Here is a 115343-nt window from a genome sequence, read left to right as displayed (position 1 = left end):
GTTAAAATTACCGTTAGTGTACAAGTGACCATCCCATAAAATCTTCGTGAACTTGTCTAGCTCGTTTATCATTTCGGTCGTATAATTCTGCATAACTATCAGTTTCTTCATCATACGTCATCGTATAAATGATTTGTCCATCTATTTCGACTGATAGAACAACTCCGCCCTGCATTTCTTCTACATGGATCACTGCATCAGCTGAAATTCTCACATCAGTCATTTTTTGATCTAACATGGTATGCCTCCTAAAAAAATATTCCTTTCTAATACCGTCCTTACACATACACGCTAAACAGTATACTACTGTAATACGGTATCTTTCGTCAATACAATTAGTAGACTTTATGTGGGTGAATGTCTTTTCTACTATATAAAGTGAAATATCTATGCATGACCAGTTGCTCTCGCCCTTCTAAGAGAAAATGGGTTTTTATGTCTTTTTTCAAAATGGATATATACAAGAGCTTCTATCTCTATCAAGTATAGTCTTATGTAAACAATTCCTCTATAATGAATAATAAAGCAAAATATAAAGAGGTGCTTATAGTGATTTTACATAAAGGAGAAGTATTATTTCGCCAGGGAGAGGAAGGCCCTCTATATTTTATACAAAGTGGTCTATTAAAGGTCGTTCGTGTCCAAGATGATGGCACATCTTTTTTATTTAACATTATTGTTCCAGGTGAAACAATTCCTCATCACTCATTAATCTCACCGAAAGAATATCATGGTACTGCAATCGCTTTAATGAAAACAGAAGTAACACCGATTTCATGTAACACATGGTATGAACAATTATATACAACCCCTGAATCTTATGCCAAGATCGCCCTCCAGCTGCAAACAAAATTACGCATGATGCAGCAACGTATCGACCAACTTACAACTGTCTCACCAAAAGAACGTCTTTATCGTTTACAAGAATGGTTTGCAACCTATTTGGGTGATATCCCTATTTATGAAATCTTAACGCAAACGGAAATTGGGCAATTAATTGGCATTCGCCGTGAAACAGTAAATCGTCTTCTTCGGGAACAAACAAAAAACGAGGTGAACTAACACCTCGTTCTTTTTCATTACTGTAAGCTTGCTGCTGGTCCGAAAAATTCAAAGTGAATTTTCTCTGATGAAACGCCCCATTCTGTCAATGCTGCGTGAATATTCTTCATAAATGGTACTGGTCCGCAAAAATAGAAGTCTGCTTCAGTAGAAGGAATAATAGTTTGTAACCATGCTAAATCAACATATCCTTCTTTATCATAATTTTTTCCCTTCGTATCTTGCTCAGTTGGTGCAGAATAGCATGTATATGCTTCTACTTGTTCATGTTCTTTTGCTATACTTGCAACATAATCTTTCATTGCGTGCACATCGCTGTTTAACGCACCGTGAATAAAGTATACATTGCGGTTTGGCGATTCTTGAATTAATGTATTTAACATACTCATCATCGGTGTAATTCCTACACCACCACTAATTAACACAACTGGTAATTGTGAATCCATGTTAAGTACAAAATCTCCTGCCGGTGCACTTAATGGTAACATATCTCCTTCATTTACATGATCATGTAAATAATTAGATACCATTCCCTCTGTACTCTCCATACCTTTCTCACGTTTCACACTAATTCGGTAATAATCTTTTCCAGGGGCATCGGATAAACTGTACTGACGGTTATGTGTATATGTTTCTCCTTCAATATTAAGCTGTATGCTTACATACTGCCCTGGCAAAAATGAAGATAGTGGTCCTTTATCTTCTGGCTTTAAATAAAAGGATGTAATCACATCACTCTCTTTTTCTTTTTTCACGACGATAAAGTTACGAAAATCTTTCCAACCACCTGCTTTTATTGCCGCTTCTTCATACATCTCTGCCTCTATACTAATAAACGCATCAGCAATTACACCATAAGCTTCTCCCCAAGCATCTAATACTTCTTGCGGCGCATGAGCTACTTCTTTAATGGCTTGTAATAAGCATGTTCCAACAATCGGATAGTGCTCTGCTTTAATACCTAAGCTACGATGTTTATGTCCAATTTGTTTTACAACTGGAATAATTACTGCTAAATTATCAATATAATTTGCAGCTGCGTATACTGCATTTGCTAAAGCTTGTTGCTGTCTTCCTTTTTTTTGGTTTGTATGGTTAAAAATATTTAATAATTCCGGATGCTCAGAAAACATAATTTGATAAAAACGGGTTGTAATCTCTACACCTTTTTCTTGTAATAACGGTACAGTTGATTTTACAATTTCAATTGTTTTTTCACTTAACATGCTATTCACTCCTCTATTTCTTTATCTACTTCTATTGTATAAGATATCCAAATTAAAGACTGTGATTTTAATCACTATAAACATGATGGTTTTGTGAAAAACTTGTAAAGTGGAAATTCCCTATCGATAACATAACATTTCCAACAATGCGTTTCCTTATTACTTCTTTTGTGAGATTGTAATAATTATTTCGTAACTACTCAGCCATACATTTCATTTAGAAGTTTGGTAAGAGGTATGATTTAAGTAGAAATACGCTTACCTATAGAAAGTTATTTTTATTTTTAAGCATTTAGATTGCTGCCTTTCTTTGTTTTAATGGCAGGAAAAGGCCCTGACCGCTCCTATACCATTTAAAAAATGCTTTTCTGTCATTATTTCTAAATCCATTATAAAAAGACATACTACGTATGTCTTTTTACGATGCTTGCAATGCTTGTTCAATTACTTTCACATCTCTTCCATTTCCAAACTCTGTATAGCCCCAAATATTCGTTTCACCTGTATATTTGTTTACGATAATATCAAGATCATGGTATACACGATGTGCATAAACAATATATTCGATATTTCGGGTAGTGACTCCCTTTTTCAAAATTTCATAACTTCGTTTCACATCTCGTTTTATTTGTTTGTTTTTTACTATTTTCTCAAAATCTTTTAAAGCATTCTCCTGTTCTTGATACCATTTCATAAAATGATCCCAATCTCCATCTGAATACTTTTCCGCTTTTCCGTAATTTAAAAAAGTATTGTAGCTTTCATGTGTTTTACTAATAAATTGTTGCACTTCTTTCGTCTCATCTACATCTTCTACTTTTGGCATTGACGCTACACCAACTGGCTTACTTGCATAGTGTATAAAAAATTTGCTTAAACCGTAACTAGCGCCTCCCATAACAAGAAGAATTCCAAGTATACTCCACATTTTTTTCATACACACTACCCCTTTTCTTTATGTAAACATTACATTTATTTCCGAAAAGCGTAATATTTGTAATATTCCATAAAAAAATAAGGATTCCTGTATAAATCGTTCTTACCATTTCGACAACGTTTTTTTACAAATTACGTGTCGGAAGTTGATCTTGCAAAATAATATTAGCTTGATAGGAAGCATAGCCAAGAACTGCAAATAATAACATGTATAAAATAAATATACCTATACGTGTTTTCATATTTGCAGAATAGTAATTTTCATGCTGTTTTTTTTCCTTTTCCCACTTATCTAATGTTCGTTCTGACACGGCTATTGCATCTTGCATCAATGCAAAGTGCTGTTCTCTTTCCTCTTCATACGGTACATAATCAAGTGGTTCAAATTTAGGATGCAAGTAATCTAACGCTATTTTTCTTTGACGCTCTTCTTTTGTTACCGTTTTATCTCGTTCTTTTTGGCTAAGCATCATCACTTCATAATGCATCATATAGATGGTACGATGAAGTGCACCTGTTTCTTGCAATTCTTCCTTCAAACGGACCATATATTCTTTTACAGTATTTATTTTCCAACCAAGCTCTTGGATCGGTTGATTTCGCTTTAATACTCTGTTCCATTCAAGACAACCTAATATAAAAATAAATCCAAGAAAAATACTTTTTTGAAAAATTGCATAACCAAGCAATATAACAAGGCCAATTGCCCAAATTTTCGTACTTACAACAGAAACAATTCGCCCACCATCAAGTGGTGATACGGGAATTAAGTTAAAGAAATTAATCATACTACCAAGTACAATAACTAGTGCCCAAAACGGATCTTTTGTTATCATATATAACGGAATCGCTGGTAAAAAAGAAAGTAACCCAAACAATGGTCCCATATATGCAATATATGCCTCATCTTTTGCATTTTTAGGCATTTCTTTCATTCCTATAACAGCTCCCATAAACGGGATAAAAATAGCAGGTGATGTTGCAATCCCTTTTCGTCTCGCTGCCCATAAATGACCCATTTCATGAATAAGCATTAAGTATACAAGCGCAACGCCAAATTTCCATCCGTATATTGCTGCATAAGCGCCAAGAGATAGCAACATACTAAATATAGTAGAAAACTTTGCTAATTTCACAATCGCAAATACCCATTTGAATTTAGACAATAGAAAAACACCAACCGCTGCAATAATTCCCCATAGTCCTTTTGTATTTTGTTTCATATTCTTCTCCTTACCATTCATTCTTTTCATCTTATTATGTCATATTTTTTTAGTTTATTGGAAACTATCGTTTAATTCCTCCATTTTTAGCCAATACTATCAATGCAAGGAGGTGAAAACGATGACATTGCAATCTGTTATGATCGGTGCCTTATCTTTTCTAGCTTCTATGCTAATTTTTTATACTGTTGGACATGTATTACTATTAGATTGGCTACCCGATAATATTTTTATTAGCTCCATTATCCTTTCTGCACTTATTATCGCTTATTTTATTACGCGAAAATCCATGAGTGAGCCTTCAACTAAAACAAAATAAAAGAGTGATGATGTCTTATCACTCTTTTTCTCATTTCCTATATATAACTATTATCTTTCTAACTGCATCTTCTCTCCATATTCTTTCACTATTTCAATAATATTTTGAAACGCACCTATCTCTTCTTTTTTATTATTAAATACTTTTAAATTGTATTGATCATAATACGCTTCTAACATTTTTAATTGAGATGATGAAATACTGCTAACAGGAACTACAAAGTTCACTTCATATTGTTTATACCCTTCTTTCACTAACTCACCTTGTACTTGTTCACTGTTTTCTTTATTGATTACCTTTTGTACTTTTACAGGAATTTGCAATTGAAAATAATAGTTTTTTTCTTTTTCCAACTTTTTATATAATGCATCTGAAATTGTATAATACACCGTATAATTTACTGTGTTTTCCTTTGTTTTAATGTGAAAACGAGTAATTTGTAAATCTTTTTTAGTGATTTGTGTTATAGCTGATTGTTGTTCGCCACCATTTTGTGTTAAAGGAACTGCTGGGAATAAAGAGAGAAGTTTTTCGGTATTCACTTTTGATAAAAGATAAAAGCTTTTTGGATCTGTCTCTTTTTGTAGCCACCCTGTTCTCGCTTCTGTACGAAGCCAAGCTTTATATTTTTCTTCTTGTCCATTTTTCTTAACTGTAATGACATATTCCGGTTCACCTAATTCACCGATTACGTTTTGTTTCTCTGCTTTACTTATAATATTAGCCGCTATTTTTGCTTCTTCACCCTTCAATGTTGCTTCTTTTTTCCCTACTAAAGATACAATCACTTCTACATTCTCTTCCATCATGCGCCCCGCTTCTTTTGTTAATTTTTCACTTCGGTCTTTTTTCTCATCCGTTTGATTACATGCCACTAATAAAAAAAGAAGGAACATGAATAACCATTTTTTTCGCATAGCTCTCATCCTCATTCCTTAAAATAAGAAAAACTTATTGTACCTGAAAGAAAACAAAATCATTCTAACTAATGAAATTCGATATAATATAAATGAAAAGGAGGTTATAACATGCCAATAGATTTTCATAGTTCAAACAACAAATATACGTATACCAATCGTCAAGTATCAGATTCATGGACACATATGATACAAAATATTGTAGATATTAAAGAAAAAAGAGTGGTTGATATTGGATGTGGCGGTGGTATTTATACGAAACAACTCGCTATGATGGGGGCAGTTGAAGTAACTGGTGTTGATTTTTCAAATCAGATGATCCAAGCTGCAAAGGAAAATTGTGCTCATATATCAAATGCTTCCTTTTTACAAGGTAACGCTTATCGTATCCCCTTTGCAGATGAAACATTTGATATTGTGCTATCACGAGCTGTCATTCATCATCTAGATCATATTCCAAAATTTCTTCAAGAAGCATATCGCATTTTAAAACGAAATGGCATCCTTATTCTCCAAGATCGGACAATTGAAGACTGCACAATTCCAGGAAGTCCAGAACATATTCGTGGCTATTTCTTTTCTTGCTATCCAAAATTAATCGAAATAGAAGCAAAACGAAGACCGGAAACTAATCAAATCCTTCAATTGTTATATGATAATGGCTTCTTGCCAAATCCGATTCAAACTTTTTGGGAAATTCGTAAAGTCCACCCTTCAATTGAAGATTTACTTCAAGACTTATCACCACGAACTGGTCGCTCTATTCTCCATGAATTATCAAACAATGAACTTTCTGGGTTATTACAACATATTCACTCTAAGCTTTACGAGAAATCCCCTATCATCGAACAAGATCGTTGGACAATTTGGACAGCTGTGAAAGAGTAACAAGCCTCACATCACGTGAGGCTTGTTACTCTTTCATAACCTTGTTCTGCAACACTCTTGATATCCACCATTTCTTTGCTGTGCAGTCCCACACTTCGGACATACTAAAAATCTAGATTGATTTGCAAACAAACTACCTTTATCAAAAAGTAACACTCCTGCTTGTTTAAACGAACGAGAATAATATAACCATATAAAACCACAGATTGCAGTAATACATAACAATACACCCATTACAAGCATTTTCGTCACCTCTGCTTCGTCTGTTCTTTCCAGCAAGTGGATAAATATATTATTCTCTATAATGAACATTAAATCCTTCTTTTCGCTGTAAAATAAAAAATTCCATAAAAGATTTACGATTTTTTAATAAAATAAAAAGTTGTCCCTCTAATACAATAAAAATACCAGTATATATAAAGGAGTGACAACATGTTTATCTTTCTTATGTACATCCCTTTTCTTATTTCTATAATGCTTTCTTCATTTTTTTCTCCTTCAGAATCCCCTGAAATACCTGTACAAATCATTGGATTAAACGATTTACATGGACAAATCAACACCACTACACCGCTGCACGGAAAGCCTGCCGGTCGCGCTGAGTACATAGCCTCCTATATTAACGCTTATAAACAGCAATTTCCACATACCTTACTTGTCCATACTGGTGATATGATTGGCGGCAGTCCTCCCATTTCAGCTCTCTTTCAAGATGAGCCAACAATAGATTTTTTAAATATGCTACAATTTGATGTTGGAACAATTGGTAACCATGAATTTGATGAAGGTGTAGGGGAGCTGAAGCGACTAATTGATGGCGGGTTTCATCCGAAAACCGGTATGTTTCCAGGTAGTTCTTTTCCTTATGTTTGCGCAAATGCACTAGATGCTAACACAAATCAACCTCTATTCCCACCCTATGCAATTAAATGGATTGACGGTGTTCCGATTGCTTTTATTGGCATCGTTACAAAGGAAACACCTTTTCTTACAATGCAAAGCGATATGTCAGCAGTCACTTTTATAGATGAAGCTACTGCTGTTCAAACGTACGTACGAGAATTACAGCAAAAAGGTATCCATGCTATTATCGTTCTTGCTCATCTCGATGGGAAGACAACAAATGGAGCTACTTACGGACCACTTGCTGATTTAGCAAATAAACTTGATGATGATGTCGATATACTATTTGGCGGACACAATCATTCTTATATGAATGGATATGTGAATGGAAAATTACTTGTTGAAGCATATTCTTACGGGAGAGCTTTTGCAAATGTGCAGCTCACAATTGATCGTAGAACGAAAGATATTACAAGAAAAACGGCAAAGATTATCCCTACTTATCATGATCAACTGCAACCTAATTCACTCACCCAATTATGGCTCCAAAGCTATCAAACAAAAATAGCCCCACTAACCGAGCAAGTACTCGGAAACAGCGTACACGAGCTGACGCGTGATCAAAATAAAGATGGGGAAGCAGATCTTGGTGCTCTTCTTGCTACATCCCAGCGTCAAGCTATGCAAGCTGACATTGCATTTGTTAACCTCGGCACTATACGCCATAATTTGCCAAAAGGTTTCATTACATGGGAAAATACATTTCTCATCCAACCCTTTGAAAATACACTCATTAAAATGGATTTAACTGGTAGAGAAATTCAAAGCGCACTACACGAACAATGGGATGATGAAATGCGTATATTACAAGTATCTGGAATTCGTTACACATGGGGAAAAAATGGAGTAGAATCCATTACACTAGAAAATGGGGAGCCGCTTCAAGACCATACGACATACTCTGTCGTCGTAAATTCTTTCCTGGCAAATGGGGGCGATAAGTTTACAATTTTTAAAAAAGGACGAAATCGTGTTGAAGGTCCGACAGATCAAGAGGCACTCGCAAATTTTATCCGTTCTAATCCATCTTTAGAAAATGTTCAAGTGAATCATATTCAAAAAATACAGTGAATGCTTGCAAACTAAAAAAGGCTTCTCTACAGCCTTTTTTAGTTTGCAAGCTGATGACGAAACGCATAAATAACCGCTTGTGTTCGATCACTTACATGTAATTTATTTAAAATATTACTTACATGCGTCTTCACTGTTTTTAAAGCAATAAATAGTTCATCTGCAATTTCTTGATTACTCTTTCCTTCAGCAATCAATAATAAAATTTCAAACTCTCGTTCTGTTAACTCTTCATGAAGCGGCTGTTCCTTTTTTTGACGCATACGTGACATCATTTTTCCAGTAACTTTCGGTTCAAGTACTGTTTCCCCATCGTATGTCGCTCGAACTGCATCGGCTATATCACTTGCTCTAGATGTTTTTAACAAGTAACTCGTTGCACCAGCTTCAATAACCGGATATAATTTTTCGTCGTCTAAGAAACTTGTCACAACAACAATTTTTGCTTCTGGCCATTCTTGAATAATTGTTCTTGTGGCCTCAACACCGTCCATTTCATCCATAACAAGATCCATTAAAATTATATCTGGTTTTAGTAATAATGCTAATTCTGAACCTTTTCTTCCATTTTCCGCTTCTCCTACAACTTCAATGTCCGGCTGAGTCGATAAATACGCTGATACGCCCATACGAACCATTTCATGATCGTCAACAAGCAATACTTTAATCATCTTGTTCCTCCCCTCTTTCTAAAAGAATCGGCACTTTCACCTCAATTTGCGTTCCTTTATTCGGAAAGCTTAATACCTTTAAAGTTCCACCAATTTCATGAACACGCTCTTGCATAGAGCGAAGACCATATGACCCTGCCTTGTTCACTCCTACTTCAAATCCTACGCCATCATCAATAATTTTTAAAATTGCGTATTCATCAATTTGGCGCAGCCTCACTTCTGTCTTCTTCGCTTTTGCATGACGTAATGTATTGGACAGTGCTTCTTGTACAATACGGAATAAGTGATCTTCTACACCTTTTTTTAATTGAATTGGCTCAATCAACCATTCAATCTTCATATGTTGTTTTCGTGAAAGCTCTGTTAATAATTCTTCAATGCCTTCTGTTAACTTTTTACCTTCTAATTGGACAGGACGTAAATGAAGAAGTAACGCTCTCATTTCTGATTGAGCATTTACAACCATATTTTCAACAAGTTTTAATTGCTTTTGAGTCGACTCTGGTATATGAGCGGTTTGCTCATTAATTGCTGACATCATCATCGACATCGCAAAGAGCTGTTGACTGACAGAATCATGAAGCTCTCTCGCTAAACGATGCCGTTCCTCTGAAATAGCTTGTTGTCTCATCTCTTCATTCCAATGCGCACGTTCATTCGTTACTTTTTGAAATAATCCTGCTTGCTCTTCTAAACGTCTAGCAAGCCCAATTACCTTCCGTTCTACTTCATGAAATTCATCTTCTGCTGTAAACGAAGCATCTCTTGGAAAATTTCCTCTTTCTACTTCAAATAGAAAAGTCGTTAACCCTTGAATTCGCAGCTGCATATAATACCCAATTGCATATCCAACAATTCCACCTATGAGAAGACTCGTACAGATAATAAACAAGCTAACAGGAACAGAAGCAATCGATTCTTTCCATAATAAATCATACACATTTTGCTGGCTTTTCCATACATAAACGATGGTACAAATAAGTGCAATACTCATAGAAGATAATATTGAATAACGGATATACATCCATGAAATGTTCTTCTGTTTTTTCATTATACTTTCCTCACTTCCGTATCGCCTACGATAAGCGAAGAAATAATTTTAATACGGCGAGGAGCTTCTTTATACTGTTCCGTTCTAAACTTCACATTACGATTAAAGCCTGTTTCTTCATGCGCTGGAAGCAATATTCTCCCAACAATAACAGAATGATTCAAAGATAATTCAATATCGTATGGAACATACAAACGAATATTACCAATCACACCGCGAATGACAATGACAGTTTCGCCTTCTGGAATCATAGCTGTTGTTAAATCAATTTCAATATCTCCGATTCCATATTGAATATTAACATCCTCTAACTCATATATATGATCCATTATTCGTACGTTACCAACCATTATATTCTTTATATACGGCTCTGTTCGATAGATTGGTTTTTCTTCATTTATATATTCTTTTTCCTTAATTTCAACCTGTACCGCTTTTGACTTTTGCTGGCCTTGTATCAGCTGGTAGCCTATGAAAGCTAGGCAAGCAAATAAAACGAGCACGAAGGCTGCTGATGAAAATAGGAAAAATAAGAAAACAAGTCCCCCAACAAATAAACACACATTCCCTCTCACATATCGATTCTTTTTTCGATAATGCCTCCCAAACATAATCATAATAAAGGCAAAAATAAGAGCACCAGGCTCAAAATGACCGAGAATCATATCGAGAAAAAGACCGACCCCAAATATGACGAGGAGCATCCCTAATAATTGTGTTTTCGAAAATTGTTTCTTCATTGCAGCTCCCCCTTCTTTATTATATATACATAGAAGAAAAAGGTATTGTATTCCAACACCTTTTCTTCTATCACTATATCATAAGCTCATTTTATAATATACTACAATTATCTTATTACCTATTTGTCTAAAGATACTTCTTTTTTCGCTTTCATTTCGCGTTCAAGCTTTGCAATCTTCATATCAAATGTGTCACGTTCATGATCTTCATTGATACGAAGCTCTAAATCACGAATGTGATCTTCTATTTCTTCAAAGCGTAAAAATGGGTTATTTTCATCCATTTTATGAAGAGTCGTATTCATACGGCGGTTTGCATGTGCCATATTTTCACGTGCCATTAATTCCATACGTTTTGCATTCATTTCTTTTAATTTATTTTTCATTTCTGATAGACGACGTTCTAGCTCATCTATTTGTTCTACAACCCCTTCATACATTTTTTCTAAGCGAGCTACTTGCCCTTCGTAGTATGCTACTTCTTCTAATGCACGTTCATGTAGTTGCATTTCTCCTGCTTCCCTTGCAATTACAGCTTGCTTGGATCTTTTATTTACGAAATAACGCGCCCCTTCAAGCTCATGAGCAAAATTAGATTTTAATGTTCTGTGACGCTCAATTAATTTTTCAATTTTTGTTACTTCACGCTCACTATTACGTAAATATTGATTTAACATCGCAATTGGATTTTTTCTTTCTTTCTCGTCTAACACATTATGAAAATCTGCAAGTACTGCATCTCGTACACGTCCGAATAATGATTGTTTCATTTTTAATCTTCCTCTCTTCTACTCTATTATTTTTTGTTATTTCATATTAGTTATTTTTCATTAATCTGTTCCACTCATCTTCAAAATTGCTATACGGCTTCGAGCTGTCTGAAGCAGCCTCTACTACATGTTTCTCTTTTTTCCACTCACGGTATCCATAATATAGAACGACTAATGCCGCAATACCGATTAATGCTGGGGAATGGGACAGGGCAATTGACAAGCCGATTAAACCGACGATCCCCCAAGCTAGTTTTCCAAAAAATGATTTTGCTCGCACAAATGATTTATAGCTCCAATACACAATCCCTGCTCCAATTGCTAATCCTACAATACCAGCAAGACTTCCAAGAGCAATTAAAGCCAAAATACCGGCTGCCATAAACGCTAAAAATTGTTTCATCTTGTGCTTGCCTCCCTTCGTTTTGATACTCTTATCTTACCTAGATTTTCATTTTTCTATAACGAGCTTAAGAACCGTTTTTCTCTCAGACTTAAGTCCTATTTATTATCAGACCGTAATTACTCAGTTATCCTTTGAAAAAAGACTGAAAAGCATCTTTTTTAAATGGGAGAGTGGGACTGGCTATGTATAGGAGCGGTCAGGGCCCTTTCCTGCCACGTGCAACGTTTTAAAACAAAGAAAGGTAGCAAGGTGCTTTACCGTTTTTATCTTTATGACCTCAATCTATCTGCTAATGAAGTGTATGGCTGAATAGTTACTTAAAAAGAAACGAAGAAATTAGGTAATTTATGTTAAAATAATGAGAAGCAAAATTGTCTTCGTTCTCTAAAAAGCAGGATAGTTTAAGAGGGATTGTTGAATTGGGGGTGAAGAATTGAAATATAATAAATCAAATAGGGCTTTAAGGATTGGAACTAATATCGTACTTATTTTATTAATCTTAGGTGCAATACAAATGTTTTTTGATGAAAACTATACAAATGACCACTTTGGTGGGTTATTTTTGATAGCTTTTTGGATGGTTAGAAGTATTTATGGTTTTACCATAAATTTAAAAGAAGAAAATAAGAAGTTAGCATTAATTGATTTAGTTTTAGCAATTTCCGCTTTTTATTTTATATTTTCTCAGGGTATTAAATATTTCTTCTGAAAATAATTTATTCACTAACAGAGCTTTAATTGAATAAGCCTCATACAAAAGTAAAACTCAGAGTCATATAGGGACTCTGAGTTTTTTTTGCGTGTTATTTACTGTGCAAATTAACAGTAACTACTCAACCATCCACTTCATTTTTCAGCATATAGATTGCTGCTACGAAGATAAAGTGAACCTTCCTTTCATGGATGCTTTTCCCATGAAAGGTTAGCCCTCACCAATCGGGCTTTTACAGGCAGTTATCTTCGGTGATTTCCCTCTATCTTTACTGCCCGTTAATGCGGGGTAAAAATGGCAATGCACTGCTGCCTTTCTTTGTTTTCACACTTCGCGCGTGGAAGAAATAGGAACTGACTGCTTCTACGCATGGCTAGTCCCTCCCAGACCATTTAAGAAAGTGCTTTTCTTCCTTTTTTCATAGAGCGACTGAGTAGTTATGCTGTTTTTTGATATTCCTTTTTCTCAGGCGAAAGACGCGGGAAATTAATGACAATTGAGATAATTCCGCAAACAGCGACTAACATTGGATAAAATGAGTACGGTAATAATTCAATTGGTGAAAGGGAAGCAAATCCTGCCGCCGTTAACATTTGTGCACCGTACGGAATTAATCCTTGCACACTACAAGAGAATAAATCTAACAAGCTCGCCGATTTCTTCGGATCAATATGATATTGATCTGCCACATTCTTTGCTAATGGACCTGTGAAAATAATAGAAATTGTATTATTTGCTGTGCACATATTTGTCATACTTACAAGACCAGCAATTCCAAATTCTGCACCTTTTTTCGAACGAATATTGCGTGTTAGCACATTCATTAAATATTGAATACCGCCGTTATATTGAATGATTTCGACCATTCCACCGATTAAAATTGCTAATAATACAAGCTCCATCATTCCATTAATTCCTACTGTAACACTTTTAAAGAAGCTTGCGAGTGTAAAGCTTCCATCAATCATACCGATAATACCAGCTAACACCGTTCCTCCCGTTAATACAACTAATACGTTATATCCAAGCAGCGCCGTAATTAACACTCCTGCATACGGTAAAATTTTCACCCAATTAAACGCATGTGCTGTCATATTTGTATGAGTTCCTAACGTAAGAACAACTAACAGTATGCTCGTAACAATAGCAGCTGGTAATACAATTAAGAAATTTGTTTTAAATTTATCTTTCATTTCCGTTCCTTGTGTACGGACAGCTGCAATTGTCGTGTCTGAAATAAAAGATAAATTGTCGCCAAACATCGCACCGCCAACAACCGTTGCCATAGCAAGTGCCATAGAAATATCCGTTTGTCCACTAATCCCTACTGCAATTGGCGCCAATGCAGCAATCGTCCCCATTGACGTTCCCATTGCTAATGAAATAAAAGCACCGATAGCAAACAACCCAACAACTAAAAATCCTTGCGGCAGAACAGAAAGCGCTAAGTTTACAGTTGCTTCAACGCCGCCCATGCCTTTTGCCGTTTCAGAAAATGCACCTGCTAATACAAAAATTAATACCATAATCATGATATCTGGATTGCCAGCACCTTTAGCAAAACGTTCAACCTTTGTCGTAAAATTTTCTTTTCTATTCATTACTAATGCAGCGGCAACTGCAATTAAAATCGCAACCAGAATTGGTAACTTATAAAAATCCCCTGTAATTATACCAGAACCAATAAATAATGCTAAAAATATGCCAAGTGGTAATAATGCCCATGCATTTCCTTTTGTTTGTTCCAAAGTAATATCCTCTCCTATTTCTAAACCTATCCTTCACAAGAGCGAAAAAGACCTCTTCTGAAGAGAAGAGGTCTTATATATCATATAAGAAACACTCTTCTCATCTATCAAGCATATCGCTTGCTGGATTTGGCACAGCACTCGAATATGAGTCCGCTGCCGAGGCATCGTAGGGCCAGTCCCTCCGCCTCTCTTGATAAGAAGGTTTTATATTATTTTTTTGTTAATCAATCTTTTCTTACTTTACTCGCTGCATGAAAAAATGTCAAACATTATTTCTATCAAAATAGTTGGTATTTTTTTGATATTATACAGACCCCAAGCGAAACAACCACTTTCTTTTTACGGAGGACGAGAACATCTGCTTCCATATAGAAACGATTAGACCTTTTCCTGCCACGAGCAAAACGGAGACAAAGAAAGTAATTTGTTGTGTCTCATAAGCGCCTTATATGTTAAAAATCAGAATAAATTTATATATATTCATTTTATTTTTTCACCATATAAGTCGCTACTATGCATGGCCAGATGCTCCCGCTTCCTAAAAAAGAGAGTTTTTATGTCGGTTTTTTAATTTATACTTCTATATATTAAAGAGGATCTTTTAGTTTTTGAATTTCTACTTCTAAAATGGAAAACCATAAAAAATCTTCTTCTTCAATTTTTTTCATAATCCACTCTGCCGTATTCCAAGCTAAATCATACTCCTCTTTTGAAATATCGTCTTCCGTATATGCTTCTTCTAGCTCATCTTCATCTAATACATATGTATCTCCGCTTGGCAACAAGACAACATCTAAATATAAATCATCAAAATAAGGTAATCCTCTTTCATCAATTTTATACGCTTTTGCAACATCAATATAATATTGGACAAGCTCTTTTTTCTCGTCTAACATAGCTGTAATCGCAAAATTTTTCCCATTTATAAAATACTGGACCCAAGTATAGCCATTATTCGCAATACAAATGCTCCGATTACTATACTCCTTATAACTCGGCTCTTTTACTTGCTTTATATGTAATATACCTAACATCCCATCCTGTACATCTTTAACCGAATATGTCTTTTCAGTTAATCGTCTCCACGATGATCCATCTCCGTATTTCCGTTTCATCCTCACTTCTCCTTATTTTACATATTAGTTGCGGCTATACAGAACAAAAATGATCGCTTCTATGCACGGCCAGTTCCTCTCGCCTCCACCAAAAAAGAGTTTTTTCATTTGTATTTCTATAAAAAAAAGCCTTCACGTACACCGTGAAGGCCCTTCTAATATTTAAGCTACTTGCTTCTCTGAAATCTCTTTCAAATAAGCTTGTCCTTTTTCTGCGTCATATTGTCCTTCCCATTTAGACATAACAACTGCAGCTAAAGAGTTACCTACAACGTTTACTGCAGTACGTGCCATATCTAAAATACGGTCAATACCAGCGATAAACGCTAAACCTTCAGACGGAATACCTACTGTATGAAGCGTTGCTAATAATACAACGAACGATACGCCCGGTACACCGGCAATCCCTTTTGAAGTAACCATTAATACAAGAAGTAATGTAACTTGTTGCGTAATCGATAAATCAATACCATACATTTGCGCTAAGAAAATCGCAGCAATTGCTTGATATAATGTGGAACCATCTAAGTTAAATGAATAACCTGTTGGAATAACGAAAGATGTAATTGCTTTCGGGCATCCGAAACGCTCCATCTTTTCCATAATCTTTGGTAGAACCGTCTCTGAGCTTGCTGTAGAGTATGCTAAAATAAGCTCGTCTTTTAAAATCTTAAAGAATTGGAAAATATTAATTCCAAATACCTTTGCCGTAAGACCTAATACAACAACAACGAAGAAAATCATTGATCCATAAACAACAATTACTAATTTACCTAATGGAACTAATGACGCTACACCAAACTTAGAAACCGTTACGCCAATTAACGCAAACACACCAAACGGCGCAAACTTCATAACTTGGTTTGTTACATAAAACATTGCATCGGCTACACCATGGAAGAAATTCAGAACTGGTCTTCCTCTTTCTCCAATTGCCGCTATCCCTAAACCAAATAATACAGAGAAGAAAATAATTGCAAGCATATCACCATCTGCTAACGACTTCATAATATTTGTCGGAACAATATTTACGAACGTATCTGCAAATGAATGACTTTGCACTTGTTCTGTTGTAGCAGTATACTTAGAAATATCTGATTTTTGTAACTCTGCCATATTCACGCCTTTTCCTGGCTGGAATACGTTTGCTACTAATAAACCAACAACAATTGCAATCGTTGTAATAATTTCAAAATAAATAATTGTTTTTCCGCCTAAACGTCCAAGCTTTTTCACATCGCCAACGCCGGCAACACCAACAATAATACTCGCTACTACAATCGGTACAACAATCATTTTAATTAAACGAATAAAAATATCACCAATCGGTTGTAGAATCTTTGCAACCTCTGTATTGCCATAAAAGATTGCTCCTACGAGAATACCGAGAGCAAGACCAATTAAAATTTGCCACGCAAGTCCAATTCTTTTCATACTTGCTGCAACCCCCTTCTAAGATGTTCTTAATTTTCATATTCTATTTTTCTATAAAATACAAAAAAATAGAAGTATTAAATATTGTTCAACTATTCAATACTTTCCTCCCTTTTAAAATAATAAGGCAAAAATATTAATCTGACAACTAAATAAGTTTACCAGTATGCAAATATTTTTGTTGACAAGAATAAAAAGCATGTTAGGAAACCTAACATGAGAACGATTCCTTTTTTCTTATTCCTTATTATATATCCGTTAACATATAAATGAATCGTTATAATAAAAACGAACAATTTAGGAGTAAAATTCTTCTAACTTTCGCCATTTAATAACAATTCCTTAAATATTTTTTTACATTATCATTACAACAATAGACATTTTTCTCTTTTTTATGATTATAATAGAATGTAGGGAAAGGAGATAGGCAGATGAACAAAAAAATCACAGCGTTTAGTTTATTGACAGCCGGCACTATTTTCGTTTCTCCCGTGCTTTCAACAGCGTATGCGGAGACGAGTCAAGATAAATTAACTAATATTCAATCACAACTAGACGGTAATCAACAAGAATTACATATGAAATTAGAGGAAAAACAAAAAATAGAAAAAGAGATTCAAGATTTGCAGAAAAAAATCGATGAATTAACTTCTTCTATTAATAAAAACGAGGCAGATTTAAAAGCAACAAAAACAGAAATTGACAAAACACAAGCGAGTATTACAGAGAAAAAAAAGCATATTGAAGAGTTGCAAAAACAAATCGATTCGCGCCAAGAATTAATTAAGCACAGATTACAATCTATGCAAGAAAAGCCACGCACAAATTTAATTACAGAAGTATTAATTAATACAAACAATTTCGCAGAACTACTAGAAAATGTGTATTCTGTTAGCTTAATTTTAAATAGTGATACAGAAATCGTAAAACAACAAACACAAGACCAGGATACCGTTAAAAAAGAAAAAGAAGCGGTCGAGAAAAAAGAACAGCAACTAAAAGAAGCTGAGAAAACTTTACAGAAACAGCAACAAGAACTTCAAGCAAATCAGCAGCAACAACAAACTTTAATTACTGATTTACACGCAAAAGCTTCAAAACTAGATTCTGAAATGGAGAGTTTAGAAGAAGCAAAAAGTATTTTAGAAAATCAACGTAAAGCTGTTCAAAATGCAATTGAAGAAGAAAAGCGGGCGGAAGACGAGAAAAAAGCTGCTGAAGCGAAAAAGGCTGAAGAGCAAAAACAATCCGCTTCTTCATCTCAAACTGCATCTGCACCTGTATCTGTCCCTACACCTGCACCTCAAGGGGGAAGTACAGGCGGTTTCATTAAGCCAGCAGCTGGATCGAAAACTTCAGGATTTGGTGTACGTGAAATGGACAACCATAAAGGAATTGATATTGCCGCATCAGGAACAGTGCCAATTATTGCAGCAGCTGACGGTGTCGTAATTCGTTCTGATTTATCTTCTAGTTATGGAAATGTTGTATATTTATCACACCGTATAAACGGGAAAACTTATACAACTGTTTACGCTCATATGAGCAGTCGTTCCGTTTCTGCCGGACAAACTGTGAAACAAGGACAACAACTTGGATTCATGGGGAATACTGGACAGTCATTTGGACAACATTTACATTTCGAACTTCATATCGGTGAATGGAATCAAGCAAAATCAAATGCAGTTGATCCATCATCTTACATTGGACTGTAATAAAAAAACTCGGCAATTGCCGAGTTTTTTTATTTATGTAAAACAAGTGAGCACCATATTTCATATATACTTCTTACATATTATTTTGCAATCTTTAACTTAATTCCGAAAGAAGTCCCCATCTTCAAGCGCGTGACGGGCAAGAGAAGTGGTGGGTAGTTGACCACCTTCTAGGCATTACACATACAATAACATGAAAGTTTTTTCGAAGAGGTCTACACATGAAACAAGAATTACAAGCAGTTGCAGAATTACAAGAAGCCAAAGAGACATTTATAGACCGAATATTTTCAGTAGTTGGATCCGGTATCTTTTTTATTGGACACACTCCTTTCTTGTTTTGTATACCCAAAGTATACCAAACAAGAACATATGTTTCTATTTATATACTAAAAAAAGCGGAGAATATTCTCCGCTTTTTTTAACTAAAGCACACCAATAACGTTTAAAAGGACAAGAAGAACCGTAATCGGAATAACGTAACGAAGCAAGAAGAACCATATGTTAAATAACGTTTTCCCTCTTGTTTCTGTCACTTCTAATTCTTGCATTAACAGCTCTTTCTTCATTTTATTTGGCACAAAGAGCGAAATGGCTAACACACCAAGCGGAAGTAATACGTTACTCACCGAAAAATCCACTAAATCAAAAAATGTCTTTCCGAATAATTTCACATCACTCATAACTCCAAATGATAATGCTGCTGGAATTCCAACTACGAAAATGAGTAATCCAATTAAGAGCGATGCTGATGGGCGCTTCTTTTCATCCTCTTTCGCTACAGAAGCAACAACAATTTCCAACATAGAAATTGCCGAGGTGATCGTTGCGAAGAAAAACAAAATTAAGAATAAAATAAAGAAAAAATGCCCGAAAGGAATTTCTCCAAATACAGCGGGAAGAACGATAAATAATAATCCAGGTCCTTCTGTCGGACTAACGCCTAACGCAAAAATTGCCGGGAAAATCGCTAGTCCTGCAAGTACAGTAATAAAGACTGTTAAACTTGTAATTGACGTTGCTGATTTTGCTAAATGTTCTTCTTTTTTTAAATAGGAACTATATGTGACCATAACCGAAGCTCCAACCGTAAGCGAAAAGAACGATTGCCCCATCGCATATAAAATTGTTTTCGCTGTTAACTTTGAGAAATCAGGTTTTAAGAAAAATTCGACACCTTTCCACGCCCCATCTAATGTAAGAGAACGAACAATAATGGCAAGAAACAAAACAAATAATAGCGGCATCATATATTTACTTGCTTTTTCAATTCCTTTTTCTACACCTTTACTTACGATAAAAATGGTACAAAGCATAAAAATAAATTGTGCTCCAATGGCACTGATTGGATTGGAGATAGTTTCACCAAATAACTTTGCATAATCAGCACCATTCCCCCATAATCCACCTGTTACACTATAAAACAAATAAAGTAAAATCCATCCTCCCACAACACTATAAAATGATAAAACGCTAAAACAAGTCACGACTCCCATACGACCAATCCATGGATATAGTTTACTATTTGGCACTAATACTTTATAAGCTGTCACCGCTTCTTTTTGCGTACTGCGGCCAATCACAAATTCCGCCACTAAAAGCGGCATACCAATAAATATTGTCATGAGTAAAAAGACAAGGAAAAAGGCTCCTCCTCCACTATTCCCGGCAACATACGGGAATTTCCAAATCGCTCCAAGCCCTACTGCTGCCCCGGCTGCTGCGAGTACAAAACCAATTTTTGACGTCCATTGCTGTGTTTCTTTCATCTTTACTTCTCCTTATTTTATCGTTTTTATTGTTCTTAATCGTATAATTTCATTTCATACTCGCCCACCTCCTTTAGAAAATAAAAAAGTCCTCTACATGCTATTATGCATGTAGAGGACGATATTATAATACCGTGGTACCACCTCAATTGGATAAGTTATCCCACTTTTCAGGTACAGGAATATATCCGATACCTTATCCTTTTAACGGCGGAACCCGGGTTGCCTACTATTCGTTCAACATACCTCTCGCAAGCCCATTCTGTATATTTTATCGTACCGGGCTCACACCTTTTCCCAGCTCTCTGAACGTCTCAAATATACATACTCTTCTTGCTCATCGATTTCATGTATTGAAGTTAATTGTGATTATAGAGGAGATTATTTCATTTGTAAAGAATAAATTAATTGACGTCTCCTAAGTATACTTCAGTTTTTTCATGGTGAATAAAATGTTTTTGTAGTTGCACACATAATGTTTTTGGGTATAAGCGATACTGTGTAATGTTATGTAAAGGCAGCCACTCTATCCCAACTTGATTGGTATCTAACTGCGTCGCTCGCTTCATATCCGGTTCACTTAGAAGTGTACAGGAAAACATATATTCAATTTGATGAAGATCAAAATCAAACTCTGCTTGTTCATGATTTTTACCTATATATTCTCTAATAAACAGTAACTCATTCGGCTGAACTTCAGCACCGATTTCTTCCAAACACTCACGTTTCACCGTCTCTGTAAAAGTTTCCCCCGGCTCTTGACCTCCGCCAACTAACAAATAATATTCCCCGTCTTGATCATGCTTTTTAATTACTAAAAAATGATCATCTCGTACAATTAATGCTTTTACTGAATTTCTAATTTTCATAGCTCTTTCCCCTTTTTTAGTGACGTATTCTTTATTCTATTAAAAAGAGGAACATATCACAATCTATTACAATACGAGCTTTCTCCTTTTGTTTTAAACCTTGCATGTGGCAAAAATAGGCCCTGACCGCTTCTATGCATGGCCAGATGCTCTCGCCCACCTAAAAAGAAAGAAGGTTTTTAGGTTGATCTTTCAATTTGTATTTATCTAAAGAATACAAAAATTCTTCCTGTTCTTCTATATTGTGTATATAGCTAGACTTAAGTACTTCCTGTAATACAACATTTTGTTTCTTCTTATCTAGTTGTAACTGCTTCACTTTCATACGTACTTCATATAAAAAATCTAGATATTCCTTATAGCTATCATCATATTTCCCGGCAATTTTATCACGAATTTTTTTCGCAAGTTTTGGACTTGCTCCTCCAGTAGAAACAGCAATATTCAATTTCCCCCGATGAATGGCTGCTGGAAAATGAACATTACCACTTTCCGGATTTGTAATTACATTTACTAATTGATTTGGCGCTGCATCGTCTGCAATTCTCTCATTTAACAACGAATCGTCCGTTGCCGCAACAACTAAAAAAGCCCCGATAAGATCGCTTGTTTCATATTCTTTTTGAAACCACCGAATTTTTTGTTCTTCTACAAGTGGAATTAAACTTTTATCTAATATTCTACTAATGACAATAATATCAGCTTCCTCTTGCAATAAAGGAGTGATTTTAAATGCTGCGACTCGTCCACCGCCAATGAAAACAACACGTTTATTCTTTATTCGCACCGTTAATGGATACATATTTATTCTCCCTTATCATTTCTTCTGTACGTTTAATGAGTACATCTTGAAAAGCCTGATTTTTGCTTACATACGGACATAATACAATATGAGAATGGCTATATTTTCGAACCGTTTTTTCAATTCTCTTCATTAACAATCCTGTAAATAACAGATACGGAACAATCACAATTGGAGCATTTATTGTTTGAACAAGTTCACGCAGCTTCTCTTCAAATTGCGGCTTAGCTGCTGCTAAATAACAGACTTCAGTCTTCGCTACTTCATCTGCCTCTTCCAACAATAACGCAATGTCCTTAACATCTCTTAACGTTTCCTCATCACTACTCCCTCTTGCTACAAGTAAAAGAGTAACTCGTTTACCAATGGCTTTTATTCCGCTTCCATTTAAAAGTGCAGTAACAAGTTCACGAGAAACTCCAAATGGATTTCCATACGAAAAAGACACATTAGGGTATTGATTTTGTAACCGTCCTAACTCCTCTGGAATATCTTTTTTCACATGAACTGCAGCTAATAAAAAGACAGGAACAATCACAATTTGCGTTGCTCCTTTCTGTACACAAGCTGTAACTCCCTCTGCAATAGAAGGAGATGCTAATTCTAAAAAACATAATTCCTGAATAGAAGCTGATATATGTTCCATGCACGATGTAACAAAAGCAGCCGCTTCTTTACACGCTTCCTGTAAACGGCTGCCATGACAAATATATAGTACTGCTTTCATGTTAAAGTACTCCGCTAAGTGGATATGATTGTTCCATCGTTTGTTCAAACCATTGAATTTTCTCTCGATAGCGTACAACCTCTCCGATTACAATCATACTCGGATTTTGAATTCGCTCCTCTTTCGCTATAGATACGATACTTCCTAGTGTCCCTGTAATTGTACGCTGAGATAATGTTGTTCCCCACTCAATCATCGCTACTGGCGTGTTTTCATTCTTCCCATATTTCAAAAGCTGTTCACATATATAAGGAAGATTGCTTACCCCCATATAAACAGCAAGTGTATCGACGCCTTTTGCTAAGTTTTCCCATTTCACTTCCTCTTTTGCTCCTTCTTTCCGGTGCCCGGTTACAACTGCGAAACTTGTGCTAGCCTCGCGGTGTGTGACAGGAATTCCTGCATATGCAGAAGCTGCAATTCCTGCTGTAATCCCTGGAATAATTTCAAACGGAATACCATGCTTCACCAATACCTCTGCTTCTTCGCCGCCTCTCCCAAATATGAACGGATCTCCGCCTTTTAAACGCGTCACAATCTTTCCTTTCTTTGCATACTTCACTAAAAAAGCATGAATCGTTTCTTGCTTCATCGTATGGTAGTTCGGGAGTTTCCCGCAGTAAATTAAATCCGCTTCTGGCTTTGCATAAGAAAGCAGTTCTTTATTCACAAGACGATCATATAAAATAACATCTGCTTGCTTAATACATTTTACACCTTTCACAGAAATTAACTCCGGGTCCCCTGGCCCTGCCCCAACAATGTACACTTTCCCCATACTTTCCCCTCATTTCTTCTATAAAGTAAAACTTCCATCAGCAGAACATTTTCTACTAATGGAAGTTGACAATGTTCCGTCCTATTCTCCGCTTCCATTGATTAAACCGTTTCCTGTTCATGTAAAACAAAAGCTGCGCCTTTCCGAATTTTCTTTTTCTCATATAAAGAAATTTCTTTCACTTCCGGCAAAGGTAAAAAATATTTTTCAAGTTCCACTTCGACGAGACGAAATGCTTGCTCTTCACTTTGCGCAACAACGACTACTGGAACAACACCATTTGCTAAAACAGCTTCAAAACGATATAAATCCATATTGTTCCCCTCCTACGATGCAATCACTTCTTCTAAAATTGTATCTAATACTCCTTGTAGATTCGTTATTCCAACACGACCAACAAATTCATAAAACGTTTCACTAGGGAGCTTATTTTCCTTAAAATAGGTTAAAAATGCAGCAAGAACATTTGGCAAGTCTTCACCATCTATTTTTCCTTTTAACTTTTCATTGTAAGCACCGCCGTCAAGCAGGGTCCCGCCTACATAAATTTCAAACGCTTCAACCATTCCTTTTTCTTTCGTTTTCATTTTGATACCTTGCAAACCGATATCGGCAATTTGTCTTTGTCCGCAAGAGTTTGGACAACCGACCATATGAATACGAACGGGTACATCTAATACAAGCTGTGTATCTAAATAATCTGCGATATTACGTAATCTTTCTTTCGTCTCCACTAATGCCAAATTACAATATTCAATTCCTGTACAAGAAACTGCATAGCCGATAAATGACTTTGGCTTTGCGGAAATCGCTTCAAATAATGGTTCTTGTAATAACACATCAACACTCTCTTTTAATACGTTCGGTATAATAATATTTTGCGAGTTACATGTCCGAATCTCACCATTCCCATATTGCTTTGCGATTCTAGCAATCTCATACATTTCTTCTGCATGTAGACGACCAACTGGTACATTAAAACCAATATAGTATCGATTATCTTGTTTCTGTTTATGAACACCGTAAAAGTAACCAGCGTTCCATCCCTTTAGAGCACTTTCTCCTCTCTCATATAAGGGTCCTGTATATTGTAATAACTGCTCTTTAAACTTTTCTGCTCCCCAATCTGCAACAAGAAATTTTAGGCGTGCAAGGTGGCGCTTTTCACGATAACCAAAATCACGAAAAATCGTCGCAATCGCAATTGCTACACCTTTTACTTGCTCTGGTAAAACAAATACATCTAATTCTTCCGCCAAATATGGGCGCGCTGATAAACCTCCTCCTACTTTCACATGAAACCCAATGACCTTTTCCCCGTTAATTTCTTTCGTTGCAGGTGTAAATGCTATGCAGTTAATCTCAGCACTTGCTGAATTATACAAATTGGAGCTAATTGACATTTTGAATTTGCGAGGTAAATTTGAAAATTCTTCATTGTGCTGAAAGTATTCGTATACCTCCCGTACAATTACTTGTGTATCAAACAATTCATTTTCATCAATTCCAGCAAGTGGATTCCCTGTAATATTACGTGTAATATCACCGCATGCACCAGCTGTTGATAAACCTACTTTTTCTAATCGCTTAAAAATGTCTGGAATTTGCTCAATTTGTAGCCAATGAAACTGAATTGCTTGACGCGTTGTAATATCAAGTACATCGCGGCCGTAATCTTTTGCAATTGAAGCAAGAGCTTCAATTTGTTCATTCGTTATAATTCCAGACGGGATATTCACACGCATCATAAAATATCCAGCCTCTTTTGGGCGCTGCAAATATAATCCTGCCCACTTAAAAGAATCCCATTCTTCTTTCGGAATAGACGCAAATCCATGTTCAGCATAATGTGGTATATTTTTAAAAATCTCTAAACCGTCTTTTTTTAATTTCTTTTTCTCTGTTGCATTTAATTTTTCATTGTTTGCCCACACTTTTTCATAACTCATCTTGTTTCCTCCCTAAACAAAGTGAAACTTTAATCAGTGGGGATTTTCTTCCTCCCCCAGAATGTTAGGGGGGAAGAAGCGAAGCCACTGGAACTAGCCAACGATTCTCTCTTAATCTTGAGGCGGGGTCTTACTGCCCACAAATTGCGGGATAAAGCTTCGTTTTTGCAAGTAAGTAATAATTTGCTGTGCACATTCTTCAATAGAATAGCGATGTGTTTCTACAATGATCTCAGCTTGGATCGGCTCTTCATATGGAGAATCAATTCCCGTAAACTTCTTAATCTCTCCGCTTCTTGCCCTTTTATACAACCCTTTTGGATCACGCTTTTCACATTCTTCAATCGGACACTTTACAAACACTTCAACAAACTCATCTTGTTCTAATATGTCACGCACTTGCTTGCGATCTTCTCGAAATGGTGAAATAAATGCTGTTATTACAATGCTTCCATTATCAACAAATAGTTTCGCCACTTCGCCGATGCGCCGAATATTTTCTGTGCGGTCCTCTTCGGAAAATCCTAAATCTTTATTTAAACCGTGACGAATATTATCTCCGTCTAATACATAATTACCGATATTTCCCTCAAATAATTTGCGAGCTACTGCATTGGCTACTGTAGACTTCCCAGAAGCTGATAAGCCTGTAAACCACAGAACAAAACTATGATTCTTATTCTGTTTTCGGCGTTCTTCTTTTGAAACAGATGCTGCATGCCAAGTAATATTTGTTCCCATTTTTTCTCTCCTTACTTTGTCACAACTTCTTTTTGTAAACCACGAATTAAAACTTCTACTACTTCTTTACGACTAAACGTACTTGGCGGCAGTTCTCCATTTCGTAACAGCTCTCTTACCTTTGTGCCTGATAAAATGACATGATCTTCCTTTCCATGCGGACATGTTTTTGTCGATGCCATTCCCTCACATTTTGCACAATAAAAACTATGCTCAAAAAAGAGAGGGGTAATCCCTAACTCTTCTATTGTAAAATTGCTAAAAATCTCCTGCGCTTCATACGTGCCGTAATAATTTCCAACACCAGCGTGGTCACGACCAACAATAAAGTGCGTACATCCAAAGTTTTTTCTGACAAGTGCATGGAAAATCGCTTCACGAGGCCCCGCATATCGCATTGCTGCCGGAAATACTGATAGAAAGACACGATTTTTTGGATAGTAGTGTTCAAGAAGTACTTCATAACTTTCCATGCGAACATCAGCTGGAATATCATCTGACTTCGTTTCACCAACGAGCGGATTTAAAAACAAACCGTCAACGATTTCAAGAGCTGCTTTTTGAATATATTCATGCGCACGGTGTACTGGATTTCTCGTTTGAAAGCCAACGATTGTTTTCCAGCCGCGCCGCTGAAACTCCGCTCGCGTTTCACTAGGCTCTAAATAATATGCAGAAAATTTCTCTTTTTCAATTCGTTTCACAAGTGTAATAGGTCCTCCTACATATACATTAGGACGATCATATAATTTCTTCACACCCGGATGTTCGTCTTCTACCGTTTTATAGACAAGGAATGCTTCTTTTTCTTTATTTGGCGTGTAAATCTCTTCAACTTGAATCACACCATAAGTCACTCCTTCTTTTACAAGCCTAACTTCTTCTCCTACTTGCAATTCTTTCGCTTTTTCTTCTGTTATAGGCAATGTAATGGGAATGCTCCATACTTCTCCATCTGTTAATCTCATTTCCGCTACTACAGACTCATAATCACTTTCCCCTAAAAAACCAGTAAGCGGGCTATATCCACCGATAGCGATCAGTTCTAAATCACTTAACGCCACCCCATCTAACTCAATTTCCTTTACGATATGTGCGGTTTCATACGTTGTATCAATTCGATTCACTATTACTTTTGTATCACTCATTCTCTTCTCCTCCTTTTTTATCCCGCATTAACGGGCAGTAATACTCCCGCCTCAAAATTCAGCAAAAGCAAAGAAGTTAGGCGGGAGATAAACTGCCCGTAAAAGCCCGATTGGTTCAACTAATAATCAGTGGGGGATGAAGAAAACCCCCACTGATTAAAGTTTCACTTTATCAGCTTTTATCGATATGAAGACCGCATTCCGTTTTTGTCATGCCAGCCCACCGTCCATCTCTTAAATCACTGCCTTCTTGCACTCGTACTGTGCACGTTTCACATCCGATGCTCGGATATCCAATATCATGAAGTGGATTGTATGGCAAATTATGCTTGTATACATAACGCCAAACCTCTTTCCAAGTCCAATGAATAAGCGGACAAATTTTAACAAATTGAAATCGATGATCTTGATTAATAAACTGCGTATTTTTTCTCGTTTCAGACTGCTCTCTTCTTAAACCTGATATCCATGCTTTCCTACCTGTTAGTCCTTCTTCTAACGGCTTAATTTTTCTTAATTGACAACAAAGGTTTGGATTATGTTCCCATAATTTATCACCATGCTCTTTAGCTTGTTCTCCAAGTGTAAGGTTCGGTTGCTTTTCAATAATATTCAACTGAGGAAATCGTTCTCGTACTTTTTTAATTAAGTCATACGTTTCTTGAAAATGAACATTTGTATCTAAAAATACAACATTTGCAGATGGATTTACTTGGTTAATAATATGCAATAAGACCATTCCTTCTACCCCAAAACTGCATGCATACACAATATCCTGCCTATAATGTTCATAGGCCCAGCGCACCGTCGCTAAAGCACCTTTCGTTTCATCATCCTCTGGAAATGAAACAAAATTATCTTGCCAATTTTCATACGTTAACATCGTTCTCCTCCTACATATAAATCATATAAAAAGGCGGCTTTAATCTATTAAAAATAGATTAAAGCCGCCTCTAGTTTTTCTAGTCAGCATGCTTATTTCAAACGTACTTTTTCACTTTTTTCAAGTTGAATCACTTTACCATCTTGCACAACAATTGTAATTGAACCATATTTCATATCAGCAAGCATCGCTTGAATCTTACTTGCTACTTCCTCAAATTGTTCGCGTCCCCCCATGAACAGCCCCCCTTTTTTCATAAAAAAAATCTTTCCCATTTCGAAAAGACTGTTCCGGTAACGTGTCTACCTTATCTTCCAAAATGGATTCCATTTTGCTGGAAGTAGCACCTTACTTTTATAAAGTAGGTTGCCGGGCTTCTTCGGGCCAGTTCCCTCCGCCGCTCTTGATAAGAATTTAATTATATCTCCACTTTAACACAATTCTGAATTTTTTCAATCCTAGTTTTCCGATAAAATTTATTTTTTTTAAGAAGAAGGAGTTATTCACCTAAAAAACTCCTTCTTGGGCTAACCATCAGTAGCGGGATGAAGTCCCCATTGATAGAAGTTTCATTTTATACAAATTCCTTTATACGTATGCGATCGTTCCCGATAATATTCTCATACGATTCTCTCTCAACAACAACATGAGATTTTCCACTTTTCACAAACACAACTGCTGGTCGACGAATACGATTATAATTATTCGCCATGGAATAACCATATGCCCCTGTACAAGAAATAGCCAAGAGATCACAAGAAACAACTTTTGGGAGCGCGACATCCCAAATGAGTATATCGCCGCTTTCACAACACTTCCCTGCAATGGAAACCACTTCTTCGGCAGATTCATTTGCTCGGTTTGCTAGCAATGCTTCATAACGAGCACCGTAAAGTGCTGGTCGAAGGTTATCTGTCATACCCCCATCAACCGATACGTACTTGCGAATGCCTGGAATATCTTTAATTGCACCCACTGTGTACAAAGTTGTTCCTGCATCACCAACAATACTACGACCTGGTTCTACCCAAATTTCTGGAAGTGGGTATCCATAAGCTGTAAACTGCTCGCGTACTGCATCTGTTACAGCTTGCACATAATCACCAAGAGCAAGCGGGGTATCTCCTTCCGTATAACGAATTCCAAAGCCACCGCCTACATTTAATACGGGAGCTACGTAATCCGTTTCTTTTCTCACTAATTCTAAAAATTTGTGAAGCACTTCAATTGCACGAACAAATCCTGATGTTTCAAAAATTTGCGATCCAATATGAGAATGAATTCCTAACACATGGTAATTTGATTTTTCTAATGCACTTTTCATTGCTTGTAATGCATGCCCCGTTGAAATACCAAAACCAAACTTGGAATCATCTTGACCTGTTGTAATATATTCATGTGTATGCGCTTCTACTCCTGGAGTCACACGAAGTAGAACACTGACAACTTTTCCGTATTCTTTTGCCAAATCATGCAATATTTCTAGTTCCAAAAAATTATCTACAACGAAACACCCAATGTTAGCTTCTAGCGCCATTCTTATCTCTTCTTCTGTTTTATTATTGCCATGGAAATGGATACGTTCAGCCGGAAATCCTGCTTGCAGCGCCGTATATAACTCTCCGCTAGACACAACATCAAGCGACATATTTTCTTCTGCAGCTAGTCGGCACATTTCCATGCACAAGAACGCTTTGCTTGCATATGCTACTTGATAAGAGAACCCACTCTCTCTAAAAGCACGATGAAATGCACGACATTTCTCACGAATTGTTGCTTCATCATATACATAAAGAGGTGTTCCATATGTCGCTGTAAGTTCAGTAGCATCGCATCCCCCAATTTCTAAATGTCCTTGCTCATTAATGCGGCTTGTGCCGTGTAAATACATGTGAATTCCTCCCTTTTTTTCTCAAAACCATATATATATCCATTTTAATTTTTTGACAGATAAGTCACTGTTATGCAGCATACAACACGATCGCTACTTGCTTCCTCCTTTTGTTTTAAACACTGCATGTGGTAAGAAAAGGTTCTGATCGTTTCTATACACGGCCAGGTGCTCTTGACATCCATTAAAAAGAAAGGAGGTTTCTAACTTGTATATATGACGTCCCTTAGTTGTTCATATTATTCCAAATAAGGTAAACAAAAAACGCGCGGAACAATGTTCACACGCGTTTCTTATTGGAAGAATATATGATGAAAAAATAAACTTGTTGTTATTTTCTCAAATAAGAAACCGCATCAAACATCTCCAAATAGCTCTCCATAAGTCAAAAACTTATGACAGTACTACATTTATTCAATGCAGTCCCAATATATGAATAAAGTGGCTATTCATATATTTCGGCGATAATCCCTTTCAGACTATAATCATGAATCCCACTATATTTCCTATAGCTTACTCTTGATTATCGCGGCCTCTACCTTTGAGTGTAGATGAGGTAAGTCTATTTAATTTTCAAGCATCTTTTTATTGCTATTAACAATAGCAAATGACTGATTTATTTGTCAAATACTTTTTCATACTGGTTTACGACAATTTATTTTTGTATTATCTGGTAAGCGCTTCACATTTATATTCTTCACGGACCATTCCCCCTCATCATTTTCAAACGTGATTGTTACTTTTTCAAATGGCGGAAGTTTTTTCCCTCCTACTCCTGGCTCATATTTAATGATTTCAATAGAAGCACGGAACAAATATGTACCGCTGTACATTTTTTTCATACTAATGATTTTCGGACATTCATATGGCTTTTGCTTCCCATAATACTTTTGAATCGCTTCATTTATTCTCGGAAACAGCACCGAATAAAGGGCATCTTCTAATAATAATGGTTCATGTTCAGCCAAAAAAGGAGCTGGGTTTCCAAGTAAAATGAAGCAACTCAATATAAAACAACTTATTTTCCTCATAGTACTCCTCCACATTTCCAAAGATGACATTATTTTATCCATCTTCCCTTTTTCTACCCAATTATGAGAAAAGCATCCACAAATTCACTATGTTTTTATATAATAGTACACATAGTAAAAAAATATAGAGAGATGTAACCGGTTATATACATAAAAAAAGACGGTTACTTATAGGTAGTAGGAGGAACCAAATATGATGCAACGCTTGTTTCCGAAAGTACGATTCGCTCTCTTAGCAGTCGTTCTATTATGGATCAAAACATTTATTGTATACAAATTAGCTTTTGATATGAAGATTAATAACGCTTTCGAACAAATAATGTTGTTCTTTAATCCGTTAGCTTCATTATTATTATTTTTCGGTTTCGCTTTATTAGCAGCAAAACATCGAAACCGTATCATTATTAGCATTAGTATAGTGTTATCTTTTATTTTATTTGGCAACGCGATGTTTTACGGATTTTACAATGATTTTGTAACATTCCCAGTATTATTTCAAACGAATAACATGGCTGATTTAGGAACGAGTATAAAAGAATTATTTACATATAAAACACTCCTTTTATTTGCAGATACCATTATTTTAGTCATATTATCACGGAAATTCCCTAATTTTTGTGACAAAGCTTCTCTATCGCGAAAAGAAAAACAAACATTTTTTAGCGGTGTAACAGCAATATTAGCCTTGCAAATGGTTATCTCAGTTATTTATAAACCACAACTCTTTTCGCATTCATTTGATCGCCAAACAGTTGTGAAAAATCTTGGTTTATATACATATCATATTTATGATATTGCGCTGCAATCGAAATCATCTGCTCAGCGTGCCTTTGCAAGTGGAGATGCTTTTTCTGAAATTGATAACTATGTGAAAACAAAAGATAGACAAGCAAATAAAGATTTGTTCGGCGTGGCAAAAGGAAAGAATGTCATTTTAATTTCAATGGAATCTACACAAAATTTTGTTATCAATCAAAAAATAGATGGAAAAGAAATTACACCATTTTTAAATAACTTTATTAAAGAAAGCTATTACTTCAATAACTTTTATCATCAAACCGGACAAGGAAAAACATCAGACGCCGAATTTATTATTGAAAACTCTTTATATCCGCTTGATCGCGGCTCTGCTTTCTTTACACATGCGAATAATGAATATACAGCTACACCAGAACAACTAAAAAAACACGGATATTACTCCGCTGTATTTCATTCAAATGATAAATCATTTTGGAACCGTGATTTGATGTATCCTACACTTGGATATGATCGCTATTTCAATTTGCAAGACTATACAAATGCAGAACAAATGTCTGTTGGTTGGGGATTAAAAGATAAAGAATTTTTCGAGCAATCTATTCCGAAATTAAAATCTTTACCACAACCGTTCTATACGAAATTCATTACATTAACAAATCATTTTCCATTTTTGCTGCAACCAGAAGATCAATTCATTGGTGAATACAATTCAGAAAGCGGCGTTGTAAATCGTTATTTTCCAACTGTACGTTATACAGATGAAGCATTAAAACATTTTGTTGAACAATTAAAAGAAGAAGGGTTATACGATAATTCTATTATCATTATTTACGGAGATCATTATGGTATTTCTGAAAATCATAATGCAGCTATGGCCCAATTTTTAGGAAAAGAAGCACTTACTCCTTTTGATACGATGCAGCTACAACGAGTGCCACTCATCATTCACATACCTGGTCAAAAAGGACAAGTCATTTCAAAAGTTTCTGGGCAAATTGATGTGAAACCAACACTTCTACATTTACTCGGTATAAAAACAAACAATTCTATTGAATTTGGAACAGATTTATTTGATTCAAATAATGATCCTCTTATGATTATGCGTGACGGAAGCTTCGTCACAAATGATTATGTGTATACAAAAAATGTCTGCTATAACAAAAAAACTGGTGAACCGACTGATATTTCTATTTGTCAACCGTATATCGAAAAGGCAAAAACAGAGTTGAATTACTCTGATAAGCTCATTTACGGTGATTTGTTACGATTTGATCCACATAATCAATATAAAACTGGTACGATGACAACGAAATTTGAATAAGGAAATAACCTTCGAACGATAACGATTCGAGGGTTATTTTAATTTAGATATATATCTAAATTAAAATACAAACATAAAACCCTTTTCTTTTTAGGAGGGACGAAAGCATCTGGCCATACATTGAAGCGGTCAGGGTCTTTTTCTGCCACGTGCGGGGTTTAAAACAGAGGGAGCAGGCGAGTAGCGGGGCTTATTTTTTCTACATAGCAGCGACTTGTATATTTTAAAAATAATATATATAATAGTTTTGAATTAAACAAAGAAAAAATACGCTAAAATCTTTCTCAAAACGAAGAATTTTTTCGACGATTATAGGAAATTTATGTTATGATAAAAAAGATAAACTTTCATAAACTATTCAAGAATCTATAATAGAAAGCAAGGGATCAGATTTTGTACAGAGCAGCCATTCCAAACTTATTTACGCTCGGAAATTTATATAGTGGATTTCTATCCATCGGCTACGCCTCATTAGGATACTACAAATCAGCGGCAATTTTAGTTTTGATCGGAATGATGCTAGATAGCCTTGATGGAAGAATCGCACGCTTACTTCGCGTCGATTCACAGCTCGGAAAAGAACTTGATTCATTAGCAGATGTCGTTACATTTGGTGCTGCACCCGCTGTATTGATGTATTACACATCTTTCTCTAATTACGGTATTATCGGATTATACATAGCAGGACTTTTCCCTCTATTTGGAGCATACAGATTAGCTCGCTTCAATGTTACACCATCATCAACATCAATGAAATATTTTACTGGTGTACCAATTACAGCTGCAGGTGGTCTTGTTGCCTTCCTTACTTTATTTTCACATACGATTCCAAAAATCGTACTTATTACAGTATTCGTAACATTCGCTTTTCTTATGGTTAGTCGCATTCGTATTCCAAGTATGAAAGATGTACCGATTCCAAAATATAGTATTATCGTTACACTCTTTTTAGTTGGAATCATTTATACGATGTATAAAACGAGTGTCGGCAATATTTCAGTGTTTTTATTCATTGCTATTCCACTTTATATTTTGTATATGCTATCTCAATTTCTTAGACAGCGACCATCACAAAAAAAACGAGCAAACAAAGAATAAAATAGCGAAGCCTTCCTTGATAGGAAGGTTCTTTTTTATCCCGCATTAACGGGCAGTAATACTCCCGCCTCAAAACTCAGCAAAAGCAAAGAAGTTAGGTGGGAGATAAACTGCCCGTAAAAGCCCGATTGGTGAGGGCTGATAATCAGTGGGGGAGAAAGAACCCCCCACTGATTAAAGTTTCACTTTATTTCGTCACAAGTTCTTTTTTATACACCGGAGTTAATGGTTCATTCCCTTCTAGCACCTCTAAAATATTGCACATTGCCATTTCTGCCATTGCATCACGTGTTTCAATCGTTGCATTTCCAATATGAGGTGTTAACACAACGTTTGTTAATCCTTTTAATTTTTCTGTAATTTCCGGTTCGAACTCGAACACATCAAGTGCCGCTCCTTCAATTTCCTTTGTCTCTAAAGCATGAGCAAGTGCTTCTTCATTCATAATTGGACCACGTGCCGCATTAATAATATAAGCAGTTTTTTTCATCATTCTAAACTGTTCTTCATCAATCATATGATGCAACTTTGGATTATACGCACAGTTAATTGTAATAAAATCTGCTGTTTGTAATAGTTCTTCTAGCGTTACATATGTTGCTTCTAATTCTTGCTCCGCCTCATACTTACGACTTGGCCCTGTATACACAATATTCATACCAAATGCCTTTGCTCGTTTCGCTACCGCTTTTCCAATTTCTCCAAGACCAATAATACCGATTGTTTTACCATATACTTCACGCCCTAAGAAAAAGAGCGGTGCCCAGCCATTAAAACCAACTGTACGACATAGCGTATCGCCTTCTGAAATACGGCGTGCTGCTGCTAAAAGAATTGCAAACGTAAGCTCTGCCGTTGCCTCCGTTGAAACTTTTGGCGTGTTTGTTACCGCTATGTCTTTTTCTACTGCATATTTATAATCAATATTGTCATATCCAGCACCGTAGTTTGCAATAATTTTCAATTGCGGCGCAGCATCAATAACTTCTTCCGTAACTTTTGTTGAAAGTAAGCTTAATAATGCGTCCTTATCTTGCACACGTTTCACTAGTTCTTCTGTGCCAATTAACTCTTCCTTATCATACATTTCTACTTCATGACCTCGTAACAACTGTAGTCCGATTTCTGGAATTTGTCCTGCTATTAAAATTTTCGCCATGTTTAAGCATCCTTTCTTTTTTACATAAAAATATGCCCATTCAATATTATTGTAAAAAATTCCGTCGAAAAAAGACAAGGAATTTGATTAAACTATATAAATCCGTTTTGATTGTTCTACATTTACGTTGCAGTTATGTGGAACAAAAGATGATATGCACTCGTTTTTCTTTTTGTTTTATCACCGTTCTTTATAAAAACATGAAAAGAGGCTGAATACATTCAGCCTCTTTTCATAGAAATCTCACTTTATTCATCTTTTCCTTGTCCTAGCTTCACATCAATTGTTCCTTCTGCTACTGTATCACTAATTTGTTCTTGTATAATTGCTTGCTCTGATTGATCTTTTTGCAAAGCATTGCTCTGATTCGTTAACTTTCCAGTATCTTTATATTGTTGTTTCGCCATAAGAAGAGCCTCCTTTTTTGTTCAACGTTAGTGTAAACAAAAAAAGCAGTTTTCATCCCGTATTAACGGGCAGTAAGGGGTAAATCCCCTACTAATGAAAATCACAATGCATTCTCTTTTACATATTCAATCGATTTCATGTTTCGGATTCGTTTTTCAAATGTTGCAATGTGCGTTACACCATGATTACGAAGTGTTTCTATATTTTCTTTTACGTAACTTCCTAAATCATTCGGGAAATGTGCATCTGACGAAATTGTAATCGGAACACCATAATGTACTAAGCGCTGTAGAAACAAAGGGCTTGGACACATTTCTCTTACAGGGTATCGATAATATAAACCAGCATTCACTTCCGTAGCTGTATTTGTTTCGATTAAAGCCTGGGCAATTTTCTCATAATACGGTAATTGTTCATTTTCATCTAAGCGATAATTAAACACTTTTATATTATCTAAATGTGCAACAATATCAAATAAGCCAGAACGTATTGCTTTTTCTAACGTTTGAAAAAATGTCTGATATAACATACGTAAATCGTGTTGTCTAAAATAATTGTCTGTATCCGGATTATCAAATCCCCATCCATTAATAAAATGAACAGAACCAATCACATAATCCCAATTCCCTAACGTTAATAACTGTGACAGTTCTTCTTCCCCGCCAATGAAATAATCTGCTTCTATCCCAAGGCGTAATGTCACGCCTCGTTTTTTCCATCTTTCTTTCGCATCTTCAATTGCTTTCGTAAAGTTTCCAATCGACTCTACTCTTACTTGATCTAGCCATTCTTTTTGCAGATGTCCAAGTTCAGAATCACTAATATCGACATAGCGCTCATAGTATTCTTTCGCTTCAGAAAAACGATATAAGTGGTCAACGATTCCAACTTCCCGTATTCCTTTGCGCACTGCTTCCTCTAAGTATAAATCAATCCACTCCTGTGAAAACGCACCTTCCTTTACCCGCTTTTGCAAACGTTCCCCTATCTTTAAGATCCATTCCATTGAATGTTTCTCTTCCTCAATCGGTGCAAAATACTCGAGCGCTTCATTTGTGCGTGATAACCACCGCATTGAATACGGCCCTTCTTCTAAGTGAAGGTGATAATCTACTCTCATCTTTCTCCCCTCCTATAATGTATCAATTTCTTTTCTTTCGCCCACTCTTGACAATTGTCCTTGGCGTTTATTTAATTCTTCTACTATCTCTTGTAATGAGACATTTTTTTCTACTAGTAACACTAAGCAATGATACGTAAAATCAGCAATTTCTTTTATAAGCTCGTCTTTCTCATCATTTTTCACTGCAATTACAATTTCAGTACATTCTTCTCCTAATTTCTTTAATATTTTGTCTTCACCTTTTGTAAATAAGTAATTTGTATACGACTCAGAAATAGGATTCTCTTTTCGCTGTAGAAGTGTTTCATATAACTGTTGCAACGCATCGCTCATTTCCTTTTCCCCCTATAACACCTTATTATGAAAACATGACTTTTCTCCTGTATGGCAAGCTACCCCTACTTGCTGGACAACTACCATAATAGAATCTTGATCGCAATCTAAATATAATGATTTCACACGTTGGAAATGTCCTGATGTTTCTCCCTTATTCCACAAACCGCTTCGTGAACGAGAATAAAACCAGGTCATTTTTGTGTCTAATGTTTTTTCATACGCTTCTTCATTCATATAAGCTAGCATTAACACTTCTTTTGTCCCTTCTTCTATCACAATAGCTGGCAATAATCCTTTTGAAAAATCTGGCTTCACAATCTCACCTCAATTTGCGCTTCTTGTAACTTTTGCTTCGTTTCTTGAATGGTTGCCATGCCGTAATGAAAAATAGAAGCCGCTAACGCTGCATTTGCTGATGTTTGCTGAAAAACTTCTGCAATATGTTCAATTGCCCCGCATCCACCCGAAGCAATTACCGGAATACCAACTGCTTTTGAAACTGTTTCTGTTAAAAGTAAATCATAGCCATCTTTCGTCCCATCTGCATCCATACTCGTTAAAAGTAATTCCCCGGCGCCTAAACTTTCCACGCGTTTTGCCCATTCGATTACATCTATTCCTGTATCATTGCGGCCTCCATTTACATATACATTCCACTTGTTTTCTTCGACCTTTCTTGCATCAATTGCAACGACTATACATTGAGAACCAAATTGCTCTGCTCCTTCTTGTATTAATTCTGGTCTTCGTACTGCCGCTGAATTTAATGAAACTTTATCGGCACCTGCTCGAAGTAATGCATACATATCTTGGACAGACGAGATTCCACCTCCAACGGTTAGAGGAATAAATACTTGATTTGCTGTACGTTCTACAACATCAATCATTGTTTTTCGTTCTTCATACGTTGCTGTAATATCTAAAAACACAAGTTCATCTGCACCTGCTTGATTGTATACTGCGGCAATTGCAACAGGATCACCAACATCTTGTAACAAGGCAAAATTTATTCCTTTTACAACACGACCATTTTTCACATCCAAACATGGAATAATTCGCTTTGTTAGCATATGCCTGTCACCTGCAATGCTTCTTCTAACATAACTTTTTTATCATATAATGCTTTCCCAATAATAACGCCATATAAGTTCATATCCTGTAACTTCTCAACATCAGCAAGCAAACTCACACCGCCGGAAGCAACAATTTGAATCGATACTTCATCTTGCAATTTTTGTAATTGTTCGAAATTTGGACCTGCAAGTGTTCCATCTCTAGAAATATCAGTAAAAATAAGCGTCTGTACACCTATTTTCTCCATTTCCTTTGCGAGTTGTATATAAGACGTTTCAGACACATCTAGCCATCCTCGCGTTGCTACATAGCCATTTTTCGCATCAATTCCTATAATAATTTTATCGCCATATAATCGAACTGCCTCTTCTACAAATGAACGATCATACAATGCTGCTGTTCCAAGAATTACTTTCATTACTCCAACTGATAACAGTGTTTCAATTGCAGCAACCAAGCGAATCCCGCCCCCTACTTGCACTGGAATTCGCACTGCTTTGCAAATATCTTCAATGACAGACAAATTCTCTGAACGACCAGCAACAGCTCCGTCCAAATCGACAATGTGCAGTACACGTGCACCAAGTTGTTCAAATAGTAATGCTTGGGCAACTGGGTTTTCATTCATTACTGTTTCTTGTTGAAATTGTCCTTGATACAAACGAACGCAGCGGCCATTTTTTAAATCAATAGCTGGGAAGATTTCCATGTTTCTATAACCTCCTTAAAATTTCGTAATATTTGAATTCCTATTTCACCACTTTTTTCAGGATGGAACTGAGCCCCAAATACATTTCCTTTTGAAACAATTCCCGGTACGGGAACACCATAATCACTAGCACCTACTACAACGTCACTCGGACATTGTGCATAATAAGAATGAACATAATAGACGAAAGCACCATCCTCTATTTTATTCCATAAAGGATGTTCCTTTTTCTTCTCCAACTTATTCCATCCCATATGAGGAATTTTATATGGTACATCTAGTTTCTTTACCGTTCCTGGAAGCAGCCCTAACCCTTTCGTTCTTTCAATCTCTTCACTTCCTTCAAATAATAGCTGCATCCCTAAACAAATTCCAAATAGCGGTTTTCCTGCAATCGCGACTTGCTTCAAAACAGAAATTAGTCCTTTCTCTTCTAAACAACGCATCGCCCTTGGAAACGCACCAACCCCCGGCAAAATAACGCCGTCGCTATTTAGAAATGCTTCTGCTTCACCTGTTACAATATACTCTGCTCCAATATGTCTTAACGCTTGCTCTACGCTGCGAATGTTGCCCATTCCATAATCTACAATCGCAATCATATTACAACAGTCCTTTCGTGGAATTTACCCCTATAATTTTTTCGTTTTTTTCGGTTGCATCACGTAGTGCACGTCCAAACGCTTTAAAAAGTGCTTCAATTTTGTGATGCGTATTACTTCCATATATAACTCGTGCATGTAAAGTTATGTTTGCTGCATGAGCTACCGCGCGAAAAAATTCTTCAGCTAGCTCCGTGTCAAAATCACCCAATTTTGGATTTGTAAATTCACCGTCAAACACGAGGTAGGACCTTCCACTTATATCAACAGTAACAAATCCTAACGCTTCGTCCATCGGTACATAGGCTGTGCCGTAACGATTAATTCCTGCTTTATCACCAAGCGCTTCTTTTAAACAGTTTCCAAGAACAATGCCAACATCTTCTACCGTATGATGAGCATCAATATACACATCGCCATCAGCTTCAATCTGCAACCCGAAGCGGCCGTGCCTTGCAAATAATGTCAACATATGATCAAAAAAACCAACTCCCGTTTGAATTGAAACTTCTTGATTATCATCTAATTGCAGTGCTACAGAAATTTTTGTTTCCGTCGTACTTCTCGTTTGTTTGGCAGCGCGCATTACTTTTCCCCTCCTTCAAAGCGAATTTCAATTGCTCTTGCATGAGCTTGTAATCCTTCTTTTTCTGCTAGATTGACAATATGTTGTTGCAATCTTCCAAGAGCCTCTTTTGTATAAAATAAAAAACTCGATTTTTTCACAAAATCATCAACAGATAATGGAGAAAAAAACCTTGCTGTTCCACTCGTTGGTAACACGTGATTCGGACCTGCCATATAATCACCTAATGGTTCCGGAGCATACGGGCCTAAAAAGATAGAGCCTGCATGTTGAATATACGGAAGAGCGGTCATCGGTTCTTTTACATGTAACTCTAGATGTTCCGGAGCAATTTCATTTGAGAGCTGAAATGCTTGTTCCAATGAATCTGCAACAAGAATCGCTCCGTTTCTATTAATGGATTCACGAGCTATTTCGCTTCTCGGAAGGCTCATCAATTGTTTTTCTATTTCTCTATTCACTTTCTGTGCTAATTCTAAACTAGTTGTGATACAAATAGCAGTTGCCTGTACATCGTGTTCTGCTTGCGATAATAAATCAGCAGCAATATACGCTGCATTTCCCGTTTCATCAGAAATAACAACAATTTCAGACGGACCAGCAATCATATCGATATGAACAGAACCAAATACTTCTCGCTTCGCTAATGCAACATATATATTTCCTGGTCCTACAATCTTATCAACACACGGAATCGATTCCGTCCCGTATGCTAACGCAGCAATTGCTTGTGCTCCCCCTACTGTATATACCTCATCAACTCCAGCAACTTTTGCCGCAGCTAAAATATGTGGATCTACGCCTTCACAATTCGGCGGTGTTACCATGACAATCTTATTGACGCCCGCAATTTTTGCTGGTAAGACATTCATGAGCACTGATGATGGATACGCTGCCGTTCCTCCTGGTACATATACACCAACAGTTTGCAATGGCCGAACAAGCTGCCCGCGAATAATCCCTTCTTTCTCTGTATCAATAAAAGCTTGTCTTTTTTGCTTTTCGTGATAGGAAATGATATTCTTCTTTGCTTCTTCCAATGCTGCTAAAAATGCTGGTTCAACACTTTGATAAGCTAACTCTAGTTCTTCTTCCGAAACTTGAAATTGGGTCAACTCTACTTTGTCAAAAGCCTTCGTATACGAAAATAGCGCATCATCTTTCTTTTCTTTTACATTTACGACAATTTCCCTTACATCTTGTTGTATTTTTTCTTCTATTGTATTAGCCTGTTCTCTTAGTTGTTTTACCTTCCATAAAATATTTGAATAATCCTCATATATAATTCCCATATCTATCCTCCTATTATTTCTTTTCTACTAGAACACCTTCCATTTTATTTATAATATTGAATATTTCGTCTTTTTTCATTTTTAAAGATGCTTTGTTTACAATTAAACGTGCTGAAATGTCACAAATTTCTTCAAACACTAGTAATCCATTTTCTTTCAACGTTTGTCCCGTTTCTACAATATCAACGATTGCATCTGCTAATCCTAACAGAGGGGCAATCTCTACAGAACCTTCTATTTTAATAATCTCTACATCTTCTCCCTTCTTACGGAAATATGCAGAAGTAATATTCGGATACTTTGTTGCAATCCTCTTTTTGTTATAACCGTTTGGACTATACGACGAAACGGAAGCAACGCAAAATCTACAACGTCCTACCCCTAAATCAATCATTTCATATACATCGTTTTCATATTCAAGCAAAATATCTTTCCCAACAACACCAATATCCGCGATACCATGCTCGACATATGTTACGACATCAACTGCTTTTACAAGAATGAATGAAACTTGTGAGTTTTTACTTTGAAATACAAGCTTCCTTCCTTTATCCTTTAGCTCTGAGCAATCCATGCCGATTCGTTCGAATAACGAAATCGCATATTTTTCTAATCTCCCTTTCGTTAACGCAATTTGAATGCTACGCATGAGGATTCTCCTTTTTTCTGCATGATCCATTTACCTTGCCAAACATATTCAACTAAAGTATCTCCTGATACATCAATTACAGTTTTCACATCATGTGCTCTTGCAAATTGAAATGTATCTTGTAAATTTTCTAACATGGACAGTTCTACCTTTATACCATCTTTCCCAAGTAAAATACGTAATTTTTCTGCTTCTGAAATCATATCTAACGAATAATATATGAGGGAATCTATTTGTTTTTTGTATGAATTTTCTTTACGTTCTTGTAAAGTACGTACAATTTGATTTACTTGAATCGCTAGGCCTACAGCCGGTAAAGACTCACCAAAATTCCCAATCAATTCATCATATCTCCCGCCGCTCACAATCTCTTCTCCAACATCACATATATATCCTCGAAAGATTACACCGGTATAATAATTAAGATGTTGAATCATCCCCAAATCAATAGATATATATTGACCATAACCAAGACGATCAATGTTTTCATATATATTTTTTATTCTCGTAATGGCTCTTTTCATTTCTTTACTCACAGCAAGTTTTTCGGCCTCTTCAACTACTTCTAATCCTCCAAATAAACGAGGCAACTTTTGTAATAATCGCACTGTTTCGTCTTGCATATCTAACTGCTTTTCTTGTAAAAAGCGGGACAAAGCAGCAAGGTTTTTACTTTCAATATACTCTCGCAATGCATATTCATCTTCTTCTCGCAAAGATAATTTTTTCACAATAGATTTATAGAGCTCCACTTGGCCAATTTCAATTTTAAATGATTGAATACCAGCTGATTGTAAAGCTGCAATCGTGCTTACAATACACTCAACTTCCGCACGTATATTACCAATACCTATAATTTCAATTCCAGTTTGTGTAATTTCATTATATTTTCCCGTTAAAGATTCATTTGCTCTAAAAACATTTCCACTATATGTTAATTTAAATGGTGTTTTCATCTTTTTTGTCCCAATTACACGTGCTAACGGAATTGTCATATCTGGTCTCAGAACGACGATACGTCCTTCAGAATCAAAAAACTTATACATTTTTTCCTCATCAACAGGACGATTTTGAAATGCAAATACATCATAAAATTCAATCATAGGTGTCCGGATTTCTTCATATCCCCTATCGATAAATGTTCGTCTTAATCTTTGTTCAATTTCTTCCATTATTGTACATTCTTGAAATAAAAAATCTCTTGTTCCATTCGGATTGGCTCGTTTCCATTTTTTCATCATTACCCCCCCCTACTTTCTCGGCACATATATACAAAAAATCTACAATGATAACATGTCTATTATGCTTCTTTTATATGTCCATTTTTAACTTCTTGAACTTCTCCAACTCAACACTCAGCTATCCCTTGTAACACGATAAAATTAGGAATATTCCGACAGATTTGCTACGAGTTCATCTTCGTCAATACTCATACATTCATAACATAGCGCTTATAAACGAAAAAAAGAGCTATGTAGATAAAAATACCTACATAGCTCTTTGGAGAATGTAGGTACAACAGGAATAACCCTTGTACCTACACGTTTTTTCACGCTAGGTTCAAGGGTTTATGTATGATGATGTTGTGTAAATAAAATGACTGATTGGAAAGTAAACATTCTCATTACTCCCTTTCTCCTCTTAGTTTTAAGTCAGTATACTACCAATTAAATTGAAAGTAAATCATTTTCATTTAATTTTTTTTACAAAATTAGTTATTTATTTTGTATTTCTATCCATTCACACATATTTTTATCTCATATTCTGTAATCGCATTCTCATACTGAAGTGTAACCCCAATATCATCTAAACCACTTAGCAATTTTTCTTTCCACATGCGTTCAATAGAAAAAGAAAAGCTCATCTTAGGAGTTATTATTACTTCATTCTCTAAATCTATTTCTATCATCGTCTGCGGCTGAGTAGCCGCAAGTTGCTTACGAATCTCCTTTTCCATTACAATCGGAAGTATTCCATTTTTCGTACAATTCATATAAAAAATATCTGCAAAACTTCCTGCAATGATTACGCGAAATCCATAATCCGCAAGAGCCCACGGGGCATGTTCTCGAGAAGAACCGCAACCGAAGTTTTCTCCTGTAATTAAAATTGTAGCGCCATTTTGCTCAGAAGCGTTCAATGGAAAGTCAGGGTTTTCTTGACGATTATCTAAATAGCGCCATTCATCAAATAAAAACTTTCCAAATCCGGTTCTTTCAATCCGCTTTAAATACTGCTTCGGAATAATTTGATCGGTATCGATATTATCATGCATCAATACTGCAGTCGTACCTTTATGAATACGAAATGGCTCCATCGTAGTTCTCCTTTCTCACATCAACAAAATGACCGTAAACTGCAGCGGCTGCAGCCATAGCTGGGCTAACGAGATGCGTTCTCGCTCCCTTTCCTTGTCTTCCTTCAAAATTACGGTTTGAAGTAGAAGCGCAATGTTCACCTTCTGGCACTTGATCTGGATTCATGCCAAGACACATCGAACATCCAGGTTCCCGCCACTCAAATCCCGCTTCTTCAAAAATAAGGTGCAATCCTTTTTTCATTGCTGCATCTCTCACTTGTTTTGATCCAGGGACAACAAGAGCCCTTACTCCTTCTTTTACTTTCTTCCCTTTCACAACCGCAGCAGCAATTTCTAAATCAGATAAACGGGAATTTGTACAAGAACCAATAAACACGTGTTGAATTGGAATATCCATTACACGTTGACCCGGTTGAAGATCCATATACGCATAGGCACGTTCAGCATTTTTATCAGTTGCCGCCGGAAGCATTTCATCGACGCGAAGTCCCATTCCTGGATTAGTCCCCCATGTTACATATGGTGCCAATTTTGTCACATCGACTGTAAGGACCGTGTCATACACCGCATCTTCATCCGTATATAATTCACGCCATTTTCCCACTGCTTGTTCAAACTCTTTCGGTGCATATTGGCGCCCTCTTACATACGCAAACGTCGTTTCATCCGGAGCAATCATACCTGCTTTTGCTCCTCCTTCAATCGCCATATTACAAAGTGTCATTCGCTCTTCCATTGTCATTTCTTGTACAGTATCTCCATAGAACTCTATCACATGTCCTGTTCCAACAGAAACACCGTATATGGCGAGTAAATGTAGAATAATATCTTTTGCATATACACCTTTTGGCAATGTTCCTTTTAATTCTACTCCCATCGCTTTTGGCTTCCGTTGCCATAAAGTTTGGGTCGCTAATACATGTTCAACCTCACTCGTACCAATCCCAAACGCCAGAGCACCAAACGCTCCGTGTGTCGCTGTATGACTATCACCGCACACAATTGTTTTTCCCGGTTGTGTTAATCCAAGTTCCGGTCCAATCACATGGACAATCCCTTGCACTTCATCTCCTATATCCGCTAATCGTACATGAAATTGCTCGCAATTATGACGAAGCGTATCCATCTGTTGTTTTGCGATATGATCTGTAACGTTCCATACATCCTTTGTTGGCACATTATGATCCATTGTCGCAAACGTTAAATCCGGTCGTCGCACCGTTCTCTTTGCAAGCCGCAAGCCCTCAAAGGCTTGCGGTGACGTTACTTCATGAACGAGATGAAGGTCAATATATAATAAATCCAATCCATTGTCATCTGTTGCTACAACATGTCGTTCCCATAGTTTATCGAATAGTGTCTTCCCCATTATCGCCATCTCCCCACAAGCGCCTGCTCTTCCAGCGCTTGTAATACACACTTTGTAAACGAAGTTGTCGTTTCATTCCCGCCCAAATCGGCTGTACATTTTCCAGAACGAAGAACTGTAGAAATGGCTTCTTCAATTGCTTCTCCTTCTATTCTTAACCCAAATGATTGTCCAAGCATCATTGCAACGGAGCGAAGCATAGCGATTGGATTTACTTTATTTTTCCCAGCAATATCTGGCGCCGATCCATGAATTGGTTCGTACAGAGACGGACCGTTCTCCGCATGACTTGCAGACGGTAACATTCCTAATGAACCGGCTAGTACAGATGCTTCATCACTTAAAATATCACCAAATAAATTTTCTGTAACGATTACATCAAATCGGCTTGGATTGCGAATGAGTTCCATTGCGGCAGCATCTACTAATAAGTGCTCTAACTCGACCTCGGGGTGGTGTACTGCTACTTCTTCTGTTACTTGTCGCCATAGTTTACTAGATTCTAAAACATTTGCCTTATCAATAGAAGTTACTTTTTTCCGGCGCTTTTTCGCTAATTGAAATGCATAAGAAACAATTCGTTCTACTTCACGCCGGTGATAAGTAAGTGTATCTGTTGCCATTTCTTCTGTTCGTTCTTTCGGAAACGAAAAATAGATTCCGCCTGTTAATTCACGAACGACAACAAAATCAACTTGCTCGGCTGTTTTTAGCGGTGATAAGTGCGCCGTCGCTTCTTCTACAGAAACTGGGCGAACGTTTGCAAAAACTCCTAACCCTTTTCGCAGTGTAAGAAGTCCTTGTTCAGGACGTTCTTTTTTATGATCCCAATACGGGCCTCCAACTGCCCCTAGTAATACTGCATCACTTGCTAAACATGCCGTTAATGTGCGGGGAGGAAGAGGCTGGCCGTATACGTCAATTGCTGCGCCTCCAAACAATTCTTCTTGCAAATAAAATTTATGACCGAATAACCTTTCTACCATCTCTAACACTTGCTTCGCACTCGCCATAATTTCTGGCCCAACTCCATCACCGGCTAAACAAACGATTCGTTTTTCCATCTTCAAGCACTCCTTTACGATTTTGTAAGTGATCGTAATGCTTTTAATTTCCCTGCTGCATATACGTAAGCACGGGCCGAAGCCTCCAGGACATCTTGGGCTACTCCAAAACCTGAAACTTGATGTCCATCTTCTTTTAATTCAACATGAACATGGGCTAATGCATCTTGCCCTTGCGTAATAGATTGAATCCGATAGTCAGCAAGCTCACACCGTAAATGAAGAATTCTTTGAATGGCATTATAAATGGCTTCAATGCTGCCAGCTCCAGTTGCAGCATCCTCTAGTTCATTGCCATTGGTATCTTGTAAACAGACAGTTGCACTTTGAATGTTGTTTGATACAAAATGGACCTGCAGCTGTTTAATATCGTACTGCTGCTTAGCAAATGCAGTTTCTCCTAATACAAGTGCTCGCAGATCTTCTTCTGTAATTTCTTTCTTTCGATCCGCTAATCGTTTAAAAGCACGAAATGCTATGTCCCTCTCTTCTTCTGTAAAATCATAACCTAACTCTCTCATCTTCTCTGTAAATGCGTGGCGTCCGGAATGTTTCCCAAGTACAAATTGATTTCGCTCTTCTCCTACTAGAGAAGGTGAAATAATTTCGTAAGTAGATGCTTCTTTTAAAACCCCATCTTGATGAATACCAGATTCATGGGCAAACGCATTGGCACCAACTATTGCTTTGTTTTTTGGAACAACCATTCCTGTTAATCGACTTACAAGTGTACTCGTCGTTTTAATTTCTTTTAATTGTATGGAAGATGACGCCTCGTAGTAATCATTTCGAATATGAAGTGCAACTGCAATTTCTTCAAGAGCAGCATTACCAGCACGTTCTCCAATACCATTAATCGTCCCTTCTACTTGAAGGGCACCGCCTTCAATTGCCGCTAGTGAGTTGGCTACTGCCATGCCGAGATCATCGTGACAATGACAAGAGAAAATAGCTTTCTCATAAGATTGAACATGTTCTTGCAAATATTGAAAAAGAGAATAATATTCTTCCGGATTGGTATATCCTACTGTATCAGGAATGTTAATGACATCTGCGCCGGCGCGAATCGCAACTTCTACAGCTTCCGCTAAAAAAGAAGAGGTTGTTCGCGTTGCATCTTCTGCAGAAAACTGCACTGCTGGAAATAATGATTTCCCAAGCTTTACTGAGCGATAAATTGTATTTAATACTTCATCCTTTGACATACGGAGCTTATATTTCATATGAATATCACTCGTTGCCAGAAAGACATGTAACCGAGGGGAAACGCCTCCTTTTAACGCTTCATATGCAGTACGAATATCACTTTCCTTAGCACGGGCTAAACTCATAACAGAAGCATTTTGAATTGTTTCGGCAATCCGTTTTACTGAGCAAAAATCACCTTCGGAAGCGGACGCAAAGCCCGCCTCCATCACATGAATTCCAAGCCTCTCTAACTGCCGTGCAATTTGTAATTTTTCTTGTTCATTTAAATTTACTCCAGGTGATTGCTCCCCATCACGAAGCGTCGTATCCATGAACAAAATTTGCTTCATATTACTTAACCTCCATTTTCACTCTCGGCTTCACAAATGGCATCATCTCACGTAGTTTTCGACCTACTTCTTCAATTTGGTGCGCATTCTCCGCTGTATTAATCGCATGGAATTTTTGTCTTCCTGTTTTATGTTCCGCAATCCAACCTCTAGCAAATGTTCCATCTTGAATATCTTTTAATACTTCTTGCATCGCTTGCTTTGTATGCTCTGTTACAACACGCGGCCCCGATACAAAATCTCCCCACTGCGCTGTGTCCGAAACTGAATAGCGCATATTTTCTAATCCGCCTTCATACATAAGATCGACAATAAGCTTTAGTTCATGTAAACATTCAAAATAGGCGAGTTCTGGTTGATAGCCTGCTTCTACTAACGTTTCAAAACCTGCTTTTACAAGAGCCGTTGCTCCTCCGCAAAGTACTGCTTGCTCTCCGAATAAATCTGTTTCTGTTTCTTCTTTAAATGTTGTTTGGAGTACACCGGCGCGAGTTGCTCCGATTCCATCTGCATACGATAGTGCTTTTTCATAAGCCGTTCCTGTTGCATCTTGATAAACTGCAAATAACGCTGGCACGGCTGCACCTTCTACAAATGTGCGGCGGACAAGATGCCCCGGTCCTTTTGGCGCTACAAGGAATACATCTACATCTTCCGGCGGTGTAATTTGATTAAAATGAACGTTAAATCCATGAGCAAACACAAGTGCATTTCCTTCTTGCAAATTCGGTGCAATTTCTGCTTCATATACTTCCGGCTGTAGTTCATCTGGAAGCAATACCATTACAACATCTGCTAGTTTTGTAGCTTCAGCAACCTTATATACAGAAAACCCATCTTCCTTCGCCTTTTCCCATGACTTTCCTTGCCGAAGACCTACAACAACATCAAAACCGTTATCACGTAAATTTTGTGCATGAGCATGACCTTGTGACCCATATCCTACAATCGCTACTTTCTTTCCTTTTAATACATTTACTGTTACATCCTTTTCATAATAAACTTTCGCCATTTTCTTTCTCCTCCTATATTTTAAAAATTAGTTAATTAACATTACTTGTTGTTTATCTTGCTTTTTCATACTTCTTGTAAAAGCTGTTACTCCTGTCCTTGTAATTTCTTTTAAACCGTATGGACGTAATAATTCAATCAGCGCTTCTACTTTTTCTTGCGTTCCTGTTACTTGAACGACAATGGAATCCTTTCCAACATCTATAACAGCAGCACGAAATGGTTCAATTAAGCTATACAATTCGGATCTAGAAGCAATTGACGTAGACACTTTAATGAGTGCAAGTTCTCTTGCAATCATTGCTTCTTCTGTAATATCAGATACTTTTAATACATCAATTTGTTTATGAAGCTGCTTAATAAGCTGTTCGACTTGCTGGACATTTTCAACATGAACAACAAATGTCATTCTTGAAATATGGGATGATTCTGTATGACCTACTGAAATACTTTCAATATTAAATTGTCTTCTCGCCATCACACCTGTAATCCGATTTAAAACCCCACTTTGATTTCGAACTGTCGCTGTCACAATCCGTTTCACTATTCCACCCCCTCCATTTGATGAACACCTTTGCCCGGGGCAACCATAGGCATAACTTTTTCAGATTGTAAAACGCGGCAATCAATTAGCACCGGTTCTTGTAATTTCATCGCCTCTTTTAATTGTTCTTTTGCTGTTAATGGATGTTCAATACGAATTCCTTTTATTCCATACGCATGGGCTAACTTAACAAAGTCTGGTTGGCAAGAAATTATCGAATGCGAATAACGCTGATTATAAAACTCATCTTGCCATTGCCGCACCATCCCAAGTGCTTCATTGTTTAAAATAAGCACTTTCACAGGAAGGGAATGTTCCTTTAAAACACTTAATTCTTGTAATGTCATTTGAAAGCCAGCATCACCTACAATTGCTACAATGAGTTCATTTGGCTCGGCAATTTGCGCCCCAATCGCAGCTGGCAAACCAAACCCCATCGTTCCAAGTCCTCCTGATGTGATCCACTTATTAGGTTGTTTTAATTTATAATATTGTGCAGCCCACATTTGATGCTGCCCAACGTCCGTCGTTATAATCGCATTTCCATTTGTAACTTCATAAAGCATTTCGATTGCAGCTTGTGGTTTTAACATTTGTGAATCGTCTTTATAACAAAACGGATAACGATTCTTTCTTTTTTGCAGAAGTTGTAGCCATTCATTATGATTTTGTTTCTCTCCTTTACACGCTAATAACGCTTCTAAAGCATGCTTAGCGCTTGCTACAATTGGAATTTCTGTTGCAACGTTCTTTCCAATTTCTGCAGGGTCGATATCGATATGGGCTACCTTTGCTTCCTTTGCAAAGTACGTTAAATTTCCCGTCAAGCGATCATCAAAACGAGCCCCTATATTTATTAACAAATCGCATTCATACAAAGCCATATTTGCTGCATAAGAACCGTGCATGCCCCCCATTCCTAAAAACAATGGATCATCTGCTGGAAATCCGCCAAGACCAAGCAATGTATGAACAACCGGAAGATGATATATACGAGCAAATGCAGTTAGTTCATTTGCCGCTTTCGCATGAAGTACACCAGCACCCGCTAAAATTAGTGGTTTCTTTGCTGTTTCAATTGCTTGCATTAGCTTTGTCATTTGCAGTTGATTCGGATGATAATTCGGATGATATCCAGGTAAATCCATCTGAGCATCACTACATCGCTCTCCTGTTTCTACAACCATATTTTTCGGAAGATCAATGACGACCGGACCCGGTCTACCCGTTGCAGCAATATGAAATGCCTCTTTTATAATTCTTGGTAAATCTGATACATTTCGCACTTGATAATTATGTTTTGTGACAGGCATCGTAAGTCCGATAACATCCGCTTCTTGAAAGGCGTCACTCCCTATAAGCGTTGTTGCAACTTGACCAGTAAATACGACAAGCGGTAAAGAATCCATCATCGCATCCGCTAAACCAGTAATGACATTTGTCGCCCCTGGTCCGCTTGTAGCAATTACAACGCCTGGCTTTCCAGTAATTCTTGCATACCCTTCTGCTGCATGGATCGCACCTTGCTCATGCCGCGTCAAAATATGAGGAATTTCGAAATCATAAAGCGCATCATATAGCGGTAAAACAGCTCCTCCGGGATAGCCAAAAATAACTTCTACCTTTTCCTTTCTAAGCGTTTGTAACAAAAGCTGTGCACCGGTTGCCATTTTCTCTTCCGTTTTTGAAGACATTGTTTTGAGAAACCTCCTTTATGAAATACATATATAAATAAAAAAGTCTTTCGCCCACACTTCAGCTATGTGCTGAAGGGACGAAAGACTTCGTGGTACCACCCTTCTTTGCAAGAAAAATTCTTGCCTCAGTGACTCTAATCGAATCAAGCTAATAACGGAGCTACCGTCCAAACCTAGGCAAGTGCTTCAGCTTGGCACTCAAGGGCGATGTTCGTCAACGTGAACCATCGGTTTCCACCAGCCACCGACTCTCTGTGAGGCTTCACAATCAACTACTCCTCCCTATCAACGCTTTATCCATCCGCGCGCGGAAGTTTCACTTTATACTTTCATAATTCCTCCTGTGTTTGCCGAAGTAACGAGCTTCGCATATCTTGCTAAATACCCAGTTCTTACTTTCGGCTCTGGAGAAATAAATTGTTTTTTTCGCTCTTCTAATACTTCATTAGAAATTTCCCAATGAATACTACCATCTTTTACATTAATAATGATGGGATCACCGTCTTTCACATATGCAATTGGCCCTCCTTCAGCTGCCTCTGGTGATACATGCCCAATTGCAATCCCTCTTGTTGCCCCGGAGAAACGCCCATCGGTAACGAGCGCAACCTTTGTGCCAAGCCCTCTTCCAACGATTGCTGATGTTGGAGCTAACATTTCTGGCATACCAGGTCCTCCTTTTGGACCTTCATAACGGATAACTACAACATGCCCTTCTTTCACAATACCACTATGAATCGCTGCAACTGCTTCATCATGAGAGTCAAAGCAAATTGCTTCACCAACAAATGAAGTAACTGATTCATCAATCGCGCCAACTTTTAAGACAGAACCATCTGGTGCTAAATTCCCAAAGAGAATGGAAAGACCTCCTGTTTTACGATAAGGCCGCTCTTTCGGACGAATTACTTTTTTATCTAAAATTTTTCCAGCTTCTACTGTTTCATAGATGCTTTTCCCTGTAATTGTTATGCGCTCAGAATGGATTGCCCCTGGAATTTGTGAAAGCTCTTTAATAATAGCCGCCACCCCGCCAGCTTCATGTACATCATGCATAGAATAATGAGAGGCTGGGCTAATTTTCGCCAAGTATGGAACACGCTTTGCAATATCATTTATACGCTGCAAGTCATAATCAATTCCAGCTTCATACGCAATGGCTAACATATGTAAAACGGTATTTGTCGATCCACCCATCGCCATATCTAGTGCAAAGGCATCATCAATTGCTTCTTTCGTAATAATGTCACGCGGCTTTATATCACACTTAATTAATTCCATTAAATGAAATGCAGCTTGACGAATTAAGTTATGTCGTTCCTCACTTGTTGCAACAATTGTTCCATTTCCAGGAAGTGCAACACCGAGCATTTCCATAATGGTATTCATAGAATTTGCTGTAAACATCCCTGAACAAGAACCACACGTTGGACATGCTGATTTTTCCATATCAATCAACTGCTCTAAACTCATCTTCCCTGATTTATGAGCACCAACCCCTTCAAATACAGATGCCAACGAAAGAGGAGTCCCATCTTTTGCTTTTCCAGCTTCCATCGGCCCTCCTGAGACAAAAACAGAAGGAACATTCGTCCGAACAGATGCCATTAACATTCCCGGTGTAATTTTGTCACAATTTGGCATATACATAACTCCGTCAAACCAATGGGCTTGAATGACAGTTTCTGCTGCATCTGCAATGATCTCTCGGCTTGGAAGAGAATAGCGCATTCCAATATGCCCCATCGCAATTCCGTCATCAACACCGATTGTATTAAACTCAAAAGGAACACCGCCTGCCCCGCGAATAGCAGCTTTTGCCACATCAGCAAGTTCCCTTAAGTGAATGTGTCCTGGGACAATATCTATATATGAATTACAAATTGCAATAAATGGTTTATGAAAATCCTCTTCTTTAACGCCTGCCGCATGAAGCAAACTTCGATGCGGCGCCCGGTCAATACCTTGTTTAATCATATTGCTTCGCATCGGTTACTCTCCTATCAATTTACTTTATTTTCTTCATAAATTTTTTCACCATCTTCTACTACTAGCTTACGGAATTCTTCTAATAAACAATTTGTATGTGTTCCTGGTTTCCCAGCACCAATTTCTCTTCCGTCAACCTTTGTTACTGCAATAACTTCAGCTGCTGTACCTGTTAAAAATACTTCATCTGCTACATACACATCATGGCGAGTAAATAATTCTTCCCTTACGTCATAGCCAAGTTTCTCACCAATTTCCATAATCGCATTTCGCGTAATTCCTTCCAGTGCTCCTGCAGAACTTGGTGGTGTAATTAATTTATTACCTTTTACAATAAATACATTGTCACCTGAACCTTCTGCAACATAGCCTTGCTCATTTAACATCAGCGCTTCCTGCACACCCGCAAGTTTTGCTTCAATTCTAACTAAAATATTATTGAGGTAATTCAATGATTTCACTTGTGGTGATAATACATCCGGGCGATTCCGCCTTGTTGCCACTGTCACAACGGGGATTCCCTTTTCATAATATTCCGCTGGAAACAGTGCTAGTTGTTCCGCAATGACAACAATATTTGGCTTTAAACACGAATCAGGATCTAAACCAAGATTTCCAGCCCCGCGTGATATAACTAGACGAATGTACCCATTGGATAACTGATTACGTCTTATTGTTTCTACAACAATATTGGTCACTTCTTCCAACGTATATGGAATTTCTAGTAAAATGGATTTTGCTGACTCGTACAAACGAATGAGGTGTTCTTTCAATCGAAAAACATTTCCGCTGTAAACACGAATGCCTTCAAATACCCCATCACCATATAAATATCCATGATCATAAACAGAAACTTTTGCTTCATCTTTTGGAACAAATTCTCCATTCAAGAAAATCCATTGCTCGTTCACTTGAAAGCGCCCCCTATATCCTTGAAATTTTTATTGTTTCTTAGTTTACGCTCCCTTTTCAAATAAATCAAAGAAATTTTTGAAAATTTCAAATTTTTAAATTTAAGAACAACCTATTATATATTGATATCCCAACATTGTTAACGTTTACAAAATGTCAAAAAATTTTTTCGACATTTTCTTCTACAAAAAAATTTTTTTTGACGAGAAGGATTTTTGTCAAAAGATGCGAATGTATTGTACTCAATAAACGGACGATCTATCTATTTTCAGGAAAATGAGTAGTAATAAAGCGAGGTGGAAAAATAAAATTTGAGGATAACACTCATATTTTTTCATCGTTACTCATAATCCTATTTTCAAAAATCATTTTGACAAATTTGAGGGGGCTAAATATTATGGCATGTTTACAAATTAAAGGAACTAGACAAGAAGTAATGGAAATGCTTCAGTTATTTGATTTTATGAATACAAAAGGACTGTGTAAATTAGAGGATTATGTAGAATTACTTCATGATGTAGAGCAAAATAAAACAACGCAAACTCCGCTTTATATTGCTTCTGTTGATGTACAATCAAATGATTATACAATGCAAGATGAACAAAACGATCGTTTTGTATGTGATATGTTAACTGGAGTTTATAACGACTAGTTTATTTATTCTTCTGCCGCACGTGTGAACTCTTCTGCTAATTAGTGAATATTCTTCCGAAAAAGGAACATATTACTAGATGGCAGGAGGTGAATACTATGGCGAAAATTGGCGTAGAAAATTCTTTAACAAATGTACAACAAGCACTACAACAAAAGGGGCATGACGTAATCTCATTACAATCTGAAAATGATGTGCAAGGATGTGATTGCTGCGTTATAACCGGTCAAGATTCTAACGTAGCGGGGATTAGCAATGCTGTGATAAAGGGATCTGTTATTGACGCAAGAGGATTAACAACTGAAGAAATTTGTCAACAAGTCGAAAGTAGAATTCAATAAAGTGAAACCTTATTGAATAAGGAATCCTATCGAAAACTTCACTTTACGAACCCATCACACATTAAAGATGGGACCTCTTTCGGAAATACATTAAAAGAAGGCTACTATTTATAAAAAGTAGCCTTCTTTTCTATATTTAACTAACGGGAAAGTAACATATACTGGATGAAAGCCCTACCTCTCTCTCATCATTACGGCTCCAACGACCGCTCCTGATACACTAGTATGTGTATACAGTTTACAAATACAATCCATCATATACGTGATCACCAAAGTTGTTGGCATTATCGCCCGATCTTTAGCAATTCAGTGATTTGTACTAGTAAAGAATAACCAATATATACTAGCTGTAACCGAGACACGAAAATACATTATATCCCGTTACAATAAAAATGTCAACACTTTCTTCAAAATAAAAACAGACTAACAAATGAGCCTGTTTACTAAAATTGCGCTTTTTCCTTTAGTACGTATACAACAAAAGCACTCACTAACATGCATAAACCAACAGCAAAATTCTTGATGTTAATCATCTATACCTCTCCCTTATTCTTACATAAATCATCAACTTCTATATATTACGATTCAGCTTATATTCGTATCATCTTTAAACACACTTCATCTACTATATCATAATTTCCTTAAAATGCAAGTACCCAATTAAAGCTTATTTACCAATTTCTGCACTGCATTAGGCACTGTTTCCAACGCTTTTTCTACAAGGTGTGTACCACTATGTAAGTGCATGACTTGAATCCCTTTTGCCCCAACTACTAAAAATGCAACAGGATTAATGGAAACACCAGCACCACTTCCACCTCCAAATGGATGTAAGCCCTGCACCTCTGTTTTTCGTTCACTCACATTAAAATCACTTCCACCTGCCCCAAAACCAAAGGCAACTTTTGAAACGGTTAAAATAATACTGCCATCTGCTGTTGATACAGGCTTTCCGACAACCTTATTCACGTCCACCATTTCTTTTAAATTTGTCATTGCTGTTTTCATTAAGTTTTCAATTGGATGTTGCGTCATAGAAACCACCTCTTTTTCCTTTCAATTCCTTTTTATCGTTTCCAAAAACAACGAAGACATACCAATTTTTACAACTTAACGATTCTTGAAAGTAAATCTTCCTTCTATAACATTCTTTTCCCGAAAATTACCATCCGCGAATCATAGGATAAAAAAACGAAAGTAGCTCATATTAAACATGAAGCTCTTTATGAAAGGAGATATCACATTGACTGATAAACACGAAGAACGTTATAGAGAAAATGAAGATCATTTTGAAGAAGAGTACGCCGCTGAAATTGCACCGAACGGTGTACCATACAATGACAAAGAACACGAAACGACAAAAGCCGGCGGAGCAACAGCTGGATTTATCGCACTCGCTCTCGCCGTCTTATCTTTATTCACTTTTCCAGTACTCTTTGGACTTCTTTCTGTCCTAATTGGTATTTATGCTTATAACCGCGGCGCTACTGTTACAGGTGGAATAGCTGCAATCGTTGGCGGCTTAGCGGCAATTGTCGCATTAATATTCCGAGCGGCCCTTATCAGCCTATTCTTCTCTCTTTTTTAAACACAATAAAAGGTATCTTGCTTCTCGCAAGATACCTTATCCTGTAAATACATCCTCAGATGGATAGCGAATTTTTTGTTTTGCTGGCCGTGCAAGTGAAAATACAAGTGTTAGCGGTCCAATTAATCCGCAAAACATAACAAACATAATCACACATTTTCCAAATGCTGATAATTTAGCTGTAATCCCCACTGTTAATCCAACTGTTCCAAATGCTGAAATTGTTTCAAATAAGAGTGCCATAAAACTAAAATTTTCAGTGAGCATCAGTATAAATACTGCCATAAAAATCAAAAATTGACTGGCAATGACAATCGCTAAAGCTCTCGTCACTGTTGACATTTTTATCGTACGACGAAATAAAACCAATTCTTCCTTTTTCTTGAAAAACGAAAGTACAGATGTAATTAAAATAACAAAAGTGGTAAGTTTAATACCGCCTCCAGTCGAAACACTTCCCGCTCCAATAAACATAAGCACCATCGTAAAGAACAGTGTTGACTCTCTCATACTTCCGTAATCAATTGTATTAAATCCAGCTGTACGCGGTGTAATCCCTTGGAAGAACGATGCCCATAACTTCTCACTTAATGATAAAGAACCCAATGTTTTTGCGTTACTATATTCCAATACGAATATGACAAGCATCGCACCCACAATTAACACAACCGTACCAATAATCATGATTTTTGAATGCAGTACTAGTTTTCGAAAACTGCGGCTATACCAAATATCAATGAGTACGGTAAAACCTAATCCACCTGTTACAATTAACGAGCAAATACCAATATTAATAATAGGATCGCCAACATATCTCGTTAAATTATCTGGCCATAAGGCAAATCCGGCATTATTATAAGCAGCCACGACATGAAAGAGGCTGTAATATAGTCCTTTTCCGAATCCGAATTCTGGAATAAAGCGAATAGATAAAAATACAGCACCCACTAATTCAATACAAATCGAGAAGAAAAACACCCGCTTTACTAATTTTACAAGCCCGCCAATATTTGTTTGATTTAATGCTTCTCCAATAAGAAGGCGATGACGCAGCCCTATCTTTTTACCTAACACCCAAACTATTAAAATAGCAATTGTCATTAAACCTAAACCACCAGTTTGTATAAGAAACATAATGACAACTTGGCCAAATATCGTAAAGGTACTATTTACATCTACTACACCTAAGCCTGTCACAGTCGCCGCTGACGTCGCTGTAAAAAAAGCATCTACCCAGCTAATAGACGTTTTTGTTGAAATTGGCAATTTCAACAATAGCCCCCCAACCATAATCAAAGCAAAAAAGCCAATTGCTAAAATTTGCGGTGGACTTAATCGTATAAAACGATCATTTAAGTCTCGTTTTTCTATCATTCTCATAGCACTAACTCCCTTAATCCGTCCTCCAAAATATGTAACATAGTTGAGCATAATCTTTTTTTCTATGAATTTCAACTTTTATTTCCATTTAAAAAATAGAAAATTCCTAATTCCTTCACTCCAAGTTCACATTGAATTCACATCGGTCTTTTATAGTATAACTATCAAAGCTGTTCCTCCCTAATAATGAGACATCCCCAATGTCTCGAACAGCTTTCTGTCCCTAACTTAAATTGACATAAATTGTCCCCCCTTCCTAAGCCATCTTGCAATATAAAGATGGTTTTTTTTATTTCACTACTACTATTCCCTCCTGATATATAAATCGATTTTAAATTTCCAATATATAAGTCGCTGCTATACAAAATACAACATGACAACGACTTGCTTTCTCCCTTTGTTTAAAACCCCGCATGTGGCAGAAATAGGCCCTGATCGCTTCTCTGCATGGCCTATTTCTCTCGCCCCCCTAAAAAAAGAGGTTTTTATGTCGACTTTTTAATTTACATAAAAAAGAAGAAGTGAATACACTTCACTCCTTCCTTGACTTGCTGCCTTTTTTTGAACGATATTCTTTTCCTTTATTATCATCACCAGCAACAAACTCTGCACCAAATTCCTGTTGATATTGACCAGCTTTAGGTGCTCCTTGATTCCCGCTCCCTTTACTACCATTACGATTCGTCATACAACTTCCTTCCCTTCTTTATCATAATATTGTTAGTATGCTTCGTTTCATTCAAAATACACATGAAAAGCCCTCGTGTGATCACGAAGGCTTTGACAAAAAAACTATTTCCTAATATAAAATCAGTGACGCTTTTCTCACTGATGGAAAGCCCATCCAATCGGGGCATGCCAGCAGTTGCCTCCCACCTATCTTCTTCGTTTCTCTCTCAATCCTGAGGTGGCGGGGCTGACCGCTCCTATACATAGCCAGTCCCTCCCAGGCCATTTAAAAAAATGCTTTTCTGCCTTTTTCTCATAGAATGACTGAGTAGTTACAAATAATTTATACTAGATTAATTTTTGTGAAATAGAAATCATAGTCATCATTTCCTCTTCAGATAAAGTAGAAAATCGTTCTTTCAAGTACAACTTGTTCTGCTTATCCATCTCAGCTACTAACTCTTTTCCTTTATCAACAATCTCTAAATACACGACACGGCGATCTAATGTACTACGCGAACGTGTTACGAGTCCTTTTTTTATTAGTTTTTCTGCTACAGCCGTAATATGACTATTTGATACATTCAATTCATTCGCAACACGAGAAACCATTTCCTTTTGGTTTCGATTTAAAATACGCAACACGAGAAATTCATTCCACGGAATATAATTCTCAAAAATCTTGTTCATATCATTACGGATTGTGCGAAACATAGCAAAAAAATTTGTCGATAAATTCTCGATTAACAACTCGCGATCATTAACCATTTTATACAGCACCCCTATGTATTTAATATAGTTAAATAAAAATATTATTAACTATATTAACGTACTTTTTTCATTTTGTCATCCCTTTCATTTGGAAATTCATGTATCTTTTCTTCATTGTTTGGAAATAGATGATAAAGGTTGCTTTTAAAATATGCTGTACATTTGATCAGCGCGAAAAGAGGCTGTCCAAAAGTTTACTTTTTGGACAGCCTCTTTCGGTATGATTCAGCTCAGCAAATCGACTACTTGTATGTCGAATATCACCGAACGGTCTTTATCCCACATTAACGGGCAGTAAAAGCTAGAGAAGAGTAAGGAAGAAAACTGCCCGTAAAAGCCCGATTGGTGAGAGCTTTCCATCAGTGAGAAAAGCGTCACTGATGGAAGTTTCACTTTATTCCTTATACTCAAATTCCCTACAAAATGGTACAATAGGAAAAAGTTAATTATTACCATAAAGTGAGGGGGATGAAATGAAAGAGCCAGAAGAACAGTTCTCAAATTTAAATTTAAAAGAAAAAATACTTGTAATTAGTGCAATCAGCTTATTAATTCTACTCCCGTTTGCTCTTATCTTTTTCGTTTATGTTGGTGTCTTCCGCCTTACCGGGGTCGAATATACATCTCGAACAGCCCTTCTTCTCTTTTTTATATTAATTACTGTTTTAGACCTCTTTAGTAATTTTACCATTAATTCATGCAAATTAATTTTTAGTGCCACCTTTAACAACTTGCCAAAATGGCTCTCTTTTCTCCTTCTTGCCATGTTACAAATTTCTTTAGACTGGATTACATTTCATATCGCAGACGAATGGATGAATGATGTTACTATTTCTAATACAGCAGAGCTATTAATTGTGTTGTTCTTTTTTATACTCGATAAAATATGGCTTACCGATAAAAAGGAAAAGTAATATTACAAGCTTTCCACAAAAAAACTTGATACAATATGAGCAAATATAGAAGGGAGTGTCATGTATGACATTACAGAAATGGTTTGAAAAAGGCATGTCCTTTGATACATATGTAAATAATATGACAGTAAACCAATACGAATTACTACACATTTACAATAACTTCTTAATTCCTAATGAACTTCTTCCAATTTTAGAAACACGCCAAAATGACAATTTAAAGGTTATCGTTTTAACCGCAGATTGGTGCGGTGATGCCCTTCTTTGCGTACCAATTATGAAACGCATTTGCGAAGTTGCTGGCATTGAGATGAGCTTACTCATTCGTGATGAAAATTTAGAGTTGATGGATCAATATTTAACAAATGGTACAGCACGTGCAATTCCAATTTTTATTTTTATCGATCAGGACGGGAATGAAAAAGCAGTATGGGGACCTCGAGCACCAAAAGTACAAGAGTTAGTTACCTCCATGCGTGCAACACTTCCTAGTAAGGAAGATCCAAAGTTCGAAGAAAAACAGCAAAATATGTATGCAGAATTCCGTAAAACATTAGCTTCTGACACAGCACTTTGGGAACACGTTATGGAAAATATAATAGAAAAAATAGCAAAATAAAAAACTGCCAAATGGCAGTTTTTTCATTATAAAACAAAGAAATAAAACACCGCAGCAAGAATGAAACGGTAATATGCAAATGGTGTTAATTTTACACGAGATAATAATTTTAAGAATGAAACAATTGCTAACATCGCAACTACAAAGGCAGTAATAAATCCGCTCGCAAATAACGGAAGATCCGCTGCACTTAATTCACTCCAACTTTTAATTAAATCAAGACCTGTTGCTGCAACCATCATTGGTACTGCAAGAATAAATGTATATTCAGCAGCCGCTGTATGAGATACACGAGCTAATAATCCACCACTAATCGTAGATCCAGAACGTGAAAATCCTGGCCATAGCGCTAAACATTGAAACATTCCAATTGTGAATGCTTGTTTATATGTAATCTCGTCCAATGTTTTTGCTGTGCTTGGTTTTGAAAACTTCTCAGCGATAATCATTAAAATACCACCAGCAACTAAACTAATAACAACCGGTCCTGGCCCAAATAAAATTCCCTTAATTTTGCTATGAAATAAAAAACCAAGTAAACCAGCTGGAATCATTCCGATAATAATATGTAATAAGTTTAATGATGGACCCTGCTTTACTCGTCCAACTCCAACTAATGACCATAATCGTTTCCAAAATACGACAACAACTGCTAAAATGGACCCTAATTGTACAACAACTTCAAATGTTTTTGCTTTATCTCCTTCAAATCCAATTAAATGCCCTGTTAAAATCATATGTCCTGTTGATGATACAGGTAAAAACTCTGTCAATCCTTCAACAGCACCCATGATTAATCCAATTAACCAATCAGCCACACTCGTGCCTCCTTAATGCGATTTAATGCTGTGTTCACACTTTATCATAATACCTCATCTTTACAAAACACGCATCGTTTTTTTCGATTTTATCCTAAATGTATGGATACGTATTCCTTTTCTAAATTCTTATTCAATAGTATGATTAAAGCGGTTTGTTTGTATTTTAGAAAGGAGTAAACATGAAAGAAACTACATCAATTTCACAAAAAATAAAACAATTTGTCTTATTATTTTTCCCCATTTTCGTTACACAAATATCATTATTTTCCATGAGCTTTTTCGATACTACGATGTCAGGCCATGCAAGCGCTACTGATTTGGCTGGCGTTGCAATTGGAACAAGTGTATGGATTCCAGTTAGTACAGGATTAACAGGTATTTTAATGGCCACTACTCCGATTGTCGCACATCTTATCGGTTCTAAACAAAAAGAAAAAGTCTCTCATATTGTGACACAAGCTGTATATTTAGCGATTTTTGTCAGTCTAATTGTTATGCTAATTGGCTTTTTTGCAGTTTCACCTATTTTACATGCCATGCATTTAGAGCAACAAGTTGCACAGATTGCTAGTCAATTTTTAAGTATTATCGCATTTGGTATCATTCCACTATTTGTCTATACAGTACTCCGCGGTTTTATTGACGCCTTAGGAAAAACAAGGACAACTATGATTATCACTTTACTATCTTTACCGATTAATATTGTGTTGAACTATGTATTCATTTTTGGTAATTTCGGTTTTCCTAAACTCGGTGGAGTCGGGGCTGCAATTGCCTCAACAACCACATACTGGTGTATTTTACTGATTACGATTATTATTATTTGTACGAAAGAACCGTTCTCTTCCTATGGTGTCTTTCAATGTTTCTATCGTCCCTCTTTATCCAAATGGAAAGAATTATTAAAACTCGGGATACCTATTGGATTTGCGATCTTTTTTGAAACAAGCATTTTTGCTGCTGTTACGTTATTAATGAGTAATTATAATACAACAACCATCGCTGCTCACCAGTCTGCAATAAATTTCGCGTCTCTTTTATATATGACACCACTCAGTTTATCTATGGCGATGACAATTTCTGTTGGATTCGAAGTCGGTGCAGCCAAGTATAAAGATGCTAAGCACTATAGCATAATAGGAATCGGATTGGCACTCACTTTTGCATGTGTTTATTCGCTCTTACTATTTGTATTTGATGAGCATATCGCTTCAATTTATACAAATGATCCTGTTGTACTCGACTTAACGAAACAATTTCTCGTATTTGCAATTTTGTTCCAATTTTCTGATGCCGTGGCTACACCAGTACAAGGTGCACTTCGCGGTTATAAAGATGTTAATGTCGCACTTATTATGACGCTCATTGCCTATTGGGTCATAGGTCTGCCGCTTGGTTATCTCCTCGCAACCTATACACCTTTGGCTGCAAAAGGATATTGGATTGGACTTATTTTAGGATTGGCTTTTGGGGCAATCTTTTTACTCGCTCGTTTATTACAAGTCCAAAAAAATATATTGGAGCAAAAAGCCGCTAAATAGCGGCTTTTTAATATCTAAAAAATACAATAAGAACAATCCTCTAATTTTTGTGTTCATTTATTTTTCAAATATATAATCGATAATCTGTAATATTTTAAAAAAAGGATAGGATTCCTCATAAAAGAGAGCTATAATAGATTTTGATATTTCGAAAAAGGAGATTAATTGAATATGAGGAAGATTATGATTGTACTACTACTATTCCTTTCTTCTATGCTTCCTATCAAACCAGTCAATGCAGAGACAAATCAGCAAGAACATTTGTTAATCGTCAATGTCGCGACTAATAAGATGGCATATTATGAAAAGGGTAAACTTATTAAAGAGTTTACAGTCGCTACTGGCAAAAGCAGCACTCGAACACCTTTAGGGACGTTCAAGATTGTCAATAAAATTAAGAATCGTCCATACTATAAAAGACGCATTCCTGGTGGTGATCCACGTAACCCATTAGGAGATCGTTGGCTTGGTCTAGATGTAAATGGAACAAAAGGAACTACATATGCTATTCATGGAACTAATAACGCAAGTGCTATTGGAAAATGGACAACACTTGGTTGTATTCGTATGTATAATGATGATGTGCACTGGTTATTTGACCGCGTTCCTGTCAATACAAATGTAATTGTTACAAACAAATAAAACATAACATCATTCTTTTTTTGAGAAAAAAGTTCTTTATTAAGAACTTTTTTCTTTTTGGAAATATAATTGTTTATTCACTATAATATGTTTTATGAATATAATTTCTCTTCTTCTTTCAGACTTCCCCATTCTTCATAATGATTTTCTCTATTTTTTTATATGTATAAGCTCTCATTCAACGCTTATCATACCGAGTGCATATTTCTTGCTTATAGCGCGCAACCTATCCATACGGCGAAAGGAGTTGCAACAATGGAAGAAACAGAAGAACAACAATCCCATCAAGAAGAATTTGCACCGGAAATTTCACCTAGTTATCGTCAAGATGTACATCCTCCCTCTCGTTATTCGAACATGTCGTTTTTAGTAGGAATTGTCGTGTTTGCAGCTGTACTACTATTACTTATTACCTTCGTATATTTTAAATAAAAGACAGGAGAAGTATATATGGATAATAACCGAGCAAATGTAAGCAAAAGGGTTGTAAAAACTCAAAAGGGTTATGCTGGAGATTCTTTAAACGAGCATAGAGCGATTGAAAATGCAAATCTTGAATTGAGTAAAAAGGAGATTGGGCAACAAAACGAGAACTTATGAGGCAAGGTTACTATAATAAAATCGATTTATACCAGTAAAAAAACATAAAAACCTCTCTCTTTTTTTGGGGACGAGAGCATCTGGCCGTGTATTGGAGCGGTCAGGCTTTTTTTTTGCCACAGGCTGGGTTTCTCATACGGAAGGAGTAAGTTTTCTACATAGTGGCGACTTGTATGTTGAGAGATTAAAATGAATTTATATGATTAATGAATGAAAGAGGCGATACAAATGATAAACTATACGTACTACATTCAAAAAGCGCTCCCGCACTTACCTATTCATTCCTTTCATCAAGATGAAAGCGGTTGGGATAATGTTGCTGTTATCGTAAACGATGAATGGTTATTTCGATTTCCTAGAAAAATTGAATATGCAAAAAAAATCCCTCGTGAAAAGCACTTATACGAAGCAATATTTCCTATACTGCAAGCTTTGCATATAGAAGTACCAAACTACCATATTCTATATGAAAACGAGGGAGATTCTATTCCTATTTGCAGTTACTATAAAATGATTCACGGCAAACCATTCAAACCATCTTACTTACATAATCTCTCAATGAGTGAAAAAACGAATATCGCTACACAACTAGCGTCATTTCTTGCTGCTTTACATACAGTTCCTACTACACTTGCAAAAGAGTGGGGCTTTCAAGTTGAGCAAACTATTAAATATTGGCAAGATTTATATACAAAACTAAAAGATTATCTATTTAACACCTTTACAATAGAAGAAACTAATCAATTGGACACACTATTTCAAAGATTTTTAGAGCAACTCTATACAAGCACTTCCTTTCAAACCGTTATTCATGCCGACTTAACACATAATCATATTTTATTTCATCCTCAGACAAAGAAAATTGCTGGCATCATTGATATAGGTGACGCACAAATTGGTGATCCTGCATTTGATTTTGCTGGGTTATACGCTGACTATGGGCATGACTTTACAGTAGAAGTGTACAACAAATATATTGCTTTAACGAACAACAAGGATACAACATTTTTCGAGCGAATTATCTCTTTTTATCAATATAGCCCTACACTCCATGATCTCGTATATGGTTTCGAAACAAACAATGAAAAAATAATTGAAACAAACAAACAACAACTATTACGAATTTTTGAGGGAATGCGCTAAATGCTTTCCTTTTTTTCTTCTCATGCTATTATTTATCCCTTTCATAGTACCCTTTTATTACTAGTAAATGACTATTTTTGAAAAATTGGTGAAAAGGTACAAGCTTGTCCGGGAGCCATTCATATACTATAAATGAGCATAGTTCTTTCTTAACCCTCTCTAACGGAAAGAAATTGAAGCAACTGCGATGTTCGCAGTTGCCTTTTTTTATTCTTTCAATAGTGCCATTGCAGTTTGCAAAAATAATTGTGCACCGCGAATTAACGCTGTTTCGTCTACATCAAATTTAGGATGATGATGCGGATAACATGTTTCTTTATTTTCGTTCCCTGTTCCTAGTTTTATAAAACAGCCTGAGGCCTTTTGTAAATACGCTGAAAAGTCCTCTCCCCCCATAGAAGGGGACAGCGAGGTAACGCTTTCTTTTCCAAACAATGTAATCGCACTATCTTCTACTATTTTCGTTACATACAAATCATTTATGACCGGGTTATATCCATACCGATACGTATATGTGTACGTTGCATCATGTGCTGCTGTAATTCCTTTTACAATTTGTTCAATAATCTCTTCAGATTCTTGTCTTAGTCCATTCTCAAAGCAACGCACCGTTCCCATAATCGTCGCTGTCTCAGGAATAATATTATCGGCCGTTCCACCATGAAATTGCGTAACCGAGACCACGCGTTGTTCAAATGCATCAGTCCGTCTTGAAACAAGATGCTGTAAATTTGTAATAATTTGTGCACCGATTACAATTGGGTCCACCGTTTGCTCCGGATGGGCAGCATGTCCTCCTTTTCCTTTAATTTCAATGGTAAATACATCAGGTGCCGCCATCATCGGCCCGTAAGAAATTCCTATTTGTCCACTATCTAGTCCCGACATGACATGTAAACCGATAACATAATCTACGCCATCCATAACGCCTGCCTGGACCATTTCTTGTGCTCCGCCAGGGTATTGTTCTTCAGCATGTTGAAATAAAAGACGAATTTCCCCTCCCCAGTTATCATCATATTTTGCCAAAGCTTCTGCTACACCTAATAAAATTGCCGTATGTGCATCATGACCACAAGCATGCATAACTTCTGGTACAGTTGATGCATATGGCTTCATTGTCTGTTCTTGAATGGGAAGTGCATCTATATCTGCGCGAATTGCAATCGTCTTTCCCGTACCTTTTCCTTTTCGCGTTGCCATTACACTGCATGCTGTTGGTCTTGTTAGATCAAAATAAGAAAATGAATGCAATGTGTCATATACAAACTGTGCTGTATGTTTTTCCTGAAATGACAACTCAGGGTGCTGATGCAAATAACGCCGCCACATACGAATATTGTCTTCTGAAAGGTAATATAACCAATCTACTTGAGATGTTTTCATTCGCTTCAACTCCCTATTCTGTTTTTACCAATTTTATTCCATCATGAATGACCGTATTCCCCTGTTTCATAAGAGTTTATGTACAATCTTAGTTAGAAGTAACAGATTCTTGTTTCTTTCCTATGCAAATAAATTACAATTCTATGTGGAATGTAATATAATTGTTAAGTTAGGGATTTTCTTTTTTAACATTTAGTGCTACTATCAGAAAAGAGCCTTTACGTCTTGTATTTACCTAAAATGTGGAATTTTTGTGTTTTTCAAAGTGATGTAGGATATGATACTTACATACGGATACTATTTTATAGAGGGGGACAGACATGAAAATATTAAAAGAAATATGGTCTCAACCACTCACGCAATGGATTGCAAAAACTTGTTACTACCTTGCGATTTTACTTGCTTTACTATGGTTGTATGGATTCCAAGATACAAATACAAGTACATTTATTTACAATGAATTTTAGGGTGGGAGCGTTATGAAGTTATTAGAACAGATTGAAAAATGGGCGCTTGAAACGCCTGACCAAACTGCTTTTGTTTGGCGAGATGCGAAAATTACGTACAAACAATTAAAAGAAGACTCTGATGCATTAGCACATTGGATTACTTCTCAATTTGGAGATGACCGTTCACCAATTATGGTATACGGACATATGCAACCAAAAATGATTGTCTGTTTCCTAGGGTGTGTCAAAGCTGGTCATGCGTATATACCAGTAGATCTTTCCATTCCAGCTGATCGTGTATTGCGCATTGCGGAAAGTTCTGGTGCAAAGCTGCTTTTATCTCCAACTGATATTACAGTGGAAAATTTACCAGTTGATATGATTGATGGAAACAAATTAGAAGATATTCTTCTTACTCATAAAGGAAATGTCCCAAATCCTGAACATGCAGTAAATGACGAAGACAACTTCTACATCATTTACACATCAGGTAGTACGGGAAATCCAAAAGGCGTACAAATTACGTATAACTGCCTTGTAAGCTTTACAAAATGGGCGGTTGAAGACTTCAATTTACAAACCGGACAAGTCTTCTTGAACCAGGCACCTTTCTCATTTGACTTATCTGTTATGGATATTTACCCATCATTAGTAACAGGTGGTACACTATGGGCAATTGATAAAGATATGATTGCACGTCCAAAAGATTTGTTTGCTTCTTTAGAACAATCAGATATACAAGTTTGGACATCTACACCGTCCTTTGCAGAAATGTGTTTAATGGAACCATCTTTCTCAGAAGGTATGCTTCCAAATATGAAAACATTCTTATTCTGCGGTGAAGTATTATCTAATGATGTTTCAAGAAAACTGTTAGAGCGTTTCCCAAAAGCTACGATTATGAATACATATGGCCCAACAGAGGCAACTGTTGCAGTAACTGGTATTCATGTAACTAATGATGTAGTGGAGAAATATAAGTCTCTTCCAGTCGGTTACTGTAAATCAGATTGCCGCATCATCATTATGAAAGAAGATGGTACAATCGCGGCTGATGGTGAGAAAGGTGAAATCATCATTGTTGGTCCAAGTGTAAGTGTTGGATACTTAGGAAGTCCTGAATTAACAGAAAAAGCATTCACTGTTATTGACGGCGAACGTGCTTATAAAACAGGTGACGCTGGCTATTTAGAAAATGGACTTCTTTTCTATAACGGTCGTCTTGATTTCCAAATTAAACTACACGGTTATCGTATGGAATTAGAAGAGATTGAACATCACCTTCGTTCTTGTTCATATGTGGAAGCTGCTGTCGTACTTCCAATTAAAAAAGGTGAAAGGTATGACTACTTATTAGCAGTTGTTGTTCCAGGTGAACATTCTTTTGAAAAAGAATTCAAACTAACATCTGCGATTAAAAAGGAGCTCAATGAACGATTACCGAATTACATGATTCCACGAAAATTCATGTATCAATCTTCTATTCCAATGACGCCAAATGGAAAAGTAGATCGTAAAAAATTATTGAGTGAGGTTACAGCATGACCCCATATGCATCATTTTATTTTTTCGCTATTGTAGGCATTTTGCTAATCCCTACCATTATTGCGGGGTTACAAGGGAAAATGCTACGCAAATATAATGCGGTCGTAACACTTATTATGCTGGCTGTTATCTTTTCAGATAAACCAATACAAGCTGTTGCACTAGCAATATTTGCAATTTGGCAATATGTTTTGCTTAAGGGCTACTTAACGTTAAGGCAGCGCGAAAACAAAACGAGTATTTTTTGCACCGCTGTTTTTTTATCGATTTTGCCGCTTATTTTGGTAAAAATCGTACCTGCTATTCCAGCTTTAAAATCAATCGTATTTTTTAATGATATACCAGCTATCAAATTAATCGTGTTTCTTGGTATTTCATACGTAACATTTAGAGCTGTACAAATGATATTTGAAATTCGTGATGGTCTGATTAAAGAAATATCACTATTTAAGTTTTGGGAGTTTCTTTTATTTTTCCCAGCGATTTCAACAGGTCCGATTGATCGTTATCGTCGATTCCAAAAGGATGTAGAGAAACCGCCATCAGCGGATGAGTATAAAGCAATGCTTTATACAGGAATCAATCGTATTTTCCAGGGCTTTCTTTACAAATTTATTATTGCGTACTTAATTAAAAACTATATTTTGGATGCAGCAATTTCTAAACAAGCTACATTTGTTTCATTTATGACTGATATGTACTCTTATAGTCTGTATCTATTCTTCGACTTTGCGGGATATAGTGCGTTTGTAATTGGTGTGAGTTACTTAATGGGAATTAAAACACCTGAAAACTTTAATAAACCGTTTATAAGTCGTAACATTAAAGACTTTTGGAACCGTTGGCATATGAGTTTATCATTTTGGTTCCGCGACTTTATCTATATGCGCTTTGTCTTTTTTGCGACAAAGAAAAAATTAATTAAAAACCGCTATACAATTTCTTATATCGGTGCATTTTTAAACTTTGGAATTATGGGCATTTGGCATGGACTAACGTGGTATTATATTACGTATGGCTTGTATCATGCAATTTTGTTTATTGCGTTTGATATATTTGAACGTAAAAATAAAAAGCTGAAGTTTTGGCCAAATAATAAATTCACACATGTCCTTGGAATTATCATTACATTCCACTTCGTTTGTCTCGGCCTTCTACTCTTCTCGGGTAACCTAGGCAGACACTTTTAGTTAAAAACTTCTTAGGAAGTTACACATAATACATTATGGATATAAAGGAGAATAAACAATGGCTGAATTTAAAGATCAAGTATTAGATATTTTAGAGGAAGTTTGTGAAAATGACATCGTAAAGGAAAATACAGATGTACAATTATTTGAAGAAGGAATTCTTGATTCTTTCGGTACAGTATCCTTATTAGTAGAATTCCAAGAACGTTTAGGCATTGAAGTGTCTATTTCTGACTTTGATCGCGACGAGTGGGCAACACCAAACATGATTATTAAGAAACTGGAAGATATGCGATGAAAAAACCGACGTTTGGCCCGGTGCTTCTAGCATTTGCTCTTTTTTGCGTGATGTTATTTATTCCATCACGCTTCCTTTTACCACTTATTGGAGAGCAAAAAGTAGACGATGCCGCAACATCTTTAAAGAAAGAAATGTTTCAAGGCATTGCTATGCAACAAAAAATGCTAGAAGATCCAAAATACCTTCCGATGTTTGGTTCATCGGAATTTTCTCGATTGGATGTGTACCATCCATCGAACTACTTTAAAGTAAAAAATCAAGAATTTACACCGTTTCTTATCGGTCGCGGTGGAACACAAAGTCTTACTCACGTATTAAGTCTAGCTTCCTCAATGGATCAGTTAGAAAATCGCAAAATTGTCTTTGTCCTTTCACCACAATGGTTTGTAAAAGAAGGTTTAGATGAAGTACATTTTGCACCAAACTTTTCGTCTCAACAAGCGTACCATCTCATCTTTAACAATGACATAAATCCTGAGATGAAAAAGCAAATTGCGAAACGCTTATTAAACTTTGAAATTGTTCGTAAAGACACACTCTTAAAAACTTCTTTAGAAGGAATTGTGTATAACGATACAAAACATAATGTGAAAGCGGCGGCAGCTAAACCATTTGCATACGTATATCGTAATATTTTAGACCGCAAAGATTTAGTTGCATCAATATTTGATATTAAACCGCGAAAAACACATTTAGATCATGAATTAAAATCCCTTGCTTGGGAAGAAATTCGTAACCGAGCAGAAAAAACTGGTGAACTGGAATCGAAAACGAATCCATTCGGCATTGAAGACCCGTACTATAACAAGGGAATTAAGAAGAAATTAGAACGTCTAAAAGGTTATCGAGCAAATGAATCATTCAATGAATCACCAGAGTATGACGATTTCCAATTAGTCTTAGACATTTTAAAACAATCACATGCAAAACCATTGTTTATTTCTGTTCCTGTTAATGGTCCATGGTACGATTATGCTGGATTCCCGAAAGAACGCCGTGATGTATACTATAAAAAAATTAATGAACAAATTGCTAAAGCTGGATTCCCAGTTGCAGACTTTTCAAGCCACGAATATGATAAGTACTTCTTAAAAGATACGATGCATTTAGGCTGGAAAGGCTGGGTATATGTCGACGAGACACTTCAGCAGTTTTATAAAACTAACTAAGGTGAACGCTTGAATTTTCAAGCGTTCTTTTTTACTTGTAGATTGTGCTTTGTAATCTAGTTAATGTTTCCTTCGTCTCTTTCACCACTCGCATAATCATGTGCTGGGCCTCTTCTGTTTTTGCTAATGACGAAGCTTGCCCTGCCCAAAGTGACATATACTCATGATTATTTTGTTTCACTGCGGCCTGGCGAATTTCTGTTGTTACTGCATTTTGAATTGGATACGCTGGAAATCGCTCTTCTTTACTTCTCATTTGTTCGATAAAAGCATTTTGAATTCCTCTTGCATACTTACCTGAAAATGCCCGTGTCATTGTCGTACTTTGATCTGTACTTTTTATAATTGCTTCTTTATGTGCATTATGAGCTGCACTTTCAAAACAAGTTAAAAATGCCGTTCCCATTTGTACTCCTTCTGCACCGAGTGCATAAGCTGCCACTACTCCCCGGCCATCCATAATTCCGCCTGCGGCAACAATTGGAATATGAGGGATCGCATCAACAAGCTGCGGAATCAGTGCAGTTGTTCCAATCATAGAATCTTGTTCTTTTCCTAAAAATGTTCCGCGATGTCCTCCTGCCTCACTTCCTTGTCCCACAATAATATGTACGCCTAAATCTTCCAATACCTTTCCTTCTGCTACATTTGTTGCCGTACCAATTATTTTGATCCCGTGACTTTTTAACAACTCTATTTCTTCTCGTGTTGGTGTATCAAAAGTAAAACTAAAAACAGGCACGTTCTCCTCTATAAGAACTTTCAGCTGTTCTTTATAATTCTCTGGTAACTGCACTGATTTCTTCACTATTTCTAATTGCAATTGTTCCCGAATGGGTTGTAGTAATTGTTGTGATTCTGCTACTTCTTTTTCATTCATTTGTATATCGTTTGTAATAAACAAGTTCACTGCAAAAGGTTTATCTGTTAACTGACGAATTGCACGTACTGAAAGGCGAATTTGTTCAGAACTCATATATCCTGCACCTAATGTTCCTAATCCTCCGCTATTAGACACAGCAGCTACTAACTCTGGTGTTACAACTGTTCCTGCCATTCCAGCTTGAATAATTGGATATGTAATTTGCAACTTCTCACATACTCGGCTATAAAACATTTTTTTCTCCCCTTTCTCTTATACTTTCTTGACCAATAAAACTATTTCCTTCTTTCTTCAATTATTGAAGAGCCATTACATGAATATAGTGTAAGAAAGGAGGGAATTTGATGCAGTACCCAAAAGCGTTACAATACGGAGATACCGTTATGATCATCGCTCCAGCAGGTCCTCCGTCTATTGAGCACATTCTGCAAGCAAAACAAAAATTCGAAGAGATGGGCTTATGCATTATCATTGGAAAGAGTGTACAAGAAAAACGAGGCTATTTAGCTGGAGATGATACCGTTCGTCTTCATGACCTACATGAGGCCTTTACAAACCCACATGTGAAAGGGATTTTTTGTGCTAGAGGAGGATATGGGACTGGTCGCCTTCTACCTTCTATTAACTATGAGCTCATTCGAGATAACCCTAAAATTTTCTGGGGTTATAGCGATATTACAGCTTTACATATCGCTTTCGGACAATTGGCACAACTCGTTACGTTTCATGGTCCCATGATGCAGGAAGTTGGAAAGGGACTTGATACTCTCTCTTTTTCCTCTTTCAAACAACTTTTCCGTCCGTACTCTATTATTTTAGAAGGGGCAGCGTTTCTTCATTCTTTCAATTGTTGCGTCACTGCTCCTCTTGTCGGAGGAAACTTAGCTGTCATTACAAGTACTCTTGGTACACCGTACGAAATTGATACAAAAGATAAATTATTATTATTGGAGGAAATCGGCGAAGAACCTTATCGCGTTGATCGTATGTTAAATCAATTACGCTTAGGAAAGAAATTTGAACAGTGTGCCGGCGTTATCTTTACAAATTGTCACAAGTGTACATCTACAAAACCAGCTTTATCTATTTCTGAAATTCTATATGATTATATTATCTCTTATAATATTCCACTATTGTATGACTTACCAATTGGTCATATCCAGCCAAATATAGGAGTTCCTCTAGGTGTCCCTGCTACAATAAATGGGCAACAAAAAACACTTTCTATCTCTTCTGGTATAAAGTGAAACTTCCATCAGTGAGGAGTCCTTCATCCTCCACCAATCAATCTTGAAGTGGGAATCTCATATTTCCCATTAATGCGAGGTAAATTTGAATAGAAATAATAAAGGAGAAGCAAAAAGCTTCTCCTTTATTATTTCTATTCAGTTATTCTTGTTGTTGTTATTGTTGTTATTTCTGTTATTCCAGTAATTCCAGCAACAGTTGTATTTGTTTTTGTTATTATTGTTGTTATTATTGTTGTTATTATTGTTGTTATTATTGTTGTTATTATTGTTGTTGTTATTGTTGTTATTACGGTTTTTCCAATTGTATAAGTTATCCCAGCAGCAGTTGTTATTGTTGTTATTGTCAGCCATATATATCCATCCCCCCCTTGGTCAAGCTACTAATACTATATGACGCAAAGGAAAAATGGTAACGGTACTTTATTGATAATAGTTAAAAATTCTTCCGGAAGCAATGTCAGCAATTTCTGGAGGTGTAAATGTTTTATCAAGATCTGTGCCGATATTTAAGACTGCTGTTGCTTCGGCATCAATGCTTTCAAATAACTCTTTTCCACGAATCGAAATAACAGGTACATCTTCCGGCAATGCAGCTTGTAAAAACGCAAGTTGCGTAAAGAATGGTAAAATCCATCTTCCTTCCCCTTGAAAATAGCGTAAATGCACGATTCCTTGTGTATCTCCTTCTTCTATATCAACTGTTCCTGCAACATAAACATGTGTTGTTAATAGTGTTTCATAAAATTCTTTTTGCTTTTGTTCATCTCCATCAGTTAATGCTAATAATGTTTCTAGTTTTTTTATTGGAATATGTGCCATACGCCCCACCCTGCTTTCAAAATTATTGTAATGTAATTATACAAAATATTCTTATTTTTTTCTATAAAATTATTTTTTTACTATAAAGCTAAGTAACTTCTCCTTTCTCAGTCCGCTAATAATAATCATTCTAGCTATAATTAAAACATTCAATAACAGCTTGTTTACATTGTCTTTTCAAAAATGGGTTCCAACTGATATCGAACATGTCCTCCCTCAACGAAAATATTTTTTGTTAAGTTTATTCAAAAAAACACGTAAAAACCTCTTACAATAAGCATAAAAATGTTTTATTATGTATTAAAATACAAAACTAAGAAAGGGGCACCACAGTGAAAATTTGGTTTTATGAAAAAATTAATAACACAAATGATTTACTCGGTATTTGGGATAACGTCCCTACTATTCCGCGAATTGGTGAGAAAGTAGAAATTTTAAAGAGAATACGTACTGTAACAGACATTAAATATACAAAAAACGGGAATAAATTCCATGTTGAAATTCTTATTTCTTAAAGAAAAAAGCTCTCCATTTTTCTTTAGGAGAGCCTTTCTCTTTCATCTGCTTTTTTTATCACAATTGTATCATTCACTAGTTCCACTTTTACATAATCACTTTCTTCTAAACCTAAATGATTGACAGCTTCATCAGGTAATTCGACAGCCATGTAGCGATCGGTGAAGACAACTTGACTATATGTAGCCTGCTCTGCAATCACGTCAGTTTGTTTTTCTTCTTGAATGATCCGCAATGATGGCAGTCCAACTTCTTTTACAGTGCGCCAATTTCGACGAATAAAGGGAATAAGCCATAATAAGCTAATAATAATGATAACAAGACCGATCCATAAATTACTCGGCGCTTGCAATTCAGCAATTTTTACTGGTTCTTGTGTGCCGCTATCAGTAAATTGAATAATGCTAACGACAGTATTGTTTAAAGCATGCACAATTATATTTGTCCATAAGCTTTTCGTTTTAATGTATAAAAGGCACATAACAACACCGAATAAAAAGGCACCAATCACATCTATGTGCCCAAATCCAAAAATTAGTGAAGAAATGATAACGGCCCGTTTCAAGCCCCACTTATACGCCATTCGGTTTAAGAAAAAGCCTCGAAAGATTACTTCTTCCATAATTGGAGCAAATATACAAGCTGAAATGACACTTAAAACTTTTGTAAAAGTAGTGCTCATATCAATTACATTTCCATCACTTAATAAATCAACTAAAAAGTCCGGAATTAGCTGAGCTAGTAAGTAAAATTGAACAAACGAAATGCCGAATGAAAATATCATTCCCATAGCCGTAGCAATTAAAATAAGTCGCCATGGAATGGATGATGGTTTATCAAAAAAACTTGTAAATACCACATTATGCTTTTTCATCTTATAAAACAACCACAGTAATGGAAATACAAAGAAAACGAAAGTGTCTGAAACAAATTCGAATACATTATTTCCAGCCCCTATTACTTCTAGCAAAAGGTATGTAATGAATGAACTTAAAATCATCCACCCAAAAAAACTACGAAGTCGAATACGTGAAAATGTAAGGTTAATAGAAAACACCTCCAACATGATATATCTATATTATAGTATCAATATGCTGTAATTTCTTCCTTTATTTATAAAATTAGCTCTGTATCATCCTACAACTCTCTAAAATAAATCCCCGCTTAAAGCGAGGATTTATTTTTATAGCACATCACGTTTTTGGAACAATGCACTCGAAGCAACGAGTAAAACAACAAAATGAGCTAACACAAATAACAAAGAAGTTGTAAAGCTAAACTCTGTAAATATCGGCTTTGCCCCTTGACTGAGCAACACATTACTATCATACATATTTAAATTCAAGTGAAACATTACAATATACTTTGCTATACCTTGGGCAAATTGGACGATTAGTATTTTTAACATTCCCTCTAGGAAGAAGAAAAACAGTGTAATAACTAATGGTAAAACTGATTTTCTAAAAATATTTGCTAATAAGAATGCAACTGTTGGATAAAAGAAGATCGGTAAAATATTATAGGCAAAACGTTTTACCAAAATTGCAAAGGTTACCGTCCCAATGTCCCCCCCAAATGCAATGAGGCCAATTAACATTGCTGTAAGTAAAGAAGCAATACATACGAATAATATCGCTAAGAGAACTGTAATATACTTTGAAAATAAGATCGTAACTCGCTTTCTCGGACGAATTAACAATTGTTTAATTGTCCCTTTTTGAAATTCATCTGTAATTGTGCGGGATGCAAGCGTTATTCCAAAGATTGTTGCAAACGTAGCAATCATGCCGATATTTTGCTCTGCATACATAATGAATCCTTCAATTTTGATTTCAGGCGGAGCCCATTTTTTAATAATAACTGCTCCTGCAATTTCTAATACTGCTAACACAACTAATAAAATATACATACTCTTTTTCGCATGTAACTTTAAAAATTCATTTTGAATTAATTTTATCATTACGCTTTCCCTCCCCCTGTAACTGCTAAGAACTCATCTTCTAATGATTTATTTTGAACTGTTACACCGTACACAAGAACATCAGCATGCACTAATTTTTTCACAAGTTGCGGAATATCCTCTTTCATGACAGATACAATAATTTTGTTTTCTTGTATAGTTCCTTTAATCAGTTCATTCGCTTCCTCTACTTGATCTACTTCAAACGCTACTACGATTTGTTCATCGCCTTTTACCTGTTCACGTAAACTATACTCTTGTACAAATTGTCCATTCTTAATAATAACGACACGATCACACATCAGCTCAATTTCACTTAATAAGTGACTTGATACAATGACTGCAATGTTTTCTTCCTTTGCTAAACGCTGTAAGTAATCGCGAATTTCACGAATTCCCGCCGGATCTAAACCATTTGTCGGTTCATCTAAAATTAAAATTTTCGGGTTATGCAGTAGTGCTTGTGCAATCCCTAAACGTTGTTTCATACCAAGAGAATATGTTTTTACCTTTTTATGTATCGCATGTTCTAGCTCAACTAGCTTTATAATTTCAGCAATCCGTTCTTTACCAATTGGTGTAACAGCCATATTCGCAAAATGCTTTAAGTTTTGCATTCCTGTCATATAATCATATAGTTCAGGATTCTCTACAATCGCACCAATATACTCTAACGCTTTCTCCCGTTCAGTACGTATACTGTGACCACAAATAGTAATATCGCCTTCTGTTATTGAAATCAGCCCTGTCATCATACGAATTGTCGTCGTCTTCCCACTTCCATTTGGTCCAAGAAAGCCGTACACTTCCCCTTCCTGTACTTCAAACGAAAGACCACGAATAATTTCAGCACTTCCTATTTTTTTATGAACATTTTCTAATTTCACCACTACATTTCCCAATGCCTATTCCTCCTTTAAACCTCTAATTTTTTGTCGATGATATAAGACGCTATGAATATGAAAAGGAAAGTCGATAACAAAACAAAGCATATATACGAAATACTTGCCCCTTCATTTATATAAAATGATGTTTCGAAAAAACCATTTTTATCTATAAATCCAATATGTTGAGTAGAGAATATATATTTGTCCATTTTTTCCAAGAGCGTAGTTATAAAAAATTGAATTACACCTAGAAGCAAAAAGAAAAATATAAATAATACTTTACTTAATAACGAGTTCACATCAAAAAGTTTTATAATTGCAATTATGAGGTATATAGAAACTAAAAAACCCGTTATATCTATAACCCATAAAAAGATAGAAAAGAAATGATGAAGCAACCCAAATTTATAAAAGTATTGCATCGCTCGTTGAATCTCTCCATTTGTGTTTTTCCCGTAAATATCTAATGAAAAAAAATGAACAAATCCTAAAGCTATTAATGACAATAAAACAACCATTATCGTAAAAAATAATAGGTTAGCATATATATATTTTTTAGCAGGAATAGCTGTATATCGAATCATAGAATTTTTTAACATTCTCCGAAATGATGAGACTGCTATTAATCCAATTGAAAATACCGTTATAGTAAATAATAATATAAACAAAACCAATATTACATTTTGTTTCATTGGAGTCATGTGCTTAGCAGAACCCATAAAATTGAATAAAAGAATAAGCGAGATTGTAATAAACCCTAGATAAATAATCCATATTTTCTTTTTATTACAGTTATATAAATAATGAAGAAGTGGATTCATTGTCCAAAAACCTCCTTGAACAACTCGTGTATTGCTTTTCCTCTTTGAAAACGAAGATCTTCTACATTTTCATGTAACACAATTTCTCCGTCCTTTAAAAAGATGACTTCATCAAATAAGTTTTCAATTTCACCGATTAAATGAGTAGAAATTAAAATGGTACTATCTTCACGGTAAAATTGAAGAATTAACTCTAATACATGCTCCCGTGAGACAAGATCGATTCCGCCAAGCGGTTCATCTAATACATACAGTTTTGCATGCCGTGAAAACGTTAAAATAAGTTGTAGTTTTTCTACCATTCCTTTTGATAAAGCATTAATTTTTTCTTCTAATGGAATTTTCAATTTCGCGATTGTATCCACAGCTTTTTGAATATCGAAATCTTCGAAAAAATCACGATAGAAAAACAAAGAATCTTTTACAGTCATCCACTCTTCAAATATAGGACGGTCGGACATGAATGAGACGATTTTTTTCGTTTCTCGATTTACTTTCTTATTAGCAATGAAAATATCTCCTTGAGAAGGATGCTGTAAACCGACAATCATTTTCAGCAACGTCGTTTTTCCGCTGCCATTATCCCCAACAAGTCCAATAATTTTTCCTTCTGTTATTTTGATATTTACATCTCTAATAACAGCTTTTAAATCGTAACGTTTCCACAAATTCTCTATTTCCACTAATTCTCGCATCTGTTCTCCCCCTTTTTCTCTTCTAATGAAGAATGAAGAATGGACAACATTTCCTCTTCTGAAAACCCTAAGTTGTTCATTCCATTTATAAAGACATGAAGCAACTCTTTCGCCATATCTTTTCGCATATCCATAATTTTCTCTCCTTCAGTTGCTACATATCTTCCCATTCCTCTACGCGTCACAACGATACCCTCGCGTTCTAACTCTTGAAATGTACGTTGAATTGTATTTGGATTCACTTGTAGCTCACCGGCTAATTCACGGACAGAGGGGATTTTACTACCAGGTGATAAATGACCTGTTGCGATTTCTTTTTTTATGTATTCCATCACTTGAATGTAAATCGGGATGTTGGGAGAAAATTCAATTTTCATTTCTTCCTCCTAATGTCATAGTGTACTAATCAAATAGTACACTATGACATTAAAAATGTAAATATTAACCTGCTATATTATTTTTTTAATATAACTGAAATTCACAGCATATTCTCAATAAAAATCTATATAATAACAATGTTATGTAAACTTATTCCTCAAAAAAAAGAGTGCCCTATACATATAGAGCACTCACCTTATTAAAAGTTACATACAAAATCATGTTTTTTGTATCTGTATATAAACCATTTCGCACATTTGGATTCATTTCATATGTAGTACTCACCAGTAAAACCCATTAGAATGAATATAGTTTTACTGGTTTGTTTTTACACTTTATCCCGCTATTCGTGGGCAGTAATACTCCCACCTCAAGATTCGACGAAAGCATTGTCCAGCTCTAGCGGCTAGAATCTCCGGCCGTTTCCGCTTTTCTTAAGAAGTTAGGTGGGAGATAAACTGCCCGTAAAAGCCCGATTGGTGAGGGCTAATAATCAGTGGGGGATGAAGAAAACCCCCACTGATTAAAGTTTCACTTTATTGTACTTTTACTTGTGCTAACACTGATTTGAAAGTATTGATTACCGTATCTACTTCTTCATAACTAATTGTAAGAGACGGTTCAATACGAATTGTTTTTGAATTAATTAGCGTTCCTGCAACAAGGATGCCTTGATCAAACATTGCTTTCGATACTTCATATCCAATTTCATCTTTATGGAACTCAATACCAATCATTAAACCTTGACCACGAATTTCAAATACTTTGTCTTCATGTCCTTCCGCTGCTTTTTTCAATCCGTTTAAGAAATACTCCCCAACTTCTGCAGCTCGTGCTGGTAAGTTCTCTTCCAATAAAACATGAATTGTTGCAATTGCAGCAGCACATGCAAGTGGATTTCCACCAAACGTTGTTGTATGCATGAATGGGTTATCAAACCAACTTTTAAATACTTGTTCTTTGGCAACAATTGCACCTGCTGGCATTACGCCTCCGCCAAATGCCTTCGCAAGACAGATAATATCCGGCACTACATCATACAGTTCTGCCGCAAACATTCTCCCTGTACGTCCCATCCCAGTTTGTACCTCATCAAAAATAAGCAATGATCCAAATTCATCACAGAGTTCTCTTACTTCTTTTAAATAATTTTCTGGAGGTAAAATAATACCGCCTTCCCCTTGAATTGGTTCTAGAATAACAGCTGCAACATCTTCACCTACTAATACACAAGTTTCAAATGTTTTTCTCATCATCTCGATATCGCCAAATGGAACGTGACGGAAACCTGGAATTAATGGTAAGAATGGTTTACGGAACATTCCTTTTGCTGTTCCAGATAAAGATCCAAGACTCTTACCGTGAAAGGCACGTGTTGTTGAAATGAAAGTTGTTCGTTCACTATACATTTTTGCTAATTTTAATGCCGCCTCCACACTTTCTGTCCCACTATTTGTAAAGAAAGCATATTTCAAATCACCAGGTGTAATATCTGCTAAAATCTTTGCAAGAATCGCACGAAGTGGATCTAGTAGATCCTGACTATGCAATGCTTGACGCTTTAATTGATCTGTTACAGCTTTCACCACTTTCGGATTACGGTGTCCAACATTATAAATCCCAAATCCACCTAAACAATCAATATATTTTTTTCCATTGATATCCATAAAACAAGATCCTTCATCAGACCATTCTACTGCTGCAAATTGTCCATCTTTTGTTACTGTTTTTCTGTAGGCAAGAAAACCAGGATTAACATGCTCTCTAAATCCATCTACTGTTTCTTTTTGGATCCAGTTCGCCTCTTCTTCAGAGACCTTTTCTTTTTCAATTAACTGCAGTACTTTCATAATATAATCATTTACATTTGAATTGTTTACATCCTGCTCATTTGATTTACTTTCTATATTCGTCACCATTTATTTCACTCCTATAGTCTTTTTATTTGCAAACCAACCAATTGGTTCTACTTCTAGATTTATATTAATCTGCTTAATTTCTTGAAATTCTTCTAAACCAAACGTTCCTAAACTACGACCGATCCCACTTTGCTTATATCCGCCCCAAGGCGCCTCGTTGTATGTTGGATGATAACTATTAATCCATGTAATCCCAGCGCGAAGCTTGCGGATTACGCGCATCGCTTTTGCCCCATCAACAGTAAACACCCCTCCAGCTAAACCGTAATCTGTACCGTTTGCTAGCTCAATCGCTTCCTGTTCACCTTTAAACTTTTGGATTACTACAACAGGACCAAAAATTTCTTCCTGCACAATACGCATTTCAGGTTTTACATTGACAAAGACCGTTGGTTCAATAAAGAAACCATCACCTTTTCCATCCGCAAGTATACGCTTTCCTCCGCAAGCAATTTCTGCTCCTTCGTCTTTCCCAATCTCAATATAGCGTAATACTTTTTCCATATGCTCTTGACTTACAAGTGGTCCCATCTCTGATTCTAGGTTATCACCAGGTCCAACATTAATTTGCTTTGCTCGTTCTACGAAATGAGTAACGAATTTATCATATATACTTTCCTCTACAAGAATTCTCGATCCCGCTGAACACACTTGTCCAGTACCTGCATAAATACCAAACAGCGCATAATCAACAGCGGTTTCAAAATCTGCATCTGCAAAAATAATATTTGGAGACTTCCCGCCAAGTTCTAGCGAAATCTTTTTCATATTATCCGCCGCTGTTCTCATAATGTGCTTTCCTGTTTTCGTTCCACCCGTAAAGGAAATCATGTCAACTTTATCACTTGCTGCAATCTCGTTTCCTACTGTTGGTCCAGCTCCCATTACCATATTTGCAACGCCTTTTGGCATATTTACTTTCTCAAGGATTTCAAATAATTTTGTTGCAGTGACTGGTGTCACTTCAGAAGGTTTAAATACAATTGTATTTCCAGCTGCTAAAGCAGGTGCAATTTTCCAAACACTCATTAGTAACGGATAATTCCAAGGAACAATTAAACCACAAACACCAACCGGCTCTCTGACTACCATAGCTTGCATTGGATCAGCTACATGATATGTTTGGCCATCTGGCTTTGTAATAAGCCCAGCATAATAACGGAAGCAAGCTGCCGCATCCCCAATATCACCTTCTGCCTCGCGATGTGTTTTTCCATTATCCATTGTTTCAAGACGTGTAAGTTCTTCCTTATTTTTATCAATTTCATCTGCTATTTTAAATAAATAAGATGCTCTTTCAGCTGCGGATGTTTCTGGCCAAATTCCGCTCTCAAAAGTCGCTCTTGCCGCTTCTATCGCGGATTTCACATCCAGGATCGTTCCTTCAGGCGCATATGCGATAACCTTGCCATTCGCAGGGTTAATAATAGGTCGTTTTTCTTGATTACTAGACTCTTTCCACTCACCGTTTATATACATTTTTAAATCTAGCACTATTTAATCCCCCTTTGTCGATCGTTCATATATTATATAAGCAATAATTGTGCCAACATTTAAAATACCAAGTAATCATACATTTCTTTAAATAAAACGCATGAACCTATGCATTTTTGCATAGGTTATTACATTTTGAATAATTACAACAAAAATAATAAAGAGAAAGGAGTCGTCCCATTAGACTTCCCCTTTCTCTTTTAGAAATATGAAATTGTATCAACTGCTCCTCCCTTTTCATTCATGATTTTTTGAAATTTACGACTTACCGAAGATTGGCTAATACCAAGAGCCTTTGCGGCCTTCGTCGTCGTTTTATACTGCTTCATCGCAAGTAAGATTAATTGCTCTTCTACAGAATGTAATGCTTCTTGTAATGGCAAGACCCTTGTAATAACTGGCTTAGATTTTTTAAAGTCATAACCAGGTGTTAAAAATTTACCAACAAATTCAGCATCAATAACTGGCTCATCTGCTGATACTACTAAACGCTCAATCATATTTTGTAATTCTCGTACATTTCCCGGCCATGAATAAAATTCTAATAAATTTAGTGCATCAGGGGTTAAATGGTAGTTTTTATTATATTTTTCATTTAATTGTTGTAAGAAGTGAAATGCGAGTACTGGAACATCTTCCATTCTCTCCCTTAACGGAGGAACTTGTAGTGGAATTACATTTAAACGATAAAATAAATCTTCACGGAACGTACCAGCTTCCACCATTTTTTCGAGACTTTTATTTGTAGCCGCAATAATTTGAACGTTTATTTTCGTAGGAACTGTGCTTCCGATTGGAATTACTTCTTGCTCTTGTAACACTCTAAGTAATTTCACCTGCAAATGTAATGGCATTTCGCCAATCTCATCCAAAAATAAAATTCCTTGATCCGCTCGCTTAAAATATCCTTCTTTTCCGTTTTTATCCGCACCGGTAAAAGCACCTTTCGTATATCCGAACAGTTCACTTTCCAATAATGATTCTGGAATTGCACCGCAATTTAGTTTTAAAAACGGCTTTGAATATCGATTTCCTAGTTGATGAATCGCTTGAGCAATCACTTCTTTTCCAACACCCGATTCTCCAGAAATAAGCACATTAGAAGAAAAATCAGCTATTTTTTTAGCTTGATTAATAATTTGTTCCATTTTCGGACTGCAATAAATAAGTTTCTTAAGAAAACGATCTTTATTTTTAAAGTTGTCCAATTCCTTTTTATATTGTTCAGATATCTTTTTCATCTCATGCAATTCCATTTTTAATCTCGTTGCCTCGGTAATATCCCTTGATGCAATAATAATGCGGTGCAGTTCTCCTTGTTCATTAAACACAGGGTTTCCAACCGCTAATATTTTCCTACCACTTTTCGTTTCTTGTACAATCGACACCTTTTTCTTTTTCTCTAGTACTAAGCGAGTAACAGATGGACTAAATAATCCTTTCCGCTCTAAATCTAATAGATTTTTTCCTAAAAGATTCTTGAGATCTCCTCCCCAAAAATCATTAATAATGGTTTCACTATAACGAATTAATTCCCCTTTATGATTGACTACTAATATTTCATCATAAATACTAGATAAGATTGCATGTAAATCTTTATTTAAATCCTTTATATATTCAATTTCCATGGCCATATCCTCAACCATTGGCAAATCTTGTACAATAATAATCATTCCTTCAATACTTTGATCAAAGCTAGGGATTGGACTATAATCAACTAATACTCCCATCTCATTCGTTATTTGTAACTGATTTAAAATCGTTTTTCTCGTTGCATATACATTGTTAATATGTTCACCATTAAAAATCTGTTCTGCTGGGACATTCAACACTTTTTCAGCAGTAGATTTAATCATCTTTAAACCAGATTCATTACAATTTACAATTTTCTTTTCCCGGTCGACTATAAAAATCCCCATTGGAATAGACATTAAAATAATTTTTAGTATATCTACACTTTTATTTTCCTGCCTAAATAATTCTGCAAAAACATCCTCTCTTCTTATGTACCCTTTTAACTCTCCTATTTCATTTTTCACAATAGCAATAGGTGCCCCAATAATTTGAAAGAGAGCTGTTAAGGAAATATTTTTGCTAAGGTGACAAATTGTATTTAGTGAAACAGCATTTGCAAGTAATGCCTGGGCAGTTAATTCCTCATTTTTTGATAGCAGTTCCTCCACATGGACGTATGCAAATAATTGATCTTCCCTTTTTAAGAACAGAAAAGGCTCTTTTATATTTTTAACATCTATATTCCATTCCTTTTCAGGTTGATCAATAGGTAGAGAAACAATCTGTCTAATTTTTTTATGAGCAATGGAAAACATTCCGCTTCTCCTCCTTCGGGATACTTAATATGTATTGTATCACTAAAAACAGATTTTTTTAATTAATCTGACAATATATGTTTTCCTTTAATTGAATAGAAAAAGGAAGATGAATGCTACCATCTTCCTTTTTACTCTCTCATTAATCACTGCCACTATTTAAAATATCCTCTTGAATATAAGCTAATACCATCCCTGGAATTACCTTATCTCCCGCTTCTACTTCTAAAGACTGTACTTCTCCACTACATCCCATTTTAATCACTTCCATCTGACCATTCATATTTTTAATAGCAAACAGTGGTTCCCATTCATAAATTCGTGATTCCCTATTAATTGACACTTTTTCAACCGTTCCATAACATGGACTCGTAACGATTTCATAATACAAAATGAATCATTCCCTTCTTTTATTCTATTCATATTGTTCTGCTAACATTTGTAACTGAAGAATCATATGGAAAAAACTTCGGAAATCTTCTACATCTTCTATATATTTTTACTAGTTTTATAAAGCAATAATCGTGCCAAATAAAAAATATAACGTTTATTCAGCCTTCTCTCTGATACTGATTTACAAATTCCCTCTCTTTCTTTATGAATTGTTGAATACCTTATGCAAGCTTGCATAAATTTCATTTCCCCAACATAAAAAACATCGGAAAAATTCCGATGTTTTTTGTTATTTTATATTTCCTGCACTTCTTCAAAATGCATTTGCGGTGGAGCTGATCGGAACATGTTCGTAATATACAACAAGTAACCAATTCCAACAGCAGCCCAGCTAAGTCCAAGAATTAGCGAATGAATATTGAGGTTAAACCATAACACAGCTACTGTACCTGCTCCGAAAATAGGTAGAACTAAGAAATTAAAAAAGTCTTTTGCTGTTTTATATCTTTTTTGCTTGATAACATAGTAAGCAATGACAGATAAATTAACAAAAGTAAATGCAATAAGCGCTCCGAAATTAATAAGAGATGCTGCTGTTTCTAAATCGATAAATATAGCGGAAAGTGAAATTATTCCCACAATAATAATGTTATATACGGGAGTTCGCCAGCGAGGATGAATGTATCCAAATATCTTCTGCGGGATTACATTATCCCGCCCCATTACGTATAATAATCGCGACACACTTGTATGAGAAGCTAAACCTGATGCCATTGTTCCCATAAATGTTCCTACTAAAAAGAAAGTTTGAAATAGTTTTCCACCAACGTATAGCGCGATTTCTGGTGCCGCTGATTCTTGATCTTTAAATACGGATGCATCTGGAAAAAAGGATTGTGTGAAATACGTAGTACTAATAAATAAAATGCCGCCAATTAAAGCGGTAAGAAAAATAGCCCGAGGAATTGTCTTCTTCGCATTTGGTGTTTCCTCCGAAAATGTAGTTACTGCATCGAAACCTAAAAATGAAAAGCAAAGAATTGTGGCCCCTGCAACGAACGATGATATTTGTATATCTGATTGAAAAAACGGCCGAATGGAAAAAACTTTTCCAGTTCCTTCTCCTGCTAGCAATCCTTTTACAACAAGAATTACAAACACAGCCATTACTAATATTTGAAACACGACTAAAAATGTGTTGAAATTAGCAGTGACATTTACACTAATAATATTTATAAGTGTAATTAGTAGGACAAATCCAACGACCCATATCCAAGAAGGAACACTCGGAAAAAGTGCAGACATATAAATCCTCGTTAGTAGTGCGTTCACCATTGGTAAAAACAAATAATCCAATAACGCTGACCATCCAACAAGGAATCCAAGCCTTGTACTAATTGTCTTCTGTGTATACGTATAAGCAGATCCCGCAGTAGGAAAAACCTTTACCATTTTGCCGTAGCTTGCAGCTGTAAATAACATTCCTGCTAATGCAATAAGATAAGCTCCAGGAACATGACCACCTGTTTTTTCAGAGACAATTCCAAATGTATCGAATCCCACCATCGGCGTCATATACCCGACACCTAGCATGACAATTGACCAAAGTCCCAATGAACGTTTTAAACCAACTACTTTCCCCACCTATCATTCCTCCTACTTTCTCTATCTAATTCCCATGTAACGTTTGATAATTAAACTGAAAACGCTTTCAATAAATCGCGCATATTACATACCGCACTCCAGCCTCCCTTTTTATTTTTAAAATATTCATGCAATTTTTAAGCCAAAATTTTTTGGGTTAAAAAATTAAAAGGATAAGCCCATTTTTGCGCTTCAAAGATACACCAGGTGAGTTTATTTTCTTTACATTTTTGTTGGTTTTTTATTCATTTTGACATAACTTATTCAATCTCTCATACCACTATATACACATGAAGTGAAACTTTAATCAGTCGAAAAACAACAAATTCATCACATAATAATAACATTTTGTAAACTATACATATCAAAAAAAGCTGCCTTCACATATGAAAGACAGCTTTTTTAATCCTATCTATTTAAAAGCTAAATACGAAATCATCATCTGATAATTTTTCAACATTTGTTGCTTTTACATAACCATTCCCTTTTACAGAGAAGAAATCATGGTTTTTCGTATCTGTACGTAAACCATTTAATACGATTGGGTTAATTTCTTCTTCTTCAAAGTGTGGTTCTAATCCTAAGTTCATTAGCCCTTTATTCGCATTGTAACGAATAAAACGATTTACTTCTTCCACAAGGCCAATTGATGTATAAATTTCCTCTGTATACGCTGTTTCATTGTCATACAGCTCTAATAACAGATCCTTCGTTTCTTTTTGTACTTCTTGTTGTTCTTCGGCAGAAAGCTCTGCAAAAACTTGCTGTGCTAAAATACCGACGAATACGCCGTGGATGGACTCGTCCCGGATTATTAAATTAATAATTTCTCCACTCGCCGTTAATTTTCCTTGCCCTGCTAAATACAGTGGATAGAAGAATCCACTATAGAACAAGTAGCTTTCTAAAAATACACTTGCTACCATTGCCATATATAGCTCTTTTTTCGTTACTTGAGGCTTTAATAAACGACGGTAGTAATTTGTAATGATACTTGATTTTTTCTCAAGTAACGGATGTGTATCTACCCATTCAAAAATTTCATCAATTTCTTCTTCAGTTGCAAGTGTTGTGAAAATATGACTGTAACTTTTCGCATGCACTTCTTCCATAGCTCCCATGAACGCAAGCACACTCTTTGCTTGTAAGTTCTCAAGGTGCACAAGAATCAGCGGCATTCCTTCGCCGCCTTGCTTCGTATCTAGAAGTGTTAATCCCCCTAGTACACGCTTATAAGCAATTTGTTCTTCCTTCGATAACTGCACCCACGTATTTTTGTCAGAAGAAACTGCGATCTCCTCTTCTGTCCAAAACTGAGCGATGTTTTGCTTCCAAAACATTAAACTAAAATCGTCTTCTTTCTTGTTCCAGTTTACCGCGCGCATTGAATCGCCCCTTTATTATATTGTTGCATCTAACGTGCGGTTAAACTTCCATTTCAAAATGAAAATTTAACCGCACGTTAGAACGTAAATTACATAACTAAGCATGAGCAGGGTTTTTCTGACCCTGCTCATGCTGTTTTATATGATAAATATCAATTGTATGCTCTTCTACTAAAAAAATACATTATACTGTGCAGGCTACACACTCTTCCACACTTAATTTACGTGTTCTTGTGTAGTACAAGCTCTTTAATCCTTTTTTATGAGCATAAATATAGTAACGTGCTAATTCACGAGTAGAAATATCACTATTTACATACAGGATTGTACTAATCCCTTGGTCAATATGTTCTTGAATTTCTGTAATTAAATCGATGAGCTTAAACTGATTCATATCGTAAGAAGATTTATAATACCAGAACGTATCTTTTGATAAATACGGCATTGGATAATATGTTGTCGCATTTGCGTACGTTCTTGATTCGATTTGGCTTACGATCGGCATCACTGATGAAGTAGCATTCTGCACGTAACTGATTGATTGTGTAGGTGCAATTGCTAATCTGTATGCGTTATATAAACCATGCTTTCGCACCTGTTCTTTTAAACTTGTCCAATCTTCTTTTGTCGGAACATGAATTCCTTCAAATAACTGCTGAACTTTCTCAGTTGTCGGACTATAATCCGTTGTTTCATACTTCTCAAAGTATGTGCCATTTGCATAATCTGACTTTTCAAAGTCCTTAAAGGTTTCACCTTTCTCTTTTGCAATTTCCATACTTTTTTCAATAGAGTAGTAATTCAACATCATAAAGAATGTACGAGCAAATTCTTTCGCTTCTGCACTTTCATAAGCGATTTTATTTTTCGCTAAATAGCCGTGTAAGTTCATCGCTCCAAGACCAACAGAATGTAGTTCCTCATTTGCTTTTTTCACAGTCGGTGCGTTCGGAATAATTGTCATATCAGAAACAGCCGTTAAAGCTTCCATACCTGCATGAACTGCTTCACGAATTTCTTTATTCTCCATTACGTTCACGATATTTAATGATCCTAAGTTACAGTTAATATCACGACGGATCATGTCATCTGTACCGTAGTCATTGATTTCAGATGTTTCCTGTAGTTGAAAAATTTCTGTACAGAGGTTCGACATCTTCACAGTTCCAATATCCTTTAACGGATGTTGCTTATTCGCATTTGATTTAAACATTAAATATGGATAACCAGACTCAAGCTGAATCATCGCAATTTTAATGAGCATATCGCGTGTACTAATATCAAGCTGCTTCTTTCTGATATTTGGATTGCTCATCAGTTCATCATACATTTCATCAATGTCGATATCATCTAAATGTTTTCCGTACTCTTTATACACTGTATAAGGCGCGAAAACATGGAATGGTTCGTTTTTCTCAGCAAGCTCAAAGAACTTGCTTGGTACGATAATTCCGATGGAAAGAGACTGAATACGGCTCTTCTCGTCGGCATTTATTTTTTTTGTATCGAGGAACTCAATAATGTCCCAATGGAAAATATTTAAATATACAGCTCCGGCACCTTTTCTTTGCATGTTGTTACTCCATACATTTAAAACGTATGGGGAATAGTCATTTCTGCTACCCTCTCTATATCGCTATAGAGTTCAGACCATATCTTCTTCTCACCAAATTCTTTGTTTAGCCATTCATCATATTTTTATTATATATACCATTTGAATTTGGTTTGTTTGAGAAGCCAGGTTCGAGCTATATAGTCGCCTACATAGCTACTTGGTCGTTGAACCTTCTCCTTATCTAACAGACTTAGGAGCTCGGCTGCTGATTTCCTGCAATCTTGGATTTTTAGGGGGCGCTACGTAATTTCTCCGTAGTATCCTACCTCGATATACTCAGGCGTTCCAGCAATTGACCCGGTTTTATAGTTGAGCCATAAGTTAACCCAACTGATTCGCATACGAAAACGAATCTTCAAGCAATTTCATAACTGGTACAACACCACTTGCTGCGTTCTCGATACCTTTAATTTGTTCACCGCGTGCTCGTAGTTTACTCAAGTTGAGCGCTACGCCTCCACCAATCTTACTTAACTGCATCGCTGTATTAATATTAAACCCAATCGAGTTTAAGCTGTCGTCCATCTCTAACAAGAAACAAGACACCATTTCTCCTCTTCTGCTTCTTCCTGCATTTAAAAAGGTTGGTGTCGCTGGTTGATAGTTTTGTTTGACGATCATACTTGCGAATTGCTTCGCCTTCTGAGCGTTTCCTCGTCCTAAGTATAACGATACGATTGCTACGCGATCAGGATAGCTTTCTAAATATTGTTTTTGATCATTCGTTTTTAACGCGTAATCTTTATAAAACTTAGAAGCTGCCATATAAGATTGAAACTCAAACTTTTCGCCGTATGCGATTTCGTATACAGCCTCCACCTCGTCCATCTTATATTCGCTTAACACATCATAGTAGTAGTCATGCTCTAACATATACTCGATGCGATTCGCCACGCTATCAAAAGGAACGGTATTCTCTTTCGCTTCTTCCATAAAGACAGCTAGTGCCTCTTTATCTTTGTGAAGCTGATAGAACCCGTCCTGCATTTGCGTGATCTCATTATTCAATTCAATGTGTCGCAATCTCCAGCACCCTCTCTTTAAAAACTTCTACATCTTTATTTGTTCCAGATAACTCAAATTTTGATACAATTGGCACTTCATATCTCGTTGAAATCTTGTCTGCACTTGCCCCAAACATATCTCCCCAATTACGATTTCCGCTTGCAGATACTCCTTTTAAACGTTCATGATTACGTTCTAAAAATTTCAAAACACGTTCCGGCACATTTCCAAAACCTGTTGTATACGTAATAAGGACAAATTCTTCATCTAATACGAGATTTTCATTGATTTGAACGGCCGGCATATTTAATTTGTGAATGAAACGCTTCACGTTTCCTGTCATAGAATCATATGCAACTAACATCTCCGACCCTCCTTTTACATCTTTTCACGTCATGTTCGCCCTTGATGAATTCTCTATATATTGTATTACTTTTTAAAAAAGGACACAAGATATATGTATAATTTCTTTCTTTTTAAAAATTTATTTTTTCGACAAAAAAGGCCGCTCTTTATACAATACAAAGAATATGAAACAACATTCTAAAACACATGTCAATAAAGTGTATTTCAAAAAAGTTGTCAACGGATTTACCCACATTTCCAAAAAAGTTCCTCTTATCAAATTGTCAAAAAAGAAAACATAAATGCGAAATCTATTTCTCATTTGTCAAAAAAAAACGAACAGTTCCCTTATTAGAAACTGTTCGAAACCGGTTACATATTATATATAAACTAGAACCCTTTTTAGGGAAATAGGAGCGTCTGACCGCACATAGAAACGGTCAGAGCTTTTTCCCTACCGCACTCGTGTAATCCTATTCTTGAAGTTCTACACGCACGATATCGCTCAAAAATATATGATGGAAAATTTCATCTTTACATTGCATCGTAAAAACAGGTGATTCATCATCGAAATACGCAATCGTACCTTTAACTTTTTGAATCGAATTTTGTAGTTTTGCTATTACAAGCACACTTTGTTCGTGTTCGTATGCTTTTTTTAATTGCTCCATGATTTCCTTCATTCGCTTGCGCTTCTCCGGAAACATAACCATCCCAACAAATTTTCTTCCTTTCTCATCTTTCCAAAAACAGTCCCAATGCGGAAGTATTCCTTGTTTAAACTCTCCCAAATAAACTTCTCTCCTTTCTCGTCATCCGGCTCTTAATAATTCTTTTCCTTACGAGCGCGGTGTTTCCATATATGTATAAATGATCTTTCCATCATGCTGTGCGTTACCTCGAAAATATTTAAAGTCTTCTCGCGCTACTAAAACTTCGCGAAATGTATAAAACACTTCTTTTGTTACAATATATTCTTGTATTTCTTTATTTTTAAGCTGATCTAAAATTATATTTACTTGTTGTTTATCCATACAAATCACCTCTCTGTCGTATTCTTATTTCACGACTACCTTTGAATATATCCAATAGATCCTATTTCAGCAAATCATTTTTTATCCCGCATTAACGGGCAGTAATACTCCCGCCTCAAAATTCAGTGGATGCATTGTCCAGCTCTAGCGGCTAGAATCTCCGGCCGTTTCGCCCCCTCGGACGAGGCAAAAAGCGCCTCTCTGTCAGGGGCGTGGGCGTCCTGCGATTCTGAGCGAGCCGCTTCCGCTTTTCTTAAGAAGTAAGGTGGGAGATAAACTGCCCGTAAAAGCCCGATTGGTGAGGGCTGATAATCAGTGGGGGATGAAGAAAACCCCCACTGATTAAAGTTTCACTTTATCGTGCTCCCTCTTATGATACAATAAAATAGATATTAGGAGGGGTAACATGATTCGGAAAGCAAAACAAACAGATGCTAAAGCAATTTCTCCTTTATTGTACAACGCACTTCATGAAATTGCTGAAAAATTGACAGGCGGCACAAACGAAACGGAAGTTCTAGAAGGTTTAGAATATTGGTTTACGAAAAAGCAAAACCGACTCAGTTATGAAAATTGTTTTGTTGCAGAACGAGATGGAAAGGCTGTTGGTATTATTGTATCCTACCACGGAAGTGACGCAACGAAACTAGATAACAAAATCGTAAATCGATTACGAGATGTGAAACAAGATTCTTCTATTATATTAGAAAAAGAAGCAGAAGAAGATGAATATTATATTGATACTTTATCTGTTTCTTCTAAATATGGCGGACAAGGTATCGGTTCAAAATTAATTTCTACAGCTGAAACACATGCTCAAAAAAAGGGGCATGAAAAAATTGCATTACTAGTAAACTTAGAAAACAAATCTGCGTTTTCTCTTTATAAAAAACTCGGTTATAAACAAGATAACACACTTTCACTTGTGGGCGAACCATATGCTCACTTAATTAAACAAATATAATAAAACGGCACAATTAATCATAATTGTGCCGTTTTATTATGGAGTATGATACTTATCTTACTTTATGTATATGTTACAAATACATTCCCTTCCATTACTTCATGGAAAGTATAAATTGTACATCCAAACGGCTCATTATGAAATTGCAGTGGTCCACGCCAGCCCCGCGTACGTAACTCTTTCCCTATCATCGTATTAAAATAACTATGCCCAATAAGGCTAATCCGCTGATATACATTGGCATACCCAACTAACATATCGGCTGCTTGTTTCGCTCTTCTTTGTACTTCTATATAAGATTCAACATCCTTCGAATAACCAACCGTCCAAAATGCTCGGCCTAAAAAAAGCCATACTTCTGGTTTACACTTTATCCAATTCGGAACAGGTAAACTTGAAGGAACAGCAGCTTCGCGAAAAAGGGCATTCTGTATAAACATAACGCTGCTAGTCAACATCGCCCCTGATTGAACAGCTATTTTTTGATCACTTGAAACGATAAATTTAGAGGATTCTACCACTTCTATCGTTTCAAGTGGAATTTCTATTTCTCCCACAATACCTTCATGCTCGTATCTTTGCTGCCATACTTGAAATTCCTGCATTGTAATCGCTTTCTTTTGAACACTAGAGCTTCCATGACGTATGAAAGAAATTTGCATCTTTCTCACTCTCCGTTCAACATTTTTCTACATATATATCCATTTTAATTTTTCGCCATCTTTGTCTAGACGGGCCTAAACAGTCGGCTCCGCACAATACAACATGACCGCTACCTGCTGCTTTAAACCTTGCCGAAGGCCCTGACCGTTGCTATGCATAGCCAGATGCTCTCGCCCCCTAAAAAAAGTAAGGGTTTTTATGTCGATTTATTTAGAAACACACTTATATCATCCAGCACTTCCATCTTCATGACTAGAATAAGAAGAAATGCTATCAGCTCCCTCATAGTATATGTATGTTTCATGTTCACGAATCATTTTTAATTTCGTATATGCAAATAAAAACAACACAATAGCTATAAAGCTTCCTATAATCTCAAATACCATATAATCGTCTCCGTTTCATAACACTCCTATATTCACCTTACAATAAATACGAGATTGATACTATAAATTAATTGTGAAAAATTAGGATTTTTTTCAAAAAAATATCATGGAAACATTTACAAAATGGGAAATTTCGTTCACAATAAAGAAAAATACAAAAAACGAAACTTGTTCTCTTTTTCGTAAAAATGTAACAGGGAGAGTTGCTTATGAAAATCGCAGAAGCTGGAGATATCATTGAATTTAAAAACGGTTTACAAGGGCGCGTTCAAAAAGTAAATAAAAACTCCGTTATCGTTGATGTAACAATTATGGATAATTTCAGAAATTTAGATATGGAACCTCTTACTGTTGTAAATCATAAAAACTATAAAATTCTTACACGACATACATAGAACACTAGAAAAGAGGGGGCAAGCCCCCTCTTTTCTTAACGATTATCTACTGTTTCTGGATATAAATCATGATTCATTAAACGATATTCAGCCATTTTTTCATATTTTGTACCAGGGCGTCCATAGTTACAATATGGATCAATCGAAATACCGCCGCGTGGTGTAAATTTGCCCCATACTTCAATATAGCGTGGATCCATTAGTTTAATTAAGTCATTCATAATGACATTCATACAATCTTCATGGAAATCTCCATGGTTGCGGAAACTAAATAAATATAATTTTAAAGATTTACTCTCTACCATTTTTTGTTCCGGAATATAGCTAATATAAATTGTCGCAAAATCTGGTTGTCCTGTTTTTGGGCATAAACTTGTAAACTCTGGACAATTAAATTTTACAAAATAATCGCGATTTGGGTGATTATTATCAAACGTCTCTAAAATTTCTGGGCTATATTCAAATAAATATTTTGTATTTTGATTTCCTAATAATGTTACATCTTTTAAATCTTCATCTTTTCTTCCAGTCATCTAAAATTCTCCCTTCACTTATACACCGCGTTTATTCCCCCACACTAAAGCGTGGAGCTGCGGTAATACTTTCGCATCATTCATTTCCTTACATTGCACTGCTTTATCAATAAGCCACTCATATTTCATAAGAAGACGCTCAATTAATGAAGTATCATCCGTCGTCTTCGTATCATCATTGCCAACTTGCAAGAAAAACGGAACGTGCGGATAACGTTCATGCACTTCTTTTGCGTATACAAAATCTTGATCATCAAATACAACTACTTTTAGGCTTATATTTTTTCCATCTAACTTATCTATAATAGAATCTAACATAGCAAAATTCGTTATCATTGTTGAGCTCGGTGGTTTTGGCGAAATTGTTACTTCGTCTATAGCAAGTAACCAATCTTGCCACTTACTTCCTTGCGTTTCAACTGCTGTACGAATCCCCTTTTGTTGTAATAACGAAATGAATGCCCCTAAATGCTTTAACAAGGCAGGATTCCCACCTGAAATCGTTACATGCGAGAAATTTTCTCCACCAATTTGCACTAGTTCAGAAAAAATCTCTTCTGGCGACATTTGACGAATTTGCTCTTTTGCCGAACCATCCCATGTAAATGCAGAATCACACCAGGCACAGCTATAATCACAACCTGCTGTGCGAACAAACATTGTTTTTTGCCCAACAACCATTCCTTCTCCTTGAATTGTCGGCCCAAAAATCTCTAATACAGGAATGTTACTCACCCATCATCCACTCCCGTCTTACTTCTGCATAGCTTGTTGGTGTTTCAAACAGGCGCACAAACTCAACACGCGCCCCTTTATATTCATTTTGCCTGGCACCTTTTGTTAACGCCTCTTCCATTTTCTCAAAAATCCATACAACCATATTTTCAGCAGTTGTATTCATAGCTGGAAGTGTTTCATTTAAGTAACGATGATCTAAATATATTTCAATTTCATTTTTCCAAATTTCCTTTATATCACCAAAATCAATCGCTAGACCAATTTCATTGACATAACCACTAATTCCGAAAATTACTTTATACGTATGGCCATGAAGGTTTTTACATTTCCCTTCATAACAGTGCAAATGATGGGCAGCATCAAATGTAAATTCTTTGCTCACCATAACACGCTTATTATGATACTTTAGTTGCTTACGCTCAATGTCCTGATCTATTTTTTGTAAATTTTCAACAATGCGAAATCCAAAGAAGTCTTGTGTCATTATGCTTTCGCTCCTTCACGCTCTTGTACATACTTATCAAGTCCTGCACTGCGAAGCTGACACGCTGGACATTCACCGCAACCATCACCAATCACTCCGTTATAGCACGTTAACGTTTTTTCACGGACAAATTCAAATGCTCCAAGTTCGTCTGCCAATTTCCATGTTTCAGCTTTATCAATCCACATAAGTGGTGTATGAATAACGAATGGATAATCCATCGATAAATTTAGTGTAACATTTAGCGATTTCACAAACACATCACGGCAATCTGGATAGCCGCTAAAGTCTGTTTCACACACACCTGTTACAATATGGCGTGCCCCTACTTGTTTCGCTAACACAGCTGCAAACGATAAAAACAATAAGTTACGTCCATCCACAAATGTCGACGGCAACTCGCCATCTTCATGGGTAATTTCCATATCTGTACGCGTTAACGCATTAGGAGCGAGCTGGTTTAACAAACTCATATCAAGCACAGTATGCTTTACACCTAATTCTTTTGCGATTTCTGCCGCACAGTCGATTTCGAGCTTATGACGTTGATTATAATTAAACGTCACTGTTTCTACTTCTTCAAACTGTTCTAGCGCCCAAAATAAACATGTTGTACTATCTTGACCACCACTAAAAACAACAACTGCTTTTTCCTTTTTCATTTCACTCATTCTCCTCTATTCTCGATTCCAAGAAGAAAGAGCGTTCTTGAACTGTCATACTAAAAAAAACAAAACAATACCTAAAAGGATATTGTTCTCTTCATAGTTTTTTATAGAGGGAGTTCGCGAACCTCTCCCATGCTAGGCATGGATTGTCTTCTTTAACTTTCACATTACATTGTAACATACCGAGTAGATGTGTGAAAAACGTCTATTTTTTCTGTTTTTTCAAAAAATAACATTTCATTTTCTTCCATATTAATAGTATGATAATTTTATATATCAAACCTTTTATTTCTCGGTACAAGGAGGTTTTTAACCTGAAGCTTTTTATTATGTACCTCTTCATAAATATATTATTTATTTTAGTTACAATGTTAATTTATCACTCATTTTGGAGTGAAAAGGGAAATCGCTCTCCAAAGCTCAATTCGTTTGTATTTATTCTCTCCTGCAGCATTATCACTATTGTTTGTATGTCATTTGCTGCAAAAGTTGATTACGGTTTTCAATTTGACTTCCGACATATCGTGCTCGTTGTCGGAACATTATCGGGAGGACCAATAGCAGGCGGTGCCATTTTAGGTGTTATGAACCTTTATCGTTTTTTTATTGGCGGCAGCGGCTTCATACCTTCACTTATTGCCTCTATTATTTTGTACATTTTTCTCTTTACTACATACAAAATATATATAAAAGGGAAAATCAAAACAAAAATGTATTTAGCTTTTTTCTACAGCCTTATTTACGGTATTGGCTGGATTCCCTATTTTCTATCTATCGTTCCAAACCCAAAGGACTATACATCTTATTTTATTATATATGAGTTATGCACAATTATAGGAACGATCTTAATTTTATACTTAATGGACGTTTTACAATCACAAGTCCGTTTTGCAAAAGAACTTGTGAACGCCGAAAAATTTCAACTCATCGGTGAAATGGCTGCTTCTATTTCACATGAAATTCGAAATCCACTTACATCAACAAGAGGATTTCTTCAATTGCTACAATCAAAAAGCCATTCAGAACAAGAAAAACTGTTATATTTAGACATCGCTATGCGCGGTATTGATCAAGCAAACCATGTATTAACAGACTACTTAACATTTGCAAAACCAAGTATTGAAAAAGTCCAAATATTACAGTTGGAAGAAGAATTACTTCATGCAATTACGCTCATGACTCCATTAGCAAACCTTTCTAACGTTTGTATACATTATACGAAACAAAGTAAAACATTTTATATAATGGGAGAAAAACAAAAGCTCAATCAATGCCTTTTAAACATTATAAAAAACTGTATTGAAGCAATGCCAAATGGCGGGGACCTTACAGTTACTGTAACACCTGCTAATAAACACATCCAATTACATATTCAAGATACAGGAATCGGTATGGACGCCGAACAAGTAAAACGCCTTGGTTCACCTTTCTATTCTACAAAAGAAAAGGGAACAGGTCTTGGAATGATGGTTGTCTTTAGTATTATAAAAGCAATGAACGGAAAGATTGACATCTCTAGCAAGAAGAACATCGGAACAACTTTTCTTCTTACATTCCCCTTAACGAAAAAAACGTGATGCAGGTGCATCACGTTTTTTTCGTTTCCTCTACAAGTTCCGCAAAAGCCTTCACTTTCCCATGCTGCGGCGGCTGTTCTTTTCGCGCTTTCCATTGCCTTTCTTGCTCCCGTTTTTTATTTCCCATTATTTCAACTCCTTTTCAGATGTCCTTATATATGTTCCAACATATGAAGGAGGAATATACATATACTGAGTGGTACAAAAACGATAAAAAATCCATCAGCTAGTTAATCAACTGATGGAAGTTTCACTTTATCTTTGTAAAATTGCATGTTTCGCTTCTTTTAATTGTGTTAGATGACGCTGTTCATGTAAATCTAAAAATTGCACCCATTGATATAAATTAAGCTCATCAAGTACAGGATGTTTGAGCGATTTTTCGAATAGTTCTTTTTCATTTACAATACTATGAAGAACATGTAACAGCTTTTCTCTTGAACTTTGCAGCAATTGTATCATTTGTGTTTTTTTCATTAATGTTTCTGTTGGTTGCATTTGTTGAGGGGCTTCTCTCTTTCTTGTTCGATCGAGTGTAACTTGAAGGTCTTTTGGCGGAACAACTTTTCTTTCAGTTTTATGAAGTCCATATACTATAGCAGATGTAACGGATTGTTCAACAAGGTGAAGGTGATGTAACACTTGCATAATGCTCCATTTATCACGGCGTGGTTTCATATTAATTTCTGTATCGCTTAACATTTCAATTTCTGATAAAATCATTTGTCTCGTAGATGCCATTCCACGTAACAACGTTTCCATATTCATATTTGCATAAGATTGCATCATAATTTATCCCCCCTTATTTTGTTAAAAAGAGGCGCTTCTATTTCAGAAACACCTCTCACTTAATTATTCTAAATTTTCTTTTATTATCTCATTTTTCCCAATTTTTGTCGATTGTAAATCTATAAAAAATAGTGAATATTTTTACAATTCTGTGTCATCTACTCCGTTTAACCAAGTATGAATTTCATCGATAACACCTTTCACACACCCATCTGCAAATGGTGATGTTAAATTTGCTACATCAACTAATTGTAAGAATGATTTACTACCACCTTGACGACAAAGATGAACGTAATCATCCCATGCCTCTTGACGATTCTCTCTAGAACGCTTCCAAAATTGGAATGCACAAATTTGTGCTAACGTATAATCAATGTAATAAAATGGTGAATTATAAATATGTGCTTGGCGTTGCCAAAAGCCGCCGCGCTCTAAATAATCATTCTCTTCGTAATCACGATGTGGTAAGTACTTTCTTTCAATATTACGCCACGCTTCTTTCCGCTCAGCTGGTGATGCTTCTGGATGTTCATATACAAAATGCTGGAATTCATCAACAGATACACCATATGGTAAAAATAGCAACGCTGAACTTAAATGTGAGAAATAATATTTCTCTACATCTTCCTCAAAAAATAATTTCATCCATGGCCATGTGAAAAATTCCATACTCATAGAATGAATTTCACACGCTTCATATGTTGGCCAGTTATATTCTGGAATTTCATAATGGCGGCTTTCATACACTTGGAAAGCATGTCCCGCTTCATGTGTTAACACATCAATGTCACCGGATGTTCCGTTAAAGTTTGAGAAAATAAACGGCGCTTTATAGTTTTCAATATATGTACAATAGCCTCCGCCAGCTTTTCCTTTTTTCGCAACAAGATCTAGTAAATTATTTTCTAACATGAAATTGAAAAATGTATTTGTCTCTTCTGACAATTCTTTATACATTGTTTTACCATGATTTACAATCCAGTCCGCATCACCTTTTGGCACTGCATTACCAGATGGATATTCAAAGTTCTCATCATAATAAGCAAGCTTTTCTACTCCAATACGAGCCTGTTGCTTTTGTCTAAGTTCAGTTGCAACAGGTACAATATAATCAAGTACTTGTTTACGGAAGTTTGCAACCATCTCTGCATTATAGTCCGTACGATACATTCTTGCATATCCAAGCTCGACAAAATTATTAAAACCAAGTTTCTTTGCAATTGTCGTTCTTACCTTTACAAGTTCATCATAAATACGATCTAACTCTTCTTCATGCTCTGCTAAATATCCATAATATGCTTCACTTGCTTGTTTACGCATATTACGATCTCTGTTCTCCATAAACGGAACAAGTTGTGATAGTGTTCGTTCTTCTCCTTCAAACACAATTTTAGCTGCCGCCAATAACTGTGTGTACCCAGAAGACAACTTGTTCTCTAACTGTAAATCTGCTACTACTTCATCAGAGTATGTTTTCATTTCAGCCTCTGCGAGTGCAAATAACTGTATACCATAATATTCTTCTAATTGTTTACGAAATGGCGATTGTGTTAATGCCTCGTAATACTTTGTCACATACCCTTTCACAATTGGTGAATATTCATCAAAGAAATCTTGTTCTTCTTTATAAAATTCATCCGTCGTATCGACACTATGACGAATGTAACATACGTTATACATCGTGCTAAAGTCATTGCGAATCTCATTAATCTGTGCAATTACTTCTTTTTGTTCTTCCATTGTTTTAGCATTCTTAAACTCTTGTAAAGTCGCTGTAAACTTATCATTCACTTCATCCATATTTGGACGTTTGTATTCATAATTCTCAAATGACATAGAAATAGCCCCTTTCTTTTCTAAAAAACATTCCCTTACTATAATTCCATATATTTCGTAAATTCCCTTTATTCATTGGGAATTTTCACTCTACTTATTCTTATAGATACCCTTACATCAGTACGTACTAAATTCTTTCTTTATTCACTCTACATCTTAATCTATAGAAATCCATTTTGATTTTCCGGCACATAGATCGCTTGACCTGCACTCGCATGTGGCAAAAATAAGCCCTGACCGCTTTTATGCATGGGCAAACGCTCTCGCCCACCTCAAAAGAAAGAGGGTTTTTATGTCGTTTTTTCAATTTGCATTTATATAGTTACCGCCTGCAGTCACAGAAATAACAAAAAACTTTGAATGAATAGTTCAAAGTTTTTTATTATTTCTCATATTTCCCTATCTTTTTTAACAAAGCTATGAGTTGATCTTTTTCATCATTTGATAACATATGTAATGAATCATGTATGACTTCCTCATGATTCGGAAAGATATTAGAAATTAATTGTATCCCTCGTTCCGTTAAATAAGCGTAAATAACACGACGGTCATTTTGGCTAGGCTTTCGCTCAACAAGTCCTTTTTTCTCTAGTTTATCAATAACATATGTAATACTACCACTTGCAATTAAAATCCTTTCTCCAATTTGCTGCAATGGTTGAGTTCCCTTATGGTATAACAGTTCTAGTACAGCAAACTCGGTTGGATTTAATCCATTGCTTTGAATAGACTTATTGGCAGTATCCATTACAGAGCGGTGCACACGTGATAAAGCAATAAATAGTTTTAACGATTTAGAAACATCTTCTCTTTCATACTGAGATGTCATAACACTTCCATCCTTTACTAAATTTCTTTTCAAATAAAGATTATAAAAAACACTGCCCGCTTCAACATATTACAACAAAAAGCTACAAAAACACTACACATTTCAGAATGTTTTTATATAATAAATATAAAAACAAAAGGAGAAGCATTTTGAACGTAAAACTCCGCAACACATTTATATATATTTTGCTTGTTATATTGCCAACCCTTTGTATTAGTTCTCTCTTGTTTTTGTACGAAAAATATACATTGGAAAAAGAAAATAAACAAGCAGCTCATTCCGCCGTCTTTTTATATAGAGACTACTTAGATCGTTATCTAGGTGAAGCAACCTCTGCATTAGAAATGCTTGCGTTAGTTATTAGCACAAAAGCACAAAACGATACTGAAATACAACAAGTTCTCCATAGTACAGATGGAACCGTTGAACGATTTGATGGCCTGTATTATGCTCATACGGATTTGAAAGTTTCATTATCATCATCGGGATTAAAAGTTCCTATCGATATTACTGATCGTTCTTACGCAACTGAAACTTTGAACAATAAACAGACAACGGTTTCATCTGCAATTACAGATCGTGCTTCTGGCCATAAAGTGATTGTGATTTCCACTCCTGTTTTCAATAAAAACAAAGATGTTTCCGGGCTGCTATTAGCAACCCTACGGTTTGACTATATTGCAACGTCTTTAAATGCGATTAAACCAAAATATCACTTTGAAGTACTGGATAAGTATGGCGTTACATTTTTACACGATAATAATCCAAATTTTGCCCTAAGACAAACAAAACAAATGACTATTCCATTAACAAGATTACCGTGGAGCGTTGCTATTTATCCATTACCTATTAAAGAAACCATTTTATATCGTAACGTATTTACGGAAAGTTTAATAACATTATTTCTTATGACTATTTTATTTTTAGTTATAAAATACATTCTTCTAAAAAGACAAACAAAATTAGAGAGAAAGCAAAATGAATTACAAAAACTAGAATTAGTTGGTTCTTTCGCTGCAAGTACAGCTCACGAAATCCGCAATCCTCTTACAGGTATTAACGGGCTCATTACTCTTTTAAAAGAAACACATACAAATGAAAAAGACCAATTTTATTTTTCTGTTATTGAGAAGGAAATTGAAAGGATTAATGAGATTGTCAGTGAGTTCCTTATTCTTGGGAAACCAACTGCTATTATTGAAAAAACATACGATTTAAGAGACATTGTAAAAGAAGTTTCGTTAATTATTCAATCAGAGGCAAATTTACATAACGTTGAACTTTCCATACGTATGCCTGAACATTCAATTCCGATACGTTGTTCAAACGATCATATTAAACAAATTATTTTAAATATTACAAAAAATTCTTTTGAAGCAATGTCATTAGGAGATTCATTGACAATTACAATTGATGCAAGTGAAAATACAGCACAATTACAAATTAAAGACACTGGAAAAGGAATTCCTAAACACATTCAAAAACAAATTTTCCATCCGTTTTTCACAAATAAAGATACAGGAACGGGACTAGGCCTTGTCGTATGCAAAAGAATCATTGAAATTTATAATGGTCAAATTACGATTGAAAGTACAGAAAATATTGGAACAACAGTATACATTCTACTCCCGCTCTATTCACGGTAATCATCCCTTTTCTTCATGGGATGATTACTTTATAAATGTTGTCCAAATTGCATGCGATTTCTCATTGTACGTCACTTTGAAAAGTAATGTTTTTATCATTAAAAACCATTTTGATACCTTCTTCTCTTTGTAACGCTGATATTTCACAATAAGCGCGTCCAATTCTTGACTTACTTGAATTGTCTCCAAGCTATTAAATCCACTTGTAAGTCCTAAATGAATCATTTCTTCGCGCTTCACATGAATATCATACAAAAGCTTGTCCATTGTAGATTTTCTTTTTACTACAAACATGTATATCCCCCTCGATATCCTTTCATAATTTGTATTCCATCCTTATTAAGAATGAAACTTTCTGTTTCTCTCCTTATTAAGTACAAACGTTCAGAAAATTTAACATTTTCTCCCTATAATTTACAAATCTTTATCCTCACCTTGAGAATTATTACAAATTATTCTATCTTTGTAAATACATTCGCAATAATAGACATTTTTTTTATATTATTTTAATGAAAATCCCTATCAAACGGAGAATTTCTGCTTTTTACAATTTTATTTTCGACATTTTGTGCGTTTAAATTCATTCAAAACGTAAACGATAACAGTAAATTAGCAGTTACACCGCACCAACGATCTCAATTGGTTCAACTAATCATCAGGCGATGAAAGCCCCCACTGATTAAAGTTTCACTTTATTATGGATGCTTTGTATTATACGAAGGGAGAATTGTACATGCGAAAATATATAATTATTTTTTTCCTTACCGCACTACTGCCAATCGTAACTTTTTCTGTACCAGCGTCTGCTCACACAAATAAAGTAGCGATTGTCATTGATGACTTTGGAAATAATATGAAAGGAACGGAAAAAATGTTATCACTGCCTATCCCGTTAACTGTCGCAGTTATGCCATTTCTTCCATCTACAAAACAAGACGCGGCGTCTGCTCATCAAAAAGGACACGAAGTTATTATTCATATGCCAATGGAACCGGTAAAAGGAAAAAAAGAGTGGCTTGGCCCAAATGCAATTACAACCGATTTAAGTGATGCTGAAATTAAAAGTCGTATCAAACAGGCAATTAAAGAAGTTCCATTCGCAATTGGAATGAACAATCATATGGGGTCAAAAGTAACTGCTGATGAAAGAGTAATGCGCATTATACTATCCGTTTGTAAAGAGCATGGTCTATTTTACTTAGATAGTAAAACTAGTCCACACAGCGTTGTAAAAAAAATTGGCGAAGAGATCGGCGTTCCTATTGCCGAAAATAAACTATTTTTTGATGATTTATATACTTCAGCTCACGTAACGAAACAAGCCAATATTCTCTTACAAAAAGTAAGAACTGAACCTGTTATGGTAGCGATTGGTCACGTTGGGCCTCCAGGAGAAATTACATCTTCTGTCATTAAATCTTATATTCCTAAAATTCAAGAAAAGGCCGATTTTATCTTCTTATCTGATCTTGTATCGCCAATTCCACCTGTCTCTTCACAAAAATAGAGAGAGGCTTTCGCCTCCCTCTATTTCTAAATACGGTCTACATGACTAACTCGAAAACCTTTTTTCTCTAGCTTCGCCACTAACGTTTCTAACTCTTTTTGATTCAAATCATCCGTAATGTTAACAATAAGACGTCTAATATATTGATCACCATTATCTAACGTGAATAATCCTCCAATATTATACACCTTTAACAATGTGCCTAGCTCTTTAATGATTCCTTTCGATTCATGCGTCGCTAATGTCAATATATACCCACCTGTATTCATTCCAAATGAGTCCTCAATCACATCAAAAATATTAGAATGCGTTAAAATACCTATAAATTCATGATAATCATTTAGTACAGCTAAAAATGGCAATCTACGAATGGTATAAAAAGCTCTAAAGAAAGAATCCCGTTCAAAAATAAAAGCCTGCTCATTTTTCATTAGCTCAGAAACACTTTCTTTTCTTTCTTCATGCTCCTTATATTTATTCTCTAACACATCCACTTTATAAATAATACCTTTAAATGTCTTACCGTTCTCTGCTAAAACAGGAATCGCTCTATATCCACTGCGATTCATTATCTCTAAAGCTCGCCCTGCCTCTTCATTTTCGAAGCAATTGACAACTTGTTGCTTCAGAAGAAAATGATATTTAACTCGCAAAATACGTTCCTCCCCACATGATGACATGTAATCTATATATAATAAGGAGAGCCGTATTTTATGAATAAAACTTCAAAAGTAAAACGCTTTCATTTTTTTAGGGTTACTTCCTAACTGATTCCAATTCTCTTTAGGTACTTCTACCTAAAGAGGCCTATCGATTACATCACCGAACTTTTCGTTCCTTTAATCATTAACAATTTTACATGATAATTCATTAAGTACTCTAATCCCTCCAACCATTTTTTTGTTTCTTCTGGCGTTGTTCCCCAAACAATTAATCCGTAATTGTGAACAAGAACTGCTCCGCCTCCTTTTGTAAAGCAAGGCACAGTCTCTTCTAACAAATTCGCAAATTTACTTTCATCTTCTACGATTGGAATTGTAATACTTGTAATCCCTTCTTTCCCAAAAACACGTTCTACATTTCTCTGTTCAAACGTTACTTCCCCTGCTTTTCCATATAACTCTGACATTAAGTGACTATCAACTGTTTGTACTTGTAGAATACATTCCGCCTGGCTTTTTTTATAAATATCTGCGTGCATAAATGATTCAGAAGCCGGTTTCTCATCAATTGCAAATACCGGTTCACATGTACTGTTAACTACAATAAAATCATCTTCCACAAATAACCCTTTATCTTTCCCTTCTATATTAACCAAAAACGTAAGCGGATCATGTGACGTACGCATTGATAAACTAATTTTTGTCCCATAAAACCAGTCACGAAGAGCCAATTCCATCTTAATATCCCGTAATTCTTTCCATTTTTTCAAAAACAATAACACATTGTCACCCCCGTATTGTTATCTTCTATTTCTATGTAAAAAGTAATATTTTTTGATAATTCGAAAAATTTAATTGAATTATCACATGAGAAGACAGTTTTGTCAATATGCTTTCGCCATGTTCCCTAAAAATAAAAAGAGCCCTTATTATAGAGCTCTTTTATTCATCGTAATTTGTAGCATAGCATTCTTCTCTTTCTCACTAATAATCCGTAATTTTCGCAGTATATATGCATATATAATTATCTTCTCACTCACTCTTTTCTTCACCTTTGTCCCTTCTTTCCTTCAGCCAACTTTTTTTCTATTGGTAAATTATATGAGCAGTACGGGAAAAAGTGTCCTTTTTTATGTAAATTCAAGTTCTAGTGAATGTTGTTTTTTTTTCGTATATATGCCTATACTAAACAATGTAATTTAAAATTAAAGTTGAGGGTTAAAAGATGAACATTATTATTAGTACGTTAAACGCAAAGTACATTCATACCAATCTAGCAATTCGTTATATTAAAGCATATGCCCAGCCAGAATTTGATTTAGAGATGGCTGAATATACGATTAACGATCCTGCCATGAATATTGTTACAGATTTACATAGGCGAAAACCTGATGTAATAGGCTTTAGCTGCTACATTTGGAACATAGAAGAAACAATTGAAGTCATTCAAATGCTTAAAAAGATTAATCCAAATCTGATTATTTTTGTTGGTGGTCCAGAAGTTACATACGATGTGCCTCAATGGCTAAAACGTGTTCCTGAAATCGATTTTATTATTGTCGGTGAAGGAGAACTTGCTGTAAAAAACCTTCTATTTGAAATACAAGGTTCACAACAATTTGAAAACCTTGACGGTATTGGATTCATAAAAGATGATGGCACCTATGTAATCAAACCACAGCGTGAGAAATTAAATTTAAAAGAATTGCCATCTCCATATCGTTTTCCAGAAGATATCCCACATTTAAATAAACGTATTACCTATATCGAGACGAGCCGTGGTTGTCCGTTTAGCTGTCAATTTTGTTTATCTTCTATTGAGGTCGGCGTCCGTTACTTCGATCGTGAACGTATTAAAGAAGATATTCGCTATTTAATGCAAAATGGTGCACGCATTATTAAATTCGTCGATCGTACTTTTAACATTAGCCGTAGCTACGCAATGGAAATGTTTCAATTTTTAATTGATGAACACGTAGATGGAACCGTATTTCAATTTGAAATTACAGCCGATATTATGAGGCCTGAGGTCATTGAATTTTTAAATACACATGCTCCTCCAGGTTTGTTCCGTTTTGAGATTGGTGTACAATCTACAAATGATCAAACAAACGACCTTGTAAAACGACGTCAAAACTTCGAAAAATTGACAAGAACAGTTACAATGGTTCGCGATGGACAAAAAATCGCACAGCACCTAGACTTAATTGCCGGACTTCCTGAAGAAGATTATCAATCCTTCCGAAAAACATTTAATGATGTCTTTGCTTTAGGACCAGAAGAATTACAACTTGGCTTTTTAAAATTGCTGCGTGGTACAGGTCTTCGTCTTCGAGCGGATGATCATCAATATATATACATGGAAAATGCACCATATGAAATGCTTGGAAATAATGTCCTATCATTCGATGATATTATTCGAATTAAACAAGTTGAAGATGTATTAGAAAAATATTGGAATGCTCATCGTATGGACAACACGGTGTCATATATCGTATCACACGCATTCGAAACACCTTTTGACTTCTTCCAAGAGTTTGGCTCTTATTGGGATACACAAGGATGGATACGAATCGGACACCAACTAGAAGATTTATTCCAGCGTCTGTATCAGTTTCTACAATCAAGAAAAACTGATAAGCTCCATATCATTAAAGGGTTAATGACAATCGATTATTTACATAATCATAAATATCGCCCACGTAAATCATGGACAACAGAACAAAGGACAAAAGAAGAGGTAAATGCTTATTATAAAGGAATTCTAGAGCATCCAAACATTCTAGGAGACCAATTTGTTTCTCTTCAATTGACAGAAAAGGACCTATATAAACACACGATTGTAGAGCAAATACCATTTGATTACCACCATTACATAAAGCACGGTGAAATGATTTCAAATCCTTCTTTCCTTGTCGCTTACTACAATCCGAAAACGACACAATGTGAGTTATTCGCAGCTCGTGTCAGCGAATTATCAACATTAATATAAGGATAAAAAAATGAGACGTTTGTAAAAACGCCTCATTTTTTCTTGCCTTTTTTTGAATTACGATTTGCATATTTTGCAACATTTTCATTTTCATACTCAACTGCAAATTCCGCATCCGGCAAACTTTCTTTTGGCGTTTGATTGTTCTTTGCAGCTGCGTTACGACTCACCTTTCGTTTTACCATACGAAACACCCCTTAATTCTTTCTATAAAATTAATGCTTGTAGTACTAATATGGACATTGAAACTCTACCCTATAGATGGTAACTGTTAACAAGTTACGAACACACAATATGAGGAAATGCTATAAAACAGGAAGGTCTATACACCTTTCTACTTAAATACAAGTTGAAATACTGACATAAAAACCCCTTTTTTATGTAGACGAGAGCTTCTGAACTTGCATAGAAACAGTCAGGGCCTGTTTCTGCCACATGCAAGGTTTAAAACAAAAGAAGAAAGCAAGGAGCGATGTATGTGAAGAAAAACGAACCGATCGACTCTCCTATTCTTGACGAAACAATTCCGCATCAAATGAATTTTCCTTCTTTTAAAGGAACTGGCATCACGATGCAGCCACCATTCACCAATGAGTATGGCGTGATTATTGGCGATAGCCAATATAATTCAGAAAATAGCCCCCTAAACGATTGGAGTGATGATATTGACCCTGCTATTATGGCCGGAGATCAATGGATACATCCAACAAATGATATTGGCTGGATTGCTGAAGAAAATCAGGAATTACTGCAAAAGAACAATAATGATTCAGAAGATACTTTTATGCATCCTCAGTTTGGTATTAACGATTAATGTAAAAAAGGCTTCTCCAAAAGTGAAACTTTTGGAGAAGCCTTTTATTCTTATATAAGGATCTGACTAAAAAATTCACTTTTTAGTCAGATTCCTTCACTTTTCGATATGATACAGTTCAGCGGATTGACTACTTGTATGTCGAATAACGTCGAAGTGTCTTTATTTCATGTCGAATCGCCGATATATTGCAAAGAACGGTCGATAACGGAAGTCAGCTTCTTCTTATCCAACAATGACCCGTTCTTTCGGATATTTATATCGAGGAGGTCTCTCTCTTCCCCCAATTACCCATATGAACGTTAAAATACCAATCCGTCCGATAAACATAAGCACAATTAATACTAACTTTCCAATTGTTGTGAGTTCTGATGTAATTCCCGTCGATAATCCAGTCGTTCCAAATGCTGAACACACTTCTAGGACGAGGTTCAATAATGGAAATGGTTCTGTTATACATAAAATAAATATTGCTACCGCACATAGCAATGCACCCATCAATGCAACAACAAATGATTTTATAATATCCTCTTCATGTAATTGTCTCCCAAATACCCGTACATTTCTACTACCTTTTGCAAAGTTATACAATACGAGGATACAAACGGCAAATGTTGTTGTACGAATACCGCCGCCAACAGAACTTGGAGAAGCTCCAATAAACATTAATATACTCATAAAGAACAGCGTCGGCGGTGAAAATTCTTGAATATCTATCGTTGCTAGGCCGCCACTTCTGGTTGTAACAGATTGAAACAATGTATAAAATAACATTTCATGCCAGGATTTCCCGTGCAAAAAATGATTCCATTCTAACAAAAAAATAACGATCGTTCCAACAATGACTAGAGAAAAGAACGTTGTCGTTGTCAGTTTTGTAAATAACGAGAATCGAAATAATTCATGTTTCTTTTTGCCAATATATTGCTTGATCTCCATTAACACCGGAAAACCAATTGCACCTAAAATAATGAGAAACATATGAATAATTTGTACAATATAATCCTCTTGATACGGTATAAGCGATTGTCCTGTTAAATCAAATCCAGCATTCGTTGTCGCACTAACAGATGCAAAAAAACCATGGAAATACGCTTCCTTCCAGCCAGGAAAGTAATGTAAAAATCTTGTTCCTAACAAAAGTGCACCAAGCACTTCAATCGAAACGATTAATATTAAAATAGAGCGCATTAACTGAACCAGTCCTGCTAAATTCCCTTGATTTTGATCTGCCATAATTAAGCGCCGCTGCTGCAAACCTATTTTCTTCCCTGTGATCATCCAAACAAACGTCCCAAGTGCCATAATGCCAAGCCCACCTAATTGTAAAACAAGTGCTAATATCACAATACCTGCTGTATTAAATGTATCGGGAATTGACACAGTAGATAAACCGGTCACACTTACTGCACTAACAGATATAAATAAGGAATCAATGAATGTCCACTTCACTCCTGGTTTTATAACAAATGGCATGCTTAATAATATAACAGACACAATCACAGCAATGCTATAAAATACAGCGATGAGCTGTACAGGCCTTAAACGTTGTAACCATTTTCTAATAGCTTTCATTCCATCACTTCTTTAACTTTTTTTGCGGTGAAATACTTCAAAATCCGAACTACTTCCGCATGTAAACAATTCTTGAAATATTTTTGCAAATACCATACTATAAACGGTACCGTTCCCTCCATAACCTAATGCATAATAGAGATTTCCAATCGATTCATCCTCTTTCAGAATAGGCATTCCATCATGCGTTCCGCCAAATATGGCTGCCCAATAATATTCTGCTTGTATATGTTTCAACTGTGGAAATAATTTTGATGTCATTTGAACAAGAAGGTTTCTTTTATGTAGTAAATGTGTATCACCATACTTTTGTAACATAGTCGGTTCATCTAAGCCACCGATGATAATTCGATTTTTATAAGTGCGGCAATATAAATACGGACGTGCAGTTTCCCAAATTAGCGACTGCTCGTACCATCCCTCAAAGTTTGGTTGCTCATTTGTAACAATTGCATAGGAAGTTGCCAAAGTTGCATTTGCTTCTTTTTTCGTCTGTTGCGTTTCGTATCCTGTAGCTACAATAACAGCTTTAGATATAATTTTCTTTCCGTTGTTTGTATAACAGATTATATCTTTTTGAACAGATTTAATATGAACAACCTCTGTATCTTCAAAAATAGCCGCTCCATTCTTTTTTGCTTTATGAATAAGGCTATGTGCCAATACATACGGATTCACTTCCGCATCTCCTCTTGTATATAAAGCAGCTGGTTTTGTAAATGAATAACGTTTTTTTATATCTTCTTCTGTAAAAAATTCAACAGGAAAACCATATTGTTGTAATGTTTCATATTCTTCTCGTAGAAATAAAGCATCATCTTTATTACTTGCATAATACAAGCTTCCTCTACGAATAAATTCGGGATTCATATCCAATTTTGTTGCCACTTGCTCCAAAGTATTTATTGCATCATAACATAATTGATATGCACGAACCCCTTTTTCTTCACCAAATGTATGAACAAACGAAGTTAATGATTTATCGTGAGCATATTGCAACAATCCTGTATTCACAAGCGTACTTTCACTTGCAACTTTCCCTTTATCGATAACTGCCACTTGTAGTCCAATTATTGATAACATATATGCAAGATGAGCACCCGTTTCACCACTTCCAATAATAAGCACATCACATATCATATCATTTTCCAGCATTTCATAACAAGGTATAGAAATCCCTTCATTCCAAAACAATTTTCCGAATCGAAGTTTCATGAAATCTCTCCTAAAATAAAGATGCATTTCTTTGTCTTATTATTTTTCTTTATTTCCCATAAAAAAATCCAGATAGTTTTCACTAACTGGATTTTTCTATCACGCTCTAACAGCGCTATCTTCAATTTTTCTCGATTGCCAACTGCCTGTGGTTTCGCGTTATTTTGAACGTTCCTCAAGCCAATTTCCAACGGTTGGATATGTTTGTTTTACCGCTGCTTTGCCGTATACAATTGACATATGCCCCGTTGGAATACAAACATACTGCTTATCAACGCTAGAAATATGATCTAATAAAGCTTCCACTTGACATGGAAGTGCTATATGGTCACGTTTCGCAGAAATATTTAATACATTTGCCTTAATGTTTTCTAACTTCACCTGTTGACCGCGAATCACAAGCTCACCTTTTACTAACTTATTTTTTTGATAAAACTCTCGAATCCATTGACGATATGCTTCTCCTGGAAACGGAATCCCATCTGCAACCCATTTTTGAACTAATCTCCAACTTTCTACAAACTGCTCATTTTCTGAACGATCAAGAAGTGCTACATACGGACCGACAAAATTCGAAATTGGCTTTAACATTTTATTCCCAAAATCAATCATTTCCGGAGGGATATTGCCAAATGTATCCACCGCTTTATCTAAGTTAAAATATTTCTCATCTAATAGCGGTCCATATAACCCTGTATCAGAGAAATCGAATGGACTCGTCATAAAAATTAAATTACGAATTGGCATATGCGGATGAAGTGCAGCGTAAATAGAAGTTAATGTTCCCCCCATGCAATAGCCAAGCAAAGATATTTCTTCTGCATTCGCTGTACGCAATACTTTTTTGACAGCTTTTGCAATGTAATCAAGCACAAAATCATCAAATTTCAAATGACTATCTTCTAAACCGAACGT

122 protein-coding genes, 2 pseudogenes, 4 riboswitches and 2 other annotated features (1 of these 130 only partly in view) are annotated in these 115343 nt (G+C 36.0%); of the genes and pseudogenes, 33 read left to right on the top strand and 91 right to left on the bottom strand.

The window, feature by feature from the left end:
• Positions 1-13 precede the first annotated feature (13 nt).
• Complete coding sequence (locus BM211_RS03685) at positions 14-238, bottom strand: hypothetical protein (RefSeq protein ID WP_035435196.1); 225 nt, start codon at positions 236-238, stop codon at positions 14-16.
• Positions 239-549: 311 nt separating this feature from the next.
• On the opposite strand from BM211_RS03685, the gene BM211_RS03680 reads away from it, so the two are divergent.
• Positions 550-1062, top strand: coding sequence for a Crp/Fnr family transcriptional regulator (locus tag BM211_RS03680; protein ID WP_035435198.1), 513 nt, complete (start codon positions 550-552; stop codon positions 1060-1062).
• Between the two features lie 17 nt (positions 1063-1079).
• Here the strand turns inward: BM211_RS03680 and hmpA are convergent, their stop codons facing one another.
• The 3 genes from hmpA to BM211_RS03665 form a co-directional block, all read right to left on the bottom strand.
• On the bottom strand, positions 1080-2288 hold the full coding sequence (hmpA, locus tag BM211_RS03675) for an NO-inducible flavohemoprotein (protein WP_090995178.1): 1209 nt from the start codon (positions 2286-2288) through the stop codon (positions 1080-1082).
• Between the two features lie 418 nt (positions 2289-2706).
• Entirely contained in the window at positions 2707-3225 is a 519-nt protein-coding gene (locus tag BM211_RS03670) for a hypothetical protein (RefSeq protein ID WP_035435202.1), read from the bottom strand.
• A gap of 124 nt (positions 3226-3349) precedes the next feature.
• Positions 3350-4447, bottom strand: coding sequence for a site-2 protease family protein (locus BM211_RS03665; protein ID WP_035435205.1), 1098 nt, complete (start codon positions 4445-4447; stop codon positions 3350-3352).
• 121 nt (positions 4448-4568) lie between these two features.
• Here BM211_RS03665 and BM211_RS03660 point away from each other — a divergent pair, with 121 nt between their 5' ends.
• Positions 4569-4766, top strand: coding sequence for a hypothetical protein (locus BM211_RS03660; protein ID WP_020060182.1), 198 nt, complete (start codon positions 4569-4571; stop codon positions 4764-4766).
• Positions 4767-4816: 50 nt separating this feature from the next.
• Here BM211_RS03660 and BM211_RS03655 read toward each other — a convergent pair whose 3' ends face one another.
• On the bottom strand, positions 4817-5683 hold the full coding sequence (locus BM211_RS03655) for a hypothetical protein (protein WP_035435210.1): 867 nt from the start codon (positions 5681-5683) through the stop codon (positions 4817-4819).
• A gap of 111 nt (positions 5684-5794) precedes the next feature.
• On the opposite strand from BM211_RS03655, the gene BM211_RS03650 reads away from it, so the two are divergent.
• A complete protein-coding gene (locus BM211_RS03650) occupies positions 5795-6571 on the top strand; it encodes a class I SAM-dependent methyltransferase (protein ID WP_035435212.1) in 777 nt (258 codons plus the stop codon).
• A 33-nt stretch (positions 6572-6604) separates the two neighbouring features.
• On the opposite strand, the gene BM211_RS03645 is transcribed toward BM211_RS03650, so the two are convergent.
• Entirely contained in the window at positions 6605-6814 is a 210-nt protein-coding gene (locus tag BM211_RS03645) for a hypothetical protein (RefSeq protein WP_035435641.1), read from the bottom strand.
• Positions 6815-7003: 189 nt separating this feature from the next.
• Between BM211_RS03645 and BM211_RS03640 the strand changes: the two genes are divergently transcribed.
• Positions 7004-8545: a bifunctional metallophosphatase/5'-nucleotidase gene (locus BM211_RS03640; RefSeq protein ID WP_035435214.1), complete on the top strand. Its 1542-nt coding sequence runs from the start codon at positions 7004-7006 to the stop codon at positions 8543-8545.
• Positions 8546-8583: 38 nt separating this feature from the next.
• Here BM211_RS03640 and BM211_RS03635 read toward each other — a convergent pair whose 3' ends face one another.
• From BM211_RS03635 to BM211_RS03615, 5 genes are all read right to left on the bottom strand, one after another.
• Positions 8584-9216, bottom strand: coding sequence for a response regulator (locus BM211_RS03635; protein ID WP_090995175.1), 633 nt, complete (start codon positions 9214-9216; stop codon positions 8584-8586).
• Complete coding sequence (locus BM211_RS03630) at positions 9209-10270, bottom strand: sensor histidine kinase (protein ID WP_035435219.1); 1062 nt, start codon at positions 10268-10270, stop codon at positions 9209-9211. Before BM211_RS03630 ends, BM211_RS03635 begins: the two co-directional genes overlap by 8 nt.
• Positions 10270-11010 carry a cell wall-active antibiotics response protein LiaF gene (gene liaF, locus BM211_RS03625; protein WP_035435223.1) on the bottom strand — a complete coding sequence of 247 codons (741 nt, stop codon included), beginning with the start codon at positions 11008-11010 and terminating at the stop codon, positions 10270-10272. The genes BM211_RS03630 and liaF overlap by 1 nt, the downstream gene beginning before the upstream one ends.
• 119 nt (positions 11011-11129) lie before the next feature.
• Positions 11130-11780: a PspA/IM30 family protein gene (locus tag BM211_RS03620; RefSeq protein WP_090995174.1), complete on the bottom strand. Its 651-nt coding sequence runs from the start codon at positions 11778-11780 to the stop codon at positions 11130-11132.
• Positions 11781-11826: 46 nt separating this feature from the next.
• Positions 11827-12183, bottom strand: a complete 357-nt coding sequence (locus tag BM211_RS03615; RefSeq protein WP_035435228.1) for a lmo0954 family membrane protein — start codon at positions 12181-12183, stop codon at positions 11827-11829.
• Positions 12184-12619: 436 nt separating this feature from the next.
• Between BM211_RS03615 and BM211_RS03610 the strand changes: the two genes are divergently transcribed.
• Entirely contained in the window at positions 12620-12895 is a 276-nt protein-coding gene (locus BM211_RS03610; protein ID WP_035435231.1) for a hypothetical protein, read from the top strand.
• Positions 12896-13335: 440 nt separating this feature from the next.
• Here BM211_RS03610 and BM211_RS03605 read toward each other — a convergent pair whose 3' ends face one another.
• From BM211_RS03605 to gltP, 3 genes are all read right to left on the bottom strand, one after another.
• On the bottom strand, positions 13336-14646 hold the full coding sequence (locus BM211_RS03605; protein WP_090995171.1) for a Na+/H+ antiporter NhaC family protein: 1311 nt from the start codon (positions 14644-14646) through the stop codon (positions 13336-13338).
• 97 nt (positions 14647-14743) lie between these two features.
• Positions 14744-14849: riboswitch (SAM riboswitch) on the bottom strand.
• A gap of 387 nt (positions 14850-15236) precedes the next feature.
• Complete coding sequence (locus BM211_RS03600; RefSeq protein ID WP_090995169.1) at positions 15237-15764, bottom strand: ribonuclease FAU-1 family protein; 528 nt, start codon at positions 15762-15764, stop codon at positions 15237-15239.
• A 162-nt stretch (positions 15765-15926) separates the two neighbouring features.
• Entirely contained in the window at positions 15927-17198 is a 1272-nt protein-coding gene (gene gltP, locus BM211_RS03595) for a glutamate/aspartate:proton symporter GltP (RefSeq protein WP_090995166.1), read from the bottom strand.
• Between the two features lie 431 nt (positions 17199-17629).
• Between gltP and BM211_RS03590 the strand changes: the two genes are divergently transcribed.
• Positions 17630-18913, top strand: a complete 1284-nt coding sequence (locus BM211_RS03590; RefSeq protein ID WP_035435240.1) for a murein hydrolase activator EnvC family protein — start codon at positions 17630-17632, stop codon at positions 18911-18913.
• 221 nt (positions 18914-19134) lie between these two features.
• Complete coding sequence (locus BM211_RS03585; RefSeq protein WP_090995163.1) at positions 19135-19338, top strand: hypothetical protein; 204 nt, start codon at positions 19135-19137, stop codon at positions 19336-19338.
• On the opposite strand, the gene BM211_RS03580 is transcribed toward BM211_RS03585, so the two are convergent.
• The 13 genes from BM211_RS03580 to BM211_RS03520 all read right to left on the bottom strand — a co-directional run bounded on the left by BM211_RS03580 (position 19339) and on the right by BM211_RS03520 (position 31501).
• Positions 19339-20682: a sodium-dependent transporter gene (locus tag BM211_RS03580; RefSeq protein ID WP_090995160.1), complete on the bottom strand. Its 1344-nt coding sequence runs from the start codon at positions 20680-20682 to the stop codon at positions 19339-19341.
• Positions 20683-20793: 111 nt separating this feature from the next.
• Positions 20794-21032, bottom strand: a binding site (T-box leader).
• A 54-nt stretch (positions 21033-21086) separates the two neighbouring features.
• Positions 21087-21551: an NUDIX domain-containing protein gene (locus BM211_RS03575; RefSeq protein ID WP_035435244.1), complete on the bottom strand. Its 465-nt coding sequence runs from the start codon at positions 21549-21551 to the stop codon at positions 21087-21089.
• A gap of 160 nt (positions 21552-21711) precedes the next feature.
• Positions 21712-22353 carry an NAD(P)-binding protein gene (locus tag BM211_RS03570; protein WP_090995157.1) on the bottom strand — a complete coding sequence of 214 codons (642 nt, stop codon included), beginning with the start codon at positions 22351-22353 and terminating at the stop codon, positions 21712-21714.
• The gene (locus BM211_RS03565) at positions 22322-23080 is read right to left on the bottom strand and encodes a sirohydrochlorin chelatase (RefSeq protein ID WP_090995154.1); all 759 of its coding nucleotides are present in this window, start codon (positions 23078-23080) and stop codon (positions 22322-22324) included. The genes BM211_RS03570 and BM211_RS03565 overlap by 32 nt, the downstream gene beginning before the upstream one ends.
• A 1-nt stretch (position 23081) precedes the next feature.
• Complete coding sequence (gene cobA, locus BM211_RS03560) at positions 23082-23858, bottom strand: uroporphyrinogen-III C-methyltransferase (RefSeq protein ID WP_090995150.1); 777 nt, start codon at positions 23856-23858, stop codon at positions 23082-23084.
• Positions 23859-23959: 101 nt separating this feature from the next.
• Entirely contained in the window at positions 23960-24172 is a 213-nt protein-coding gene (locus BM211_RS03555) for a DUF3906 family protein (protein ID WP_090995147.1), read from the bottom strand.
• A 12-nt stretch (positions 24173-24184) separates the two neighbouring features.
• A complete protein-coding gene (locus BM211_RS03550; RefSeq protein WP_090995144.1) occupies positions 24185-25807 on the bottom strand; it encodes a nitrite/sulfite reductase in 1623 nt (540 codons plus the stop codon).
• 111 nt (positions 25808-25918) lie between these two features.
• Positions 25919-26548: an adenylyl-sulfate kinase gene (cysC, locus tag BM211_RS03545; protein WP_090995141.1), complete on the bottom strand. Its 630-nt coding sequence runs from the start codon at positions 26546-26548 to the stop codon at positions 25919-25921.
• A gap of 11 nt (positions 26549-26559) precedes the next feature.
• Entirely contained in the window at positions 26560-27696 is a 1137-nt protein-coding gene (sat, locus tag BM211_RS03540; protein ID WP_090995138.1) for a sulfate adenylyltransferase, read from the bottom strand.
• A 172-nt stretch (positions 27697-27868) separates the two neighbouring features.
• Positions 27869-28579, bottom strand: coding sequence for a phosphoadenylyl-sulfate reductase (locus tag BM211_RS03535; protein ID WP_035435259.1), 711 nt, complete (start codon positions 28577-28579; stop codon positions 27869-27871).
• Positions 28580-28671: 92 nt separating this feature from the next.
• Positions 28672-28815, bottom strand: coding sequence for a YezD family protein (locus tag BM211_RS03530; protein WP_090995135.1), 144 nt, complete (start codon positions 28813-28815; stop codon positions 28672-28674).
• A 68-nt stretch (positions 28816-28883) separates the two neighbouring features.
• Positions 28884-28992: riboswitch (SAM riboswitch) on the bottom strand.
• A gap of 161 nt (positions 28993-29153) precedes the next feature.
• The gene (lysA, locus tag BM211_RS03525) at positions 29154-30470 is read right to left on the bottom strand and encodes a diaminopimelate decarboxylase (protein WP_090995133.1); all 1317 of its coding nucleotides are present in this window, start codon (positions 30468-30470) and stop codon (positions 29154-29156) included.
• A gap of 363 nt (positions 30471-30833) precedes the next feature.
• Positions 30834-31016, bottom strand: a riboswitch (Lysine riboswitch).
• Between the two features lie 89 nt (positions 31017-31105).
• Entirely contained in the window at positions 31106-31501 is a 396-nt protein-coding gene (locus BM211_RS03520) for a DUF3888 domain-containing protein (RefSeq protein WP_090995132.1), read from the bottom strand.
• A 193-nt stretch (positions 31502-31694) separates the two neighbouring features.
• Between BM211_RS03520 and BM211_RS03515 the strand changes: the two genes are divergently transcribed.
• Together BM211_RS03515 and pssA are read left to right on the top strand one after the other, a co-directional pair.
• Positions 31695-33581 carry an LTA synthase family protein gene (locus tag BM211_RS03515; protein WP_090995129.1) on the top strand — a complete coding sequence of 629 codons (1887 nt, stop codon included), beginning with the start codon at positions 31695-31697 and terminating at the stop codon, positions 33579-33581.
• Positions 33582-33974: 393 nt separating this feature from the next.
• Positions 33975-34679 carry a CDP-diacylglycerol--serine O-phosphatidyltransferase gene (gene pssA / locus BM211_RS03510; RefSeq protein ID WP_035435268.1) on the top strand — a complete coding sequence of 235 codons (705 nt, stop codon included), beginning with the start codon at positions 33975-33977 and terminating at the stop codon, positions 34677-34679.
• 187 nt (positions 34680-34866) lie between these two features.
• On the opposite strand, the gene BM211_RS03505 is transcribed toward pssA, so the two are convergent.
• From BM211_RS03505 to ilvE, 21 genes are all read right to left on the bottom strand, one after another.
• A complete protein-coding gene (locus BM211_RS03505; RefSeq protein WP_090995127.1) occupies positions 34867-35838 on the bottom strand; it encodes an NAD(P)-dependent oxidoreductase in 972 nt (323 codons plus the stop codon).
• Between the two features lie 248 nt (positions 35839-36086).
• Complete coding sequence (locus BM211_RS03500; RefSeq protein WP_081904929.1) at positions 36087-36245, bottom strand: DUF4025 domain-containing protein; 159 nt, start codon at positions 36243-36245, stop codon at positions 36087-36089.
• Between the two features lie 101 nt (positions 36246-36346).
• Positions 36347-37366, bottom strand: coding sequence for a histidinol phosphate phosphatase domain-containing protein (locus BM211_RS03495; RefSeq protein WP_035435273.1), 1020 nt, complete (start codon positions 37364-37366; stop codon positions 36347-36349).
• A 12-nt stretch (positions 37367-37378) separates the two neighbouring features.
• Complete coding sequence (hisE, locus tag BM211_RS03490) at positions 37379-37702, bottom strand: phosphoribosyl-ATP diphosphatase (protein WP_090995125.1); 324 nt, start codon at positions 37700-37702, stop codon at positions 37379-37381.
• Between the two features lie 12 nt (positions 37703-37714).
• Entirely contained in the window at positions 37715-38020 is a 306-nt protein-coding gene (gene hisI, locus BM211_RS03485; protein WP_090995123.1) for a phosphoribosyl-AMP cyclohydrolase, read from the bottom strand.
• The gene (gene hisF / locus BM211_RS03480) at positions 38017-38775 is read right to left on the bottom strand and encodes an imidazole glycerol phosphate synthase subunit HisF (RefSeq protein WP_090995121.1); all 759 of its coding nucleotides are present in this window, start codon (positions 38773-38775) and stop codon (positions 38017-38019) included. Before hisF ends, hisI begins: the two co-directional genes overlap by 4 nt.
• A complete protein-coding gene (gene hisA, locus BM211_RS03475; protein ID WP_090995118.1) occupies positions 38769-39488 on the bottom strand; it encodes a 1-(5-phosphoribosyl)-5-[(5-phosphoribosylamino)methylideneamino]imidazole-4-carboxamide isomerase in 720 nt (239 codons plus the stop codon). The genes hisF and hisA overlap by 7 nt, the downstream gene beginning before the upstream one ends.
• Positions 39461-40090 carry an imidazole glycerol phosphate synthase subunit HisH gene (hisH, locus tag BM211_RS03470; protein WP_090995115.1) on the bottom strand — a complete coding sequence of 210 codons (630 nt, stop codon included), beginning with the start codon at positions 40088-40090 and terminating at the stop codon, positions 39461-39463. The genes hisA and hisH overlap by 28 nt, the downstream gene beginning before the upstream one ends.
• A gap of 1 nt (position 40091) precedes the next feature.
• Positions 40092-40676, bottom strand: coding sequence for an imidazoleglycerol-phosphate dehydratase HisB (hisB, locus tag BM211_RS03465; RefSeq protein ID WP_035435289.1), 585 nt, complete (start codon positions 40674-40676; stop codon positions 40092-40094).
• The gene (hisD, locus tag BM211_RS03460; protein WP_090995112.1) at positions 40676-41968 is read right to left on the bottom strand and encodes a histidinol dehydrogenase; all 1293 of its coding nucleotides are present in this window, start codon (positions 41966-41968) and stop codon (positions 40676-40678) included. Before hisD ends, hisB begins: the two co-directional genes overlap by 1 nt.
• A gap of 13 nt (positions 41969-41981) precedes the next feature.
• A complete protein-coding gene (gene hisG, locus BM211_RS03455; protein WP_035435293.1) occupies positions 41982-42617 on the bottom strand; it encodes an ATP phosphoribosyltransferase in 636 nt (211 codons plus the stop codon).
• Entirely contained in the window at positions 42593-43855 is a 1263-nt protein-coding gene (hisZ, locus tag BM211_RS03450) for an ATP phosphoribosyltransferase regulatory subunit (RefSeq protein ID WP_090995109.1), read from the bottom strand. Before hisZ ends, hisG begins: the two co-directional genes overlap by 25 nt.
• A 494-nt stretch (positions 43856-44349) precedes the next feature.
• A complete protein-coding gene (leuD, locus tag BM211_RS03445) occupies positions 44350-44934 on the bottom strand; it encodes a 3-isopropylmalate dehydratase small subunit (protein WP_035435297.1) in 585 nt (194 codons plus the stop codon).
• On the bottom strand, positions 44912-46306 hold the full coding sequence (gene leuC / locus BM211_RS03440; RefSeq protein WP_035435299.1) for a 3-isopropylmalate dehydratase large subunit: 1395 nt from the start codon (positions 46304-46306) through the stop codon (positions 44912-44914). Before leuC ends, leuD begins: the two co-directional genes overlap by 23 nt.
• Positions 46306-47370 (bottom strand): 3-isopropylmalate dehydrogenase, encoded by a 1065-nt coding sequence (gene leuB / locus BM211_RS03435; protein ID WP_035435301.1) that lies wholly within the window; start codon positions 47368-47370, stop codon positions 46306-46308. The genes leuC and leuB overlap by 1 nt, the downstream gene beginning before the upstream one ends.
• A gap of 14 nt (positions 47371-47384) precedes the next feature.
• Positions 47385-48908: a 2-isopropylmalate synthase gene (locus BM211_RS03430; protein ID WP_090995106.1), complete on the bottom strand. Its 1524-nt coding sequence runs from the start codon at positions 48906-48908 to the stop codon at positions 47385-47387.
• A gap of 1 nt (position 48909) precedes the next feature.
• Entirely contained in the window at positions 48910-49920 is a 1011-nt protein-coding gene (gene ilvC, locus BM211_RS03425) for a ketol-acid reductoisomerase (RefSeq protein ID WP_035435305.1), read from the bottom strand.
• Between the two features lie 27 nt (positions 49921-49947).
• A complete protein-coding gene (ilvN, locus tag BM211_RS03420; RefSeq protein WP_090995103.1) occupies positions 49948-50463 on the bottom strand; it encodes an acetolactate synthase small subunit in 516 nt (171 codons plus the stop codon).
• Positions 50463-52157, bottom strand: coding sequence for an acetolactate synthase large subunit (gene ilvB / locus BM211_RS03415; RefSeq protein ID WP_090995100.1), 1695 nt, complete (start codon positions 52155-52157; stop codon positions 50463-50465). Before ilvB ends, ilvN begins: the two co-directional genes overlap by 1 nt.
• 73 nt (positions 52158-52230) lie before the next feature.
• Positions 52231-52458, bottom strand: a binding site (T-box leader).
• 23 nt (positions 52459-52481) lie between these two features.
• Positions 52482-54149 carry a dihydroxy-acid dehydratase gene (gene ilvD / locus BM211_RS03410; protein ID WP_035435316.1) on the bottom strand — a complete coding sequence of 556 codons (1668 nt, stop codon included), beginning with the start codon at positions 54147-54149 and terminating at the stop codon, positions 52482-52484.
• A gap of 14 nt (positions 54150-54163) precedes the next feature.
• On the bottom strand, positions 54164-55060 hold the full coding sequence (gene ilvE / locus BM211_RS03405; RefSeq protein WP_090995097.1) for a branched-chain-amino-acid transaminase: 897 nt from the start codon (positions 55058-55060) through the stop codon (positions 54164-54166).
• A gap of 398 nt (positions 55061-55458) precedes the next feature.
• Between ilvE and BM211_RS03400 the strand changes: the two genes are divergently transcribed.
• Entirely contained in the window at positions 55459-55713 is a 255-nt protein-coding gene (locus tag BM211_RS03400) for a DUF3911 family protein (RefSeq protein ID WP_035435320.1), read from the top strand.
• A gap of 98 nt (positions 55714-55811) precedes the next feature.
• Positions 55812-56054 (top strand): YkuS family protein, encoded by a 243-nt coding sequence (locus BM211_RS03395; protein WP_035435322.1) that lies wholly within the window; start codon positions 55812-55814, stop codon positions 56052-56054.
• Between the two features lie 443 nt (positions 56055-56497).
• Here the strand turns inward: BM211_RS03395 and BM211_RS03390 are convergent, their stop codons facing one another.
• A complete protein-coding gene (locus BM211_RS03390) occupies positions 56498-56587 on the bottom strand; it encodes a hypothetical protein (protein ID WP_035435324.1) in 90 nt (29 codons plus the stop codon).
• Positions 56588-56714: 127 nt separating this feature from the next.
• Positions 56715-57089: a GerW family sporulation protein gene (ytfJ, locus tag BM211_RS03385; protein WP_035435326.1), complete on the bottom strand. Its 375-nt coding sequence runs from the start codon at positions 57087-57089 to the stop codon at positions 56715-56717.
• A 190-nt stretch (positions 57090-57279) separates the two neighbouring features.
• On the opposite strand from ytfJ, the gene BM211_RS03380 reads away from it, so the two are divergent.
• Positions 57280-57642, top strand: a complete 363-nt coding sequence (locus BM211_RS03380; RefSeq protein WP_081904930.1) for an imidazole glycerol phosphate synthase — start codon at positions 57280-57282, stop codon at positions 57640-57642.
• Between the two features lie 36 nt (positions 57643-57678).
• On the opposite strand, the gene BM211_RS03375 is transcribed toward BM211_RS03380, so the two are convergent.
• The 3 genes from BM211_RS03375 to BM211_RS03360 all read right to left on the bottom strand — a co-directional run bounded on the left by BM211_RS03375 (position 57679) and on the right by BM211_RS03360 (position 60459).
• Entirely contained in the window at positions 57679-59022 is a 1344-nt protein-coding gene (locus BM211_RS03375) for a TrkH family potassium uptake protein (protein ID WP_035435329.1), read from the bottom strand.
• Positions 59023-59554: 532 nt separating this feature from the next.
• Positions 59555-59710, bottom strand: a complete 156-nt coding sequence (locus BM211_RS03370; RefSeq protein ID WP_035435330.1) for a hypothetical protein — start codon at positions 59708-59710, stop codon at positions 59555-59557.
• A 329-nt stretch (positions 59711-60039) separates the two neighbouring features.
• Positions 60040-60459, bottom strand: a complete 420-nt coding sequence (locus tag BM211_RS03360) for a MarR family winged helix-turn-helix transcriptional regulator (protein WP_035435333.1) — start codon at positions 60457-60459, stop codon at positions 60040-60042.
• Positions 60460-60935: 476 nt separating this feature from the next.
• Here BM211_RS03360 and BM211_RS03355 point away from each other — a divergent pair, with 476 nt between their 5' ends.
• Positions 60936-61376 (top strand): regulatory YrvL family protein, encoded by a 441-nt coding sequence (locus tag BM211_RS03355; RefSeq protein ID WP_035435335.1) that lies wholly within the window; start codon positions 60936-60938, stop codon positions 61374-61376.
• A gap of 64 nt (positions 61377-61440) precedes the next feature.
• Complete coding sequence (locus tag BM211_RS03350) at positions 61441-61995, top strand: thioredoxin family protein (RefSeq protein WP_035435338.1); 555 nt, start codon at positions 61441-61443, stop codon at positions 61993-61995.
• A gap of 26 nt (positions 61996-62021) precedes the next feature.
• Here the strand turns inward: BM211_RS03350 and bacA are convergent, their stop codons facing one another.
• Positions 62022-62813: an undecaprenyl-diphosphate phosphatase gene (gene bacA, locus BM211_RS03345; RefSeq protein WP_035435341.1), complete on the bottom strand. Its 792-nt coding sequence runs from the start codon at positions 62811-62813 to the stop codon at positions 62022-62024.
• Positions 62814-62995: 182 nt separating this feature from the next.
• Between bacA and BM211_RS03340 the strand changes: the two genes are divergently transcribed.
• The 5 genes from BM211_RS03340 to BM211_RS03320 all read left to right on the top strand — a co-directional run bounded on the left by BM211_RS03340 (position 62996) and on the right by BM211_RS03320 (position 66742).
• Entirely contained in the window at positions 62996-64357 is a 1362-nt protein-coding gene (locus BM211_RS03340) for an MATE family efflux transporter (RefSeq protein WP_090995092.1), read from the top strand.
• Positions 64358-64528: 171 nt separating this feature from the next.
• Complete coding sequence (locus tag BM211_RS03335; RefSeq protein ID WP_035435346.1) at positions 64529-64999, top strand: L,D-transpeptidase; 471 nt, start codon at positions 64529-64531, stop codon at positions 64997-64999.
• Between the two features lie 255 nt (positions 65000-65254).
• On the top strand, positions 65255-65431 hold the full coding sequence (locus BM211_RS03330; protein ID WP_035435348.1) for a hypothetical protein: 177 nt from the start codon (positions 65255-65257) through the stop codon (positions 65429-65431).
• Between the two features lie 18 nt (positions 65432-65449).
• On the top strand, positions 65450-65599 hold the full coding sequence (locus BM211_RS26330) for a hypothetical protein (protein WP_035435351.1): 150 nt from the start codon (positions 65450-65452) through the stop codon (positions 65597-65599).
• A 228-nt stretch (positions 65600-65827) separates the two neighbouring features.
• Positions 65828-66742, top strand: a complete 915-nt coding sequence (locus BM211_RS03320; RefSeq protein WP_090995091.1) for a phosphotransferase family protein — start codon at positions 65828-65830, stop codon at positions 66740-66742.
• A 207-nt stretch (positions 66743-66949) separates the two neighbouring features.
• Here the strand turns inward: BM211_RS03320 and BM211_RS03315 are convergent, their stop codons facing one another.
• Positions 66950-68128: a M20 metallopeptidase family protein gene (locus BM211_RS03315; protein WP_035435356.1), complete on the bottom strand. Its 1179-nt coding sequence runs from the start codon at positions 68126-68128 to the stop codon at positions 66950-66952.
• Between the two features lie 320 nt (positions 68129-68448).
• On the opposite strand from BM211_RS03315, the gene BM211_RS03310 reads away from it, so the two are divergent.
• From BM211_RS03310 to dltD, 5 genes are read left to right on the top strand one after another with little or no spacing between them, the layout of a single operon-like run.
• Positions 68449-68595, top strand: a complete 147-nt coding sequence (locus BM211_RS03310; protein WP_035435359.1) for a teichoic acid D-Ala incorporation-associated protein DltX — start codon at positions 68449-68451, stop codon at positions 68593-68595.
• 12 nt (positions 68596-68607) lie between these two features.
• Positions 68608-70122: a D-alanine--poly(phosphoribitol) ligase subunit DltA gene (gene dltA, locus BM211_RS03305; protein ID WP_035435361.1), complete on the top strand. Its 1515-nt coding sequence runs from the start codon at positions 68608-68610 to the stop codon at positions 70120-70122.
• The gene (gene dltB, locus BM211_RS03300; protein ID WP_090995088.1) at positions 70119-71312 is read left to right on the top strand and encodes a D-alanyl-lipoteichoic acid biosynthesis protein DltB; all 1194 of its coding nucleotides are present in this window, start codon (positions 70119-70121) and stop codon (positions 71310-71312) included. Before dltA ends, dltB begins: the two co-directional genes overlap by 4 nt.
• Positions 71313-71370: 58 nt before the next feature.
• Positions 71371-71610, top strand: coding sequence for a D-alanine--poly(phosphoribitol) ligase subunit DltC (dltC, locus tag BM211_RS03295; RefSeq protein WP_020061867.1), 240 nt, complete (start codon positions 71371-71373; stop codon positions 71608-71610).
• A complete protein-coding gene (gene dltD, locus BM211_RS03290; protein ID WP_035435366.1) occupies positions 71607-72782 on the top strand; it encodes a D-alanyl-lipoteichoic acid biosynthesis protein DltD in 1176 nt (391 codons plus the stop codon). The genes dltC and dltD overlap by 4 nt, the downstream gene beginning before the upstream one ends.
• Positions 72783-72813: 31 nt before the next feature.
• Here dltD and BM211_RS03285 read toward each other — a convergent pair whose 3' ends face one another.
• Positions 72814-73899 carry an NAD(P)H-dependent flavin oxidoreductase gene (locus BM211_RS03285; protein ID WP_035435368.1) on the bottom strand — a complete coding sequence of 362 codons (1086 nt, stop codon included), beginning with the start codon at positions 73897-73899 and terminating at the stop codon, positions 72814-72816.
• 110 nt (positions 73900-74009) lie between these two features.
• On the opposite strand from BM211_RS03285, the gene BM211_RS03280 reads away from it, so the two are divergent.
• Positions 74010-74912: a S66 peptidase family protein gene (locus tag BM211_RS03280; RefSeq protein ID WP_035435370.1), complete on the top strand. Its 903-nt coding sequence runs from the start codon at positions 74010-74012 to the stop codon at positions 74910-74912.
• 423 nt (positions 74913-75335) lie between these two features.
• Here BM211_RS03280 and BM211_RS03270 read toward each other — a convergent pair whose 3' ends face one another.
• Complete coding sequence (locus BM211_RS03270) at positions 75336-75734, bottom strand: SseB family protein (RefSeq protein ID WP_090995083.1); 399 nt, start codon at positions 75732-75734, stop codon at positions 75336-75338.
• 332 nt (positions 75735-76066) lie between these two features.
• On the opposite strand from BM211_RS03270, the gene BM211_RS03265 reads away from it, so the two are divergent.
• A complete protein-coding gene (locus BM211_RS03265; RefSeq protein WP_035435375.1) occupies positions 76067-76249 on the top strand; it encodes a DUF3913 family protein in 183 nt (60 codons plus the stop codon).
• A gap of 23 nt (positions 76250-76272) precedes the next feature.
• Here the strand turns inward: BM211_RS03265 and BM211_RS03260 are convergent, their stop codons facing one another.
• The 17 genes and pseudogenes from BM211_RS03260 to BM211_RS03180 form a co-directional block, all read right to left on the bottom strand.
• Entirely contained in the window at positions 76273-77298 is a 1026-nt protein-coding gene (locus BM211_RS03260) for a type II CAAX endopeptidase family protein (RefSeq protein ID WP_090995311.1), read from the bottom strand.
• Positions 77299-77433: 135 nt separating this feature from the next.
• Positions 77434-78210 carry an ABC transporter permease gene (locus BM211_RS03255; protein WP_035435380.1) on the bottom strand — a complete coding sequence of 259 codons (777 nt, stop codon included), beginning with the start codon at positions 78208-78210 and terminating at the stop codon, positions 77434-77436.
• A complete protein-coding gene (locus BM211_RS03250; RefSeq protein ID WP_035435383.1) occupies positions 78210-79112 on the bottom strand; it encodes an ABC transporter ATP-binding protein in 903 nt (300 codons plus the stop codon). The genes BM211_RS03255 and BM211_RS03250 overlap by 1 nt, the downstream gene beginning before the upstream one ends.
• 14 nt (positions 79113-79126) lie before the next feature.
• Positions 79127-79918, bottom strand: coding sequence for a hypothetical protein (locus BM211_RS03245; RefSeq protein ID WP_035435387.1), 792 nt, complete (start codon positions 79916-79918; stop codon positions 79127-79129).
• A complete protein-coding gene (locus BM211_RS03240; protein ID WP_035435390.1) occupies positions 79915-80613 on the bottom strand; it encodes an ABC transporter ATP-binding protein in 699 nt (232 codons plus the stop codon). Before BM211_RS03240 ends, BM211_RS03245 begins: the two co-directional genes overlap by 4 nt.
• A complete protein-coding gene (locus tag BM211_RS03235; protein WP_035435393.1) occupies positions 80601-80990 on the bottom strand; it encodes a GntR family transcriptional regulator in 390 nt (129 codons plus the stop codon). Before BM211_RS03235 ends, BM211_RS03240 begins: the two co-directional genes overlap by 13 nt.
• Before the next feature lie 537 nt (positions 80991-81527).
• Positions 81528-82910 carry a putrescine aminotransferase gene (locus BM211_RS03230; RefSeq protein WP_035435396.1) on the bottom strand — a complete coding sequence of 461 codons (1383 nt, stop codon included), beginning with the start codon at positions 82908-82910 and terminating at the stop codon, positions 81528-81530.
• Positions 82911-84404 (bottom strand): aldehyde dehydrogenase family protein, encoded by a 1494-nt coding sequence (locus BM211_RS03225; protein WP_035435399.1) that lies wholly within the window; start codon positions 84402-84404, stop codon positions 82911-82913. It abuts the gene before it with no gap.
• Positions 84405-84604: 200 nt separating this feature from the next.
• Positions 84605-86734, bottom strand: a complete 2130-nt coding sequence (locus tag BM211_RS03220; protein WP_035435402.1) for a sigma 54-interacting transcriptional regulator — start codon at positions 86732-86734, stop codon at positions 84605-84607.
• Between the two features lie 142 nt (positions 86735-86876).
• Positions 86877-87125, bottom strand: coding sequence for a biotin/lipoyl attachment domain-containing protein (locus BM211_RS03215; protein ID WP_035435404.1), 249 nt, complete (start codon positions 87123-87125; stop codon positions 86877-86879).
• A gap of 296 nt (positions 87126-87421) precedes the next feature.
• Entirely contained in the window at positions 87422-88771 is a 1350-nt protein-coding gene (locus BM211_RS03210) for an APC family permease (RefSeq protein WP_035435406.1), read from the bottom strand.
• Positions 88772-89187: 416 nt separating this feature from the next.
• Entirely contained in the window at positions 89188-90156 is a 969-nt protein-coding gene (gene nrdF / locus BM211_RS03205) for a class 1b ribonucleoside-diphosphate reductase subunit beta (RefSeq protein ID WP_035435408.1), read from the bottom strand.
• A gap of 184 nt (positions 90157-90340) precedes the next feature.
• Positions 90341-91726, bottom strand: a pseudogene (locus tag BM211_RS03200) (ribonucleoside-diphosphate reductase subunit alpha); the annotation flags it as partial.
• A 369-nt stretch (positions 91727-92095) separates the two neighbouring features.
• Positions 92096-92794, bottom strand: a pseudogene (locus BM211_RS03195) (ribonucleotide reductase N-terminal alpha domain-containing protein); the annotation flags it as partial.
• The gene (gene nrdI / locus BM211_RS03190; protein WP_035435410.1) at positions 92781-93140 is read right to left on the bottom strand and encodes a class Ib ribonucleoside-diphosphate reductase assembly flavoprotein NrdI; all 360 of its coding nucleotides are present in this window, start codon (positions 93138-93140) and stop codon (positions 92781-92783) included. The gene nrdI and the pseudogene BM211_RS03195, both read right to left, overlap by 14 nt.
• Before the next feature lie 454 nt (positions 93141-93594).
• Complete coding sequence (locus tag BM211_RS03185) at positions 93595-93912, bottom strand: hypothetical protein (protein ID WP_035435412.1); 318 nt, start codon at positions 93910-93912, stop codon at positions 93595-93597.
• A gap of 48 nt (positions 93913-93960) precedes the next feature.
• Positions 93961-94155, bottom strand: a complete 195-nt coding sequence (locus tag BM211_RS03180) for a hypothetical protein (protein ID WP_035435414.1) — start codon at positions 94153-94155, stop codon at positions 93961-93963.
• 406 nt (positions 94156-94561) lie between these two features.
• Here BM211_RS03180 and BM211_RS03175 point away from each other — a divergent pair, with 406 nt between their 5' ends.
• Positions 94562-95119, top strand: coding sequence for a GNAT family N-acetyltransferase (locus tag BM211_RS03175; RefSeq protein ID WP_035435416.1), 558 nt, complete (start codon positions 94562-94564; stop codon positions 95117-95119).
• Between the two features lie 62 nt (positions 95120-95181).
• Here BM211_RS03175 and BM211_RS03170 read toward each other — a convergent pair whose 3' ends face one another.
• On the bottom strand, positions 95182-95781 hold the full coding sequence (locus tag BM211_RS03170) for a hypothetical protein (protein WP_035435418.1): 600 nt from the start codon (positions 95779-95781) through the stop codon (positions 95182-95184).
• Positions 95782-96009: 228 nt separating this feature from the next.
• Entirely contained in the window at positions 96010-96168 is a 159-nt protein-coding gene (locus BM211_RS26325) for a hypothetical protein (protein ID WP_035435420.1), read from the bottom strand.
• Positions 96169-96377: 209 nt separating this feature from the next.
• On the opposite strand from BM211_RS26325, the gene BM211_RS03160 reads away from it, so the two are divergent.
• Positions 96378-96563, top strand: a complete 186-nt coding sequence (locus BM211_RS03160; RefSeq protein ID WP_035435422.1) for a YkvS family protein — start codon at positions 96378-96380, stop codon at positions 96561-96563.
• Positions 96564-96598: 35 nt separating this feature from the next.
• Here BM211_RS03160 and queF read toward each other — a convergent pair whose 3' ends face one another.
• The 4 genes from queF to queC are packed head-to-tail and all read right to left on the bottom strand — an operon-like array spanning position 96599 to position 98980.
• Complete coding sequence (gene queF, locus BM211_RS03155; protein ID WP_035435424.1) at positions 96599-97096, bottom strand: preQ(1) synthase; 498 nt, start codon at positions 97094-97096, stop codon at positions 96599-96601.
• Between the two features lie 18 nt (positions 97097-97114).
• Positions 97115-97831, bottom strand: coding sequence for a 7-carboxy-7-deazaguanine synthase QueE (queE, locus tag BM211_RS03150; RefSeq protein ID WP_035435426.1), 717 nt, complete (start codon positions 97829-97831; stop codon positions 97115-97117).
• Positions 97824-98318 carry a 6-carboxytetrahydropterin synthase QueD gene (queD, locus tag BM211_RS03145; protein WP_035435428.1) on the bottom strand — a complete coding sequence of 165 codons (495 nt, stop codon included), beginning with the start codon at positions 98316-98318 and terminating at the stop codon, positions 97824-97826. Before queD ends, queE begins: the two co-directional genes overlap by 8 nt.
• Positions 98318-98980, bottom strand: coding sequence for a 7-cyano-7-deazaguanine synthase QueC (queC, locus tag BM211_RS03140; RefSeq protein ID WP_035435431.1), 663 nt, complete (start codon positions 98978-98980; stop codon positions 98318-98320). The genes queD and queC overlap by 1 nt, the downstream gene beginning before the upstream one ends.
• Positions 98981-99076: 96 nt before the next feature.
• Positions 99077-99120, bottom strand: a riboswitch (PreQ1 riboswitch).
• Between the two features lie 234 nt (positions 99121-99354).
• Between queC and BM211_RS03135 the strand changes: the two genes are divergently transcribed.
• The gene (locus BM211_RS03135) at positions 99355-100563 is read left to right on the top strand and encodes an ATP-binding protein (RefSeq protein ID WP_035435646.1); all 1209 of its coding nucleotides are present in this window, start codon (positions 99355-99357) and stop codon (positions 100561-100563) included.
• A 10-nt stretch (positions 100564-100573) separates the two neighbouring features.
• Here the strand turns inward: BM211_RS03135 and BM211_RS26920 are convergent, their stop codons facing one another.
• The 4 genes from BM211_RS26920 to BM211_RS03115 all read right to left on the bottom strand — a co-directional run bounded on the left by BM211_RS26920 (position 100574) and on the right by BM211_RS03115 (position 104017).
• A complete protein-coding gene (locus BM211_RS26920) occupies positions 100574-100690 on the bottom strand; it encodes a DUF6254 family protein (RefSeq protein WP_035435434.1) in 117 nt (38 codons plus the stop codon).
• 128 nt (positions 100691-100818) lie between these two features.
• Positions 100819-101352 carry a DinB family protein gene (locus tag BM211_RS03125; protein WP_035435436.1) on the bottom strand — a complete coding sequence of 178 codons (534 nt, stop codon included), beginning with the start codon at positions 101350-101352 and terminating at the stop codon, positions 100819-100821.
• A 141-nt stretch (positions 101353-101493) separates the two neighbouring features.
• Positions 101494-103188 (bottom strand): M3 family oligoendopeptidase, encoded by a 1695-nt coding sequence (locus BM211_RS03120; protein WP_090995080.1) that lies wholly within the window; start codon positions 103186-103188, stop codon positions 101494-101496.
• Between the two features lie 382 nt (positions 103189-103570).
• On the bottom strand, positions 103571-104017 hold the full coding sequence (locus BM211_RS03115) for a MarR family winged helix-turn-helix transcriptional regulator (protein WP_035435440.1): 447 nt from the start codon (positions 104015-104017) through the stop codon (positions 103571-103573).
• Between the two features lie 149 nt (positions 104018-104166).
• Here BM211_RS03115 and BM211_RS03110 point away from each other — a divergent pair, with 149 nt between their 5' ends.
• Positions 104167-105663 carry an ATP-binding protein gene (locus tag BM211_RS03110; RefSeq protein WP_035435442.1) on the top strand — a complete coding sequence of 499 codons (1497 nt, stop codon included), beginning with the start codon at positions 104167-104169 and terminating at the stop codon, positions 105661-105663.
• Between the two features lie 24 nt (positions 105664-105687).
• On the opposite strand, the gene BM211_RS03105 is transcribed toward BM211_RS03110, so the two are convergent.
• Entirely contained in the window at positions 105688-105957 is a 270-nt protein-coding gene (locus BM211_RS03105; RefSeq protein ID WP_035435446.1) for an aspartyl-phosphate phosphatase Spo0E family protein, read from the bottom strand.
• Positions 105958-106396: 439 nt separating this feature from the next.
• Between BM211_RS03105 and BM211_RS03100 the strand changes: the two genes are divergently transcribed.
• Complete coding sequence (locus BM211_RS03100) at positions 106397-107170, top strand: divergent polysaccharide deacetylase family protein (RefSeq protein WP_035435447.1); 774 nt, start codon at positions 106397-106399, stop codon at positions 107168-107170.
• A gap of 26 nt (positions 107171-107196) precedes the next feature.
• Here the strand turns inward: BM211_RS03100 and cbpA are convergent, their stop codons facing one another.
• Together cbpA and BM211_RS03090 are read right to left on the bottom strand one after the other, a co-directional pair.
• Positions 107197-107823, bottom strand: coding sequence for a cyclic di-AMP binding protein CbpA (gene cbpA, locus BM211_RS03095; protein ID WP_035435450.1), 627 nt, complete (start codon positions 107821-107823; stop codon positions 107197-107199).
• Between the two features lie 161 nt (positions 107824-107984).
• Positions 107985-108614, bottom strand: coding sequence for a class II aldolase/adducin family protein (locus BM211_RS03090; RefSeq protein ID WP_090995077.1), 630 nt, complete (start codon positions 108612-108614; stop codon positions 107985-107987).
• 443 nt (positions 108615-109057) lie between these two features.
• On the opposite strand from BM211_RS03090, the gene BM211_RS03085 reads away from it, so the two are divergent.
• Positions 109058-110824, top strand: coding sequence for a B12-binding domain-containing radical SAM protein (locus tag BM211_RS03085; protein ID WP_090995074.1), 1767 nt, complete (start codon positions 109058-109060; stop codon positions 110822-110824).
• Between the two features lie 32 nt (positions 110825-110856).
• Here BM211_RS03085 and BM211_RS26320 read toward each other — a convergent pair whose 3' ends face one another.
• On the bottom strand, positions 110857-111009 hold the full coding sequence (locus BM211_RS26320) for a hypothetical protein (protein WP_035435455.1): 153 nt from the start codon (positions 111007-111009) through the stop codon (positions 110857-110859).
• A 293-nt stretch (positions 111010-111302) separates the two neighbouring features.
• Between BM211_RS26320 and BM211_RS03075 the strand changes: the two genes are divergently transcribed.
• A complete protein-coding gene (locus BM211_RS03075; protein WP_035435456.1) occupies positions 111303-111638 on the top strand; it encodes a DUF3905 domain-containing protein in 336 nt (111 codons plus the stop codon).
• A 225-nt stretch (positions 111639-111863) separates the two neighbouring features.
• On the opposite strand, the gene BM211_RS03070 is transcribed toward BM211_RS03075, so the two are convergent.
• The 3 genes from BM211_RS03070 to phaC form a co-directional block, all read right to left on the bottom strand.
• Positions 111864-113213 (bottom strand): TrkH family potassium uptake protein, encoded by a 1350-nt coding sequence (locus tag BM211_RS03070; RefSeq protein ID WP_035435457.1) that lies wholly within the window; start codon positions 113211-113213, stop codon positions 111864-111866.
• Between the two features lie 12 nt (positions 113214-113225).
• On the bottom strand, positions 113226-114428 hold the full coding sequence (locus tag BM211_RS03065; RefSeq protein WP_035435459.1) for an NAD(P)/FAD-dependent oxidoreductase: 1203 nt from the start codon (positions 114426-114428) through the stop codon (positions 113226-113228).
• 159 nt (positions 114429-114587) lie between these two features.
• Positions 114588-115343: the 3' portion of a class III poly(R)-hydroxyalkanoic acid synthase subunit PhaC gene (gene phaC, locus BM211_RS03055; protein ID WP_035435464.1), read on the bottom strand. 330 nt of this gene lie beyond the right edge of the window; the window shows 756 of its 1086 coding nt (coding positions 331-1086); its start codon lies beyond the right edge, outside the window; the stop codon is at positions 114588-114590.

Origin of the sequence: Bacillus sp. 491mf (assembly GCF_900112415.1) — a bacterium.
Taxonomy (GTDB): Bacteria; Bacillota; Bacilli; order Bacillales; family Bacillaceae_G; genus Bacillus_A.
The sequence above is the reverse complement of the archived record's forward strand: the minus strand, read 5'-3'. Positions and strand labels throughout refer to the sequence as shown.

Excerpts from the sequence above, each read along its gene's own strand:
- BM211_RS03685 (WP_035435196.1), bottom strand. The coding sequence starts at position 238 with ATGTTAGATCAAAAAATGACTGATGTGAGAATTTCAGCTGATGCAGTG.
- hmpA (WP_090995178.1), bottom strand. The coding sequence starts at position 2,288 with ATGTTAAGTGAAAAAACAATTGAAATTGTAAAATCAACTGTACCGTTA.
- BM211_RS03670 (WP_035435202.1), bottom strand. The coding sequence starts at position 3,225 with ATGAAAAAAATGTGGAGTATACTTGGAATTCTTCTTGTTATGGGAGGC.
- BM211_RS03665 (WP_035435205.1), bottom strand. The coding sequence starts at position 4,447 with ATGAAACAAAATACAAAAGGACTATGGGGAATTATTGCAGCGGTTGGT.
- BM211_RS03660 (WP_020060182.1), top strand. The coding sequence starts at position 4,569 with ATGACATTGCAATCTGTTATGATCGGTGCCTTATCTTTTCTAGCTTCT.
- BM211_RS03655 (WP_035435210.1), bottom strand. The coding sequence starts at position 5,683 with ATGCGAAAAAAATGGTTATTCATGTTCCTTCTTTTTTTATTAGTGGCA.
- BM211_RS03650 (WP_035435212.1), top strand. The coding sequence starts at position 5,795 with ATGCCAATAGATTTTCATAGTTCAAACAACAAATATACGTATACCAAT.
- BM211_RS03645 (WP_035435641.1), bottom strand. The coding sequence starts at position 6,814 with ATGCTTGTAATGGGTGTATTGTTATGTATTACTGCAATCTGTGGTTTT.
- BM211_RS03640 (WP_035435214.1), top strand. The coding sequence starts at position 7,004 with ATGTTTATCTTTCTTATGTACATCCCTTTTCTTATTTCTATAATGCTT.
- BM211_RS03635 (WP_090995175.1), bottom strand. The coding sequence starts at position 9,216 with ATGATTAAAGTATTGCTTGTTGACGATCATGAAATGGTTCGTATGGGC.
- BM211_RS03630 (WP_035435219.1), bottom strand. The coding sequence starts at position 10,270 with ATGAAAAAACAGAAGAACATTTCATGGATGTATATCCGTTATTCAATA.
- liaF (WP_035435223.1), bottom strand. The coding sequence starts at position 11,010 with ATGAAGAAACAATTTTCGAAAACACAATTATTAGGGATGCTCCTCGTC.
- BM211_RS03620 (WP_090995174.1), bottom strand. The coding sequence starts at position 11,780 with ATGAAACAATCATTATTCGGACGTGTACGAGATGCAGTACTTGCAGAT.
- BM211_RS03615 (WP_035435228.1), bottom strand. The coding sequence starts at position 12,183 with ATGAAACAATTTTTAGCGTTTATGGCAGCCGGTATTTTGGCTTTAATT.
- BM211_RS03600 (WP_090995169.1), bottom strand. The coding sequence starts at position 15,764 with ATGAAACGGAAATACGGAGATGGATCATCGTGGAGACGATTAACTGAA.
- gltP (WP_090995166.1), bottom strand. The coding sequence starts at position 17,198 with ATGAAAAGAATTGGACTTGCGTGGCAAATTTTAATTGGTCTTGCTCTC.
- BM211_RS03590 (WP_035435240.1), top strand. The coding sequence starts at position 17,630 with ATGAACAAAAAAATCACAGCGTTTAGTTTATTGACAGCCGGCACTATT.
- BM211_RS03585 (WP_090995163.1), top strand. The coding sequence starts at position 19,135 with ATGAAACAAGAATTACAAGCAGTTGCAGAATTACAAGAAGCCAAAGAG.
- BM211_RS03580 (WP_090995160.1), bottom strand. The coding sequence starts at position 20,682 with ATGAAAGAAACACAGCAATGGACGTCAAAAATTGGTTTTGTACTCGCA.
- BM211_RS03575 (WP_035435244.1), bottom strand. The coding sequence starts at position 21,551 with ATGAAAATTAGAAATTCAGTAAAAGCATTAATTGTACGAGATGATCAT.
- BM211_RS03570 (WP_090995157.1), bottom strand. The coding sequence starts at position 22,353 with ATGTATCCATTAACGGTGCGAATAAAGAATAAACGTGTTGTTTTCATT.
- BM211_RS03565 (WP_090995154.1), bottom strand. The coding sequence starts at position 23,080 with ATGAAAGCAGTACTATATATTTGTCATGGCAGCCGTTTACAGGAAGCG.
- cobA (WP_090995150.1), bottom strand. The coding sequence starts at position 23,858 with ATGGGGAAAGTGTACATTGTTGGGGCAGGGCCAGGGGACCCGGAGTTA.
- BM211_RS03555 (WP_090995147.1), bottom strand. The coding sequence starts at position 24,172 with ATGGATTTATATCGTTTTGAAGCTGTTTTAGCAAATGGTGTTGTTCCA.
- BM211_RS03550 (WP_090995144.1), bottom strand. The coding sequence starts at position 25,807 with ATGAGTTATGAAAAAGTGTGGGCAAACAATGAAAAATTAAATGCAACA.
- cysC (WP_090995141.1), bottom strand. The coding sequence starts at position 26,548 with ATGGGAACAAATATTACTTGGCATGCAGCATCTGTTTCAAAAGAAGAA.
- sat (WP_090995138.1), bottom strand. The coding sequence starts at position 27,696 with ATGAGTGATACAAAAGTAATAGTGAATCGAATTGATACAACGTATGAA.
- BM211_RS03535 (WP_035435259.1), bottom strand. The coding sequence starts at position 28,579 with ATGTTAACGTATGAAAATTGGCAAGATAATTTTGTTTCATTTCCAGAG.
- BM211_RS03530 (WP_090995135.1), bottom strand. The coding sequence starts at position 28,815 with ATGGGGGGACGCGAACAATTTGAGGAAGTAGCAAGTAAGATTCAAGCG.
- lysA (WP_090995133.1), bottom strand. The coding sequence starts at position 30,470 with ATGTATTTACACGGCACAAGCCGCATTAATGAGCAAGGACATTTAGAA.
- BM211_RS03520 (WP_090995132.1), bottom strand. The coding sequence starts at position 31,501 with ATGAGGAAAATAAGTTGTTTTATATTGAGTTGCTTCATTTTACTTGGA.
- BM211_RS03515 (WP_090995129.1), top strand. The coding sequence starts at position 31,695 with ATGATGCAACGCTTGTTTCCGAAAGTACGATTCGCTCTCTTAGCAGTC.
- BM211_RS03505 (WP_090995127.1), bottom strand. The coding sequence starts at position 35,838 with ATGGCGAAAATTTTAATAGCAGGACAAATTCCAGAAATCGGACTACAG.
- BM211_RS03500 (WP_081904929.1), bottom strand. The coding sequence starts at position 36,245 with ATGGCGAAACAACAATATAAAGATACTGGAAAGTTAACGAATCAGAGC.
- BM211_RS03495 (WP_035435273.1), bottom strand. The coding sequence starts at position 37,366 with ATGAGAGTAGATTATCACCTTCACTTAGAAGAAGGGCCGTATTCAATG.
- hisE (WP_090995125.1), bottom strand. The coding sequence starts at position 37,702 with ATGAGCGATGCGTTGCAACAGTTATATGAAACACTTCTACAGCGAAAA.
- hisF (WP_090995121.1), bottom strand. The coding sequence starts at position 38,775 with ATGCTAACAAAGCGAATTATTCCATGTTTGGATGTGAAAAATGGTCGT.
- hisA (WP_090995118.1), bottom strand. The coding sequence starts at position 39,488 with ATGGAAATCTTCCCAGCTATTGATTTAAAAAATGGCCGCTGCGTTCGT.
- hisH (WP_090995115.1), bottom strand. The coding sequence starts at position 40,090 with ATGATTGCGATTGTAGATTATGGAATGGGCAACATTCGCAGCGTAGAG.
- hisB (WP_035435289.1), bottom strand. The coding sequence starts at position 40,676 with ATGCGCGCTGCCAAACAAACGAGAAGTACGACGGAAACAAAAATTTCT.
- hisD (WP_090995112.1), bottom strand. The coding sequence starts at position 41,968 with ATGGGAATTATATATGAGGATTATTCAAATATTTTATGGAAGGTAAAA.
- hisG (WP_035435293.1), bottom strand. The coding sequence starts at position 42,617 with ATGCGTAGCATTCAAATTGCGTTAACGAAAGGGAGATTAGAAAAATAT.
- hisZ (WP_090995109.1), bottom strand. The coding sequence starts at position 43,855 with ATGAAAAAATGGAAACGAGCCAATCCGAATGGAACAAGAGATTTTTTA.
- leuD (WP_035435297.1), bottom strand. The coding sequence starts at position 44,934 with ATGGAGCCATTTCGTATTCATAAAGGTACGACTGCAGTATTGATGCAT.
- leuC (WP_035435299.1), bottom strand. The coding sequence starts at position 46,306 with ATGGGGAAGACACTATTCGATAAACTATGGGAACGACATGTTGTAGCA.
- leuB (WP_035435301.1), bottom strand. The coding sequence starts at position 47,370 with ATGGAAAAACGAATCGTTTGTTTAGCCGGTGATGGAGTTGGGCCAGAA.
- BM211_RS03430 (WP_090995106.1), bottom strand. The coding sequence starts at position 48,908 with ATGAAGCAAATTTTGTTCATGGATACGACGCTTCGTGATGGGGAGCAA.
- ilvC (WP_035435305.1), bottom strand. The coding sequence starts at position 49,920 with ATGGCGAAAGTTTATTATGAAAAGGATGTAACAGTAAATGTATTAAAA.
- ilvB (WP_090995100.1), bottom strand. The coding sequence starts at position 52,157 with ATGTCTTCAAAAACGGAAGAGAAAATGGCAACCGGTGCACAGCTTTTG.
- ilvD (WP_035435316.1), bottom strand. The coding sequence starts at position 54,149 with ATGCGAAGCAATATGATTAAACAAGGTATTGACCGGGCGCCGCATCGA.
- BM211_RS03400 (WP_035435320.1), top strand. The coding sequence starts at position 55,459 with ATGGCATGTTTACAAATTAAAGGAACTAGACAAGAAGTAATGGAAATG.
- BM211_RS03395 (WP_035435322.1), top strand. The coding sequence starts at position 55,812 with ATGGCGAAAATTGGCGTAGAAAATTCTTTAACAAATGTACAACAAGCA.
- BM211_RS03390 (WP_035435324.1), bottom strand. The coding sequence starts at position 56,587 with ATGATTAACATCAAGAATTTTGCTGTTGGTTTATGCATGTTAGTGAGT.
- ytfJ (WP_035435326.1), bottom strand. The coding sequence starts at position 57,089 with ATGACGCAACATCCAATTGAAAACTTAATGAAAACAGCAATGACAAAT.
- BM211_RS03380 (WP_081904930.1), top strand. The coding sequence starts at position 57,280 with ATGAAAGGAGATATCACATTGACTGATAAACACGAAGAACGTTATAGA.
- BM211_RS03375 (WP_035435329.1), bottom strand. The coding sequence starts at position 59,022 with ATGAGAATGATAGAAAAACGAGACTTAAATGATCGTTTTATACGATTA.
- BM211_RS03370 (WP_035435330.1), bottom strand. The coding sequence starts at position 59,710 with ATGACGAATCGTAATGGTAGTAAAGGGAGCGGGAATCAAGGAGCACCT.
- BM211_RS03360 (WP_035435333.1), bottom strand. The coding sequence starts at position 60,459 with ATGGTTAATGATCGCGAGTTGTTAATCGAGAATTTATCGACAAATTTT.
- BM211_RS03355 (WP_035435335.1), top strand. The coding sequence starts at position 60,936 with ATGAAAGAGCCAGAAGAACAGTTCTCAAATTTAAATTTAAAAGAAAAA.
- BM211_RS03350 (WP_035435338.1), top strand. The coding sequence starts at position 61,441 with ATGACATTACAGAAATGGTTTGAAAAAGGCATGTCCTTTGATACATAT.
- BM211_RS03340 (WP_090995092.1), top strand. The coding sequence starts at position 62,996 with ATGAAAGAAACTACATCAATTTCACAAAAAATAAAACAATTTGTCTTA.
- BM211_RS03335 (WP_035435346.1), top strand. The coding sequence starts at position 64,529 with ATGAGGAAGATTATGATTGTACTACTACTATTCCTTTCTTCTATGCTT.
- BM211_RS03330 (WP_035435348.1), top strand. The coding sequence starts at position 65,255 with ATGGAAGAAACAGAAGAACAACAATCCCATCAAGAAGAATTTGCACCG.
- BM211_RS26330 (WP_035435351.1), top strand. The coding sequence starts at position 65,450 with ATGGATAATAACCGAGCAAATGTAAGCAAAAGGGTTGTAAAAACTCAA.
- BM211_RS03320 (WP_090995091.1), top strand. The coding sequence starts at position 65,828 with ATGATAAACTATACGTACTACATTCAAAAAGCGCTCCCGCACTTACCT.
- BM211_RS03315 (WP_035435356.1), bottom strand. The coding sequence starts at position 68,128 with ATGAAAACATCTCAAGTAGATTGGTTATATTACCTTTCAGAAGACAAT.
- BM211_RS03310 (WP_035435359.1), top strand. The coding sequence starts at position 68,449 with ATGAAAATATTAAAAGAAATATGGTCTCAACCACTCACGCAATGGATT.
- dltA (WP_035435361.1), top strand. The coding sequence starts at position 68,608 with ATGAAGTTATTAGAACAGATTGAAAAATGGGCGCTTGAAACGCCTGAC.
- dltB (WP_090995088.1), top strand. The coding sequence starts at position 70,119 with ATGACCCCATATGCATCATTTTATTTTTTCGCTATTGTAGGCATTTTG.
- dltC (WP_020061867.1), top strand. The coding sequence starts at position 71,371 with ATGGCTGAATTTAAAGATCAAGTATTAGATATTTTAGAGGAAGTTTGT.
- dltD (WP_035435366.1), top strand. The coding sequence starts at position 71,607 with ATGAAAAAACCGACGTTTGGCCCGGTGCTTCTAGCATTTGCTCTTTTT.
- BM211_RS03285 (WP_035435368.1), bottom strand. The coding sequence starts at position 73,899 with ATGTTTTATAGCCGAGTATGTGAGAAGTTGCAAATTACATATCCAATT.
- BM211_RS03280 (WP_035435370.1), top strand. The coding sequence starts at position 74,010 with ATGCAGTACCCAAAAGCGTTACAATACGGAGATACCGTTATGATCATC.
- BM211_RS03270 (WP_090995083.1), bottom strand. The coding sequence starts at position 75,734 with ATGGCACATATTCCAATAAAAAAACTAGAAACATTATTAGCATTAACT.
- BM211_RS03255 (WP_035435380.1), bottom strand. The coding sequence starts at position 78,210 with ATGATAAAATTAATTCAAAATGAATTTTTAAAGTTACATGCGAAAAAG.
- BM211_RS03245 (WP_035435387.1), bottom strand. The coding sequence starts at position 79,918 with ATGAATCCACTTCTTCATTATTTATATAACTGTAATAAAAAGAAAATA.
- BM211_RS03240 (WP_035435390.1), bottom strand. The coding sequence starts at position 80,613 with ATGCGAGAATTAGTGGAAATAGAGAATTTGTGGAAACGTTACGATTTA.
- BM211_RS03235 (WP_035435393.1), bottom strand. The coding sequence starts at position 80,990 with ATGAAAATTGAATTTTCTCCCAACATCCCGATTTACATTCAAGTGATG.
- BM211_RS03230 (WP_035435396.1), bottom strand. The coding sequence starts at position 82,910 with ATGGTGACGAATATAGAAAGTAAATCAAATGAGCAGGATGTAAACAAT.
- BM211_RS03220 (WP_035435402.1), bottom strand. The coding sequence starts at position 86,734 with ATGTTTTCCATTGCTCATAAAAAAATTAGACAGATTGTTTCTCTACCT.
- nrdF (WP_035435408.1), bottom strand. The coding sequence starts at position 90,156 with ATGCGCGCGGTAAACTGGAACAAGAAAGAAGACGATTTTAGTTTAATG.
- nrdI (WP_035435410.1), bottom strand. The coding sequence starts at position 93,140 with ATGTTAGTTGCATATGATTCTATGACAGGAAACGTGAAGCGTTTCATT.
- BM211_RS03180 (WP_035435414.1), bottom strand. The coding sequence starts at position 94,155 with ATGGATAAACAACAAGTAAATATAATTTTAGATCAGCTTAAAAATAAA.
- BM211_RS03175 (WP_035435416.1), top strand. The coding sequence starts at position 94,562 with ATGATTCGGAAAGCAAAACAAACAGATGCTAAAGCAATTTCTCCTTTA.
- BM211_RS03170 (WP_035435418.1), bottom strand. The coding sequence starts at position 95,781 with ATGCAAATTTCTTTCATACGTCATGGAAGCTCTAGTGTTCAAAAGAAA.
- BM211_RS26325 (WP_035435420.1), bottom strand. The coding sequence starts at position 96,168 with ATGGTATTTGAGATTATAGGAAGCTTTATAGCTATTGTGTTGTTTTTA.
- BM211_RS03160 (WP_035435422.1), top strand. The coding sequence starts at position 96,378 with ATGAAAATCGCAGAAGCTGGAGATATCATTGAATTTAAAAACGGTTTA.
- queF (WP_035435424.1), bottom strand. The coding sequence starts at position 97,096 with ATGACTGGAAGAAAAGATGAAGATTTAAAAGATGTAACATTATTAGGA.
- queD (WP_035435428.1), bottom strand. The coding sequence starts at position 98,318 with ATGACACAAGACTTCTTTGGATTTCGCATTGTTGAAAATTTACAAAAA.
- queC (WP_035435431.1), bottom strand. The coding sequence starts at position 98,980 with ATGAAAAAGGAAAAAGCAGTTGTTGTTTTTAGTGGTGGTCAAGATAGT.
- BM211_RS03135 (WP_035435646.1), top strand. The coding sequence starts at position 99,355 with ATGTTAATTTATCACTCATTTTGGAGTGAAAAGGGAAATCGCTCTCCA.
- BM211_RS26920 (WP_035435434.1), bottom strand. The coding sequence starts at position 100,690 with ATGGGAAATAAAAAACGGGAGCAAGAAAGGCAATGGAAAGCGCGAAAA.
- BM211_RS03125 (WP_035435436.1), bottom strand. The coding sequence starts at position 101,352 with ATGATGCAATCTTATGCAAATATGAATATGGAAACGTTGTTACGTGGA.
- BM211_RS03120 (WP_090995080.1), bottom strand. The coding sequence starts at position 103,188 with ATGTCATTTGAGAATTATGAATACAAACGTCCAAATATGGATGAAGTG.
- BM211_RS03115 (WP_035435440.1), bottom strand. The coding sequence starts at position 104,017 with ATGACATCTCAGTATGAAAGAGAAGATGTTTCTAAATCGTTAAAACTA.
- BM211_RS03105 (WP_035435446.1), bottom strand. The coding sequence starts at position 105,957 with ATGTTTGTAGTAAAAAGAAAATCTACAATGGACAAGCTTTTGTATGAT.
- BM211_RS03100 (WP_035435447.1), top strand. The coding sequence starts at position 106,397 with ATGCGAAAATATATAATTATTTTTTTCCTTACCGCACTACTGCCAATC.
- BM211_RS03085 (WP_090995074.1), top strand. The coding sequence starts at position 109,058 with ATGAACATTATTATTAGTACGTTAAACGCAAAGTACATTCATACCAAT.
- BM211_RS26320 (WP_035435455.1), bottom strand. The coding sequence starts at position 111,009 with ATGGTAAAACGAAAGGTGAGTCGTAACGCAGCTGCAAAGAACAATCAA.
- BM211_RS03070 (WP_035435457.1), bottom strand. The coding sequence starts at position 113,213 with ATGAAAGCTATTAGAAAATGGTTACAACGTTTAAGGCCTGTACAGCTC.
- BM211_RS03065 (WP_035435459.1), bottom strand. The coding sequence starts at position 114,428 with ATGAAACTTCGATTCGGAAAATTGTTTTGGAATGAAGGGATTTCTATA.